This is a genomic window from Kitasatospora sp. cg17-2, assembly GCF_054031055.1.
In genome coordinates, this window is record NZ_CM132923.1 from 458,515 (window position 1) to 571,517 (window position 113,003).

At 74.2% G+C, this 113,003-nt stretch carries 98 protein-coding genes and 1 pseudogene (2 of these 99 only partly in view); 51 read left to right on the plus strand and 48 right to left on the minus strand.

Going from position 1 to position 113,003, the window contains the following annotated elements; all coding sequences use genetic code 11:
* The 4 genes in view from ACW14Y_RS01845 to ACW14Y_RS01860 are tightly spaced (each overlapping or abutting the next) and all read right to left on the minus strand, a layout consistent with a single transcriptional unit that may run on beyond the window.
* Positions 1–1,242: the 5' portion of an ABC transporter ATP-binding protein gene (locus ACW14Y_RS01845; protein ID WP_456985641.1), read on the minus strand. It extends 318 nt beyond the left edge of the window; the window shows 1,242 of its 1,560 coding nt (coding positions 1–1,242); its start codon is at positions 1,240–1,242; the stop codon falls past the left edge of the window.
* A complete protein-coding gene (locus ACW14Y_RS01850; RefSeq protein WP_456985642.1) occupies positions 1,239–2,138 on the minus strand; it encodes an ABC transporter permease in 900 nt (299 codons plus the stop codon). The genes ACW14Y_RS01845 and ACW14Y_RS01850 overlap by 4 nt, the downstream gene beginning before the upstream one ends.
* Positions 2,135–3,133, minus strand: coding sequence for an ABC transporter permease (locus ACW14Y_RS01855; RefSeq protein ID WP_456985643.1), 999 nt, complete (start codon positions 3,131–3,133; stop codon positions 2,135–2,137). Before ACW14Y_RS01855 ends, ACW14Y_RS01850 begins: the two co-directional genes overlap by 4 nt.
* Positions 3,130–4,689: an ABC transporter substrate-binding protein gene (locus tag ACW14Y_RS01860; RefSeq protein WP_380312162.1), complete on the minus strand. Its 1,560-nt coding sequence runs from the start codon at positions 4,687–4,689 to the stop codon at positions 3,130–3,132. The genes ACW14Y_RS01855 and ACW14Y_RS01860 overlap by 4 nt, the downstream gene beginning before the upstream one ends.
* 384 nt (positions 4,690–5,073) lie before the next feature.
* Between ACW14Y_RS01860 and ACW14Y_RS01865 the strand changes: the two genes are divergently transcribed.
* The 5 genes from ACW14Y_RS01865 to ACW14Y_RS01885 all read left to right on the plus strand — a co-directional run bounded on the left by ACW14Y_RS01865 (position 5,074) and on the right by ACW14Y_RS01885 (position 11,072).
* Positions 5,074–6,063, plus strand: coding sequence for a TauD/TfdA family dioxygenase (locus ACW14Y_RS01865; RefSeq protein ID WP_456985644.1), 990 nt, complete (start codon positions 5,074–5,076; stop codon positions 6,061–6,063).
* A gap of 42 nt (positions 6,064–6,105) precedes the next feature.
* Entirely contained in the window at positions 6,106–7,095 is a 990-nt protein-coding gene (locus tag ACW14Y_RS01870; RefSeq protein ID WP_380312157.1) for an ornithine cyclodeaminase family protein, read from the plus strand.
* 50 nt (positions 7,096–7,145) lie between these two features.
* On the plus strand, positions 7,146–8,525 hold the full coding sequence (locus ACW14Y_RS01875) for a Y4yA family PLP-dependent enzyme (RefSeq protein WP_456988412.1): 1,380 nt from the start codon (positions 7,146–7,148) through the stop codon (positions 8,523–8,525).
* 70 nt (positions 8,526–8,595) lie between these two features.
* On the plus strand, positions 8,596–9,627 hold the full coding sequence (locus ACW14Y_RS01880; protein WP_380312153.1) for a cysteine synthase family protein: 1,032 nt from the start codon (positions 8,596–8,598) through the stop codon (positions 9,625–9,627).
* Positions 9,628–9,635: 8 nt separating this feature from the next.
* Positions 9,636–11,072: an MATE family efflux transporter gene (locus tag ACW14Y_RS01885; RefSeq protein WP_456985645.1), complete on the plus strand. Its 1,437-nt coding sequence runs from the start codon at positions 9,636–9,638 to the stop codon at positions 11,070–11,072.
* Positions 11,073–11,149: 77 nt separating this feature from the next.
* Here the strand turns inward: ACW14Y_RS01885 and ACW14Y_RS01890 are convergent, their stop codons facing one another.
* From ACW14Y_RS01890 to ACW14Y_RS01910, 5 genes are all read right to left on the minus strand, one after another.
* Positions 11,150–11,917, minus strand: coding sequence for a 3-oxoacyl-ACP reductase (locus ACW14Y_RS01890; RefSeq protein WP_266309091.1), 768 nt, complete (start codon positions 11,915–11,917; stop codon positions 11,150–11,152).
* A 5-nt stretch (positions 11,918–11,922) separates the two neighbouring features.
* Positions 11,923–13,296 (minus strand): aldehyde dehydrogenase family protein, encoded by a 1,374-nt coding sequence (locus ACW14Y_RS01895; RefSeq protein ID WP_380394323.1) that lies wholly within the window; start codon positions 13,294–13,296, stop codon positions 11,923–11,925.
* 80 nt (positions 13,297–13,376) lie between these two features.
* Positions 13,377–14,081, minus strand: a complete 705-nt coding sequence (locus ACW14Y_RS01900; RefSeq protein WP_380394320.1) for a gamma-glutamyl-gamma-aminobutyrate hydrolase family protein — start codon at positions 14,079–14,081, stop codon at positions 13,377–13,379.
* Complete coding sequence (locus ACW14Y_RS01905; RefSeq protein ID WP_380310644.1) at positions 14,078–15,436, minus strand: glutamine synthetase family protein; 1,359 nt, start codon at positions 15,434–15,436, stop codon at positions 14,078–14,080. The genes ACW14Y_RS01900 and ACW14Y_RS01905 overlap by 4 nt, the downstream gene beginning before the upstream one ends.
* Positions 15,433–17,055, minus strand: coding sequence for an amino acid permease (locus ACW14Y_RS01910; protein WP_380394317.1), 1,623 nt, complete (start codon positions 17,053–17,055; stop codon positions 15,433–15,435). The genes ACW14Y_RS01905 and ACW14Y_RS01910 overlap by 4 nt, the downstream gene beginning before the upstream one ends.
* A 225-nt stretch (positions 17,056–17,280) precedes the next feature.
* Between ACW14Y_RS01910 and ACW14Y_RS01915 the strand changes: the two genes are divergently transcribed.
* The gene (locus ACW14Y_RS01915; protein WP_380310649.1) at positions 17,281–18,030 is read left to right on the plus strand and encodes a FadR/GntR family transcriptional regulator; all 750 of its coding nucleotides are present in this window, start codon (positions 17,281–17,283) and stop codon (positions 18,028–18,030) included.
* Between the two features lie 129 nt (positions 18,031–18,159).
* On the opposite strand, the gene ACW14Y_RS01920 is transcribed toward ACW14Y_RS01915, so the two are convergent.
* The 3 genes and pseudogenes from ACW14Y_RS01920 to ACW14Y_RS01930 all read right to left on the minus strand — a co-directional run bounded on the left by ACW14Y_RS01920 (position 18,160) and on the right by ACW14Y_RS01930 (position 21,953).
* Positions 18,160–18,459, minus strand: coding sequence for a DUF4193 domain-containing protein (locus ACW14Y_RS01920; protein WP_030395238.1), 300 nt, complete (start codon positions 18,457–18,459; stop codon positions 18,160–18,162).
* Positions 18,460–18,663: 204 nt separating this feature from the next.
* Positions 18,664–18,876, minus strand: a pseudogene (locus ACW14Y_RS01925) (bifunctional 5,10-methylene-tetrahydrofolate dehydrogenase/5,10-methylene-tetrahydrofolate cyclohydrolase); the annotation flags it as partial.
* A 140-nt stretch (positions 18,877–19,016) separates the two neighbouring features.
* Positions 19,017–21,953: an AfsR/SARP family transcriptional regulator gene (locus ACW14Y_RS01930; protein WP_456985646.1), complete on the minus strand. Its 2,937-nt coding sequence runs from the start codon at positions 21,951–21,953 to the stop codon at positions 19,017–19,019.
* 321 nt (positions 21,954–22,274) lie between these two features.
* On the opposite strand from ACW14Y_RS01930, the gene ACW14Y_RS01935 reads away from it, so the two are divergent.
* The 4 genes from ACW14Y_RS01935 to ACW14Y_RS01950 all read left to right on the plus strand — a co-directional run bounded on the left by ACW14Y_RS01935 (position 22,275) and on the right by ACW14Y_RS01950 (position 25,054).
* Complete coding sequence (locus ACW14Y_RS01935) at positions 22,275–22,934, plus strand: hypothetical protein (RefSeq protein WP_380310653.1); 660 nt, start codon at positions 22,275–22,277, stop codon at positions 22,932–22,934.
* Between the two features lie 80 nt (positions 22,935–23,014).
* Positions 23,015–23,575 carry an RICIN domain-containing protein gene (locus ACW14Y_RS01940; protein ID WP_380310655.1) on the plus strand — a complete coding sequence of 187 codons (561 nt, stop codon included), beginning with the start codon at positions 23,015–23,017 and terminating at the stop codon, positions 23,573–23,575.
* Positions 23,576–23,698: 123 nt separating this feature from the next.
* Complete coding sequence (locus ACW14Y_RS01945; RefSeq protein ID WP_456985647.1) at positions 23,699–24,463, plus strand: class I SAM-dependent methyltransferase; 765 nt, start codon at positions 23,699–23,701, stop codon at positions 24,461–24,463.
* Positions 24,464–24,517: 54 nt separating this feature from the next.
* Positions 24,518–25,054 carry a hypothetical protein gene (locus ACW14Y_RS01950; protein ID WP_456985648.1) on the plus strand — a complete coding sequence of 179 codons (537 nt, stop codon included), beginning with the start codon at positions 24,518–24,520 and terminating at the stop codon, positions 25,052–25,054.
* 157 nt (positions 25,055–25,211) lie between these two features.
* On the opposite strand, the gene ACW14Y_RS01955 is transcribed toward ACW14Y_RS01950, so the two are convergent.
* On the minus strand, positions 25,212–25,997 hold the full coding sequence (locus ACW14Y_RS01955; protein ID WP_456985649.1) for a VOC family protein: 786 nt from the start codon (positions 25,995–25,997) through the stop codon (positions 25,212–25,214).
* A 373-nt stretch (positions 25,998–26,370) separates the two neighbouring features.
* Between ACW14Y_RS01955 and ACW14Y_RS01960 the strand changes: the two genes are divergently transcribed.
* Together ACW14Y_RS01960 and ACW14Y_RS01965 are read left to right on the plus strand one after the other, a co-directional pair.
* Positions 26,371–28,563 (plus strand): protease pro-enzyme activation domain-containing protein, encoded by a 2,193-nt coding sequence (locus tag ACW14Y_RS01960; protein WP_456985650.1) that lies wholly within the window; start codon positions 26,371–26,373, stop codon positions 28,561–28,563.
* Between the two features lie 399 nt (positions 28,564–28,962).
* Positions 28,963–29,865: a phosphatidylinositol-specific phospholipase C gene (locus tag ACW14Y_RS01965; protein WP_456985651.1), complete on the plus strand. Its 903-nt coding sequence runs from the start codon at positions 28,963–28,965 to the stop codon at positions 29,863–29,865.
* A gap of 9 nt (positions 29,866–29,874) precedes the next feature.
* Here the strand turns inward: ACW14Y_RS01965 and ligA are convergent, their stop codons facing one another.
* On the minus strand, positions 29,875–31,941 hold the full coding sequence (gene ligA / locus ACW14Y_RS01970; protein WP_456985652.1) for an NAD-dependent DNA ligase LigA: 2,067 nt from the start codon (positions 31,939–31,941) through the stop codon (positions 29,875–29,877).
* Between the two features lie 102 nt (positions 31,942–32,043).
* Complete coding sequence (locus ACW14Y_RS01975) at positions 32,044–32,538, minus strand: DUF4232 domain-containing protein (RefSeq protein ID WP_456985653.1); 495 nt, start codon at positions 32,536–32,538, stop codon at positions 32,044–32,046.
* Positions 32,539–32,809: 271 nt separating this feature from the next.
* On the opposite strand from ACW14Y_RS01975, the gene ACW14Y_RS01980 reads away from it, so the two are divergent.
* From ACW14Y_RS01980 to cspE, 3 genes are all read left to right on the plus strand, one after another.
* Positions 32,810–32,974: a hypothetical protein gene (locus ACW14Y_RS01980; RefSeq protein ID WP_402724697.1), complete on the plus strand. Its 165-nt coding sequence runs from the start codon at positions 32,810–32,812 to the stop codon at positions 32,972–32,974.
* 114 nt (positions 32,975–33,088) lie between these two features.
* Positions 33,089–34,252, plus strand: a complete 1,164-nt coding sequence (locus ACW14Y_RS01985; RefSeq protein ID WP_456985654.1) for a S8 family peptidase — start codon at positions 33,089–33,091, stop codon at positions 34,250–34,252.
* 147 nt (positions 34,253–34,399) lie between these two features.
* On the plus strand, positions 34,400–34,612 hold the full coding sequence (gene cspE / locus ACW14Y_RS01990; protein WP_266315442.1) for a transcription antiterminator/RNA stability regulator CspE: 213 nt from the start codon (positions 34,400–34,402) through the stop codon (positions 34,610–34,612).
* 69 nt (positions 34,613–34,681) lie between these two features.
* Here cspE and ACW14Y_RS01995 read toward each other — a convergent pair whose 3' ends face one another.
* A complete protein-coding gene (locus ACW14Y_RS01995) occupies positions 34,682–35,116 on the minus strand; it encodes a VOC family protein (protein ID WP_380395013.1) in 435 nt (144 codons plus the stop codon).
* Positions 35,117–35,254: 138 nt separating this feature from the next.
* Positions 35,255–35,827: a TetR/AcrR family transcriptional regulator gene (locus ACW14Y_RS02000; RefSeq protein WP_380395014.1), complete on the minus strand. Its 573-nt coding sequence runs from the start codon at positions 35,825–35,827 to the stop codon at positions 35,255–35,257.
* Positions 35,828–36,036: 209 nt separating this feature from the next.
* Between ACW14Y_RS02000 and ACW14Y_RS02005 the strand changes: the two genes are divergently transcribed.
* From ACW14Y_RS02005 to ACW14Y_RS02015, 3 genes are all read left to right on the plus strand, one after another.
* Complete coding sequence (locus ACW14Y_RS02005; protein ID WP_456988415.1) at positions 36,037–37,476, plus strand: DHA2 family efflux MFS transporter permease subunit; 1,440 nt, start codon at positions 36,037–36,039, stop codon at positions 37,474–37,476.
* A gap of 66 nt (positions 37,477–37,542) precedes the next feature.
* Positions 37,543–38,205 carry an SGNH/GDSL hydrolase family protein gene (locus tag ACW14Y_RS02010; protein WP_402724699.1) on the plus strand — a complete coding sequence of 221 codons (663 nt, stop codon included), beginning with the start codon at positions 37,543–37,545 and terminating at the stop codon, positions 38,203–38,205.
* Between the two features lie 150 nt (positions 38,206–38,355).
* Positions 38,356–39,417 (plus strand): methyltransferase, encoded by a 1,062-nt coding sequence (locus ACW14Y_RS02015; protein WP_456985655.1) that lies wholly within the window; start codon positions 38,356–38,358, stop codon positions 39,415–39,417.
* Positions 39,418–39,503: 86 nt separating this feature from the next.
* Here the strand turns inward: ACW14Y_RS02015 and ACW14Y_RS02020 are convergent, their stop codons facing one another.
* Positions 39,504–39,860 carry a VOC family protein gene (locus tag ACW14Y_RS02020; RefSeq protein ID WP_380394695.1) on the minus strand — a complete coding sequence of 119 codons (357 nt, stop codon included), beginning with the start codon at positions 39,858–39,860 and terminating at the stop codon, positions 39,504–39,506.
* Positions 39,861–40,339: 479 nt separating this feature from the next.
* Here ACW14Y_RS02020 and ACW14Y_RS02025 point away from each other — a divergent pair, with 479 nt between their 5' ends.
* Both ACW14Y_RS02025 and ACW14Y_RS02030 read left to right on the plus strand, forming a co-directional pair.
* Positions 40,340–40,762, plus strand: coding sequence for a hypothetical protein (locus ACW14Y_RS02025; protein ID WP_380309087.1), 423 nt, complete (start codon positions 40,340–40,342; stop codon positions 40,760–40,762).
* A 186-nt stretch (positions 40,763–40,948) separates the two neighbouring features.
* The gene (locus ACW14Y_RS02030; RefSeq protein ID WP_380394699.1) at positions 40,949–41,938 is read left to right on the plus strand and encodes a hypothetical protein; all 990 of its coding nucleotides are present in this window, start codon (positions 40,949–40,951) and stop codon (positions 41,936–41,938) included.
* A 157-nt stretch (positions 41,939–42,095) separates the two neighbouring features.
* Here the strand turns inward: ACW14Y_RS02030 and ACW14Y_RS02035 are convergent, their stop codons facing one another.
* Complete coding sequence (locus tag ACW14Y_RS02035; protein ID WP_456985656.1) at positions 42,096–42,725, minus strand: RICIN domain-containing protein; 630 nt, start codon at positions 42,723–42,725, stop codon at positions 42,096–42,098.
* A 193-nt stretch (positions 42,726–42,918) separates the two neighbouring features.
* Positions 42,919–43,593 carry a Tat pathway signal sequence domain protein gene (locus ACW14Y_RS02040; protein ID WP_456985657.1) on the minus strand — a complete coding sequence of 225 codons (675 nt, stop codon included), beginning with the start codon at positions 43,591–43,593 and terminating at the stop codon, positions 42,919–42,921.
* Between the two features lie 239 nt (positions 43,594–43,832).
* Here ACW14Y_RS02040 and ACW14Y_RS02045 point away from each other — a divergent pair, with 239 nt between their 5' ends.
* The gene (locus tag ACW14Y_RS02045) at positions 43,833–45,134 is read left to right on the plus strand and encodes a YncE family protein (RefSeq protein ID WP_380309079.1); all 1,302 of its coding nucleotides are present in this window, start codon (positions 43,833–43,835) and stop codon (positions 45,132–45,134) included.
* A 66-nt stretch (positions 45,135–45,200) separates the two neighbouring features.
* Here ACW14Y_RS02045 and ACW14Y_RS02050 read toward each other — a convergent pair whose 3' ends face one another.
* The 3 genes from ACW14Y_RS02050 to ACW14Y_RS02060 form a co-directional block, all read right to left on the minus strand.
* Complete coding sequence (locus ACW14Y_RS02050) at positions 45,201–45,695, minus strand: hypothetical protein (protein WP_380309077.1); 495 nt, start codon at positions 45,693–45,695, stop codon at positions 45,201–45,203.
* A 78-nt stretch (positions 45,696–45,773) separates the two neighbouring features.
* Complete coding sequence (locus ACW14Y_RS02055) at positions 45,774–46,994, minus strand: tetratricopeptide repeat protein (RefSeq protein WP_456985658.1); 1,221 nt, start codon at positions 46,992–46,994, stop codon at positions 45,774–45,776.
* Between the two features lie 228 nt (positions 46,995–47,222).
* The gene (locus ACW14Y_RS02060) at positions 47,223–47,708 is read right to left on the minus strand and encodes an FBP domain-containing protein (protein WP_380309073.1); all 486 of its coding nucleotides are present in this window, start codon (positions 47,706–47,708) and stop codon (positions 47,223–47,225) included.
* 71 nt (positions 47,709–47,779) lie between these two features.
* Here ACW14Y_RS02060 and ACW14Y_RS02065 point away from each other — a divergent pair, with 71 nt between their 5' ends.
* Positions 47,780–48,361: a TetR/AcrR family transcriptional regulator gene (locus tag ACW14Y_RS02065; RefSeq protein WP_380309071.1), complete on the plus strand. Its 582-nt coding sequence runs from the start codon at positions 47,780–47,782 to the stop codon at positions 48,359–48,361.
* A 214-nt stretch (positions 48,362–48,575) separates the two neighbouring features.
* On the opposite strand, the gene ACW14Y_RS02070 is transcribed toward ACW14Y_RS02065, so the two are convergent.
* The 6 genes from ACW14Y_RS02070 to ACW14Y_RS02095 all read right to left on the minus strand — a co-directional run bounded on the left by ACW14Y_RS02070 (position 48,576) and on the right by ACW14Y_RS02095 (position 57,175).
* Entirely contained in the window at positions 48,576–50,996 is a 2,421-nt protein-coding gene (locus ACW14Y_RS02070) for an RICIN domain-containing protein (RefSeq protein WP_456985659.1), read from the minus strand.
* Positions 50,997–51,039: 43 nt separating this feature from the next.
* Positions 51,040–52,059 carry a LacI family DNA-binding transcriptional regulator gene (locus ACW14Y_RS02075; RefSeq protein ID WP_380444222.1) on the minus strand — a complete coding sequence of 340 codons (1,020 nt, stop codon included), beginning with the start codon at positions 52,057–52,059 and terminating at the stop codon, positions 51,040–51,042.
* A gap of 49 nt (positions 52,060–52,108) precedes the next feature.
* Entirely contained in the window at positions 52,109–53,923 is a 1,815-nt protein-coding gene (locus ACW14Y_RS02080) for a glycoside hydrolase family 36 protein (protein WP_456985660.1), read from the minus strand.
* 98 nt (positions 53,924–54,021) lie between these two features.
* Positions 54,022–54,870 (minus strand): carbohydrate ABC transporter permease, encoded by an 849-nt coding sequence (locus ACW14Y_RS02085; RefSeq protein WP_380312244.1) that lies wholly within the window; start codon positions 54,868–54,870, stop codon positions 54,022–54,024.
* On the minus strand, positions 54,870–55,811 hold the full coding sequence (locus ACW14Y_RS02090; RefSeq protein WP_456985661.1) for a carbohydrate ABC transporter permease: 942 nt from the start codon (positions 55,809–55,811) through the stop codon (positions 54,870–54,872). The genes ACW14Y_RS02085 and ACW14Y_RS02090 overlap by 1 nt, the downstream gene beginning before the upstream one ends.
* The gene (locus tag ACW14Y_RS02095; protein WP_456985662.1) at positions 55,808–57,175 is read right to left on the minus strand and encodes an ABC transporter substrate-binding protein; all 1,368 of its coding nucleotides are present in this window, start codon (positions 57,173–57,175) and stop codon (positions 55,808–55,810) included. The genes ACW14Y_RS02090 and ACW14Y_RS02095 overlap by 4 nt, the downstream gene beginning before the upstream one ends.
* A gap of 464 nt (positions 57,176–57,639) precedes the next feature.
* Between ACW14Y_RS02095 and ACW14Y_RS02100 the strand changes: the two genes are divergently transcribed.
* Entirely contained in the window at positions 57,640–58,038 is a 399-nt protein-coding gene (locus ACW14Y_RS02100; protein ID WP_380308661.1) for an SHOCT domain-containing protein, read from the plus strand.
* 34 nt (positions 58,039–58,072) lie between these two features.
* Here ACW14Y_RS02100 and ACW14Y_RS02105 read toward each other — a convergent pair whose 3' ends face one another.
* The gene (locus tag ACW14Y_RS02105) at positions 58,073–59,494 is read right to left on the minus strand and encodes a hypothetical protein (protein ID WP_380308663.1); all 1,422 of its coding nucleotides are present in this window, start codon (positions 59,492–59,494) and stop codon (positions 58,073–58,075) included.
* 352 nt (positions 59,495–59,846) lie between these two features.
* Here ACW14Y_RS02105 and ACW14Y_RS02110 point away from each other — a divergent pair, with 352 nt between their 5' ends.
* Genes ACW14Y_RS02110 through ACW14Y_RS02120 form a run of 3 tightly spaced genes read left to right on the plus strand, consistent with a single transcriptional unit; the run spans position 59,847 to position 62,288 of the window.
* The gene (locus ACW14Y_RS02110; protein ID WP_380308665.1) at positions 59,847–60,332 is read left to right on the plus strand and encodes a DUF6325 family protein; all 486 of its coding nucleotides are present in this window, start codon (positions 59,847–59,849) and stop codon (positions 60,330–60,332) included.
* A gap of 52 nt (positions 60,333–60,384) precedes the next feature.
* Positions 60,385–60,666: an SHOCT domain-containing protein gene (locus ACW14Y_RS02115; protein WP_380308667.1), complete on the plus strand. Its 282-nt coding sequence runs from the start codon at positions 60,385–60,387 to the stop codon at positions 60,664–60,666.
* 2 nt (positions 60,667–60,668) lie between these two features.
* A complete protein-coding gene (locus ACW14Y_RS02120) occupies positions 60,669–62,288 on the plus strand; it encodes an MFS transporter (protein ID WP_380308669.1) in 1,620 nt (539 codons plus the stop codon).
* A gap of 91 nt (positions 62,289–62,379) precedes the next feature.
* On the opposite strand, the gene ACW14Y_RS02125 is transcribed toward ACW14Y_RS02120, so the two are convergent.
* Entirely contained in the window at positions 62,380–62,943 is a 564-nt protein-coding gene (locus ACW14Y_RS02125) for a hypothetical protein (RefSeq protein WP_380308671.1), read from the minus strand.
* Positions 62,944–63,203: 260 nt separating this feature from the next.
* Here ACW14Y_RS02125 and ACW14Y_RS02130 point away from each other — a divergent pair, with 260 nt between their 5' ends.
* Positions 63,204–66,104, plus strand: a complete 2,901-nt coding sequence (locus ACW14Y_RS02130) for a LuxR C-terminal-related transcriptional regulator (protein WP_456985663.1) — start codon at positions 63,204–63,206, stop codon at positions 66,102–66,104.
* A 21-nt stretch (positions 66,105–66,125) separates the two neighbouring features.
* Here the strand turns inward: ACW14Y_RS02130 and ACW14Y_RS02135 are convergent, their stop codons facing one another.
* Positions 66,126–66,326: a hypothetical protein gene (locus ACW14Y_RS02135; protein WP_266309134.1), complete on the minus strand. Its 201-nt coding sequence runs from the start codon at positions 66,324–66,326 to the stop codon at positions 66,126–66,128.
* 226 nt (positions 66,327–66,552) lie between these two features.
* On the opposite strand from ACW14Y_RS02135, the gene ACW14Y_RS02140 reads away from it, so the two are divergent.
* The 10 genes from ACW14Y_RS02140 (at position 66,553) to ACW14Y_RS02185 (ending at position 78,613) form a co-directional block, all read left to right on the plus strand.
* Entirely contained in the window at positions 66,553–68,394 is a 1,842-nt protein-coding gene (locus ACW14Y_RS02140; RefSeq protein WP_380391593.1) for a glycoside hydrolase family 15 protein, read from the plus strand.
* A 115-nt stretch (positions 68,395–68,509) separates the two neighbouring features.
* Complete coding sequence (locus tag ACW14Y_RS02145) at positions 68,510–69,910, plus strand: MFS transporter (protein ID WP_380391590.1); 1,401 nt, start codon at positions 68,510–68,512, stop codon at positions 69,908–69,910.
* 213 nt (positions 69,911–70,123) lie between these two features.
* Positions 70,124–72,214 (plus strand): galactose-binding domain-containing protein, encoded by a 2,091-nt coding sequence (locus ACW14Y_RS02150; RefSeq protein WP_456985664.1) that lies wholly within the window; start codon positions 70,124–70,126, stop codon positions 72,212–72,214.
* A 165-nt stretch (positions 72,215–72,379) separates the two neighbouring features.
* Entirely contained in the window at positions 72,380–72,787 is a 408-nt protein-coding gene (locus tag ACW14Y_RS02155; protein ID WP_043465467.1) for a YciI family protein, read from the plus strand.
* Positions 72,788–72,795: 8 nt separating this feature from the next.
* Positions 72,796–73,953 (plus strand): RNA polymerase sigma factor, encoded by a 1,158-nt coding sequence (locus tag ACW14Y_RS02160; protein ID WP_456988417.1) that lies wholly within the window; start codon positions 72,796–72,798, stop codon positions 73,951–73,953.
* 91 nt (positions 73,954–74,044) lie between these two features.
* The gene (locus ACW14Y_RS02165) at positions 74,045–74,512 is read left to right on the plus strand and encodes a MarR family winged helix-turn-helix transcriptional regulator (protein WP_380391582.1); all 468 of its coding nucleotides are present in this window, start codon (positions 74,045–74,047) and stop codon (positions 74,510–74,512) included.
* Positions 74,513–74,749: 237 nt separating this feature from the next.
* A complete protein-coding gene (locus ACW14Y_RS02170; RefSeq protein WP_456985665.1) occupies positions 74,750–75,952 on the plus strand; it encodes an MFS transporter in 1,203 nt (400 codons plus the stop codon).
* A 44-nt stretch (positions 75,953–75,996) separates the two neighbouring features.
* Positions 75,997–76,845 (plus strand): aldo/keto reductase, encoded by an 849-nt coding sequence (locus ACW14Y_RS02175; protein ID WP_456985666.1) that lies wholly within the window; start codon positions 75,997–75,999, stop codon positions 76,843–76,845.
* Between the two features lie 294 nt (positions 76,846–77,139).
* Positions 77,140–78,150, plus strand: a complete 1,011-nt coding sequence (locus ACW14Y_RS02180) for an aldo/keto reductase (protein WP_456985667.1) — start codon at positions 77,140–77,142, stop codon at positions 78,148–78,150.
* Positions 78,151–78,193: 43 nt separating this feature from the next.
* Positions 78,194–78,613: an SRPBCC family protein gene (locus ACW14Y_RS02185; protein ID WP_456985668.1), complete on the plus strand. Its 420-nt coding sequence runs from the start codon at positions 78,194–78,196 to the stop codon at positions 78,611–78,613.
* Positions 78,614–78,700: 87 nt separating this feature from the next.
* Here ACW14Y_RS02185 and ACW14Y_RS02190 read toward each other — a convergent pair whose 3' ends face one another.
* Complete coding sequence (locus ACW14Y_RS02190) at positions 78,701–79,900, minus strand: FAD-dependent monooxygenase (protein ID WP_456985669.1); 1,200 nt, start codon at positions 79,898–79,900, stop codon at positions 78,701–78,703.
* Between the two features lie 153 nt (positions 79,901–80,053).
* Complete coding sequence (locus ACW14Y_RS02195) at positions 80,054–80,785, minus strand: dienelactone hydrolase family protein (RefSeq protein WP_456985670.1); 732 nt, start codon at positions 80,783–80,785, stop codon at positions 80,054–80,056.
* Positions 80,786–81,046: 261 nt separating this feature from the next.
* Between ACW14Y_RS02195 and ACW14Y_RS02200 the strand changes: the two genes are divergently transcribed.
* Both ACW14Y_RS02200 and ACW14Y_RS02205 read left to right on the plus strand, forming a co-directional pair.
* Positions 81,047–82,078: a medium chain dehydrogenase/reductase family protein gene (locus ACW14Y_RS02200; RefSeq protein WP_380391564.1), complete on the plus strand. Its 1,032-nt coding sequence runs from the start codon at positions 81,047–81,049 to the stop codon at positions 82,076–82,078.
* A 133-nt stretch (positions 82,079–82,211) separates the two neighbouring features.
* Entirely contained in the window at positions 82,212–82,808 is a 597-nt protein-coding gene (locus ACW14Y_RS02205; RefSeq protein ID WP_380311632.1) for a TIGR03086 family metal-binding protein, read from the plus strand.
* Positions 82,809–82,851: 43 nt separating this feature from the next.
* Here ACW14Y_RS02205 and ACW14Y_RS02210 read toward each other — a convergent pair whose 3' ends face one another.
* The 4 genes from ACW14Y_RS02210 to ACW14Y_RS02225 form a co-directional block, all read right to left on the minus strand.
* A complete protein-coding gene (locus tag ACW14Y_RS02210; protein WP_456985671.1) occupies positions 82,852–83,583 on the minus strand; it encodes a hypothetical protein in 732 nt (243 codons plus the stop codon).
* Positions 83,584–83,648: 65 nt separating this feature from the next.
* A complete protein-coding gene (locus ACW14Y_RS02215; protein WP_456985672.1) occupies positions 83,649–84,035 on the minus strand; it encodes a hypothetical protein in 387 nt (128 codons plus the stop codon).
* Between the two features lie 154 nt (positions 84,036–84,189).
* Entirely contained in the window at positions 84,190–84,588 is a 399-nt protein-coding gene (locus tag ACW14Y_RS02220; RefSeq protein WP_380391599.1) for a MerR family transcriptional regulator, read from the minus strand.
* Between the two features lie 65 nt (positions 84,589–84,653).
* The gene (locus ACW14Y_RS02225) at positions 84,654–85,682 is read right to left on the minus strand and encodes an MDR family NADP-dependent oxidoreductase (protein ID WP_380441241.1); all 1,029 of its coding nucleotides are present in this window, start codon (positions 85,680–85,682) and stop codon (positions 84,654–84,656) included.
* A 277-nt stretch (positions 85,683–85,959) separates the two neighbouring features.
* On the opposite strand from ACW14Y_RS02225, the gene ACW14Y_RS02230 reads away from it, so the two are divergent.
* Complete coding sequence (locus tag ACW14Y_RS02230; protein WP_456985673.1) at positions 85,960–87,063, plus strand: NADH:flavin oxidoreductase/NADH oxidase; 1,104 nt, start codon at positions 85,960–85,962, stop codon at positions 87,061–87,063.
* Positions 87,064–87,176: 113 nt separating this feature from the next.
* Here the strand turns inward: ACW14Y_RS02230 and pip are convergent, their stop codons facing one another.
* Positions 87,177–88,136 carry a prolyl aminopeptidase gene (gene pip / locus ACW14Y_RS02235; RefSeq protein WP_402724722.1) on the minus strand — a complete coding sequence of 320 codons (960 nt, stop codon included), beginning with the start codon at positions 88,134–88,136 and terminating at the stop codon, positions 87,177–87,179.
* A 303-nt stretch (positions 88,137–88,439) separates the two neighbouring features.
* Between pip and ACW14Y_RS02240 the strand changes: the two genes are divergently transcribed.
* The 3 genes from ACW14Y_RS02240 (at position 88,440) to ACW14Y_RS02250 (ending at position 91,708) form a co-directional block, all read left to right on the plus strand.
* Positions 88,440–89,351, plus strand: coding sequence for an arginase family protein (locus ACW14Y_RS02240; RefSeq protein WP_402724723.1), 912 nt, complete (start codon positions 88,440–88,442; stop codon positions 89,349–89,351).
* A gap of 143 nt (positions 89,352–89,494) precedes the next feature.
* Positions 89,495–90,856 carry an FAD/NAD(P)-binding protein gene (locus ACW14Y_RS02245; protein ID WP_456985674.1) on the plus strand — a complete coding sequence of 454 codons (1,362 nt, stop codon included), beginning with the start codon at positions 89,495–89,497 and terminating at the stop codon, positions 90,854–90,856.
* 138 nt (positions 90,857–90,994) lie between these two features.
* Positions 90,995–91,708, plus strand: a complete 714-nt coding sequence (locus tag ACW14Y_RS02250; protein ID WP_456985675.1) for a polysaccharide deacetylase family protein — start codon at positions 90,995–90,997, stop codon at positions 91,706–91,708.
* 127 nt (positions 91,709–91,835) lie between these two features.
* Here ACW14Y_RS02250 and ACW14Y_RS02255 read toward each other — a convergent pair whose 3' ends face one another.
* A complete protein-coding gene (locus tag ACW14Y_RS02255; RefSeq protein WP_456985676.1) occupies positions 91,836–93,158 on the minus strand; it encodes a UDP-glucose dehydrogenase family protein in 1,323 nt (440 codons plus the stop codon).
* 252 nt (positions 93,159–93,410) lie between these two features.
* Here ACW14Y_RS02255 and ACW14Y_RS02260 point away from each other — a divergent pair, with 252 nt between their 5' ends.
* The 3 genes from ACW14Y_RS02260 to ACW14Y_RS02270 all read left to right on the plus strand — a co-directional run bounded on the left by ACW14Y_RS02260 (position 93,411) and on the right by ACW14Y_RS02270 (position 97,178).
* Positions 93,411–94,955: an alpha/beta fold hydrolase gene (locus ACW14Y_RS02260; protein ID WP_456985677.1), complete on the plus strand. Its 1,545-nt coding sequence runs from the start codon at positions 93,411–93,413 to the stop codon at positions 94,953–94,955.
* A gap of 76 nt (positions 94,956–95,031) precedes the next feature.
* Positions 95,032–95,733 carry a response regulator transcription factor gene (locus ACW14Y_RS02265; RefSeq protein WP_380393984.1) on the plus strand — a complete coding sequence of 234 codons (702 nt, stop codon included), beginning with the start codon at positions 95,032–95,034 and terminating at the stop codon, positions 95,731–95,733.
* Positions 95,733–97,178, plus strand: coding sequence for a HAMP domain-containing sensor histidine kinase (locus tag ACW14Y_RS02270; protein ID WP_456985678.1), 1,446 nt, complete (start codon positions 95,733–95,735; stop codon positions 97,176–97,178). Before ACW14Y_RS02265 ends, ACW14Y_RS02270 begins: the two co-directional genes overlap by 1 nt.
* A 58-nt stretch (positions 97,179–97,236) precedes the next feature.
* On the opposite strand, the gene ACW14Y_RS02275 is transcribed toward ACW14Y_RS02270, so the two are convergent.
* The 5 genes from ACW14Y_RS02275 to ACW14Y_RS02295 all read right to left on the minus strand — a co-directional run bounded on the left by ACW14Y_RS02275 (position 97,237) and on the right by ACW14Y_RS02295 (position 106,686).
* A complete protein-coding gene (locus tag ACW14Y_RS02275) occupies positions 97,237–98,769 on the minus strand; it encodes a hypothetical protein (RefSeq protein ID WP_380310546.1) in 1,533 nt (510 codons plus the stop codon).
* A 93-nt stretch (positions 98,770–98,862) separates the two neighbouring features.
* Entirely contained in the window at positions 98,863–100,914 is a 2,052-nt protein-coding gene (locus ACW14Y_RS02280) for a hypothetical protein (protein WP_456985679.1), read from the minus strand.
* A gap of 152 nt (positions 100,915–101,066) precedes the next feature.
* Positions 101,067–102,746 carry a helix-turn-helix domain-containing protein gene (locus tag ACW14Y_RS02285; RefSeq protein ID WP_456985680.1) on the minus strand — a complete coding sequence of 560 codons (1,680 nt, stop codon included), beginning with the start codon at positions 102,744–102,746 and terminating at the stop codon, positions 101,067–101,069.
* 251 nt (positions 102,747–102,997) lie between these two features.
* On the minus strand, positions 102,998–105,751 hold the full coding sequence (locus ACW14Y_RS02290; RefSeq protein WP_456985681.1) for a molybdopterin-dependent oxidoreductase: 2,754 nt from the start codon (positions 105,749–105,751) through the stop codon (positions 102,998–103,000).
* Entirely contained in the window at positions 105,748–106,686 is a 939-nt protein-coding gene (locus tag ACW14Y_RS02295; protein ID WP_456988420.1) for an FAD binding domain-containing protein, read from the minus strand. The genes ACW14Y_RS02290 and ACW14Y_RS02295 overlap by 4 nt, the downstream gene beginning before the upstream one ends.
* 172 nt (positions 106,687–106,858) lie before the next feature.
* Here ACW14Y_RS02295 and ACW14Y_RS02300 point away from each other — a divergent pair, with 172 nt between their 5' ends.
* Positions 106,859–107,293, plus strand: a complete 435-nt coding sequence (locus ACW14Y_RS02300) for a MarR family winged helix-turn-helix transcriptional regulator (protein ID WP_380441221.1) — start codon at positions 106,859–106,861, stop codon at positions 107,291–107,293.
* Positions 107,290–107,730, plus strand: coding sequence for a hypothetical protein (locus ACW14Y_RS02305; RefSeq protein WP_456985682.1), 441 nt, complete (start codon positions 107,290–107,292; stop codon positions 107,728–107,730). Before ACW14Y_RS02300 ends, ACW14Y_RS02305 begins: the two co-directional genes overlap by 4 nt.
* A gap of 110 nt (positions 107,731–107,840) precedes the next feature.
* Here ACW14Y_RS02305 and ACW14Y_RS02310 read toward each other — a convergent pair whose 3' ends face one another.
* Positions 107,841–108,968: a nucleotide disphospho-sugar-binding domain-containing protein gene (locus ACW14Y_RS02310; protein WP_380311374.1), complete on the minus strand. Its 1,128-nt coding sequence runs from the start codon at positions 108,966–108,968 to the stop codon at positions 107,841–107,843.
* 608 nt (positions 108,969–109,576) lie between these two features.
* Positions 109,577–110,392, minus strand: coding sequence for a LysR family transcriptional regulator (locus ACW14Y_RS02315; protein WP_380395234.1), 816 nt, complete (start codon positions 110,390–110,392; stop codon positions 109,577–109,579).
* 184 nt (positions 110,393–110,576) lie between these two features.
* On the opposite strand from ACW14Y_RS02315, the gene ACW14Y_RS02320 reads away from it, so the two are divergent.
* From ACW14Y_RS02320 to ACW14Y_RS02330, 3 genes are all read left to right on the plus strand, one after another.
* Positions 110,577–111,287 carry an SDR family oxidoreductase gene (locus ACW14Y_RS02320; RefSeq protein WP_380311378.1) on the plus strand — a complete coding sequence of 237 codons (711 nt, stop codon included), beginning with the start codon at positions 110,577–110,579 and terminating at the stop codon, positions 111,285–111,287.
* 174 nt (positions 111,288–111,461) lie between these two features.
* Positions 111,462–112,118, plus strand: coding sequence for a hypothetical protein (locus ACW14Y_RS02325; RefSeq protein ID WP_402724736.1), 657 nt, complete (start codon positions 111,462–111,464; stop codon positions 112,116–112,118).
* A gap of 107 nt (positions 112,119–112,225) precedes the next feature.
* The gene (locus ACW14Y_RS02330; RefSeq protein ID WP_380441210.1) at positions 112,226–112,654 is read left to right on the plus strand and encodes a cold-shock protein; all 429 of its coding nucleotides are present in this window, start codon (positions 112,226–112,228) and stop codon (positions 112,652–112,654) included.
* A gap of 142 nt (positions 112,655–112,796) precedes the next feature.
* Here the strand turns inward: ACW14Y_RS02330 and ACW14Y_RS02335 are convergent, their stop codons facing one another.
* A protein-coding gene (locus ACW14Y_RS02335; protein WP_380312416.1) for a lytic polysaccharide monooxygenase crosses the window boundary here: on the minus strand, positions 112,797–113,003 show its final stretch. It continues 381 nt past the right edge of the window; the window shows 207 of its 588 coding nt (coding positions 382–588); its start codon lies off the right edge, out of view — the gene reads right to left on this strand; it ends in the stop codon at positions 112,797–112,799.

The following is a 113,003-nucleotide window of genomic DNA, read 5'->3' on the forward strand; positions in this document are numbered from 1 at the left end:
TTCGCGCGGATGACGGTGCGCGTGCTCGGGGGTCAGGCCGACCGAGGTCAGCAGCTCCGCGACGCGCTCCTCGCACCGGTCCGCGGGTGCGCCGAAGTGGAGCTTCAGCGGCCGGGCGAGGGTGGCACCGACGGTGCGGGCCGGATTGAGGGCGCCGAGGGGGTTCTGCGGGACCAGCTGGACACGTCGGCGCTGCTCCCGGCTGCGGCGCCGGTAGGTCGGGGCGAGCGGTTCTCCGCCGAGCAGCACGCTCCCGGCCTCGGGGCGGTGCAGGCCGGCGAGGCTGCGCAGCAGCGTGGTCTTGCCGCAGCCGGACGGGCCGGTGACCCCGGTCAGGGTGCCGGGGGCCAGCCCGAGGTCGAGGGCGGTGAAGACGTCCCGGGCGGTGCGGCCGCTCCCCACCCGGGCGGTGAGCGCCGCCACCTCCAGCACGGGCTTCGTGACGCTCCCCGGCACGGGCTTCGTCACACTCTTCGGCACGGGCCCGGCACCGCTCGCCGGAGCCCCGGCCTCAACGACCGCAACGGCCGCAACGGCCGCCGGGACCTGCCTCCGGGCGACGGGTGCCGGCAGGTGCCGCGGCTCCAGCGCGAGCACGTCGTCGGCGCAGCGCGCGACGAAGTCGGGGTCGTGGCTGGTGAGCGCGATCGCGAGCTGTTCGCGGTCGGCGAGGTCGCGCAGCAGGTCGGCGATGTCGTCGCGCAGGTCGGCGTCGAGGCCGGCGGTGGGTTCGTCGAGGAGCAGGATCGCGGGCCTTCGGGCGAGGGCCCGGGCCAGGGCGACGCGCCGCTGCTGGCCGCCGGAGAGGGAGCCGGGGCGGCGGTGTTCGAGCCCTTCGCCGACCGGCAGGCGGACCGCCCGCAGCAGCTCCGGCACGGAGGTGGAGCGGCGGTCGGCGGCGGTCTCGGTGACGATCCGGCCGACCCGCATCCGGGGGTTGAGGCCGGAGCCGGGGTCCTGTCCGACCAGGGCGAGCCGGTGGCGGCGCAGTCGGCGCAGTTCCGCCGGGGGGAGGGCGAGGATGTCGTGGCCGAGGACGGTGAGCTCCCCCGCGGTGACCCGCGCGTCCGGGGGCAGGGCGCCGACGAGGGCGTGCAGCAGGGTGGTCTTGCCCGCGCCGGAGGGGCCGGTGACGGCGGTGACCCGGCCCGGGGCGAGGGTGAGGGTGGCGTCGGTGAGCAGCGCGGTGCCGTGGAGCGTGATGGTCAGTCCGGTGGCGCGGGCGGCGGCGGTGGCGCTCACAGCGGGGTCTCCGGGGTGGGGCGGGCGGGGGCGAGGGCCTCGGCGGCGAGGTTGACGCTGACGGCGAGCAGGCCGATGGCGAGGCAGGGGGCGCCGACGGCCCAGACGTTGAGGGTGAGTCCGGCGGCGTTCTCGCGGATCATCAGCGCCCAGTCGGCTTCCGGGGGTTGGGGTCCGAGCTGGAGGAAGGCGGCGACGGAGACGATGTAGACGCCTTCGACGAAGCGCAGGCCGAACAGCGCCAGCACGGTGGAGCGCAGATTGGGCAGGACCTCGCGGACGGTCAGGTGCCAGAGGTTCTCGCCGCCCGCCGCCGCGGCTTCGACGTAGCCGGCGGTGGCGAGGGGGGCCGCCGCGGCGGCGACGATCCGTACCGCGTAGGGGATGCCGAGCACGGTCGCCGCGGTCGCGACGGCGAGGCGTCCGCCGCCGGGCCAGGCCAGCGCGACGAGCATGATGGCGAGCACGGTGGGCAGCAGGATCGTCAGGTCGGCGGCGCGTTCGATCCACCGGCCCAGGGCGGGGCGCAGGACGGCGACGATGCCGAGGGCGGTGGCGGCGGCGGTGACGACGAGCGCGATGGCCAGGGCGGTGGCGATCAGGGGTGCGCCGCCGGTGAGGAGGCGGCTGAGGACGTCCCGGCCCAGTTGGTCGCCGCCGAGCGGGGCGTCGCCGCCGGGCGGGGCGTAGGGGAAGGCGACCGGGGTGTCGATCGGGTGCGGGGCGAGCAGCGGCCCGGCGAGGGCGAGGACGACGAGCAGCAGCGCGGGCACGGCGCGCAGCAGGACCCGGCGACCGCGCCGTTCACGCGGACGGGCCGGGCCGTGGGCGCCGGTCGGGCCGTGGGCGCCGGTCGGAGCGGGGGCGCCAGTCGGAGCGGGGCGGGTGGAGGTCATCGGTGCTGCTCCCCGAGGGCGGTCGAGCGGACGAGGTCGGCGAGCAGCAGGAGCAGGCTGATGGTGGCACCGGCCGCGGCGACGACCCCGGCGACGAGCGGGGTGTCGCGGTCGGTGATCGCACCGGCCAGGACGGCCCCGATGCCCGGGTAGTTGAAGAGGGTCTCGACGACGACGGTGCCGCCCAGCAGCATGCCGGTGGAGGTGGCGATGCCGACGGTGACGGCGGGCAGCGCTCCCGGGAGCATGTGGTGGCCGAGGATCCGCCACCGGGGCAGGCCGTCCAGGACGGCGGCCCCGACGTGCGGCAGCGCGGCCTGGTCGGCGAGCGCGCCGCGCACGATCCGGGTGTTCCAGCCGATCTGGGGCAGGGTCAGGGAGAGCAGCGGCAGGACGATCATCGTCCAGGACTCGGGTCTGCCGTCGGCCCCGGTGAGGGTGACGGCCGGGAGCCAGCCGGTCCACTGGGACAGCAGGAGCAGCAGGGTGACGGAGACGACGAACTCCGGCAGGGCGAAGGCCGCGGTGGACAGGGTGTCGACGGCGCGGTCCGCGCGTCCGCCCGGGCGGAGCGCGGCCCAGCCGCCGAGGGCGAGGGCGCCCGCGGTGCTGAGGACGAGGGCGAGCACGCCGAGCAGGAGGGTGTTGGGGAAGGGTCCGGCGAGCACGTCGGTGACGTGCTCGCCGCGGGCGGTGGTGCCGAGGTCCCCGGTGGGCAGGCCGGTCATCCAGTCCCAGAACCGCTCCGCCACCGGCCGGTCCAGGCCCAGGGCGGCGCGGCGGGCGGCGAGGTCGGCGGCGGTGACGCCCCGGTCGGCGGTGGCGCCGGCGGCGTCGCCCGGCAGGATCTCGACGGCGGCGAAGACGGCGGCGAGCAGGACGACGAGCATCAGCAGGCGCCGGGCGGCCTGCCGGGCGACCCGGCCCGCGCCGGGGAGGACGCGGGCCGGGACGCTGCGCGGCGGGTGGACGCCGGCCGGGCGGAGCGCGGTCAACGCGCCAGCCAGGTCTTTTCGAGCTGGACGCGCCCGTATCCGGGGAGGCGGGGCAGGTCGCGCACGGCCGCGCCGGCGAGGTCGATGCCGTCGGCCATGCCCCACAGCAGGTAGCCGGAGCCGGCGAACTCGATCTCCTGGAGCCGGTGCAGCAGCTTGCCGCGCTCGGTGGCGTCGACGGTGCCCATCGCCTGGCGGTAGGTCTCGTCGAAGGAGGGCTCGTTCCAGCCGCTCTCGTTCTGGCCGGCGTCCGAGAGCATCGTCTTGGAGGCGAAGAACACCACGGAGTCGTTGGTGCCCCAGTACGTGGTGTAGAGCGGCGCCTTGAGCCAGGTGGCGTCCCAGAAGATCTTGGAGTCCTGCTTCACCACGTTGATCTTCACGCCGGCCTCGCGGGCCTGGGTGGCGAACAGGGTCGCGGACTCGGCGAGTCCGGCGATGTCCTCGGTGGTGACCAGGTCGTAGGTCTTCGCGGTGTCGAAGCCGGCGTCGGCGAGCAGCTGCTTGGCCTTGGCGAGGTCGCGGGCGCGCTGCGGGATGTCCTTGGCGAGGGCGGGGTCGCCGGTGCCGAGGATGTCGTTGCCGACGGTGCCGTAGCCGGAGAGCACCTGCTTGACCATGGCGTCGCGGTCGACGGCGAGCTTGAGGGCCTCGCGCACGCGGGGGTCGGCGAACGGGCCGTCGGCGGTGCGCATGACGATGGGCATCGCCATGTCGTTGGGGCGGCGGACGATCTGCACGTCCTTGCGGGCCTCGGCGGTGCGGGCGGCGACGGCGCCGACGTTGGAGGCGACGTCGATCTGTCCGGCGAGCAGGGCGTTGGCCATCGCCTGGGGGCTCTCGAACAGGCGCACCTCGACGGCGTCCAGGAGGGCCTTGCCGCCGTACCAGTTGTCGTTGCGCACCAGACGGGCGTTGCCGTCGCGGTACCAGTCGAGCTTGAACGGGCCGGTGCCGGGGGCGCCGGCGATCGCGTCGTCCTTGGTGTCCTTCTTCAGGACGAAGGTGGTCAGCCGGGTGAGCAGCGGCAGTTCGGCGTTGGGGTAGTCGGAGACCAGGACGACGGTCCTGGCGTCCTCGGCCGTGATGTTCTCGGGCTGGATGCCGGGCAGTCGGCTCTTCCCGGAGGGGGTGTTGCGCAGGCGCTTGAGCGACCAGACGACGTCCTCGGCGGTGACGGGGGTGCCGTCGTGGAAGGTGGCGCCGTCGGCGACGGTGAAGCGCCAGGTCCTGAGGTCGTCCGAGGGCTTCCAGGACGCGGCCAGCCGCGGGGCGGTGTTGGTCGAGGCCCCGGGTGCGGCGAGGGTGTCGAAGATCAGGCTGAGAATGAGGTAGTCGCTCTCGTTGGCCTGGGTGCCGTGGGGGTCGCGGGTGACGGCGGAGGCCTTGCCGAGGGCACCGATCTTCAGCGTGCCGCCCGGGCGGGGCTGCTGGGAGCCGGTGCCGGAGGGCGCGGCGTCCGTGGATCCGCTCTTTCCGCTGCTGCAGGCAGCGAGCGCACCGGCCGCCCCCGCACCGGCACCGGCCCACAGCAGCTGTCGTCTGGTGATGCCCACGTTCGTTCCTCGTTTCCGGTCGCGCTCAACTTGCTTAGGTTTACCTACCCTAAGTTCGAGACGGTGTGCAAGTCGTCCGACGGAGCGCACCGCGCGCCGTACCGTTCCCCCTGACTGCATCAACATGCCTTCTGAGCACGGGAGTTGGATGCGCGCGGCGGCCGTGCCGGGGCCGAAAACTGAGACTACGTGAATGTAGACAAGAGGCCGGGTAAGGCTTGCCTTACCTCGAAGTCGTTGTTACGTTTCCTGTCGTCCGGCCGTTCGAGCCGCCCCCCGGACCCACCCCCTCACGTCATGTGCAGCTCCCGCCGCCGCCCCACGCCGGCGCGGTGATGCCACATGCCCGCGCCACGTCTCTCCCCCGTCCCCGGAAGGTCCGCCGTGCCCACCTGCCCTGCCCCGGTACGCCGTCTCGACCCCGCCGCCGCCGCGGAACTCACCTCCGCCGCCGCGAAGCTGCTGGCCCGCCACGGCTCCGCCACCAGCCCCGACCTGCTGGCCGACCTGCCCGCCGCGTGCGCCCGGCTGAGCGCGCCGCTGCGCCACCTGCTGCGTCCGGTCGACACCGCCGACGGCCTGTTCGTCCTGCGCGGCCTGGACCTCGACGACACCGAACTCGGTCCGACCCCGGAGCACTGGTCCACCGTCGCCGAGGCCGGCGCCCGCTGGGACGTCGCCCTGCTGCTCGTCTCCACCCTGATGGGCACCCCCATCGCCTGGGACGGCCAGCAGGACGGCCGGTTCGTGCACAACATCGTCCCCTCGCCGGGACACGAGAGCGAGCAGACCGGCGCGTCCAGCTCCGTCCTGCTCACCCCGCACACCGAGGACGCCTTCCACCCCGGCCGCGCCCACCTGCTGCTGCTGTGCTGCATGCGCAACTACGACGGCATCGCCACCACCGCCGCCAGCGTGCGCCTGACCGGGCTCGATGCGGCCGACCTGGACCGGCTGAAGCGGCCCGTCGCACCGATCCTGCCCGACGACGCCTACGAGCAGGCCCAGAAGTTCGGCGGCCGCCCCGCACCGGTGCCCACCCTCTTCGACGGCCCCGAGGGCCTGACCATGCGCTACGACCCCGCCTACACCCCGCTGGAGGGGACCGACCCGCTGTGGCGGGAGGCGTACGAGCGCCTCGGCCGGGAGCTGGCCCGGGTCTCGGTCGCGGTCAGCCTGGAGCCCGGCGACATCCTGGTCGTCGACAACGACACCGTCGTCCACGGCCGGGTCCCCTTCCGGGCCCGCTACGACGGCACCGACCGCTGGCTGAAGCGCGCCTCGGTCCGCGTCGAGGACCGCCCCACCCGCCCGCTCGCCGAGCACGACGAACACGGCTACGGGCAGGCCGCCCTCACCGCCTGGGCCGCCTGAACCGCCGACCCACCTCCCTCACCCCGTCGAAAGGCCACACCCATGGACCGGGACGACACCACCCTGCGCGTACTGTCCACCAGCGACCTCGCCGGCCTGGACATCACCCTGACCGACGTCGTCGACACCGTCGAACAGGCCTACCGCACCCTCGCCGCCGGGCAGTCCGACAACCCCCGCAAACTGACCGTCAAACCCGCCGACGGCCACTCCGTCTCCTACGCCATGCTCGGGCGCGACGGCGTCCGCAACGTCGTCGCCGTCAAGACCTCGTACAAGCACGGCCTGCACGAGAGCCGCGAGAACCAGCACTACTACACGACCCTGACCATCTACGACGACGTCACCGGCCTGCCGGTCGCCATGATGGACTGCTCGCGGATCGGCTCGCTGCGCACCCCGGCCGTGTCTGCCCTCCTGGCCCGCGAGTGCGCCGCGCCCGGCGCCACGACCGCGCTGGTGATCGGCACCGGCACCCAGGGCCGGCTCGCCCTGCCGTTCCTGCTCACCACCCTGCCCGGACTGGAGCGCCTGCTGCTGTCCGGCACCCACCCCGACGGCATCGCCGCCGTCCGGGCCGAACTCGACCGGCACTTCCCCGGCCGCGGGATCGAGCTGGTCACCGACCTCGGGGCCGCCGCCCGCGAGGCCGACCTCGTCGTCGCCACCGCCGGCGGCCACACCACCGCCGCCGTCGAGGCCGACCAGCTCAAGCCCGGCGCCACGGCGATCCTCGTCGGCCACGGCCTCGCCCCCTCCACGCTGCACCGCGCGGACCGGGTGATCGCCACCAGCGAGGCCCAGATGCGCGTCACCGGCACCGACATGGCCGACCCGGACGGGAAGTTCCCCGCCGTCGACCTGGAGCTCCCCGCCGCGATCTCCGGGGCCGCGAGCGCCCGCACCGCCCCCGAGCAGCGGATCTTCGCCTACAACAGCGGACTCGTCGTCACCGACATCGCGCTGGGCCACCGCTTCGCCCAGCTCGCCACCGCCCAGGGGCTCGGAACCGAGGTGGCCCTGTGGCGCTGACCCTGCCCGCCCAGCCCGACCCGCTGAGCCTGCCCGACCAGCCTGACCCGCTGAAGGTGCCCGACCCGCTGAAGGTGCCCGACCCGCTGAGCCTGCCCGCCCACCACGACCCGCTCACCGAACGCCTCCACGCCAGCGGCCTGCTCCACGAACTCGCCCACGGCCTCGACGGCCCGTTCCACTACCTGCTGCCCGAACGCTTCGACGCCAACCTCGCCGCGTTCCGCGCCGCCCTGGCCGAGACCGGCGTGGACGGCCGCGTGTACTACGCGAAGAAGGCCAACAAGGCCTCCGTGTTCGTCGAGCGCTGCGCCGAGGCCTGCGCCGGGGTGGACGTCGCCTCCCTCGGCGAACTGCGCGACGCCCTCGGCCACGGCGTGCGCGGCGAGGACCTCGTCGTCACCGGACCCGCCAAGTCCGAGCAACTGCTGCGCGTCGCGGTCCGACAGGGCTCGCTGATCGCCGTCGACGCGCCGGACGAACTCGACCGGCTGCTCGGCCCCGGCACCGGCCGTCCGGCCCGGATCCTGCTGCGCCGCCTCCCGCCGAACCAGCCGCGCAGCCGCTTCGGCCTCGACGACGCCCAGCTCGACCGGGCGCTGCGGGACTGCGCCGACGCGGGCGGGCGCGTCCGGATGGAGGGCTTCAGCTTCCACCTGTCCGGCTACGACACCCGGCCGCGCGCCGACCTTGCCGGAGAGCTGATCGAGCTGTGCCTCAAGGCCCGGGCTCTCGGCCTGCCGGCGGACCGGATCAGCATCGGCGGCGGCTTCGCCGTGGACTACGTCGACGGCGCGGCCTGGGACACCTTCCTCACTGAGCAGCGCCCCGGGCACTACCACGGCGACAAGGCCTTCGCCGCCGCCGACTTCTATCCGTACCACTCCCCCGTCGCCGGAGCCGACGCGCTGCGCGCCGTCCTCGCCGCCCGCCCCGGCGGCACCGGGCCCGCCCTCGCCGAACGGCTGCGGCAGGCCGGGGTGACGCTGCTGCTGGAACCCGGCCGCGCCCTGCTCGACCGGGCCGGCTCCTCGGTCTTCCGCGTCCAGGGCGTCAAGGACCGCGCCGGGTACGGCATCGTCACCGTCGACGGGACCAGCCTCAGCCTGTCCGAGCAGTGGTTCGACAGCGAGTACCTGCCCGAGCCGCAGCTGCTCCCCGGTCCCGGTCCTGGTCCCGGGGCGGAGGCGTCCGGGCCCTACCCCGCCTGCGTCGGCGGGGCCAGCTGCCTCGACTCCGACCTGCTGACCTGGCGCAAGATCCCCTTCCCGGCCCGGCCCCGGGTCGGCGACCTGCTCGTCTACCCCAACACCGCGGGCTACCAGATGGACTCCAACGAGTCCCCGTTCCACGAACTGCCGCTGCCGCCGAAGGTCGTCGTCGACCGCCCCGGCGACGGCGACCGGCACCGCTGGCGGCTCGACCGCTGAGCCCGCCCCAGGCCGCCCCAGGCCGCCCGCACCACCCGTACTTGTCCGCACCGCCCCACGGAGCCACGCCATGACCGACGCCCTGCACCGCCCCCCGGTGGTCAGCCGGATCTCCGACCTCATCGGCCGCACCCCGCTGTTCGAGCTCGCCCGGGCCGACAACGGCGCCCGACTGCTGCTCAAACTGGAGATGTTCAACCCCACCGGAAGCGCCAAGATCCGGATGGCCCGCCAGATGGTCCTCGACGCCGAGGAACGCGGCGAGCTGCGCGAGGGCGGCCACATCATCGAGTCCACCTCCGGCAACACCGGCCTCGGACTCGCCGTGGTCGCCGCCGAACGCGGCTACCGCTTCACCGCCGTCGTCGACAACCACGCCGCCGTCGACAAGCTGCGCGGCATGAAGGCCATGGGCACCGAGCTGGTGTACGTCGACGCCGACACCGACGGCGAGGAGCTCCACACCGCCGCGCGCGAGGAGCTCGCCGAGGACATGGCCCGGGGCAAGGACAACACCTTCTTCACCGAACAGCACAACAACCCCAGCAACGCGGTCGGCTACTACGCCGTCGGCCGGGAGATCGCCCAGGCCCTCGACCACCGCGTCGATGTGCTGATCGGCGCGGTCGGCACCGGCGGCGGCCTCTGCGGCACCGCCCGGGAGCTGCGGAGGAGCGTCCCGGACGTCACCGTCGTCGGCGTCGAGCCCAAGGGCTCCATCGCCTTCGGCCCGCCCGCCCACGACTACTACCAGTCCGGCACCGGCACCCCCGAGGGCGCCAGCATCGGACTGCTGGTCGACTACGACCTCATCGACGAAGGCGTCAAGGTCGGCGACATCGAGGCCTTCGCCACCGCCCGGGTCGTCGCCCGCCGCACCGGACTGCTCATCGGCGGCTCCGCCGGCGGCGTCGTCCACGAGGCCCTGGACCGGCTGGGCCGGCAGGCCCCCGACACCGTTATGGTCGCCTTCGTCAACGACGGCGGTGAGAAGTACATGGACACCGTCTTCAACGACGACTGGATGACCGCCCGTGACCTCCTCGACCCGGCCGCCGAAGCCGTGATCGACGAGACGCTGACCAAACTCCGCAGGAACTGACACCCATCGTGAAGCAGACAGCCGTCCTCGCCCGCGACAGCCGCGCGCTCGCCGCGCTCGCCGTCCCGCTCGCCCTCACCCAGCTCGCCCAGGTCGCCCTCACCACCACCGACACCGTCATGATGGGCGTGCTGGGCACCGAGGCCCTGGCCGCCGGCGGCCTCGCCCTGGTCGTCTTCAACCAACTGCGGACCATGGGCGTCGGCCTGGTCACCTCCGTCGGCAACCAGGTCGCGGCCGCCGCCGCGCGCGCCGAACGCGGTGAACCCACCTCAGGGGCCGACGACGGCCACGAGGTCCGCGCCCTGGTCCGGGCGGCCATGGCGGTGGCCACCCTCGCCGGGATCGCCGGCGCCGTGCTGATGGTCCTCGTCGGCCAGGCCGCCACCTGGCTCGGCCAGGACGCGGCCGTCGCCGAGCGCGCCCAGAGCATGCTCGCCGCGCTGGCCCCGGGCCTGCTGCCCTGCCTCTGGTTCCAGGCCGTCCGCCAGTTCACCGTCGGCATGCGCCGCCCGCAGGCCCTGCTGCGCATCACCGTCGCCTCGGTCGCCGTCAACGCCGGACTCAACTGGGTCTTCATCCACGGGACGTGGGGCCTGCCCGAACTCGGCCTCACCGGCATCGGCGTCGCCACCAGCAGCGTCCACCTGCTCTCCTTCCTCGCCCTCCGGGCCTCCGCACGACGCGACCCCGAACTGGCCGCGCTGCTCACCCTGGACTTCTGGCGCGCCGACGCCGCCACCGTGCGCCGCCTGCTCGGCCTCGGCACCCCGATCGCCGCCACCTACGGCTCCGAAGCCGGCTTCTTCTCCGTCACGGCCCTGCTCGCCGGCAGCTTCGGCGCCGCCGCGCTCGCCGCCCACACCGCCGTCAACCAGCTGATCTACATCGTCTTCCAGGTCGCCGTCGGTCTCTCCCACGCCGCGTCCATCAACGTCAGCCGGGAACTCGCGCTCGGCGACCACGCCGCCGCCCGCCGGATCAAGAACACCGCGCTGGCCTGCGGAGCCGCCGTCAGCACCCTCGTCGGCATCGTCTACCTCACCGCCCCCCGGCTCGTGCTGCGGCCCTTCTTCGACCCCGGCACGGCCGCCGACCAGCAGGGCCTGCGGATCGCGACCGGACTCCTGGCCGTCGTCGCCGTCCTGCAGTTCTTCGACTGCGCGCAGAACATCGGCGTCGGACTGCTGCGCGGACTCGACGACACCCGCAGCGGCTTCCGCATCACCCTCGTCGGCTACTGGGCCGTCGGCCTGCCCGCCGCCTGGCTGCTCGCCTACCCGCTCGGCGGCGAGACCCGGGGACTGTGGCTCGGCCTGCTGATCGGCCTCGCCACCACCGCCGTCCTGCTGTTGCGCCGCTACACCCGCGCCCTGGACGCCAGGGCCGCCCCCGCACCGGCACCGGCGCCCGTGGAGCCGGGGCGGACCAGCCCGGTCACGTAGCCGTCGACGGCCCGGCCGCCCCTCCCCGGTGCGGGGCGGGGCGGCCGGGCCGTCCGGAGGCCGGATCCGTGCCGGGTCTACTGCGGGGTGACGTAGGCGCCGGAGATGCCGCCGTCCACCAGGAAGGTGTTGGCGGTCATGAAGGAGGAGTCGTCGGAGGCCAGGAAGGCCACCGCGGCGGCGATCTCCTCCGGCTCGGCGAAGCGGCCGAGCGGGATGTGCACCAGACGGCGGGCGGCCCGCTCCGGGTCCTTGGCGAAGAGCTCCTGCAGCAGCGGGGTGTTCACCGGGCCCGGGCACAGCGCGTTGACCCGGATCCCCTCGCGGGCGAACTGCACCCCCAGCTCGCGGGACATCGCCAGCACCCCGCCCTTGGAGGCGCTGTAGGAGATCTGCGAGGTGGCCGCGCCCATCACCGCGACGAAGGAGGCGGTGTTGATGATCGAGCCCTTGCCCTGGCGCTGCATGTGCGGGATCGCGTACTTGCAGCACAGGTAGACGCTGGTGAGGTTGACGTCCTGGACCCGCTTCCAGGCGTCCAGGCCGGTGGTGAGGATGGAGTCGTCGTCCGGCGGGGAGATGCCCGCGTTGTTGAAGGCGATGTCGAGCCGGCCGTACTCGTCCACGGCCCGCTGGAAGAGGTCCCGGACCGCGGCCTCGTCCGTCACGTCCGCCTGGACGAACAGTCCGCCGACCTCGTTGGCCGCCTTGGCGCCGGTCTCCGCGTCGAGGTCGACGCAGACCACCTTGGCTCCCTCGGCGGCGAGCCGGCGGGCGGTCGCGAGGCCGATGCCGCTGCCGGCACCGGTGATGACGGCCACCCGGCCGTCGAGTCGCTGGGTCATGCTGATCACTCCTCCGTGGAGATGAAGACGTTCTTGGTCTGGGTGAAGGCGGCGAGGGCGTCCGGGCCGAGCTCGCGGCCGAGCCCGGACTGCTTGAAGCCGCCGAACGGCGTGGTGTAGCGCACCGAGGAGTGCGAGTTGACGGAGAGGTTGCCGGCCTCGACGCCGCGCGCGACCCGCAGGGCGCGTCCGACGTCCCTGGTCCAGACGGAGCCGGACAGCCCGTACTCGGTGGCGTTGGCGATCCGCAGGGCGTCCTGCTCGTCGCGGAACGGCACCACCGTGACCACCGGTCCGAAGATCTCCTCGGTGAAGGCGCGGTCGTCGTGCCGGACGGGGGCGAGCACGGTCGGCGGGTACCAGAAACCGGGCCCGTCGGGGGCGCCGCCGCGGAAGGCCACCGCCGCGTCGTCCGGCACGTAGGAGGCGACCCGGGCCCGGTGGGCGGCGGAGATCAGCGGTCCCATCTCGGTCTTCTCGTCGGCCGGGTCACCGACCCGCACCCCGCGGACGGCCGGCTCCAGCAGCGCCATGAAGTCCTCGAACACGGAGGCCTCGACCAGGATCCGGGACCGGGCGCAGCAGTCCTGGCCGGCGTTGTCGAAGACGGCGTAGGGCGCGGTCGCGGCGGCCTTGGCTAGGTCGGCGTCGGCGAAGACGATGTTGGCGCTCTTGCCGCCGAGTTCGAGGGTGACGGGCTTCACCTGGGCGGCGCAGCCGGCCATGATCTCCTTGCCGACCCGGGTCGAGCCGGTGAACACGATCTTGCGCACGTCCGGGTGGGTGACGAAGCGCTGGCCGACCACCGGGCCCCGGCCGGGCAGGATCTGCAGCACGCCCTCCGGGATCCCGGCGCGCAGGGCGAGTTCGCCGAGGCGCAGGGCGGTGAGCGGGGTGAGCTCGGCGGGTTTGACGATCACGGTGTTGCCGGCGGCGAGGGCCGGGGCCAGCGCCCAGGCGGCGATCGGCATCGGGAAGTTCCACGGCACGATGACACCGACCACGCCGATCGGTTCCTGGAAGGTGACGTCGACGCCGCCGGCGACGGGGATCTGCCGGCCGAACAGCCGTTCCGGGGCGGCGGCGTAGTAGTCGATGACGTCGCGCGCGTTGCCGGCCTCCCAGCGGGCGTTGCCGATGGTGTGGCCGGCGTTGGCGACCTCCAGGGCGGCGAGGTGCTCGCGGTCGGCGTCGACGGCGGCGGCGAAGGCGCGCAGCAGGCGGGCCCGGTCGGCGGGGGCCACCCGGCGCCAGGTGTCGAAGGCGGCGCGGGCGCGGGCCACGGCGGCGTCGGTCTCGGCGAGGCCGGCGAGTTCGACGGTGGTGATCACCTCCTCGGTGGCGGGGTTGACGACCTCGAAGAGGTCCGGTTCGGTCATGGGTTCGTCTCCCGGTGGCTGGCGGTGGCGGTGGTGCGGGCGGTCGGGGCCCGGTCGGTCACGGATCGGGCGGTCACGGATCAGGCGGTGAGGGCTCGGGCGATCAGCGCTCGGAACAGGCGCAGGTCGTCGGGGTCGGTCTCGGGGTGCCACTGGACGCCGAGGGCGAAGCGGTGCCCGTCGAGCTCCAGTGCCTCGACGGTGCCGTCGGCGCCCCGGGCGGTGGGCCTGAGCCCTCGGCCGAGGCGGTCGACGGCCTGATGGTGGTAGCAGGAGACCTCGGCGTCCGGCCCCAGGACGCCGGCGAGCCGGCTGCCGTCGGCCACCTCGACCCGGTGCCGGACGAACTGTGCAGGGACCTTCTGGTGGCTCCCGTCGGGCAGGTGCTGGAGGAGGGTGCCGCCGAGTTCGACGTTGAGCAGCTGCATGCCGCGGCACACGCCGAGCAGCGGCAGGTCCCGGGCCAGAGCGGCGCGCAGCAGGGTGCTCTCCCAGTCGTCCCGGGCGTGGTGGGGCGGGCCGGTGCGCGGGTCGGCGGCCGCCCCGTACCCGGCCGGGTCGAGGTCCGGTCCGCCGGCGAGGACGAGCCCGTCCAGGGCGTCCAGGAGGTGTTCGGCGCCGCCGGGCTGCGGCGGCAGCAGGACCGGGGTGCCGCCCGCGCGGACGACCGCGTCCACATAGGTCTGGGGCAGCAGGGCGGCGCGTTGGTGCCAGACGGACCAGGCCGCGTCGTCCTGGTAGGTGCTGATGCCGATCAGCGGTCGGCGCGGGTCCGCGCGGGTCACAGCCGCTCGAATCCGCGGCGCCGCTCCCAGTCGGTCACCGCGCTCTCGTAGGCCGCGAGTTCGGTGCGTCCGGCGTGGGTGTAGTGCCGGACGACGTCCTTGCCGAAGGCCTCGGTGGCGACGGCGCTGCGCTCGAAGGCGTCGACCGCGTCGCGCAGGTTGGCGGGCACCCTGGGGGCGTCGGAGGCGTAGGCGTTGCCGGTGAACTCCGGTTCGAGCTCCAGCTGTCGGTCGACGCCGTGCAGTCCGGCCGCGATCAGCGCGGCGACCGCGAGGTAGGGGTTGACGTCGCCGCCGGGGACGCGGTTCTCGAACCGCAGCGACGGCCCGTGGCCGACCACCCGCAGGGCGCAGGTGCGGTTGTCGCGGCCCCAGGCGACGGCGGTGGGCGCGAAGCTGCCGGGCACGTAGCGCTTGTAGGAGTTGACGGTGGGGGCGAGCAGCAGGGCGAAGTCGGCGAGGCAGGCGAGCTGTCCGGCGAGGAAGTGCTCCATGGTGCGGGAGAAGCCGTGCGGCCGGTCACCGGCGAACACGGGTGCGCCCTCGTCGTCGCGCAGGCTGAGGTGGATGTGGCAGGAGTTGCCCTCGCGTTCGTCGTACTTCGCCATGAAGGTCAGGCTGCAGCCCTCCTGGGCGGCGATCTCCTTGGCGCCGGTCTTGTAGACGGTGTGGTTGTCGCAGGTGGTGAGGGCGTCGGCGTACTTGAAGGCGATCTCGTGCTGGCCGAGGTTGCACTCGCCCTTGGCGGACTCGACGGACAGGCCCGCGCCGGCCATCCCGTTGCGGATCCGGCGCAGCAGGGGCTCGATCCGGCCGGTGCCGAGGACGGAGTAGTCCACGTTGTACTGGTTGGCCGGGGTGAGCCGGGCGTAGTCCTTGTCCCAGGCCTGTTCGTAGCTGTCCCGGAAGACGATGAACTCCAGCTCGGTGGCGGCCTGCGCGTGCCAGCCGTGGCCGGCCAGGCGGTCCAGCTGGCGTTGCAGGATCTGCCGCGGGGACACGGCGACGGGGGTGCCGTCGTGGTGGAGGACGTCGCACTGGACCATGGCGGTGGCGGGGTGCCAGGGCACGGTCCGCAGGGTGGTGAGGTCGGGGCGCAGCGTGAGGTCGCCGTAGCCGTTCTCCCAGGAGGAGATCTCGTAGCCGTCGACGGTGTTCATGTCGACGTCGACGGCGAGCAGGTAGCCGCAGCCCTCGGCGGCGCCGGGCACCACGTCGTCGAGGAAGTGCTCGGCGGCCAGGCGCTTGCCCTGGAGGCGGCCCTGCATGTCGGTCATGGCGAGCACCACGGTGTCGACCGTGCCGTCGGCGACGCGGGCGCGCAGTTCGTCGAGGGTGAGCCGGGGGCTGGTCATCGGACCTCCAGTTCGGTGTCGTGGGCGTCGGGGCCGGGCGGCGTGTCGCGGGTGTCGGAGTCGGTCGGCAGGGGGTGGACCTGGGGTCCGGTGAACCAGTGGCGGGCCGAGACCAGCCACCACACCCCGGCGAAGCCGACCACGACGGCCACGGCGACGGGGGTGTAGTTGAAGCTCTCGGCGGTGATCGGGGAGGCGGTGGGGAGCATGAACAGCACGGTGATCACCGCTGTCCAGCCGACCGCGAGGATGCCGATCGGCCGGCTCCACCGTCCCAGGTGCCAGGGGCCGGGGGTGAAGTCCTCGCCCTGGCGCAGCCTCAGGTACACCGGAATGACGTAGGAGATGTACAGGCCGATGACGGAGATGGAGGTCACGGCGGTGTAGGCGGTGGTGTTCCAGAGGGCGGGCAGGCCGAGCAGCAGCGCGCCGCCGGTCGCCAGCCAGACCGCGTTGGTCGGGGTCTGGGTGCGCGGGTCGATGCGGTGCCACAGCCGGGAGCCGGGCAGCGCGCCGTCGCGGGAGAAGGCGTAGATCATGCGGGAGTTGGCGGTGACGGAGGCCATTCCGCAGAAGAACTGGGCGCCGATCACGATCAGCAGCAGGAACTGGGCGCCGCCGGACCCGATCGCGTCGATGAAGATCTGGGCGGGCGGGACGCCGGTGTCGCTGTTGAGCGCGCCGTCGTAGTCGCGGATCGCGAAGGTGAGGCCGAGCAGCAGGACCCAGCCGGCGGCCAGGGAGACGGTGATGGCGTTGACGATGCCGCGGGGGCCGGAGCGGGCGGCGTCGCGGGTCTCCTCGGTCATGTGCGCGGAGGCGTCGTACCCGGTGAGGGTGTACTGGGCCATCAGCAGGCCGATCATCGCGACGTAGAACTGGTTCCGGAAGCCGGTGCCGTTGACGAACTCGGTGAGCACGAAGGAGGCCGGGGCGTGCTGGTCCGGGAGCACGGCGAGGGCGCCGACGATGACCGCGACACCCACCAGGTGCCACCACACGGACACGCTGTTGAGGAGGGCGACGAGGCGCACGCCGCGGGTGTTGAGCAGGCCGTGCAGCAGCAGGACGACCGCGAAGATCTCGATGGTGTGCACGGGGCTGGCCTCGAAACCGAAGCGCAGCGTCAGGAAGGCGTTGGTGAAGAACGCGGCACCGAAGTCGACGCCGGCGGTGACCGCGACCTGGCCGAGGAAGTTGAACCAGCCGGTGAACCAGCTCCACGCGGCGCCCCGGCTGCGGCTGAGCTTGGCGGCCCAGTAGTAGAGCCCGCCGGCCGTCGGGTAGCTGGAGCAGATCTCGGCCATGGCCAGCCCGACGCAGAGGGTGAACAGGCCGACCACCGGCCAGCCCCAGACGATCAGGGCCGGGCCTCCGGTCTTCATGCCCGTGCCGTAGAGGGTCAGGCAGCCGGAGAGGATCGAGACGATGGAGAAGGAGACGGCGAAGTTGGAGAAGCCGGACATCGAGCGGGCCAGTTCCTGGGTGTAGCCCAGCTCGCGGAGGCGTTGTTCGTCGTCGGAAACGGGGGTGGTGCCTTCCGGAAACACGGTGGGGGAAGGCTGTTCACCCGCGGGTGGCTCGTCCGCGCGGGTTTCGGGTGAGCGTGCGTCGGTCATGGGCACCCCAGGGGGTTGAGGGTGTGCCGGGACGGGCAGGGCCACGACGGCGTGGCGCGCTCGGCCGGGCGGGTTCGACGATCGGGCGGCTCGTCAATGGTCTGGAACCAGACCATTGGGTGGGTGAGCAGCATCGTTCCGGCTGAGCCGGGGCCACGTCAAGGGCCGACACCGAGAATGGGACGGAACGAGTTCCGACGCCCGCCCGTAGGTACGATTCCGGGCGTGGACCTGGACCAAGCACGTGAGCAGGCACGGCTCGACTGGCAGGCCGGCGCGATCTTCCGCCCGGTCCGCACCGGCAACGCCTTCGAGGAGACCGTCGAACGGCTGCTCCAGGCGATCAAGCTCGGTGTCTTCGGCCACGGCGACCGGCTGCCCGCCGAACGGGACCTCGCCGCACGGCTCGGTGTCAGCAGGGAGACCCTGCGCGAGGCGCTCCGCACCCTGCAGCAGGCCGACTGCGTCGAACCCCGCCGCGGCCGCTACGGCGGCACCTTCGTCACCTACCGGATGCCCGCACCCGACGTCGCCGACCTCCGCCGGGCCGCCCGGGACCTCGGCGGCGCACTGGAGGACGCGCTGACCTACCGCCAGGTCCTGGAGGCCGGCGCGGCCGAGGCCGCCGCCCGCCGCACCCTCACCGCCGAGCAGCGGGCCCACCTGGAGAGCCGCCTCGACGACCTGGAGGACTCCCCGCCGGACCGGTACCGCCAGCTCGACTCGCGCTTCCACCTCGCCATCGGCGAACTCACCGGCTCCCCCACGCTGGCCGCGGCCATCGCCGAGGCCAGAATGCGCCTCAACGACCTCCTCAACGCGATCCCCATGCTGGAGCGGAACATCGAGCACGCCGCCGAACAGCACCGCGCCATGGTCCGGGCGATCCTCACCGGAGACGGCGACGCGGCCCGGCGCGCCACCGAGGAACACCTCGCCGCCACGGCCGCGCTGCTGCGGGGCTTCCTGGCCTGAGGCTCGCACCCCGGAGGCCGGCACCCCGGAACGGACCCGGGCCGGCCGCGCACCCCGGGGCGGCTTCCGACCGGGAGTCCCCGGCGGAGCGCCCGGGAGTCCCCGGCCGGCCCGGACATCACGCCCCGGTCAGGACGCGCACTCCCGGCAGATCGGCCGGCCGTTCTTGTCCTCGCCCGCGAGCTGCGCGCGGTGGTGGACCAGGAAGCACGTCATACAGGTGAACTCGTCCGCCTGGAGCGGCACGACCCGCACGGTGAGTTCCTCACCGGACAGGTCGGCGCCCGGAAGTTCGAGGCCCTCGACGGCCTCGGGCTCCACGTCCACCGAGGAGCTCTGCTTGTCGTCCCGCTTGTTCTTCAGAGCCTCGATACTGTCGTCGCGTCCCTCGTCGCCGGTGTCGCGCGGGGCGTCGTAGTCGGTTGCCATGGTGCTGTCTTCTCCTTGAGCGTCGCTTCCGGCATCGCATCGTGCCACCTGCCGGCCCACGGAGCATCCGCCGCACACAAAAGCGCGGCCGATCCCACCCGTGGCGCCCCACCATCTCATCCGCCGAACCACCGGGAGCGCGAAGCCCCACCCATGATCCACCCATCGGCCGACCCGACACCGTTTCCGGGGCCGGAACCGGGCGACCTGACGCTCCGCCGCCTCGACCGTCTGTGCGAGCAGGACGGCCGTGGTCGTCGGACCGACACCACCGGGGACGGGAGTGATCGGGCTCGCCCCGCGCCGGGCGCTCCCGAAGTCGACATCCCCGGCACTGCCCGCATTCTAGCCCGCGTCGATCACCGCGCCACCGCGCCCGATCCCCGCCCCGCCGACGGACCCCGGCCGCCCGGCCGCGCCCCGCCCGTCGCTCCGGTCCTGGAAGACCTTCCGACAATCACCCGAACGAGGCTCTGGCGACGCCGCGGCCCGGCGGTGCGGGCACTGCGCGCGGAGAGGTCCTCGCCAGGGGGCCTGCTGCCCGGCAGCCGTCGGCGTCACCGGGTCGGGAGGGGTGCGGGCGGGAGGGGTGCGGTCGAGGGGGCGGTGGCGGGCGGGAGGTCGGTGTCGGGCGGGGTGAAGCCGAGGGAGGTCAGCAGGGTGACCGGGGCCCGGTAGTGGGAGGGGAGTTGCCGGTAGAGGTCGAGGGCGGCGGTCCAGGAGCGGCGGGCGGCGGTGGGGCGGCCGAGGCTCTGCTGGGCGGCGGCGAGGCCGGCGAGGGAGTTGGCCTGCTGGTCCGGGAAGCCGGTGGTGCGCCGGCTGACGGCCAGCGAGCGGGCGAAGTGGCGCAGGGCCTCGTCGGGGCGGTCGGCGGCGTAGTGGGCGACGCCGAGGACGTTCCGCAGGGAGCAGCCCAGGATGCCGTCGTGGAGGCCGAGTTCGGGGGCGAGCAGCCGCTCGGCCCGGGCCCGGGCGGCCTCGAAGCGGCCGAGGAAGGCGTGCACCGCGGCGAGGCTGACCTCGCACAGGCGGACGGTCCAGTCGTCGGCGTCCGGCCCCTCGGCGGGGAGGAGCCGCAGGGCGTCCTCGAAGTGCTCGGCGGCCTCGGCGTAGTCGCCGGAGAAGAAGCGGAACCCGCCGAGGTTGGCCAGCACCTGGCCCTCGACGGCCGGGGCTCCGGCCCTGCGGACCTGGTCGAGGGCCTGCTCGTAGTGCCGGCGGGCCCGGGGCAGGTCGCCGGCGGTGCTCCAGGCGTGGCCCTGGTCGTTGAGGGTGCGGCCGGTGGCGAGGGGGTCGTCGAGGCGGCGGGCGGCGGCGAGCGCGGTCCGGCCGAGGGCGAGGCGTTCGGCGTGCCGGCCCGAGCGGTGCAGATAGGGCCACACCAGTGCGGGGAGCTGCCAGGCGACGTCGTCGTTCCGGTGCTCGAAGGCGTGGCCGACGGTGGCGAGCAGGTTGGCGCGCTGCCCGTCGTACCAGCGCAGCGCCTCCTCCGCCCCGTCGAAGGCGGTGGTGCGCAGGCCCTCGGGAGGCGGCGGCAGGGGCACCCGGGAGCGTCGCGGGGCCAGCAGCGGAGCGGTGGCGGCCGCGCTCTGGTGCAGGCACCAGGCGTACCAGCGGTCCCGGGCCCGGTCGCGGGAGCGCTCGCTCTCCTGCTCCCTGCCCCGCTCGGCGGCGAACAGCCGGACCAGGTCGTGGAAGCGGTAGCGGCCGGCGGCGTGTTCGGTGAGGAGGTGGGAGTTCGCCAGGCGGCGCAGGAGGCGTGCGGACCCGGCGGCGTCCTGACCGCCGACCGCCTCGGCGACGGGCGCCGAGAGGTCGACCGCGGGGCTCAGCGCGAGCAGCCGGAACAGTCGCGCGGCGCGTTCGTCGAGGGCCCGGTAGGAGAGCGCGAAGACCGTGCGCAACCGGACGGACGGGCCGTCGCCGTCCGCGTCGAGGACGTCCAGGCGGGTGCCCTCGGCCGCCAACTCGGCGGCCAGGCCGGTGAGGTCGTGCTGCGGACGGTCGCGCAGCCGGGCGACGGCGAGGCCGACGGCCAGCGGGAGGTGTCCGCAGGCGTCGAGCAGCCGGGCGACGGCCTGCTCGTGGGCCGCCACCCGTTCGGCGCCGAGGACCCGGTGCAGCAGTGCCCGCCCCTCGGCCGGGCTGAAGTCGACGAGTTCGATCCGTTCGGCCCCTTCGCGGACGACGAGGCCGGTGAGCCGGTCGCGGCTGGTCACGACCACCGCGCAGCGGCCCGTGCCGGGCAGCAGCGGACGGACCTGTTCGGCGTCGAGCGCGTTGTCGAGCACGATCAGTACCCGTCGGTCGGCCAGGGTGGTGCGGTAGAGCGCGGCCGCCTCGTCGAGCCGGCCGGGTACGTCCTCGGCCGGTACGCCCAGTGCCCGCAGGAAGGCACCGAGGACGGCGTGCGGGTCCTGCCGGCCGGCCGACGACCAGCCGTGCAGGTCGGCGAAGAGCTGGCCGTCGGGGAAGTGCGCCCGGGCGCGGTGCGCCCAGCGCACCGCCAGGGTCGACTTGCCGCCGCCGGGGATGCCGGTGATCACGAGGACGGACGTCGGGTGCGGGCCGCCGGTGCCGGGGGTGCCGGTCCCGGCCAGACAGCGGTCCATGGCCGCGAGTTGGGCGGTACGGCCGATGAAGGAGGGGAGGTCCCAGGGCAGTTGGGCCGGACGCGGATACGGCTGCGGCGGTGCCGACACCAGCACCCGGGCGGGCGCCACCCCGCCCGGCGGCTCCGCGGGGCCGGCTTCGGCCCGGACCCCGTCGGCCGCTCCCAGCAACTCCCCCTGGAGGGCGCGCAGTCGGGGCGAGGGGTCGAGGCCGAGCTCCTCCGCGAGGCGGTCGGCGTACCGGCGGTAGGCGGCCAGCCCCTCCACCTGGCGGCCGCACCGCGCGAGAGCGGTCAGCAGGTGCCGCAGCAGGCCGTCGCGCAGCGGGAAGGCGACCACCAGCTCGGTGAGTTCGGTGATGGCGAGCTCGTCCCGGCCGGCCGCCGACTCGGCCTCGTAGAGCCGCTCCAGGGCGGTCATCCGGCGCTCCTCCAGCCCGGCCGCGACAGCCGAGAGGGCCCGGCCCGGCAGCCCGTCCAGGGCGGGTCCGCGCCACAGGGCCAGGGCCTCGCGCAGGCGCGCGACCCGGTCCGCGCCCGGTTGCGCCGCCGCGTCCACCAGGGCGGTGAACTGCTGGACGTCGGTGCGGACTTCGGGCCCACCGAAGAGGTACCCCGGCCCGGCGGTGCGGATCGGCGCCACCCGTCCGGGGCCGCCCCCGAGGAGGCGGCGCAACAGACCGACCATGTTCCGGACCTGGCGGTCGGCGGTGGCCGGCGGGGACTCGTCCCAGATCGCGTCGACCAGCCGGGGCACCGAGACGATCCGGCCGGGATGGGCCACCAGGAAGGCCAGCAGTGCCTGTTGCCGTCGGCCGCCGACGGCGAGCACGGTGGAGTCCGGGGCCCGGACCTCCAGTGCCCCCAGGATCCTGAACTCCACTCCCGCCCCTCCGCCGACTGTCCGTCCGCCCTCGTTCGGCCCCACCCGGGCTTTGCCCGGTCCGCGCATGCGGGCACGGTCGGTAGCACACAGATCGTCAGGTTCGTACACCCGACGGCCCAGCAGGGCCATCCTGGCCCGAACGCCGGGCGGTGTCCATGGCGCCCCGGGTCCCGTGATGTGTCCGCCGTGATCGTTTGATGACGAATTCGTGACGGGCTGAAGCAGGGTTCTTCCCGAGCCGGACGAAATCCGCCCAGCACCCCGACGGGCGCCGCACCCGGCCGCCCCAGTTCCGGAGAGCCCAGAAAGGGAGCCCCCATGAACCCGAACCCGACCCCCCGCCGGCACACGCTCCGCCGGACCGTCGCGTCGACCGCCGCCGTCCTGGCCGCTGTCGGTTCGCTCGGCCTGGTCAGCGCCACCGGAGCGGCGGCGGCGACGCCGTCGGGAGCGCCGAGCGGAGTCTGCAACCCGGCCGTGGACCAGCCCGTGAACGAGATCCTCAACAGCAAGGTCGAAGCCGTCATCACCGACTTCTCGGCGCTCAACGTCGCTCCCGGCACCACCGGTCAGCGCTACCAGAGCCTGACCCGGGTCGACACCGTCACCACCACGGTCAACCGGAACACCGAAATCTCGGCCTCCGCCGGCTTCCTGTTCTTCAAGGTGTCCGCCACGGTCGGTTTCTCCGTGCAGACGACCACCTCGTCCACCACGACCACCACCGCCTCCAACACCTGGAACTTCAACCAGCCCGGCTACTACGGCATCTACCGCGGCACGCAGAAGGTCTCCGGCGAGTACGTGGAGTACACCTGCGCCCGGGCCGGCAACATCGGCTTCTGGGTGAACACGACCCCGAACGGCAAGGGCACCTTCACCACCTACGGGTACCTCGAGGAGGGCACCGTGTCGTGCGCCTCCCCGGAGGCGGCCGGGACGCTGCGCAACGCCGCCCGGCAGCGGCTCGGCTGCTGACCGCACGCTCCGGCACCGGACCGAACGCGTCCGGACGCCGCACACATTTCCCCGCACCCAGCTGTGAAAGCGAGTTCACGATGTCCCGATCCGTCCGCCGACTGACCGCGCTCGGCACCACCGCGATCCTCGGCGCCCTGACGCTCACCGCAGCCCCGCCCGCCTCGGCCTGGGACACGGGCAGCAACTACACCTGCGACCCGATCCTCTACCGCATCAAGGCCGCCAATCGCCCCGCCTTCAACGAGCTGGCCCTGACCGTCGCCCTGTCCCCCGGGAACCACGGTTCGGTGATCCAGTACCAGTGGAGCGGCGAGTCCAACCAGAAGTGGCAGGTCTGTCGCAAGCCCCTGTCCGACGGCACCCAGCAGGTGGTCTTCCGCGACGCCTGGCGCCACTGGTGTGCCGACGTCGACCGCGACGGGAGGGACCCCGGCGTCTGGCTGATCACGGTCGGCTGCGACGACAACTACGTGCCCGACAAGCAGAAGTTCACGCTTCTCAACATTCCCAACACCAACTACACCGCGATCCGGGCGGTCAGCTCGGGCAAGTGGCTCGCCGCCCAGACCTTCGACACCAACGGCAGCCAGGTCGTCCTCAGCAACACGCCCGACCTGTGGGTGCTGGAAATGGCCTGACCGAACCACCGCCGCCGCGGCCGGTGCCCGTCCCGGGTCCCCGCACCCCCGGACGGGGCACCGGGCGCGGCCGCGAACGAATCCCGGCACCGCCACGGCCCCGGTCGTGCCAGGATGCTCGCCATGACTGCTCGCGCACTGGGTTTCGGCGTCGCCGCGGAGGCCTACGAAAGGTTCCGACCGGGGTATCCCGAGGAGTTGGCCGACCTGGTGACGGCGTACGCGGGCCGGCCGGTCCGGACGGCGCTGGAGATCGGCGCGGGGACGGGCAAGGCGACCAGGCTGTTCGCCGGGCACGGCATCACCGTCACGGCCACCGAGCCCGACGCCGCCATGCTGGCCGAGCTGAACCGGACGGCGCCCGCGAACGTGACGACCGTCCGGGCCGCGTTCGAGGACCTGCCGCCGAGCGGGCCGTACGGCCTGGTCTACGCGGCGGCGGCGCTGCACTGGACCCGCCCCGACGGCCGGTGGCCCCGGGTGGCCGCGCTGCTGGAGCCGGACGGGGTGTTCGCCTCGTTCGGCGGCCCGGTCCACCTGGCCGACCCGGCCGTGGAGGAGGCCGTCCGGGCGGCCCGCGCGCCGTTCCTGGAGAGCGACGACGTGCCGTCCCCCGACGGCACCGCGCCGGACGCGGCGATGCAGTGGCCGGGTACGGAACTGGAACGGTCCCCGCTGTTCGAGGACGTCCGGCAGACCGTCGTCGAGCGGCGCTGGACCGCGAGCGCCGCCGACTACCTCGGCTACCTGTCGACGGTCTCGGCGTACCTCCAACTGCCCCCGGCGGACCGGCGGCGGACCTTCGAGGCGATCGAGCGGGCCCTGCCCGACACGGTCGGGATCGACGCCGACATCGTCGTCCACCTCGCGCGCCGACGGTCCGTCTGAATCAGCCGGAAACAAAGGTTGTCGACATGAGTGTGCGACAACTAGAGTTGTCGCATGACGTCGATCGAGATCACTCCCGAAGAGCGGGCCGAGCTGGTCAAGGCCCTCACCGACGCCCTCGACCCGCTCGCGGCGGCCATCCGCTCCCGCCGGTCGGGGCTGCCCACGGCCCGGATGTGGGACGCGGACCCGGTCGAGGTGACGCTGTCCGTCCTCGCCGCCTGGAAGGTGGTCGACATGGAGGCCAAGCGGCTGACGGCGCTCGCGGCGGCGACGGCCGGCTCCTACGGCGCCAACTACGAGCAGCTGGGCGCGGTCTGGGGCATGACCCGCCAGGGCGCGCGCAAGAAGTGGCCGGACGCGGTTCCCCGCCCCGCGGCCGCGGGAGCACGGACCGGCGCGACCCTCGAACTCTTCGGCGGCACGGCCGAACTGACCCAGGACCCGCCGTCCGGCGGCTGGGCCTGGACGGCCGAGGGCGCGGACGGGACGCACGGCACCGCCGGGGACGGCACCTGGTACGCGACGAAGGAGGAGGCCGCCGCCCACGCCGGAGCCTTCCTCCGGGAGCATCTCGCCGCACTCCCGTAGTGCACCGGCGTGGGCAGGCCACCACGCGGCGGCCTGCCCACGCGGTGGCCCGACCTCGCGGCGGCCTGCCCGCACCGGTGGCCCGACCTCGCGGTGACCTGCCGGACCCGTGGCCTGCCGGACCGGGGCCGGCAGGCCGGTGACGATCCGTCCGGGGTCAGCCCGCGGCGCTCCGGAGGACGGCGAACGGGGCCCCGAACGGGTCGAGGAACATCGCCAGGCGGCCCACTCCCCCGGCGTCCATGGCCGGGATGAGGACGGTGGCGCCGAGTTCCCGGGCCCGGGTCAGGGCGGCGTCGCAGTCCTCGACCTCGAAGTAGGGGTGCCATTCGGAGGTCGATCCGGCGTCCAGGTGGACCTGCTGCAGCTGCAGGATGCCGCCGTGCGCCGTCCCCCCACCGCCGGCCGGCCCGACGACGCTGTAGACGAGGCCCCCGCCCATCGGCCGGTCGGTGCTCTCCCAGCCCAGGACGCTGCCGTAGAACGCCCGCGCCGCCGCGCCGTCGGTGGTGTAGAGCTCGATCCAGCTCACGCTGCCGGGCTCGTTGACGAGCTCCAGGCCGTCCGTGTCGCGCGGTTCCCACACGGCGAACTCCGCGCCGGTCGGGTCGGTGAAGCCGGCCGTCCGTCCCGCCGTGAAGACCTCCGCCGGCGGGAACCGGACCACGCCACCGGCCGCCTCGACGGCCCTGGTGGTGGCGTCGGCGTCGGTGGTGCGGAAGTACACCGTCCACGCGGAACCCGCGCCCTCCTCGGTCAGCGGGCCGACGGCGGCCACCGTCCGGCCGCCCTTCCGCAGGAAGCCGTACCCGCCGGCCTCCGGCCCGGCGGAGACGAACTCCCAGCCGAACAGGCCGCCGTAGAAGGCGCCCGCCGCCGCGACGTCGGGCGTCCCCAGGTCGAGCCAGTTCAGCCCGCCCGGGAGTTGGGTGGAGGTCAGCATCCGGTACTCCTGTCGTCCGTGGTCTCCTCCGGGGCCCGCCGGGCCCCGGAACCTGCCACGAGCCTGGCAGCGGCGGCGCCCCGCACCGCGCACCGGCCCCGCGGGGTCAGCCGTTCGGCTCCGCCGGGCCCGGGCGGCGGGAACGCCACGTCGACCTCCGGTGGCGGGAGCCGGAGAGCGGGCTGCCGGATCCGGTCATTCACCGTATAAGTTCCGGCCAGTTGCGATGTACACAGTTGACTGTTCTTTAGCAATGAATTGCTTGACCATGAGCCAATTCGATCGACTCCTCTGTCATGTTCTAGCCAGCGTTCTAGATCCCGGAACGCCATGACCCCTAGCCGGCCCCCACAGCCGGCCGGAGGAGGATCCCTTGCGCCCCCGTACCCTCGCCCTCGCCGCGGCGATAGCCGTCCTGCCGCTCACCGCCGTCTCGCTCGGTGTCTCCACCGCGCAGGCCGCCGCCCCCCACGCCGCCCCGCGCGTCACCCTCCCGAACACCCTCAACCCGGCGGTGGCCCACTCGGAGAAGAAGGGCGACGTCCCGGCGCAGCAGCAGATATCCGTGGCCGTCAGCCTCAAGCTGCGCGACGCCGACGCGCTGGAGCACTTCCTGACGGCGGTCGGCACGCCCGGCGCGCCGGAGTTCGGCAAGTACCTGACGCCGGAGCAGTTCACCGACCGGTTCGGACCGACCCCGGCCGCCGTCGACCAGGTCAGGGCCTATCTGACGGCACAGGGCCTGACGGTCACCGACGTCAGCGCCAACCGCCAGGTGGTCAACGCCCGCGGCACCACCGCGCAGGTCTCGCAGGCCTTCGGCACCCACGAGAGCGCGTACGTCGACCCGCAGACCCAGCGGTCCTTCTTCGCCAACGACGCGGCCGCCTCCGTCCCGTCCGACCTGGCCGCCACCGTGCAGGGCGTCAGCGGTCTGGACAACCACCCGGTCCGCCGGACCCACCTGGTCCAGCCGGGCACCCCCGCCTCCGACGCCGCTCCCGGTTCGGCCCCCGGCGCCACCCCCGACGCCGCCGCGGCGAGCCCGAGCGGACTGTCCCCCGCCCAGTACACCGGGGCCTACAACCTCAACCGGACCGGCGCCGACGGCACCGGCGTGACGGTGGCGCTGTGGGAGTTCGACGGCTACAGCAAGTCCAACCTGACCACCTACGACTCGCAGTACGGCCTGTCCGGTCCGGCCGTGTCCACGGTGTCCGTCGACGGCGCGAACTACGACGCAAGGCCGGGCGAGGGCCAGGGCGAGGTCGAGCTGGACAGCGAGATCGTCCGCGGCGCGGCGCCCAAGGCCACCCAGCTGGTCTACGAGGCGCCCAACAGCGACCAGGGCGAGATCGACATGGCGAACAAGATCGTGTCCGACAACCGGGCCTCGGTCATCTCCATCTCGTGGGGCTCCTGCGAGCCGGACACCACCCCGGCCTCGATGACCGCCGTCGACAACGCCTTCAAGCAGGCCGCCGCCCAGGGCATCTCGGTCTTCTCCGCGTCCGGCGACGACGGTTCGCGCGACTGCACCCGCTCCACCAGCGGGTCGACCGTGAAGGCGGTCGACTTCCCGGCCTCCAGCCCGCACCAGACCGGTGTCGGCGGCACCAACCTCAAGGTCTCCAGCGGCAACGCCTACTCCTCCGAGAGCGCCTGGAGCACCGCCGGCGGCGGCGTCTCCACCGTGTTCGCCAAGCCGAGCTGGCAGACCGGCACCGGGATCAACGGCACCATGCGCACCGTCCCGGACGTCTCCTCGAACGCCGACCCGCAGAGCGGTTTCGCGATCTACACGGCCGGCGGCTGGCAGGTCTACGGCGGCACCAGCGCCGCCGCCCCGCTGTGGTCCGGCTACGCCGCCCAGTTCAACCAGAAGGCCAAGGCCGCCGGGCAGCCGGTCCTGGGCGAGGCGAGCCCGCGGCTGTACGCGCTCGCCAACGGCAGCGGCTACGCCACCGCGTTCCACGACGTGACCACCGGCGCCAACCAGGACTTCCCCACCCGGACCGGCTACGACCAGGTCACCGGCTGGGGCAGCCCGGTCGCCGACGCCCTGACCACCGCCCTGCTCGGCGGCGGCACCACCCCGCCGACCGGGGGCTGCACCGCCGCCCAGCTGATCGGCAACGGCGGCTTCGAGACCGGCTCGGCCGCCCCGTGGACCGCCTCCAGCGGCGTGGTCGACAACAGCGCCTCCGAGGCGGCCCACTCGGGCAGCTGGAAGTCCTGGATGAACGGCTACGGCTCGGCGCACACCGACTCGATGTCGCAGACCGTCTCCGTCCCGGCCGGGTGCAAGTCGGCCTCGCTCACCTTCTGGCTGCACATCGACACCGCCGAGACCGGTTCCACCGCGTACGACAAGCTGACCGTGCAGGCCAACAGCACCACGCTGAAGACGTACTCCAACGCGGACGCGGCGGCCGGCTACACCCAGCGGACGCTGGACCTCAGCTCCTTCGCCGGGCAGACGGTGACGATCAAGTTCACCGGCACCGAGGACTCCTCGCTCCAGACCGGCTTCGTGGTCGACGACGTGGCACTGAACGTCGGCTGATCCCGGGCCGGTAGTACCGGTGGCCGCTGCCGGTCGGCCGCGTCGACCGGCAGCGGCCACCACCCCAGCCCCGCCGGGGCGGCGCCGTCAGGGCCCGCCCCGGCGGTGACGTCGGCGGGCGCCCCGGGGGCGGTGTCGTCGGAGCGCGCCGGAGCTCCGCGGCCCCGAGCCCGGGGGGCCGGTCGGCCCCGCAGGCCGCAGCGCCCCGTGCCCCGTCCCCGGTCCTCGGGGGCGGGGCACGGGGCTTGCGGCAGTCGGTCCGCTCCACCCCTGGGCAAACCGGGGCGGGGTGCCGACAATGGGCAGGCCAGTCGTTCCTCCCGTTCTGCCCCTGTTCCTCCCCTGTCCCCTCACACCCAACGGGGGTACCGCACCGTGTCCTTGACCATGCGTACGACCATGCGTACGACCATGAGCCGACGGGCCTTCGCCCGCGGGGCCGTGCTCGGAGCGCTCGCCGCGGGCGGCCTCGCCGTCGGGTCGCCGGGCGCCCGGGCGGCCGCCGTGCCGGGCGGCGCCGACTGGCTGGCCGCCGTCGACCCGCGACTGTCGCTCGCCCGGCTCACCCTGCCCGGCACCCACGACACCTGCTCCCTGTACGGCGGGCCGCTGACCCAGACCCAGACCCTGGCGCTGCCCGACCAGCTGGCGGCCGGGGTGCGGTTCCTCGACATCCGCTGCCGGGCGATCGACGGGGTGCTCGCGATCCACCACGGGCCGGTCTTCCAGCAGACCTTCTTCGGCGACGTGCTCAACCAGTGCCGGGCCTTTCTCGCCGCCCACCCCGGCGAGGCCCTGGTGATGCGGGTCAAGCAGGAGTACTCCACCGTCCCCGACACCGAGTTCGGCGCCCTCTTCGCCGACTACCAGCGGCGCTGGCCGGACCTGTTCCGGACGGAGGACCGGATCCCCGCGATCGGCGAGGTCCGGGGCCGGGTCGTCCTCCTCGCGGACAACCCCGGCCTGCCGGGCATCCGCTGGGGCGGCGGGCGCACCGACATCGAGGACGACTACGACATCGGCACGATCTTCGACCTCGACTCGCGCAAGTGGCCCGAGGTCTCCGCCCACCTGACCGCCGCCCGGGCCGCCACCGACCCGCAGCGGCTCTTCCTCACCTTCACCTCCAGCTCCGGCTGGGGCCTCTGGCCCCGCCAGGCGGCCGACGCGATCACCCCCAGGCTGCGCGGCTACCTGGGCGGCCTGGACCGCTCCGCCCAACCGGTGCTCGGCACCGTCCCGACGGACTTCGCCACCGCCGAGCTGGTGCGCTCGCTCTACGCGCTGAACTTCGGCGCCTGAACGAACCTTTCAGCCCTGCGGCGGCAGGTGCTCGGCCACCAGGACGGCGAACTCCTCGGGAGTGACGACCCTGATGCCGAGCTCCTCCGCCTTCGCCCGCTTGGACCCGGCCTTCTCTCCGGCGACCAGGAGGGTGGTGCGCTTGGACACGGACGAGGAGGCCTTGCCGCCGGCGCGTTCGACGAGTTCGTTCACCTCGTTGCGGGAGAGCGCCGCGAGCGCCCCGGTCATGCTGCCGGTGACGACCACCGCCTCGCCGGTGAGCGGGCCGCCCTCGGGAGCCGGGGCCGGGTCGTCCCCCGGTCCGTCGCCGGCGGCCGCGGCGGGCGCCTGGGGCTCGGTGACGGCCGTGCCGACCTGCTGGACCGCGAGCCGGTCCAGCAGCGGGGCGAGTTCGGCGAGTTCGGAGACGATGAGCCGGGCCTTCTCCGGGCCGATGCCGTCGACCCGGGCCAGGGTGTCGGCGTCGGCGGCGCGGATCGCCGCCATCGAGCCGAAGTGGGCGGCGATCCGCCGGGACATGGTGCGCCCGGTGCCGCGCACGCCGAGCGCGCAGAACACCCGGCCGAGCGGGCGCGCACGGGCCTCCTCCAGGGCGGCGAGCAGGTTGTCTGTACTGGTCTCCCCCATCCGGTCCAGGCCGAGGAGCTGCTCGCGGGTGAGGGTGAAGAGGTCCGCGATATCGGCGACCAGCCCGGATTCGACCAGTTGGACGGCGCGGGTGCCGCCCAGGCCCTCGATGTCGAGCTGGTCGCGTCCGGCCGCGTAGATCACGGAGGCGACGGCCTGGCAGTTGCGGCCGCGCGCGCAGCGCCAGCGCTGCTCGCTGGTGTCGATGGCGTCGCCGCAGCGGGGACACACCTCGGGGAAGACGATCGGGCGCTCGTCACCGGTGCGCTGCTCGGTCAGCGGGGCCTCGACGCGCGGGATGACGTCCCCCGCGCGGTGGACGAAGACCTGATCGTTGATCATGAGGCCGCGCCGGGTGATGTCGGCCGGATTGTGGAGGGTGGCGTAGGTGATGGTGACACCGTCGATGACCACCGGTTCGAGGACGGCCCGGGGGGCGATGATGCCGGTGCGGCCGACGTTCCACTCGACGTCGAGCAGCCGGGTGACCTTGTGCTCGGCGGCCAGCTTGCGGGCGACGGCCCAGCGCGGCGCGCGCGAGCCGGAGCCTGCGTCGCGCTGGTCCGCGGCGGCGTCCGCCTTGACCACGACGCCGTCGATGCCGAAGGGCAACCCGGCGCGCAGGGCGACGATCTCCTCGATCCGCCGCTGCACCTCCTCGGTGGTCGCGCAGCGCAGCGGGTGGGCGTCGGTACTCGCGGCGGTGTTGGCACCGAGCGCGGCGAGCCGCTCCAGCAGGGCGCTGTGGGTGAGGTCCTCGTCGAGGCCGACGGCGCCGTAGGCGAAGAAGGTCAGCTCGACCCGGTAGGGGCGGTCCTTGGCCCGCAGGGTGCCGGCCGCGCCGCTGCGCGGGTGGGCGAACGGCTCCGCGCCGTGCTCGGTACGGAGCCGGTTGGCGGCGTCGAACTGCTCCTGGGTGAGCAGCACTTCGCCGCGCAGCTCGACGTCCACGGGCTCGGCCAGCGCGGCGGGCAGGCCGAGCACGGCGTCGGCGGCGTGGCTGATGTCCTCACCGGCGAGCCCGTCCCCCCGGGTGAGGACCTGCTGCAGCCGCCCGGCCCGGTAGCGGGCGGCCACCGCCAGCCCGTCGAGCTTGGGCTCGACGCACCACGCGGCCACGGCGCGCCCGAGCCGCCGCTCCAGCCCGGCCGCCCAGGCGTCCAGTTCCTCGCCGGAGAACACGTTGTCCAGCGACAGCATCGGCACACTGTGCGGCACGTCCCCGACGACCGCCCCACCGGCGACCTTCCCGGTGGGCGAGTCGGGCAGCACCTCGTCCGGGTGCGCCTCCTCGTAGGCCGCGATGGCGCGCACGAGGGCGTCGTACTCGTCGTCCCCGAGCGGGGTGGCCCCGTCGGTGTAGTACGCGGCGGCCGCGCGCACGGCGGCGGTGACGGCGTCGGCATAGGCGGACGAGGACAACAGCGGAGCGGATGCGTCGATCATGGCAGCATCATCGCCCCCACCACCGACAACGCCCGCTGCGCCCGCCCGGGAGGTGCCGGGCGCGCCGCAGCGGGGCCGGTGCTCAGGCGCCGGGGCGGGTGCTCAGGCGCCGGCCTGGACGGGGCCGACGAGGGTGCCCTCGGAGACGACGAAGGCGCCCTCGGCGACGGAGGTGCCGGGGATCGGCCCCTCGGGCCCCTGAAGCGTGAACGAGGCCTCGTCGGCGGGGCTGGTGCGGCCGTTGTTGCGGACCTGGATGTCGAAGTGCACCGGCCGGCCCGGCCCGAAGGTCACCACCCCGGTCTGGTCGCCGTACGACCCCGCGGTCAGCGGCAGCGGGTTGCCGTCCTCGGAGAAGCCGACGTCGGTCGGCGAACCGGCCAGCCGGCACGGGGCGTAGCCGGCGGGAGCGGTCAAGGTCACCCGGAAGTGGAGGTGGCCCGCGCTGGACCGGTCCTGGGCGATCCTCGCGAGGTGGTTGGCGGGGCGGCAGGCCGACGGCGCGGCGTCGTCGGCCGTCGCGGCCCGGGCGGTCCCCAGGGCGGTGACCGTCAGGGTGGCGGTGACGGCGGCAACGAGCGTCCGGTTCATGCGCATACGGGAACTCTCCTCGTGCTACAGGGAACTGGCGGCGGATCCCGGGCGCAATGCGAGGCCCCGCACGGATTCCCGATGGTTCGTCGACGCAATGCTACCGATCGACCACGGAACGTCGCACCCGTTTCTTCCGGATGTCCCCCGGAGCGGCCCGGCCTCCGGCTTTCACTCTTTCGAAGGGCCCCCGTGGCGGCTTCCCCGCAACGTGCCCGACCGACGGGCAGGATCGTGCACCGACCACGTAGGCACCGTCCGGAAAAGGGAGTGCGCCATGACCTATCTCGCCATCAACAATGCCGGAGAGGACGAGAACAGCGACGACGAGGGCTCCGCCGCCACGGCGGCGGAGCTGGAGGGCTTTCTCCACGAGCTCGTCCAGCGGGACGACGTTCCGCAGGATCTGAGGCAGCGCGCCCAGGTACTCGCGGCCAAGTAGCCGGATCACCGCGCCCCGTGCGGCGCCTTCTTTGGCACTCGCGGTCCTGGAACCCCTGGAGCGGGCCCAGGGCCGCGACTGCTGCCGTTTCCCCTCTTCTGCGTTGGAGTGCGAGTGCGCGTGAATGCCCGCCGGGTGGCGACCGTCCTTCTGCTGGTCGCGCCGTTGATCGGCGGTGCCGGTGACGCCGGTGCCGCGACGCGATCGGCGGCGGTGATGCCGAACGAGTACATCGTCAGGGTGAAGCCCGCCTTCTCGCCGGAGTCGGTACTGCGCGAACTCGGCGTCCGGCCCCGGTTCACCTACGGCACCGCGCTGCGCGGGTTCGCCGCCCCGCTCACCCCGCTCCAGCTCCGGGCGGCGAGGAGCCTGCCGGCCGTCGAGGCGATCGAGGAGAACGCGCGGATCGGCCTCGACACCCCGGCCGCAGCACCCGGGCCCGGGGCTACGACCGAGGCGGCGAGTTGGGGCCTGGACCGGATCGATCAGCGTCACCTTCCGCTCGACGGGCAGTTCACGGTCGACGGCACCGGCGCGGGGGTCACGGCGTACATCGTGGACACCGGGATCGAGACCGGGCACGAGGAGTTCGAAGGGCGCGCCACCGCGGGGTTCGACGCCGTCGGCGACGGCCGCGACGGTCAGGACTGCCACTCCCACGGGACGCACGTGGCCGGCACCGTCGGCGGCCGGACCTTCGGGGTGGCCCGCTCGGTGTCGCTGGTCGCCGTCCGGGTGCTCGACTGCCAGGGGCAGGGCGACACGGCAGCCTCCCTCGCGGGCCTGGACTGGGTCGCCGCCCACGCCCAGCGGCCCGCGGTGCTGAACGCCTCCCTCGGCGGACCCGTCTCCGAGGCCCTCGACGCGGCCGTGGACGCGGTGGCGGAGCGGGGTGTGCTGCCCGTGGTCTCGGCCGGGAACGACGCCGAGGACGCCTGCGGGGCCTCCCCCGCCCGCGCGCCGAAGGCCCTCGCCGTCGGCGCGGTCAACAAGCAGGACCGGCAGGCGAGTTTCAGCAACTACGGCCGCTGCCTGGGGCTGTACGCGCCCGGCGTGGCCATCGTCTCCGCCCGGCTCGGCGGCGGATCCAGCACACTCAACGGCACGTCCATGGCCGCACCCCACGTCGCGGGGGTCGCCGCCCTCGTCGAACAGCGGGATCCGCGGGCCACCTCCGAGGAGGTCCGCGCCAGGCTCGTCGCCGACTCCACCCCGGGCGTTCTCACCCGCCTCGGCCCCGACTCGCCCGACCGCCTCCTCCACGCAGGGGGCAGGTGAGCCGCCGTCAGGCGCGGTTCGAGGGATCCGCGCTGTGGCGGCGACAGATTGACGTGATTCCAGGGTTGCGTGATCCATGGCGTGGGCACGACGAAGAAGTCCGACCGCTTCGGGGCCGGGCTTCGGGACTCGATCGAGGGGCTGCGGATGTCGTCGAAGGTGAACGGCCAGGTCAAGTGGTTCAACGAGGCCAAGGGCTTCGGCTTCATCACGCCGGAGGACGGCAGCAAGGACGTGTTCGTCCACTTCTCGGCGATCCAGGGCACCGGCTTCAAGACCCTCGTCGAGGGCCAGAACGTCCAGTTCGAGATAGAGGCCGGGCAGAAGGGTCCGTCCGCCGCGAACGTCGTCGTCGTCTGACCGGCGACAGTCGGCTCGAAGCGGTGCCCGGGCCGGAAGGGCCCGGGCACCGCTCGGTTCCCGGGCCGGTCAGTCGAGGCAGAACTCGTTGCCCTCGACGTCCTGCATCACGAGGCAGGACTCGTTGAAGCCGTCGGCGCGCAGCAGGTAGAGGCGGGTGCCGCCGAGGGCCTCCAGGCGGGCGCACTCGGCTTCGAGGACGGCGAGGCGCTCCTCGCCGACCAGGCCGGTGCCGACGCGGACGTCGAGGTGCAGGCGGTTCTTGACGACCTTGCCCTCGGGGACGCGCTGGAAGTAGAAGCGCGGGCCCACGCCTTCGGGGTCCTGTGCGACGAATCCGGCGCCCTGGCGCTCGGCCGGCAGGCTGCGGTCGTAGTCGGCCCAGGAGGCGAAGCCCCTCGGCGCCGGCGGGACCACGTAGCCCAGCACCTCGCACCAGAACCGCGCGACCCGCTCGGGTTCCGCGCAGTCGAAGGTGATCTGGACCTGCTTGACCGATGCCATCCGTCCTCCGTCGCACACAATGCCGCTGTCCGCCGGGGCGTTCCCCCGGTGATCGTTCACGGCGGGTGAGCCTGCCACAGGGGCGGTCCGGGCTCAAACGGTTTTCCGGGGACGCGGCGGACCGGGGCCGACGGGGCGTCAGCGGACCAGGGGGAGGAACACCGTGTCGACGATCTCTTCGAGGGTGTCGTCGGGGACGGGGGCGAAGGTCGTCAGAATGTCGTGGCGCAGCAGGTCGAAGGGGAGCGACTTGAGGCGCGGGGTGAGGCGTTCGGGCCGCACCTCCCCGCGGGCGGCGGCGCGGGCGAAGAGTTCGTCGAGGGCCTCGGCGCGGCCGGTCACCAGGGGGTCGCGCAGGTCGGCCGGGTTGGTGCCGGTCTCGCGGTGGAAATCGGCCAGGCGCAGGTTCATCACCGTGACCAGGCGGACCCGGGTCGGGGAGTTGAGCTCGCGCAGGAGGGCGAGGACGTCGCCCCGCAGGGTCCCGGTGTCGGGCTGGAGGAGCGGCGACACCTTGAGGGTGTGGGCGACGGCGGCGCGGACGAGTTCCTCGCGGTTGGCCCAGCGGCGGTAGAGGACGGGTGGGCTGGTGCCTGCGCGCTTGACGACGGCGTCCATGGTGAAGCGGGCGTAGCCGTGGTCCGCGAGCTCCTCCCAGGCGGCGTCGAGCAGTGCCTTCTCCAGTGCCGGTCCGCGGCGTCGTTCGGCCATGCGCTCCTCCTTTGGAAAGACTTGCCTTTCTTATCCTACCGACCTAGCCTGTCCACCGTAAGATAGAGCTCTGTATCTTAAGGTGGCTGTCGCTCATGCGCACTCCCGACCGGTCCGACCCCGACCTCGCAGACCCCGACCGCACCTGCCCCGACCGCACCCGTCCGGACCGCGCAGACCCCGACCGGGTGGACCCCGCCGTGTGGCGGATGGCGATCACCCTCATGGTCGGCGCCCTCGCCGTCGTCCTGGACACCACCATCGTCAGCGTCGCCCTCGACGACCTGACGAAGGACCTGGGCGCCCCGCTGTCCACCGTCCAGTGGGTGGGCACCGGCTACCTGCTCGCCGTGTTCGTCACCGTCCCGGTGGCCGGCTGGGCGCAGGCCCGGTTCGGCGGGCGGCGGCTGTGGGTCGCGGCTCTCGGCGGGTTCCTGCTCGGCTCGCTGCTGAGCGCGCTGGCCCAGGACGCGCCCGGCCTGATCGCCTTCCGCGTCCTCCAGGGCGCCGCCGCCGGCGTCATGATGCCGCTGATGGCCACGCTGCTCGTGCAGGCGGCCGGGGGCCGCAACATCGGCAAGGTCATGGCGATCATCACCGTGCCCACCGCCCTCGGTCCGATCCTCGGCCCCGTACTCGGCGGTCTGATCCTGCATCTGGCCGACTGGCGCTGGCTGTTCCTCGTCAACCTCCCCTTCTGTGCCGTCGGTGCCCGGCTCGCCCTGCGCAACCTGCCGGACGACCGGCCCGACCCCGGCCGCCCCGCCGTGCCGCTGGACGCGGTCGGCCTGCTCCTGCTCTCCCCCGGCTGCGCCGTCCTCGTGTACGGCCTCTCCCGGATCGAGGGCAGCGCGGGCCTCGCCGACGTCGGCGTCCTCGCCCCGCTGGTCTGCGGACTCGCCCTGGTCGGCGGCTTCGTCGCCCGGGCGCTGACCCGCACCGGCGGCGGCTCCGTCGTCGACGTGCGACTGTTCCGCCACCGTGCGGTCGCCTCCTCCGCGACCCTGCTGTTCCTCGGCGGCATCGCGCTGTACGGCTCGATGATGCTGCTGCCGCTCTGGTTCCAGCAGGTCCGGGGCGAGGACGCGCTCGGGGCCGGACTGCTGCTGGTCCCGCAGGGCCTCGGCGCCCTGCTGGCGCGCGGCCTGGCCGGGCGGTACACCGACCGCCTCGGCGCGCGCCGGGTCGCCGTCGCGGCGTTCGCGCTGGTCGCCGCGACGACCGTGCCGTTCGCCTTCGTCACCGCCGGGACCGGCGAGTGGCTGCTCCTGACGGCGCTGTTCGTCCGCGGCCTCGCCCTGGGTGCCGCCATGATCGCGCCGATGGGCGCCGCCTACGTCGGGCTGGACCACGGTCGGATCCCCGACGCCAGCATGATCACCCGTCTCGCGCAGCAGCTCGGCGGTTCGGTGGGCATCGCCCTGGTCGCCGTCGTCCTCCAGCACGCCACGGCCGGCGCCCACTCCCCCGACGCGCTCGCCGCCGGCTTCGGCACCGCGTTCCGGTGGGCGACCGCCCTCACCGCCGTCGCCGTGCCGCTCTGCCTGCTACTGCCGGGCCGACCCGGACCGGTGGACGCCCCCGCGGACGCCCCCACGGACGGAACAGCGGACGGAACGGTCGGGGCGGACGCGGCCACCGAGGTCTGAAACGCGCGTTTCCGGCAACCCTCCCGGCAGGCAGCCTTCTTCCGCCCTCCCACCCAAGGAGAAACCATGACGATCGCACTCCGCCCGGGCAGCACCGTGATGTTCACCGGGGACTCGATCACCGACGGCGCGCGCCTCGCGAGCGAGGACGGCCTCGGGTTCGGCTACCCGCCGCGGATCGCGGACGCATGGGGCCTCCGACACCCGGACCGGCCCGTGACCTGGCTCAACACCGGGATCGCGGGCCACAAGGTGAGCGATCTGGAGGCCCGCTGGCGGGCGGACGTGCTCGATCCGCGGCCGGACGTGGTGTCGGTCCTCGTCGGCGCCAACGACACGACCTGGCAGACGACCGCGCCGGGCGGCCGCCCGATCCCCGCGGCCGAGTTCGCGGCGGGCTACGACCGACTGCTCGCCCCGCTGGCCGAGGCGGGCACGGCGCTGATCCTCGTCGAACCGTTCCTCCTCCCGGTCGGCGGCACCCTCCGGGCCGGTCACGCGCTCGTCGACGACGAGGTGCGGAAGCTGTGGCGGGCCGATCTGGACCCGAAGATCGAGGCCGTCCGCGAACTCGCCCGCGCGTACGGCGCGCGACTGCTGGCCGCGGACGGCATGTTCGCCGGGCTCGCGGCGCGGACCGGCCCCGAGCACTGGTCGGCCGACGGCGTGCACCCGACACCGGCCGGCCATGCCGCCCTCGCCTCGGCCTGGCTGCGCCTGGTCGCGTGAGCGCTCCGGCGGACGGCGAGCGCGGCGCTGCGGACGCCGGAACGGGATCGGTCGCGGTGGGTGTCGGGCCGGTTACTCATGGGCAGTCTCCGGGGCGGGCGGGCGGCCGGACACCGGCCTCCGCGACACCACCGGCGACAGGAGGACGGCATGAGTGACGACGACGGTCGGGCGATCCACGAGCAGGCCGGAGCGGGCGAACAGGAGGAGGCACTGCGGACCTCCGCCGCCTTCCTCGTCGACGAGGCGCTCGGATTCCTGTTCCCCGCCGCGCTGCGGGCCGCCGCCGAGGTCGGGGTCGCCGACCACCTCGCGGCCGGGCCCGCCCTCCCCGCCGATCTCGCCGCCGCGACCGGCACGGACGCCCGCAATCTGCACCGGGTGCTGCGGCTGCTCGCCACCCGGGGCATCGTGGCCGAGGACGCACAGGGCCGCTTCGCCCTGACCGGGGCCGGGCAGGCGCTGCGGAGCGATGTCCCGCACTCCGCGCGGACGGCGATCCGGATGCTGACCGACCGCACCATGTGGGGGCCCGCCGGAGAGCTGACGCACTGTCTGACCGAGGGCGCCACAGCGTTCGAGAAGCTCTTCGGCCTGCCGTTCTTCGACCACTTCGCCAAGGACGAGCGCACCGCCGCCGTCTTCCACGTGGGCATGGCGGCGATGTCCGATCCGGAGAACGCCCCGATCGCGGCCGCCTACGACTTCCCCGCGAGCGGGACCGTCGTGGACATCGGCGGCGGCCACGGCGGCCTGCTGCTGGAGGTGCTGCGCCGCAACCCCGGCCTGGAGGGCGTGCTCTACGACCGCTCGCACGTGCTCGCCGGGAACCGGCTGGAAGCGCACGGCGAGATCGCGGGCCGCTGGACGCCGCAGGAGGGCGACTTCTTCTCCTCCGTGCCGTCCGGCGACGTCCATCTGCTCAAGCGGATCACCCACGACTGGGACGACGACACCTGTGTGACCCTGCTCGGCCACTGCCGGCGGGCCCTGCGGCCGGGCGGCCGGATCCTGGTCCTGGACGCCGTGGTGCCGGCGGGCAACGGCCCCCACCAGTCGAAGACGCTGGACCTGATGATGATGGCCTCCCTCACCGGGCGCGAGCGGACCGAGGCCGATTTCGCGGAGCTCTTCGGGCGGGCCGGTCTGCGGCTGTCCCGGGTGATCCCGACCTCGACGGTGCTGTCGGTGGTCGAGGGGGTCGTGGCCTGAGCCGACCTGACGGACGGACGACCTGAGAGGCGGACGGGAGCGGGCCGAGGTCGACCCGCTCCCGTCCGGCGCGACGCCGGGGCGGCTCAGCCGGCGGGCTGCCAGAGCTCGATCCGGTTGCCCTCCGGGTCGGTGACCCAGGCGAACCGCCCGACGCCTTCCATCTCCTGCACGTCCTCCGCGACGTCGGCGCCCGCGGCCCGGAGCTGGGCGAGCATCGCGTCGAGGTCGCGGACGCGGAAGTTCAGCATGCTCTGCTGGCCGCGGGCGCCGAAGTAGTCGGTGGCGGCCTCGAAGGTCGCGAAGACGGTCGGCCCCTGCTCCTGCTGCCACAGGCCGTGCTCGTCCGTGTCCAGGCCCAGGCTCTCGCGGTACCAGGCGGCCAGCGCGGCCGGGTCGGTGGCACGCAGGAAGTAGCCGCCGATGCCGAGGACGCGTTCCATGTTCCGGTTCCTGTTCTGTCGGAGTGGGGGCGGTGGCCCATCCTCGCACCGGTGGAGCCGCCGCCGGCCGACGGCCGGTGACGACGGCGCGTTCCCCGGGGCCCGGAATATTGGATTCCATTTCCGGGAGCGAAAGGAATTCCCCCGCCCGGGCGACCTGAAATTCCGTCAGAAGTTCCCCCACGACGGAACACCCGAGGCGAATACGGAAAGCGGGGAGCAATCGAACGAATCGCCCTCGATCCAGAATGGCGGCGTCTCACGATTGGTCCAGACCATTTCTCAAACCGCAGGTCAGCGGGCCCGTGGTCGAGTGAGACGTCTCAAAGCCCGCCTTCCCCCTCGAACAGGCCCGGCCGATCCGGCACAGTCGTTCCTCGTCGGACGGTGCACAGCCCGACGCCGATCCGGGAAATCGACCGGCGCCTCGACGGCGAAAGCGCGCGGAATTCCCGATCCACCGATAGAGAGGCATGGACATGAAGAAGAAGATCGCGGCCGGCGTACTCGCCGCGGCCACCCTGGGCTCGGTGCTGCTGGGCGCCTCCGCTCCCGCCTTCGCCAGCAGCGGCGGCTGCATCAGCGGTGACGCCTGCCTCTACTACAGCCCGAACCTCCAGGGCGCGAAGTTCGGCAAGGGCGAGTTCGGCAACTACGACGGCAACTTCGGTGGCGGCGGCTCCGGCAACGGCCAGCCCGTCCTGAACAACGCCGCCTCGGTGTGGAACCTGGACCACTACCACAACCTCCGCGTCCACTACCGCGAGTTCAGCATCCGCGACTCCGGCCCGAGCCAGTTCATCCCGCACGACTCGTGGGCGAACCTGGGCAACGTGTCGTGGAACGGCGGCTCGATCAACATGCGCAACAACAACCACTCGCAGAGCTGGGAAACCCTCTAGCCTGCGCCGACCCGGGTGCCGGGCCCCGCTCCACCGGGGCCCGGCACCCGGGTCGCACCCGCCCCACCGGGGCGAACCGCCCGCCACGTCCCCCGCCACACCGAACCGCCCGCCACACCGAACCCCCCGACCGTCCGCCGAGCCGTGCCCGCGGCGCCGCGCGGGCGGGTGCCCGAGGAGCCCCGCATGACACCCCCGCGCCGCGGCCGCCCGCTGCCGGTCCTGCTGCTGACCGCCGCTCTGACCGCCGCCCTGGCCCTGACCGCCGGCTGCGCCTCCGGTCCCGCCGGAACCACCGCCGCGCCGTCGCCGTCCGCCACCCTCGCCCCGATGGAGCCGCCGCCGATCGGGGACGTCCCCCGGTTGAGCCGGGCCGACGACCGGGCCCTGCCGATCGAGACCTACCTGCTGAGCGGGGAGCAGTTCCGGCAGCTCGACGCGGCCCAGGGCGTCCTGGTCACCCGGTGCGTCCGGGGGTTCGGCCTGGACTACTCCGCGCCGACCCCGACCGCGCCGACCCCGAGCGCGCCCTCCGCGACCCAGACCACCCACCGCTACGACCCGGTCGACATCTCCGACGTCTCAGCGAACGGCTACCACTCGCCGGACCCGGACCGCGGGAAGAAGCCGGGCGCGGCGCCGTCCCTGGGCCCCGACGTCACCACCGTCCTCGGTGCCGGCCTCGGCCCGGACGGCAGGCCCGCCCCCGGCACCGCCACCGAGTACCGGGGCAGGCAGCTGCCGTCCGGCGGGTGCATCGCCGACGCCCAGCGCCGGCTGGCCGCGCGCGGCGGCACCGGGCGGGACGCCGACGTCGCGGTGGGGGTCAACTACGAGGGCTTCGAGCGCTCCCGCCAGGACCCGCGGGTCCTGGCCGTCTTCGGGGACTGGTCGCGCTGCATGGCCGAGCGCGGGTACTCCTACGGCACGCCCGGCGACGCCCTGAAGGACCCGCGCTGGGGGGCCGCGGCGACCCCGTCCGCCGAGGAGATCGCCACGGCCACCGCCGACGTCGAGTGCAAGGCGCGGGTCAATGTGGTGGGCGTCTGGTTCACGGTCGAGTCCGCCTACGAGCAGGAGCTGATCCGGCAGCGGCTGCCGGAGCTGACCGCCGCGAAGGCCGCCAACGACGCGATGCTGGCGGTCGCGGCCTCGGTGACGACGACCGGCGCCTGAGCCGGGCGCTCGCTCCCCGCACCCCGCCCGGGCACCCCGCCCCCTGCGGCAACGTCACTCCGGCCGCGACCACCTCGTCGACCCGGCGGGCGGACCGCGCGGCCCCTTCGGAACCGGCACAGCCCGCCGCCCGTCGACGGCTCTCCCGGACAGTCGGTCAGACGGCCTGGAGGTAGAAGAGATCCGCCCAGCGGTCCTGGACCATCTGGCGGATCTCGTTGCTGTGGTCCGAGGAGGCGACCCACTTGCCGGAGTGCAGGCCCTGGAGCGCGAACAGGGTGCTGCTGTTCGTCGGGTTCGCCATCCAGAACTGCTGGTTCAGGGGCACGTTCTCGTCGATGCAGCCGTACGTGGTGATCAGGTCGCCGTTCTCCAGGCCCCAGTGGTCGACCGCCATGCACCAGCGCCGCCAGGCGTCCTGGAGGTAGACGATCTGGCGACCGTCGGCGGCCCGCTTGCGACAGACGCGCCACTTCTGGTTGGACTCGTCGCCCCAGAAGTACTGGAGGACCGTGCCGTAGTTCCCCCGGGAGAGTGCGACGGTCAGCGGCCGACCGTTGCTGGACGTGTTGATGCGGTAGAGCCCCGGGTCGCAGGTGTAGTTGCTCGACGGGTCGGCGGCGAGGGCCCCGGCGGACACGGGGGCGGCCGGGGCGGGCGCGGCACCGAGGCCAAGGCCGGCCACCGCGACGAGCGCGGCGACCCCCGAGGTGAGGACGGCGCGCCCGGTGCGCGCGGTGCCGGTGCGGTGAGCCGTACGTGTGGTGCGCGTGGTGCGCGAACCCATGAGGGTGCTCCTCCGGTGGAAGGGACGCACTATGAGACGTCATGCGCATGACGTGAACCCCCGTGAGGGAATCCTCGCGTTCACAGCGCGTCCCGCGCCATCCCAACCTGCTGGGAGCGCGAATCGGGGCGCATCCGGCAGAAGCACGGGCGCCCCGGCCCCCACCTGGGACCGGGGCGCGACGCGGGCGCGGTCAGTTGACGTGGACCACCGGGGAGCCCGCCCGACTGGAATCGGCCAGCGGGCCGTAGGTCGCCGAGAAGTAGCCCTCGCCCGGACAGAGGCCCGAGCCGCCGCTCTTGACGAAGTGCTCGTTGCGGAAGCTCAGGGTGTGGGTGGCGTTGTCGGAGGTGCCCGTGAAGGCGCCGCTGAGCTGGTAGGTGCAGGTGAGGGTGCCGAACCAGCTGTTCAGCACGGCCGAGGCCTGGATCGGGCCGGCCGCGCCGGCGGCGAGGACGACGGGCTGGCCGCCGCCGAGCGAGAGGCTGTAGGCGAGGTTGCCGACCGTGAGGCTCTTCACCGAGGTGACGCCGGTGACGTTGGCCGTGCAGGAGCCGAAGCTCATGCCGGTCAGGGACGCGGTCGCCGTCCCCGGCGCGTCGGGGTTGGTCAGGGCCCGGGCGGTGAACGGCGAGACGCCGCAGTTCACCCCGGTGGCACCGGTGGTGGCCGAGTAGAAGGTGGCCTTGGTCCCGGCGGCGAGCGACGCCACCAGGGTGTCGCCCGCGGCCACGGCCGCGCCGGCGGCGTCGCCGGTGGTGAGAACCGGGACGGCGGCGGGGGCAGTGGGGGCGGCGGACGCCGGGACGGCGCCGACGGCGAGGGTGGCGGCGGCCGCGGCCAGGGCAAGGCAGGTGCGGATACGCATGGGGGCCTCGTTCTCGGTGGGGGACGGCGAGCGGGCATGCTTCCGGAGCCCGGGCAGGGGGCGGAGGTGGGGGTTTCCGGGAGCTGACTACGTTGTAGAGCGGTGTCCATGCACCGTCAAGGATCCGAGCGCGACTTGTTGACGAATCGTCAGCAAGACGCCGCACGCCTCTTGCCAGCGGCGCCGGGCGCTCCCTACCGTCGAGTACCCCCGGCGCACCGCTCTCCAAGGAGCCCCCGATGTCCTCGACCTCCCTCCCCCGCACCCCGCGCCCCCGGCGCACCCGACGCCTGCGCACCCTCCTCGGCATCGCGGCCGTGCTCGGCCTGACCCTGCCGGGCACCACCGCGACCGCCGGCGCGGCGGAACGCCCCGGATCGGCCGGTGCCGCCGCACTGCGGGAGGTGATGTTCGTCGGCAACAACTGGGACGGCACCGCCGACGTCATCACCTCGCGCGGCGACCTGGCCCGGATCGGCCGGATCGACGTCGTCCCCGACAAGGAGCGCCGCCTCACCGAGATCTACCTCGACCCGATCAAACTCGGCTACTTCCTCGGGATCAGGCTGGGCCCCGGCGAGGGCCACGACCAGTTCGTCGACGACATGTACTCCACCCCGGACGGCACGGCCGTCGTCGTCTCCCGGCCGAGCTTCGCCGACGTGGTGTCCATCGACCTCGCCAGCGGCCGGATCAACTGGCGCTTCCCGGTGGCGGGCTACCGGTCCGACCACATGGCGCTCTCGCCCGACGGCACCCGGGTCGTGGTCTCCGCCTCCACCGCCAACACCGTGCACGTGCTCGACATCGCCACCGGCCGCCAGCTCGGCTCGTTCCGGACCGGCGACAAGCCGCACGAGAACCTCTTCACCGACGGCGGCCGGTACATCTGGAACATGTCGATCGGCGACGTCAACACCGCCCTGGACGCCCCCTGGCTGGACTGGACCAAGGGCGATCGCCGGATCACCGTGGCCGACGCGACGACCTTCCGCACCGTGCGGGTGATCGACATGCGGGAGCGGCTGGACGCCTTCGGCCGCCCCGACCTGTCCGACGCCGTCCGGCCCGCCGCGTTCAGTCCGGACGGCTCGACGCTGTACTTCCAGGTCTCCTTCTTCAACGGTCTGGTCGAGTACGACGTCGCCACCGACCGGATCACCCGGATCAGGACCCTCCCCACCAACCCCGCGACCAGTGAGGACCGCACCACCTGGGTCAACGACTCCCGCCACCACGGCCTGACCGTGAGCCCCGCCGGGGACCGGCTCTGCGTCGCGGGCACCATGGACGACTACGCCACCGTCGTCGACCGGGCGACCCTCCGGGAGGGGCCGCTGGTACCCGCCGTCAAGCCCTACTGGGCGACCGTCAACGGCGACGGGACCTCCTGCATCGTGTCCGAGGCCGGGGCCGACCGGGTCAGCGCCATCGACTTCGCCAGCGGGCTGCGCACCTCCTCGGTCGACGTCGGCGACCACCCGCAACGCGTCCGGCTCGGCCGTGTGCCCGCCGAGTGGAGCGGACCGGCGGCGCACTGACCGCCGAGCCCGCCCACCGACCGACCGACCGACCGACCGTCCCCGTTCCACCCCGGGCGGGGTCGGTCAGTCGCCGTACCGCCGGTACCCGACCGTGCCGTGCAGCACCGCGCCGGCGGCCCGGGCCGACTCCAGGCTGCGGGTCAGCAGCACGGCGCCGGCCGCCGGGTCGAGGTCCATCAGGCCGGGCGGCCAGGTGCCGGGCGGGACGACGAGCACCACGACGGCGCGCCGTCCGGCGGCGGCCGTCAGCCAGCCGGGCGAGGCCAGCACGTCGGAGGCCGGTTCCCAGGCCTGCCGCCCGCCCACCATGACCAGCCGGACCAGGGCGTTCCCCGCCAGCTCGACCACGGCGGTGGTGACGGGCGGCTCCCCCGCGGCCAGGACGAATCCGCTGTCCACCGCGTTGTCGACGAAGGCCTCGAACAGGTTGGGGCCGATCTCCACGATCAGTTCCGCGAAGGGTGGTCCCAGCTCCACCGCCCGCACCGCCAGGGCCCACACCATCGGCACCGAGCCACCGTCACCCGGGCCGTCCGTCTCGTCCGCGTCGTCCGCCATGCCCCGTCCAACGAGCCGGCCGCCGATCCGACGCGGCCCCGCCCGGGTGGTCGGGCGGGGCATCGGCCGGGAGGACGGTCAGGGCGCGTCCCCGCGCGGTACGGCCGCGCGCAGCCGGCTCTCCAGGGCGACGACCTCCGCGAGCGAGGAGGCGTAGAGGGCCGGGATCTCGGCCGCGAGGACGCGCATCAGCGCTACCGCCTCGGTCGCCGCCGCCAGGCCGCCCGCCAGGTCGAAGCCGGCCTCGGCCCGCACCCGGGCATGGAAGGCCAGCGCCACGCCCAGGTCGCCCCGCCGCGCCACCGGGTTGAGCGCGGCCTCCTCCCGCATCATCGCGACCGCCCTGGTGGTGACCTCGGCGGCCTCCCGGAACCGCCCCAGGTCGGCGAGCGCCGCCGCGTGCAGGGACAGCGAGTCGGCGAACAGACCGCCGTGGACGCCCGGTTCGGCCCGGTCCAGTTCCTCCAGGATGGCGACCGCCTCCGCCACGGCGGCCAGCGACTCGGCCCGGCCGTTGTGCATCCGGGCCGCGTTGCCCAGCGCCATCGCGAGGTCCCGGCGGTGGACCGCCGGATTGGCCTCGGCGAGCCCGCGGTAGAGCGCCACGGCCTCCTGGATGCTCCTGAGCGCCCGGCGGTGCTGGTTGCGCACCGACTGACGGCGGGCCAGGTTGTTGACCGCCTGGGCGAGTCCGTGGATGTGGCCGGCCCGGTCCGCCGCGACCAGCCGGCGGTACAGGGTCACCGATTCCTTGGTGACGTCCAGCGCCTCGGCGTGCCGCCCCAGCCGGGACAGCACCACGCCGAGCTGGCTGAGCGCGTTGGCGAGCTGCGGGCGGAAGGCGTGGTCCGCGCGCGCGAGCTGGCGGTGGAGGTCGACGGACTCCCGGGTCACGGCGAGCGCCTCCTGCGGGCGCCCGAGGCCCCACAGCGCGGTGCCCAGACCGAGCAGGGTGGCCCCGAGCGGGGCGGTGAACGGCGCGGTCACGGCCTGCCCGCGTCCCAGGTCGACCGCCTCGGCGGCGGTGTGCAGGCACTCGTCCCAGCGGCCGAGTTTGGACAGCGCCTCGCAGCGGAGCACCAGGACGTAGGCGAGTGCGGCGGCCGCCGCCCGGTTCGCGGGGCGGCTGCCGCTGATGTGCCCCCGGAGGAGCTCGGCCGTCTCCTCGGTCGCCGTCAGGGCTTCCTCGTAGCGGCCGGCGAGCACCAGTCGGGCGCACGCCTCGAACGCCGCCTGCGCGTCCCCGGACGGTCCGTCCTGCGGTGGCGGCTGCTCGGCGCCCGGTATCTCCTCGGACATGGCCCTCCCTGGGTTCGGGAGCGGCCGCCGAGTGGTCGAACCGCCGCTCACTGAAGGGAACTGACGGTTCGTCGGATCTCCGCCGGGTGGGCCCGGCGGTCTCCTCAGTATGCCCGGCCGGGCCGCTCCCGTACCGTCGAACGGCCGACTCCGGCCGTCGGCGCCCACCGGTACGGAACGGCGGCGGGCAGCGTCACGCCGTCACCTCGGCGACGGCGGCGGGCAGCGTCACGCCGTCACCTTGGCCACGAAGGCGGCCAGGTTGGCGAGCGTGCGCTCGATCTTCTCCTCCAGCGTGAGCGACTCGTGCAGCTTGGTGCCGACCTCCTTCTTGCCGCGCACGTAGAGCGAGCAGGCGAGGTCGGCGCACATGTACGCGCCGACGGAGTTGCCCTGCTTGCCGGCCTTTCCGGCGCGGGGCGCCACCAGCAGCGAGACGCCGCCGGTGTGCGTGGTGACGCACAGCGAGCAGAGGCTGCGGCGGGCCTGCCAGGAGGCGGCGCCGGAGGAGCGCAGCGCGACCGCGACCGTGCGGCCGTCGATCACGGCGGCGAGGTAGGCCCGGTCGGGGGCCTGCGGGTCGCGCCAGCCGAGGAAGTCCAGGTCGTCCCAGGGCTGCTCGGCCAGGTCGCGGGGGACGTTCAGCCGCGAGGCCTCACCCTTGGTGCAGTTGACGAAGGCGGCGCGGATCTCGGGTTCGGTCAATGGCTTCATAGGAAGCAACGTAAATTACCTAGACGTCCTAGGCAAATGTATTATTGCCCCAGGCGAGCGAGAGGACGGGCATGGCACGCGTGGGACTGAACACCGAGCGCCTGACGGCGGCGGGGGCGGAACTCGCCGACGAGGTCGGTTTCGACAAGGTGACCGTCTCCGCGCTCGCGCGGCGCTTCGGCGTCAAGGACGCGAGCCTCTACTCCCACGTCAAGAACTCCCAGGACCTCAAGACCAGGATCGCCCTGCTGGCCCTGGAGGAACTCGCCGACCGCGCCGCGGCCGCCCTGGCGGGCCGGGCCGGCAAGGACGCCCTGACCGCCTTCGCCGACGCCTACCGGGACTACGCGCACGAGCACCCCGGCCGGTACGCCGCCGCGCAGCTGGAGCTCGACCCGGAGACGGCCCGCGCCAGCGCGGCCGTCCGGCACTCACAGATGACCCGGGCCATCCTGCGCGGCTACCACCTCGCCGAGCCCGACGAGACGGACGCCGTCCGCCTGCTCGGCAGCACCTTCCACGGCTATGTCGCCCTCGAACGCTCCGGCGGGTTCCAGCACACCCCCCGGACGGCCCAGGACAGCTGGACCCGGATCCTGGACGCGCTCGACGCCCTGCTGCGGGCCTGGCCCGCCGCCCGACCCGCCGGCTGACCCCGCCGGACAGCACCGCCGGCGGACAGCACCACCGCCGGACAGCACCGCCGAGAGCGCGGCAGGGCGAACGACGACGGGCTCCACCCGGCGCAGGCCGGTGGAGCCCTGTCGTCCACGGGTCCGCCCCCGCTCCGGTGGGGGCGGGGGCGGACCACGGAGGCCCGGCCGGGGCGCGGGCGTGGGGGAATCCCGCGCCCCGGCCGGGGGTCTGTCAGCCGGTGACCTCGACGACCGAGGTGCGACCGGCCGGGACGGTGACGGTGGCGTAGGTGTACACGGTCCCGTCGACGGTGACGGTGCGGGCGGTCTGCGCGGCGCCGTCGACGGTGATGCCGCCGTGGGCGCCGGTGAACCGGGCCGTCCAGGTCAGGCTGCCGGCGGCGGAGGTGTTGGTCAGCGTCGACCGGGTGCCGCCGTCGTGGCGCAGGGTCACCGTGCCGGTGCCGACGGGGACGGAGCTGAGCTGCAGCCAGCCCATCTCGGCGGGCAGGCCGGAGGCGGTGGTGAGCGCCTGCCCGGCGGCGTCGGGCCGGACACCCAGCAGGCCCTGGACGGTCTGGCCGAGCAGGGTGAAGGCGATCTCGGGGTAGTCGCCGTTGAGGAAGCGCCCGGTGCTGTGGAGGGCGCCGGCCCGGTCGTAGACGTAGCGCATCCACTTCCAGCCGTTCGCGGGCTGGTTGTGGGCGAAGAAGACGTCGGGCAGGTAGGTGGCGGCCTCCAGGTTCTCGGGCGCGCCGCTGCCGGAGGCCTGGGTGTCGATCCAGGCCAGGTAGTCGTTCTGCCGGGCGCCCGGGTCCATGATCCCCTTGAGCGGGACGAACCAGGAGTTCTCCTTGCCCCAGTCGCTGTACGCGGTGCCGTTGACGTCGTAGGCGCGCACCACCCGGCCGGGGTTCCTCGGGTCCACGCTCCAGGTGGAGTTGAAGTAGGACTTCAGGGTGGCGGCCCGGTCGTTCAGCCCGGCGGCCGCGGCGGTGTCGCCCTTGGCGGTGGCCAGCGCGGCGGCGGACAGATAGGCGCGGTACTGGGAGGCGATGGCGTCGCCGGACTCGGCGAGCGTGGCACCGTTCTCGTTGTAGCTGGCGACGCCCTTGAAGATGTCGCCGCTGGTGGCCTGGGCGACGGGGACGCCGCCGTTGTCGATCGGGCCGGTGTGGCCGGTGATGTACGGGCCGACGGTGCTCGCGACGAACGCGGACATCGCCGGGTCGTTCAGGTAGTCGGTGTCCCCGGTCCAGCTGTACGCCTCGTCGATCTTCTGGGCGAGCTCGAAGGCGGCGGGGAGCTCGCGGACGAACGAGGTCGGGCTGCGGTAGTCGATCGACAGCGGGGTCTTCGCGTCGAAGTTGACCGCCCAGTACGGCATGTGGTCCGGGGCGCCGGCCGCCGAGGAGGCGAAGGAGCGGAGCATCGTCTTGGTGGCCCCGTCGAGGCCGAGCAGGTGGGCGCCGACCACCTGGTGCGCGAAGTCCCGCGAGTAGAACCCGGAGCGGTACGGGTAGCCGGCCCAGTAGGAGGCGGCGTAGGCGCCCTGGCCGCTGCCGCCGCTGTTGCCCTCGTCCGCGTTGAGCGCGCCGGTGGCGCCGGGCTGGGAGGCGAAGGAGTTGGCCTTGGCCCGGGCCCACTCGAACATCGCGGTGACGGTGGCGTCGGAGGAGGTGATCCGCGGCGCGTTGGGGGCGGCGGGGGCCACGGTGACGTCGTCGACGTTGACCCAGCCTCCGGGTGCCGAGTCGACGGCCACGGTAACGGTGTCGCCCGCCGCCACCCGCACGCCGGACACGGTGTACTGGGCGTAGACGCGCTGCGAGGGTATCGTCACGGTGCCCGCGGTGGCGCCGTTGACCTGCACGGTCAGGGTGCCGCCGGCCGCGCCGGAGGCGATCCAGGCGCCGATGTCGTAACCGCCGGCCTGCGGCGCGGTGGTGCTCCGGCTGATCCGGTAGCCGGTGCCGGCGTCCAGGTAGGCGGCCCGCGAGCCCCGGTGCGCGTTGTTCCCGGCGGTACCGGTGTGGGGCCCGAAGGTCCAGCCGCTGCCGTTCTGTTCGAAGCCCGGGTCACCGAACACCAGCGGGTCGGCCCGGGTCAGCAGCCACCGCTGGTTGACGCCGCCGTGGCAGGTGTACTGCTGGACCCGCGCGTTCGGCGTGGGGGCGCCGTTCGGCAGGTCGAGGCAGAGCGCGCTGTTGGCGGGGTGGACCAGGAAGGCGCCGTTCGCCGCGCTCTCCAGGGTGAACTGCTCGTTGGCCGAGTCGTCGCAGGCGTACTCGATCAGCCCGGCGCCGGGGGCGGTGGAGGCGCCCTCGACGTTGAGACAGGACTGCGGGGCGGAGCGGTCGGACATCCGGTAGCCGCCCCGGCCGTTGGGGGTGAACTGCCAGCGCTGGCCCAGGACGCCCTGGCAGGGCTGCTGGACGACCGGGGTGCGGTCGGTGCCGGCGGCCCACAGGCCGCCCAGGCACTGGCCACTGGCGGCGGAGGCGACGGTGTAGGCGGCTCCGGCGGCCACCGGCTCGGCGGCGGCACGGGCCGCGCCGGCGGGGAGCAGGGTCAGGGCGCTCGCGGCGAGGGAGACCAGGCCCAGGTGGGCGTGGACGCGCGGCGCGCTGCGACGGGGAACGGGGTGGGGCAACGTATCCTCCGACATCGTTGTGGAAGGGGCGCCCCCGGCGGCCTCAGGCTGGCGGCCGTCGGGGGTGGTGGGGGGCGGTCGTGCCGCGCACGACCACCTCCGGCTGGAACATCAGTTCGCCGACCGGGACCTGGTGGCCCGAGAGCAGGCCGACCAGGGCCCGGGCGACCTCGGCGGCCAGCCGGTCGACGGGCTGGCGCACCGTGGTCAGTGGGGGATCGGTGAACTCCATCAGCGGGCCGTCGTCGTAGCCGATCACAGAGATGTCCTCGGGGACGGACAGTCCCTGCCGGCGGATGGCCCGGATCGCGCCGAGCGCCATCTGGTCGCTGGCGGCGATGACTCCGGTGACGCCCCGGGCGAGCAGTTGCTCGGCGGCGAACTGGCCGCCCTCGACCGAGTACGTCTGGTGCACCACGAGCTGCTCGTCCTCGCCGAGGCCGAGCGCGGTCATCGCGGACCGGTAGCCGGCCACCCTCCGGTCGGTCGGGCGGTTGCCGACCGGGCCGGCCGCCATCGCGATCCGGCGGTGGCCGAGTCCGTACAGGTGGCGCACCGACAGCTCGGCCGCGTAGGCGTCGTCGGTGGAGAAGGCGACGGAGGAGCTGTCCTCGAACCGGCCGTTGATGCAGACGTAGGGGACGGGGCGGTGTTCCAGCAGCTGGAGGACCTCGGGGTCGAAGTTCTCCAGGGTGTTGCTGGCGGAGCAGAACACTATTCCGCTGGCACCGAGGTCCAGCAGGGACTTCAGGAAGTCGCGCTCCTGGACGCCGCCCGGCAGCGCCGGGCAGACCACGGCCCGCAGGCCGTGCGGGGCCAGCGCGAGGCCGATCCGCTCCGCCATCGCGCCGAAGATCGGGATCGACAGTCCGGGGGTGATCACCCCGACGATGCCGCCGGAGGCGGCGCCGCGCTCGTAGCCGACCTCCTCCATGGCGCGCTCGACCAGCTGACGGGTCTTCTGCGACACGCCGGCCTTGCGGTTGAGCACCCGACTGACGGTGGCCACGCTGACACCGGCGTGCTGCGCGACTTCGGTGATCCCGATTTTCTCCTGCTCCATTTCCCTGCCCCCAATGCGTTGATCGTTTGGCCGGTCGGCCGTAACTATGTCATCCCGTGGCCTCGGTGACGTCGCACAGACCGCCGGCCGGGACGGCGACCGAGTGCAGGCCCGCCGCGAGGTCCAGCAGCAGCTCGGGACCGGGCCGGCCCGCCGCGTCGTGGGTCGCGATCCGGACCCGGCGGGCGGGCCCCTCGACCTCCAGCAGCAGGCGGCCGGCGGTCGAGGCGTTCACCAGGGTGAGGTCCTGCCAGGGGCCGGCGGGCAGGGCGACCGGGCGCTCGTCGTAGGCGGTGACCACCCACTGGTCGCCGTGCCGTGCGGTGACCTGCGGGTACAGCTCGTCGGGACGGCCAGGCTCGTAGTGGCCGCCGGTCAGGGCGGGTGCCAGCCGGCGCCAGGCGGCCAGCCAGAACGCCAGCGCCTCGCGGTGCGGCGCGGGGAGTTCGGTGAGCCGGGCGGAGATCTGCGGCACCGAGTGGAGCGCGCCGTGGACCTGCCGGGCGAGCACCTCGGGCGAGCCCTCCGGGTCCCACATCAGCATGTCGGAGTGGACGGCGCCGCCGGGGGCCAGCATGGCGATGTCCAGGGTGCGGACCCGGTTGGCGACCGCGTCGGCCGGGCAGTCGATCGCGCGCAGCAGGTTGCCGTAGGCGGTCATGGCCGGGCCGGTGTAGCGCTGGCGCAGCTCGATCACGAACTCGTCGCCGCGCAGTTCCCTGAGCTCCTCGCGCAGCAGGCCGAGCAGCAGGGCCATCGCCTCGCCGACGTCGGCGACGAAGCCCGGACCGGCGTCCTCGGGCACGGGGGCCGCGCCGTAGGCCACGGCCTCGTCCAGGAAGTCGATCTTCAGCCCGTCCAGGCCGTAGTCGGCGACGGCGTCGCGGCAGACCCGGACCACGTGCTCGCGGACCTCGGCGTGGCGCGGGTCGAGGATCCGGCAGTCCAGCCGGTGCACGTGGTGCGGGGCGAACCGGGCCCAGGTGCGGTGGGCCTCGGCGCGCTCGCCCAGCAGCAGCGGGGCGATCCAGGCGGTGTAGCGCAGGCCGGCCGCCCGCACGGTCCCGACGTGGGCGCGCAGGTCGGGGAACTTGACCGGGTCGGCGGTCCAGTCGCCGCAGCCGGCGTAGCCCCGGCCGTCGCCGTGCAGCTGCCAGCCGTCGTCCAGGAAGAGCTGCCCGCAGCCGAGTTCGGCCGCGAGCACGGCCTCCCGCTCGACGCCGGCGGCGGTGACGTCCTGGGCGAAGGCGTACCAGGTGGAGTAGACCGGGGTGCGGCCGAAGTCGGGGGTGGGCAGCGGGGTGCCGCCGGGCAGGGCGGCGAACCACTCCCGCAGGTCGCGCAGGGCGGCGGCCAGGGTCGTGCCGGGCGCGCTGAGCCGCAGCCGGAAGGTCTCCCCCGCGGCGAGCGGGAAGCGCAGCCAGACGCCGAAGCGCTTGTGCTCCTCGCTGACGCCGAACCGCACGGCGGTCTGCCGGACGGTGCGGTCGGCCGCGAAGGCGAGCACGGTGCGCCCGGCGGTGTCGTACAGGCAGCCCACCGGGGCGGAGTCCACCAGGGAGACCGGGCGCCAGGGCGACCAGTCGGCGGGCAGGGTGCGCTCCCAGCCGGCGTTGGGGTGCCAGAAGCCGGCCGCGTCGCCGAGCGGGACGTCCAGGCGGACGGTCACCTCGGTGTCGGCGGTGGCGGTGATCCCGGCGGTGTTCCAGGCGGTGTCGTCGGCCGCGGGGGCCGTGTCGACGGTGCCGGGCGCGGCCTGGACGGTGATCCGGGCGCCGTGCCGCAGCAGTTCGTGCGTGCCGCCCTCCCACTGGTCCGGGGTGAAGGTGGGCAGCGCGGCGAGGTCGATGGAGCCGGTCTGCACGGCGGGCCTCTCTCGGGTCGGGGTCGGGTGGGGGGTCGTACCGGTGGGGCCGGGGCCGGCGGTGCCGGGGGTACTGCCGGGGTGCGGTGCTGCCGTGGTCACTGCTTGACGGCCCCGGCGAGCATCCCGGAGACGAAGTGCTTCTGCAGGAAGAGGAAGAGCACGGCCATCGGGACCGCCGCGACGGCGGTGCCGGTGAGCAGCTGGCCGTAGTCGACGTCGGAGCTGCCGGTGAGCGCCGCCAGGGCGACCGGGACGGTGTACGAGGCCGGGTCGCGCAGCGCGATCAGCGGCCACAGGAAGTCGTTCCACTGGAACAGGAACAGGAACATGGCGAGCGCCGCGAGGGCCGGACGCATGGTCGGCAGCGCGATCCGCAGGAAGAGCCGCAGCTCGCCGCAGCCGTCGATCCGGCCGGCCTGGAGCAGTTCGTCCGGCAGCGCGCTCATGGACTGGCGCATCAGGAAGATGCCGAACGGCAGGGCCAGGTTGGGCAGCAGCACGGCCTGGTAGGTGTTGAGCCAGTCCAGGTTCACCATCATCTTGAACAGCGGGACGATGGTGAGCTGGGTCGGCACCACCAGGGCGAGCAGCAGTACGGAGAACATCAGGCCCTGGCCGCGGAAGCGGAACTTGGCGAAGCCGTAGCCGGCCAGGGTGCAGACGATCCCGCCGAGCACGGTGTAGGTGACCGACAGCATCAGGGAGTTGAGCACCACCCGGCCGAAGCCGACGGACTCCTCCAGGTGGCCGAGGTTGGTGCCGAGCTCACCGCCCGGCAGCAGCTGCGGCGGACGGCCGAAGATGTCGTGCGCGGTGTGGGTGGAGGCGATCGCGAGCCAGTAGAGCGGTGCGACCGTGAAGGCGAGCAGGGCGAGCATGCCGGCGGTGAGCAGTACCTGGCCGCGTCGGGACGCGCGGAACGCGGGGCTGGTGGTGGTGGCCATCAGTCCTCCTCCTTGGCGAGCTTGACCTGGACGAGGCCGAACAGCGAGATGATCAGGACCAGCGCGTAGCCGATGGCGGACGCGTAGCCGAAGTCGAAGTACCGGAAGCCGGTCTGGTACAGGTACACGCCGATGGTGGTGGTGGCGTTGTCGGGGCCGCCGCCGGTCATGATGAACGGCTCGTCGAACAGCTGCAGGGTGCCGATGGTGGAGAGCACCACGGTCAGCAGCAGGGCCGGGCGCAGCCCGGGCAGGGTCACGTGCCAGAACCGGCGCAGGGGGCCGGCGCCGTCGACGGCGGCGGCCTCGTGGTGCTCGGCCGGGATCGACTGGAGCCGGGCCAGGTAGATGACCGCGTTGTAGCCGGTGTAGTGCCAGGTCAGCGCGAGCATGATGGACACCCGGGCCCAGAACGGGTCGTTGAGCCAGTGCACCTCGGGCAGGCCGACCAGCTGGAGCAGCCAGTTGACGGCACCGGAGTCCTGGTTGAGCAGGGCGCCCATCATCAGGCCGTAGGTGACCAGGCCGGTCACCACCGGCAGGAAGAAGCCCAGTCGGAACAGCGGCTTCCAGCGCAGCAGCGCCGAGTTGAGCGCCACCGCCAGGCCCAGCGAGAGGGCGAGCATGACCGGCACCTGGACCACCAGGATCAGCGCGGTGTTGCCGAGCGCCTTCCAGAACAGCGGGTCGTGCAGCAGCCGTTCGTAGTTGCCGAGGCCGGTCCAGGTCTGGGTGGTGCCCTCGGTCCGGTAGAGGCTGAGGACGAAGGACCAGACCACGGGGTACAGCCGGAAGGCGGCGAACAGCGCGAGGGCCGGGAGGACGAACAGGTACGGCGCCAGGCGGGCGCCGCCGGCCCGGCCCGCCCGCCGGCGGGCCGGGGCGGCGGCGGGTCCGGGGCGGGATCCGGCTCCCGCCCTCGCCGGGGTCGCGGTGGTCATGCCTGGGCCCTCAGGGTCTGCTGGACGAGCTGGTCGGCGGCGGCGCGCAGCACGGTGGCCGGGTCGGCGCCCTGGAGCAGGACCTTGGTCTGGGCGTCGTCGATGACCTTGAGCGCCCGGGCGTAGTCGGCGGTGTAGTTGGTCGGCACCGACGGCTTGGACAGCTCCTCCAGGAGCACCTCGGCGTACTTCTGGCCGCCGAAGAAGGCGCTCTCGGCATGGAAGGCCGGGTCGTCGTAGGCCTTGAGCAGGGCCGGGAAGATGCCCTTGTTCTTGTAGATCGGGACCTGGGACTCGGGCCGGGTGAGGGCGAACTCGGCGAAGGCGAACGCCGCCCGCTGGTTCTTGCTGGAGCCGGCGACGGCCAGGTGGGTGGAGTTGACGATCGCCGAGCGCGAGCCGCCGGGGGTGACGGCCGGCGGGAGCATCAGGCGCCAGTTGCCGCTCTGGTCGGCGGCGAGGGACTCCATGTAGCCGCCGTACCACGCGGGGTTGGGGCAGACGGCGACCTTGCCGGCCTTGACGGCGGCGTCGTAGCCGGGCGCGCCGGGCGAGCCCTGGACGTCGAGCAGCAGCCCGGCGTCGTTCATCTCCTTGATCAGGGTGAGCGCCCGGACGGCCTCCGGCGAGTTGATGGTGATCTTGCCGTCGATGTTGAAGTAGAAGGTGCCCTGGAGCTGGAGCAGCAGCTGGAAGAGGTTGGCCGAGTCGGCCTGCGAGGCCGAGCGGTCCACGGCCAGCAGCGCGGTGCCGGTGGCGTCCTTGACCTTCTTGCCCGCGGCGACGACGTCGTCCCAGGTGGCGAGCGAGGCGGCGTCGACGCCGGCCTTCCGGAAGAGGTCGTCGCGGTAGAAGAAGCCGCTCGCGTTGGCCTCCCACGGCAGGGCGTAGACCTTGGACTGGCGGGAGACGGTCTGCCACAGGCCCGGTGCGAAGGCGTCGGCGTACTTGTCGGCGCCCAGCGCGCCGAGGTCCGCGAGGCCGCCCGGGAACTTCTCGATGTAGCCGGGCAGGTAGTCGACGCCGATGTGCAGCACGTCGGCCAGGCCCTGGCCGCCGGCGGCCATCGCGATGGTGATCTTGTCCCAGATCGCCGGGTTGCCGATGTCCTGGACGGTCACCTTGACCTTGGGGTGGACGGCGTTGAAGGCCGGTATCAGGGCCTTGAGCTCGGCCGCCGGGTTCTTCCAGCTCCACACGGTGACCGAGCCGGAGAGCTCGCCGGAGCCGCCCGCATCTCCCCCGCCGGAGTCCGAACCGCCGCACGCGGCCAGGACCGAACCCCCGCCGGCGGCCACCGCGGCCGCGCCGATCCCCTTGAGGAAACCGCGCCGACTCGGCCCGCCCACGATTCTGCCACCCATGCCCGGAGCTCCTTCGCTCTGCTCGGGACCGCCGCCGCACGCGGCGGTCCCGACCGACTGCGACGCACCACCGATCGGTGCCGCCGCCGTCCCGCCGATCGCGGGAACGGGAGTGAATCTAGCCAGGCCACAGAGGGTTAACAACAGTTTTCGAGAATTTTTCGTCGCACAGAGCGAAAACGTTACAACGTGACGGCAGAGCCCGGTCCGGGCACGCGAAAGCCCGTGCCGCCGGGCTTCGGCGGCACGGGCTTCGCAGGTCGGCGCGGTGGCGGCCGGGCGGCGCCGAAGCGTCGGCGGCGGTCCGGGACCGGTGTCCCGGCGCGCTCCGTCCGGGCTCCGCGGCGGTCCCGCCTCACCCGCCCGGGGTGGTGCGCTCGCGGGCGGTGGGCGTCACCGTGGGCCACGGGGGGTCGGACCCCGTACCCCGGTGGTCCGGTCGGCTCGTTCTCCGGAGGCAGGCGATGGACGACTACCCACTGCTGAACATCTTCCTCACGACCATGTGGTTCTTCCTGTGGATCCTCTGGTTCATGCTCCTGTTCCGGGTCTTCGGGGACCTCTTCCGGGACGACTCGGTCGGCGGCTGGGGCAAGGCCGGCTGGTGCGTGCTGCTGATCGTGCTGCCGTTCCTGGGCGTGTTCATCTACCTGATCGCGCGGGGCAAGGGCATGGGGATGCGGGAGATGGCCCGGGTGAAGCAGGCGGACGCCGAGTTCCGGGACTACGTGCGGGACGCGGCCGGGTCCGAGGCCAAGCGGACCAGCCCCACCGAGGAACTGGCCCGGCTGGCGGACCTGCGGCGGGACGGCTCCATCACGGAGGAGGAGTACCAGCGCGCCAAGGCGCTCGTGCTGGAGTGACCGGCCCGCGGGAGAGGCAAGGGGAACGGTGCCGTCAGGGGCCCTGGACCGTCACGGTCGGGGGTCCCGGCGGCGCGGGCGGCGTCGGCGGCCCGGGCGGCGGCCCGGGCGCCGGCGGCGGCTCCACCGGGGCGGCGGTCCGGTAGGCGGGGGCGAGGAACTCGCGGATCGCGAACGCGGCCAGCACCACCACGGCGAACCAGAACACCACCATCGCCGTCGGGTGGTCCCAGAAGGCGAACAGCACGGCGGCGACGACCAGGATCGCCACGCCCGTCCAGCGCTTGTAGCGGCGGACGAAACGCTCCGCCGGCCCGGCCCGGAAGCCCGCCGAGTCGGCCGCCGAGCGCAGCGCCGCCACCCCGTGCCCGGCCACCGAGCGGACGGTGACGGCGGCCCGCGAGGGGCCGATGAGGAACGCGCCGAGCGCCACCACCAGGGCCAGGAAGCCGACCACCCGCACCGAGGTGCGCAGATAGGTCACCAGCGCGTCGTAGACGGCGCCGGCCGCGGCGGGCGAGGCGTCGGTGGGCAGGTGGTCCAGGAAGTAGGAGCGGAACACCGTCAGCGCGAGGCCGAGCAGCAGCATCGCCGCCGCGATGCCGAGGGCGGCGCCGGCCAGCGCGCGGCGGCGGTTGACGGCCGTGAACACCGCGCCGGCCGCGACCAGGACCGTGACCACCGGCATCCACCAGCCGAGGATCTCCAGCAGCCGGAAGCCGCCGCGGATCTTGGCGAGGTCGGGCGAGGAGAACACCACGAACTGGGTGTGCACCTCCGGGATCTTGGCGGCGGGCGCGAACCCGGCCTGGACCAGGGCGGTCTTCACCCGGTCCACCATCGGCCCGATGTCGATCACGACCTCGTCGTTCTTCAGCACCACCGCGCCGCCGCCCTCGCCGGTGAGGGCCTTGACCATGGTGGCGTGCCCGGCCCGGACCGCCTGTTCCCAGACGGTGGCGAAGGCGTCGCTGGTGACCACCCGGTCGGCGGCGGAGTGCACCAGATTGGTCAGCGCCCCCTCCAGCGGGCCGGTCAGACCGCCCAGCAGCTGGGCCAGCCGGGGCGGCACGCCCTGTTCGGCGGCGGCCTGCGACAGGTCGTTCACCAGGGCCTTGACGTCGATCTGCTCCGTCGCGGCGTCGGTGATCCGGTTGGCCAGGGCGCTCTGGACGTCGGGGTTGTGGGCCAGCGGCGCCATGGTGGCGACGAACCGGTCGGTGTCGGTGATCTCGTCGTGGGCCCAGACCGCGATCACCGCGAGCAGCGACAGCACCGACGCGACCACCACCAGGACGACCGCGCCGGTGGTGCGCAGCCGGTGGTGCTCCTTCTTGCTCCGGGCGTCCGCCTCCAGCTCGGCGACCCGGCGGTGCAGCGCGTCCAGTTCGACGCTGTCCGGGCGGCCGGGCTGCGCGGGGCCGGGCTGCCCGGGGCCGGGCTCGGTCGGTGGCATGGGCGCGGCTCCTCGTCCTGGGCGGCCCGGGGTCGGGGGCGCCCCGGGCGGACCGGTGGCGCCGCGAGGCGCGAACACCGGTGCGTCCAGCCAAGGGCCCCGCGCGGCGCTCGGCGAGCAGGGCTGACCCAGCGGGGTGACCCGGACCGGGACCGGTCCCGCCGGATCACCCCCGATCACCCCCGATCACCCCCGGGGGCGCTCCCGCCCTGTCACCCCGAACAGGTGAGCCGGTGGCCGGGGCCGGCGGGTTAGCGTCGCTCCGGGTCGGTGTCCGGGCGGCGCCCGGACCGGCCCCCGACCGGCGCACCCGACCGGCCGGACCGCACCCCCTACGCCCGGAGGAGCCGACGTGAGCAACGCACCCGATGCGCCCGGTGGGGCGGGCGAATCCGAACCGGTCGACCTCGGCCCCATCGACTACCTGGTGATCGCGTTCCCCGGCAGTCACCTCAGCGGCGAGGGCCTGCCGCTGCTGGTCGACCTGGTCGAACGCGACATCGTCCGGATCCTCGACCTGATCTTCGTCAACAAGGACGAGGCCGGCGCGGTCACCGCCGTCGAACTGGCCGACGTGGACGGCGACGGGGTCCTCGACCTGACCGTCTTCGAGGGCGCCTCCTCCGGTCTGCTGGGGGACGCCGACGTCACCGAGGCCGGTCTGCTCCTGGAGCCCGGCGACTCCGCCGTGGTGCTCCTCTACGAGAACCGGTGGGCCGCGCCGCTGGCCGCCGCCCTGCGGCGGGCCGACGCGCGCATGGTCGCCAGTGGCCGCGTCCCGGTCCAGGACCTCCTGGAGGTGCTGGACGCGCTGGAGGAGCTCGACGCCGCGGGCTGACCCGCGCGGCCCCCACCCCACCCCCGATCTCCCTCACCCCAGGCAGGAAGCCATGCCCGGACTGCTACGTGGCGTCGCCCGCACCGCGGTCGTCGCCGGAACGGCCACCGCCGTCTCCAACCGAGTCTCCCGCCGCCAGGCCGGCCGCTGGGCGCAACAGGAGTCCTACGCCGAACCCGCCCCGGCCGCGCCCCCGCCGGCCGCCGCGGCGCCCGCCGCGCCGACCATGGAGGAGAAGCTGGACCAGCTCAAGGACCTCGCGACACTCAAGGACCAGGGGGTCCTCACCGAGGAGGAGTTCGCCGCGCAGAAGGCCCGGATCCTCGGCAGCTGATCATGGCGAACCGCTGGAAGCCCCTGGTCGTCCTCGGGACGGCCCAGTTCCTGATGGTGCTGGACGCCTCGGTGATGAACGTCTCGATCAGCCAGCTGGTCGAGGACTTCGACACCGAGGTGACCGCCATCCAGGCCGTCATCACCCTGTACACCCTGGTGATGGCGGCCTTCATGCTGACCGGCGGCAAGATCGGCGACATGTACGGCCGCCGCCGGGTCTTCGTGGTCGGGCTGGTCGTCTACGCGGTCGGCTCGGGGCTGACCGCGGTGGCGCCCACGGTCGGGGTGCTCGCGCTCGGCTGGTCGATCATCGAGGGCCTGGGGGCGGCCCTGGTCCTGCCCGCGCTGGCCGCCCTGGTGGCCGGTTCCTACTCCGGGCGCGACCGGGCCGTCGCCTACGGCGTGATCGGCGGCCTCGCGGGCGCCGGCATCGCGGTGGGCCCGCTGCTCGGCGGCTGGGTGACCACCTATCTGACCTGGCGGCTGGTGTTCGCCGGCGAAGTGGTGCTGGTGGTGACGATCCTGCTGCTGATGCGCTGGGTGCCGGCCCAGCCCCGGCCGACCGACCCGCCCCGGCTCGACCTGCTCGGCGTCGTGCTGTCCGCCTCCGGCCTGGCCCTGATGGTGCTGGCCGTGCTGCAGAGCGGCACCTGGGGCTGGGTCCAGCCGCGCAACCCGCCGTTCACCGTGCTCGGCTTCGCGCCGACCCTGTTCGTCGTCGCCCTCGGCGCCGCCCTGACCTACGCGTTCTGCGTGCACGAGCGACGGCGCGAGGGCCGGGGCCGCACGCCCCTGGTCTCGCTCGACCTGTTCGGCAACCGGACGCTGCGCTCGGGGCTGACCACCCTGTTCAACCAGAACACCGTCCTGCTGGGCCTGTTCTTCGTCATCCCGCTCTACCTCCAGGTCGTGCAGGGCCTGAACGCCTTCGAGACCGGCCTGCGGCTGCTGCCGGTGTCGGTGACGATGCTCGGCGCCTCGATGTCGGGCACCCTGCTGCTGCGCTACGCCTCGCCGCGCACCATCGCCAGGGCGGGACTGCTGGTCCTGCTCGCCGCGACGCTGTGGCTGATCACGGCGATCGGCCCCGACCTGCACGGCGCCTCCTTCGCCGGGGCGATGGCCCTGCTCGGCATCGGGATGGGGATGCTCGCCTCGCAGCTGGGCAACACGGTGCAGTCCAGCGTGCAGCCGGAGGAGCGCAGCGAGGCCGGCGGGCTGCAGTACACCGCGCAGAACCTCGGCTCCTCGCTCGGGACGGCGCTGATCGGGGCGATCCTGATCGGTGCCCTCGCGACCTCGGTGACCAGCCAGATCGAGAGCGATCCCCGGGTCTCCGGGGCCGTCGCGCAGCAGACCGCCGTCCAGGTGGAGGCCGGTCTGTCCTTCGTACCGGCCGACCAGGTGGCCTCGGCGCTGGCGGCGCGGCCGGACGTGCCGCCGGAGGAGGCGGCCGCCGTGGTGGAGAACTACCAGGACGCGCAGATCGACGGTCTCAAGGCGGCCGTGCTCGCCTGCTCCTGCATCACGGCCGGCGCGGTGCTGTTCACCGGCCACCTGCCGGCCACCCGGCCGGGTCCGCGGACGGCCGCCCGGCCGTCCCGCCGAACGGGTGACTGAACCGCGCCCTCCCCGGCGCGTCCCCCGTCCGCCCGGCCGGCGTGCGCAGCGACCGACCGCTCGGTGGCCGACGGGCTCAGTGACCGAGGGCTCAGTGACCGACCGCGACCTTGGCCGCGACGATCACCAGTCCCAGCACCAGGTTGACGGCGCCCTCGGCGACGACCTGGCGGGGCCGGGCGCCGGCCCGGTGGGCCCCCAGGGTGGCCCAGGCCACCTGCTGGCAGATGGCGACCGCCAGCGCGAGCCAGGCGTTCTCCCCGGTGCCCAGCCACGGGCTGACCAGGACCGCCAGCGCGGGCAGCGCCGCGGCCTCGACGATCGGCCATTCGTGTCGGCCGACCCGGCGCACCTGGCGGAAGGTCACGTCCTTGCCCGCCTCGCGCTGCCCGGCGATGTGCGCGTAGACGTGGGCGGCCCAGAAGGTCAGCCCGGTGACCACCAGCAGCAGGATGAGCGCCAGTCGGGGATGAGGCTCCTGGAGACTGGACGCGGCGATCACGGAGGCCGCCAGCATCGAGCCGTAGACCGCGCCCGAGTAGTCCGTCCGCCGTTCAGGGAAGTCCGAGCCCGGGAGGTCGGCGCCCGGCACGGCCGCGCCCGGTCCGGACGGGCCGGGGACGCGGCGGCGGGGTGCCGGTCCGGGGACGCTCACGGCGGCCTCCTGGGGGCTGTGCTCGGCCGGCTCGCCGAGTCCTTGCCGCGATCCTCGCCGCTCGGGCCCCGCCCGGCCACCTCCGGCGGGCGGGCCCCGTACCGGCCGGGCCCGGCTCGGATGGCACCCGGCCGCGGGGCCGTACTACGGTCGAAGGGACGTTCCCCGGGCTGTCCGGCGGCGCCCGCCGCCGGGGACCGCGTCCCGGGAGGCGTCGCACCCGCACGCACTCCCGGGCCGAACCACCAGGCGGTGGCCCCATGCCGTACACCCGCGCAGCACCCGCACCCCTCGTCCCGGCCGGGCACGCCGCCCCACCGGTGCTCCCTCCCGCCCCCGCGCCCGCCTCCCCGGTGCCGACGGCGGGCGCGGACGCCCCCGCGGACCCGCCCGCCCCGGCGCGGCTGCCCAACGGCGACCCGATGCTCGCCACCCGGGTCCGGCCGCCCCACCCGCCGGCCGCCGCCTTCCTGCACCGCGACCGCCTGCTCGGCCGCCTCGACGCGGCGGCGCTCCGCCCGGTGACCCTGGTCAACGGCCCGGCCGGAGCCGGCAAGACCCTGCTGGTGGCCGACTGGCTGGCCCGCGGCCGCCTCCCCGGCCCGGCCGGCTGGCTCACCCTGGAGCCGAGCGACAACCAGCCCGGCACCTTCTGGGCCTATGTCCGCGAAGCCCTGCAGACCGGCGTCGCCGGACTGCCCGCGGAGGTGGGCGCACCCGCCCGGGCCGAGCACGTCGAACCGTCCCTGCTGCTGCGGCTGGCCGCCTGGATCAACGCCCGCCCCCGGCCGACGGTCCTGGTCCTGGACGAGTGCGAGCACCTCGACAACCTCCGGCTCGCCGAACAGCTGCACGACCTGGTCCGGCACACCGACGGCCGGCTGCGGCTCGTCCTGGTCGGCCGCAGCGAGCCGCTGCTGCCCCTGCACCGCTACCGGGCGGCGGGCGAGCTGGCCGAGATCCGGGCGGGCGAGCTCGCGCTGAACCGCGCCGAGACCGCCGCCGTGCTGGAGCGGCACGGGCTGCGGGTCGGCCCGGCCGCCGTCGGGGCCGTGCACCACGCGCTGTCCGGCTGGACGGCCGGGGTCCGGCTGCTCGCCCTCGCCGCGCAGGAGGCCGACGACCCCGAGGCGTACCTCGGACGGATCGACGCCGGTCCCACCGCGCTCTCGGACTTCCTGCTCGCCGAGGTGCTGCGGACCCAGCCCGCGCCGACCCAGGACCTGCTGCTGCGCTGCAGCCTCCTGGGCCGGGTCCACCCCGACCTCGCCGACGCGCTCACCGGCCGCCGCGACGGGCGGCGGATCCTGGACCGGCTGCACCAGGACAACGCCTTCACCGACGCGCTGCCCGACGGCTGGTACCGGCTGCACCCGATGTTCGCCGGGATCCTGCGCCTGCACCTGCGGGCCGCCGCCCCGGAGCGGGTCGACGAGCTGCGGGTGCGGGCCGCGCACTGGCTCGCCGGGCACGGCCAGTACCGGGCCGCGCTGGACCACGCGGCCGAGGCCGGGGCCTGGGCGCTGGCCGCGCGGCTGCTGGTCGACGAGTTCGCCCTCGGCGAGCTGCTGGCCGGGCGCGACGCGACCCGGCTGTGCGCGCTGTTCGCCCGGATGCCGCCGACCGAGCACAGCCCGGCCGCCGAACTGGTCCGCGCGGCCGTCCACCTCACCCGCGACGAGGCCGCGAGCGCCCTGACGATCCTGGAGCACGTCGAACCGCTGCTGCCCGCCGATCGGACCGCGCTCCAGCTGGCGGCCGTCCTGGTGCGCACCGGCGCCGCCCGGCTGCTCGGCTCGGCCCCGCTCGCCGACCGCGCCGCCCGCCGGGCCGGGGAACTGGAGCACCGGGTGCCCGCCGACCTGCCGGAGCGGCACCCCGAACTGCTCACCCTGATGGCCGCCGACCTCGGCTCGACGCTGCTCTGGCACGGGCGCCTGGACGAGGCCTGCCGAGCGCTGGAACGCGCGGCGCGGGCCCCGGTCTCGCCCACCACCGCCCGGCTGCGCCACGACGCGCTGTGCCGGCTGGCGCTCGTCGACCACCTGCGCGGCTGGCCGGGACGGGCCGAGCGCCGGGTGCGCCAGGCGGACGAGGAGGCCGACCGGTCCAGCCTGCCGCCGGAGAGCCGCACCGAGGTCCGGGACCTCGTGCTGGCCGCCACCGCCCTGGAGCGCGACGAGCCGGCCGAGGCCGGGGCGGCGCTGCACCGGACGACCGGCGGCCGCGCGCCGGACCACGACCCGGTGGTCACCCTGGGGACCGGCGTCGTCCGGGCCGGGCTGCTCCTGGCCCAGGGCCGACCGGACAGCGCGCTGCGGCTGCTGGACGAGACCCGGCGGCACGGGCTCGCGGACCGGACCTCCGACTGGAGCCGTGAGCGCCTCGCCGTCACGGCCTGCGCCGCGCACCTGGCCGCCGGACGGCCGGCGGCGGCGATGGCGGCCCTGGACGACGTGCCGCTCCGGGCGCCGGACTCCCTGGTGGTGGCGGCCCGGGCCCGGCTCGCGGCCGGCCGGGACGAACAGGACACCCTGGCCGGACTGCGGGCCCTGCGCGACGACCCGGCCGTGGGCAGCGCGACCCGCACCCGGGCGCTGCTGCTGCTGGCGCAGGCCGCGGCCGAGCACGACGGGCCCGACAGCGCCCGGCTGCTGGCCGAGGCCCTCGCCGCCGCCGAGCCGGAGCGGCTGCGCCGGCCGTTCCGCGAGTCGGCGCCCTGGGTGCGCCGGCGGCTGCGCGCGCTGCCGCACCTGGCGCGCGCCCACGGCTGGCTGCCGGCCGATCTGCGCCCGCCCGCCCGCGACCCGGCCCCGGAGCGGCGTCCGGACACCGGAACGGCCGCCGGGCCGACTGCCAGGACGACTGCCGGGGCGGCCACCGGGCCGAGTGCCAGGACGACTGCCGGGGCGGCCACCGGGCCGACCGCCGAACCGCTGCCGGCGGCGGGTGCGCCGGTCGAGCCGCTGACCGGGCGGGAGCGGGAGATCCTGCTCTGCGCCGCCCGGCTGCTGTCCACCCAGGAGATCGCCGACGAGCTGTACGTGTCGCCGAACACCGTCAAGACGCACCTCAAGAGCGTCAACCGCAAGCTCCGGACGGCCAACCGCCGGGACGCGGTGCGCACCGCCACCCGGCTGCGCCTGCTGGACGCGCCCTGAGCCGACCCGGGGCCCGGACGGCTACTCCGGCAGCCGGCGCAGCTCGGTGACCGTCAGCCCGAGCGCCTGGAACCGGTTCAGCAGCCCGTACAGGTGGGCCTGGTCGACCACCTCGCCGACCAGCACCGTCTGGTCCGGGACGACCGTGCTCGCCAGCTCCGGGAAGCCCTCCCGGCGGGTCGTCTCCTGCAGTACGCCGGACACCCGGATCTCGTAGCGCATGGGGCCGGCTCCCTTCGCCTCGGCGGTGGCGTCCAGTCTGGCCGCCGCGCGGAGGCCGCCGCATCACCCCCGTGAGGTGACCGCGCGGGCAGCGGCCCGAGGTGGACGGACCGATCGCGCGGCGGCGCGGCGGGCGGTCACCCACGGCGGGTGATCCGCCGACCCGGCGGCGGTCCGTACGGTGGCCGCGCCGGTAGTCCCTCCGTCCGCCAGGGGAGTCCCCGTCATGAGTCACTACCCCCCGATCGCCGAGCACGGCGTGATCGGCGACCTCCAGACCGCCGCCCTCGTCTCCACGGCCGGCGACATCGACTGGTGGTGCGCCCCGCGGTTCGACTCCCCCAGCCTGTTCGCCGCCCTGCTGGACGACGCCGGGGGCGGCCGGTGCCGGCTCGCCGTCGACCGGGAAGCGGTGCCGGACGTCACGGTCAAGCAGCTCTACCTCGCCGGGACGGCGATCGTGGTCACCCGCTTCCTCTCCCCCGACGGGGTGGCGGAGGTGGTCGACTTCATGCCGCCCGACACCTCGCCGACCCCGAGCGACCGGCACCGGATCGTCCGGGCCGCCCGGGTGGTCCGCGGCCGGGTGCCGTTCGTCCTGGAGTGCCGGCCCCGGTTCGACTACGGCCGCGCCGACCACAGCCTGACCGTGCTCGACGAGCGCGGTGTGCGGCTGCGGGGGCCCGGCCAGGACCTCTGCGTGCAGGCCACCGGGCCGGTGGAGCTGCGGCCGGACGGGGCCGACGTGACGGCCCGGTTCGTCCTGGAGGCGGGGCGGACGGCGACCGTGTGCCTGACCGCCCTGCCCTCCGGCGCCGAGCCGCCCGCCGCCCCGGACGACAGCGCGAACTGGGCGGCCTTCGAGGCCTGCCGCTCGTTCTGGTACGAGTGGCTCAGGTCCTCGACCTACCGGGGCCGCTGGCGGCAGATGGTGGACCGCTCGGCGATCACGCTCAAGCTGCTCAGCTACCACCCGACCGGCGCGCCGATCGCCGCCGCGACGATGGGCCTGCCGGAGCAGATCGGCGGCGAGCGGAACTGGGACTACCGCTACACCTGGATCCGGGACGCCTCGCTGTCCGTGCACACCCTGATCGGCCTCGGCTTCCGGGAGGAGGCCCAGACCTTCCGCAGCTGGGTCCGGGAGCGGATCGAGAGCGCCGGCACCGAGCACGACGGGCTGCGGATCATGTACCGGGTGGACGGCGAACACCTGCTGGGCGAGGAGACGCTGCCGCACTGGGAGGGCTACCGGGGTTCCGCCCCGGTGCGGGTCGGCAACGGCGCCGCCGACCAGCTCCAGCTGGACATCTACGGCGAGGCGGCGTTCGCCTTCGCGGCCGGCGACGGCGACGGCCGCGGCGACATGGGCGCGCTGCGCGGCTGGGACGCGTTCCGCCGGATGGTCGACTGGCTGACCGAGCAGTGGGACCGCCCGGACGAGGGGATCTGGGAGACCCGGGGCGGCCGGCAGGACTTCACCTACAGCCGGCTGATGTGCTGGGTGGCCTTCGACCGCGCGATCCGGCTCGCCCGCGCCCACGCCCGCCCCGCGGACCTGGACCGCTGGACCTCGGAGCGGGACGACATCCTGCGCCAGATCGTGCAGCGCGGCTGGAACCCCGAGCGCCGGGCGTTCACCCAGCACTACCGCACCGAGGTGCTGGACGCCTCGCTGCTGCTGATGCCCAAGGTCGGCTTCCTCTCCCCCACCGACCCGGACTGGCTGTCCACCCTCGACGCGATGGACCGCGAACTGGTCTGCGACAGCCTGGTCTACCGCTACGACCCGGCCGCCTCCCCCGACGGACTGCGCGGCTCCGAGGGCACCTTCAACCTCTGCACCTTCCTCTACGTCGAGGCCATGGCCAGGGCCGGCCGGATCGAGCGGGCCCGGTACGCCTTCGACAAGATGCTCACCTACGCCAACCACGTCGGCCTGTTCGCCGAGGAGATCGGGCCCTCCGGCGAGCAACTGGGCAACTTCCCGCAGGCGTTCACCCATCTCGCGCTGATCGACGCGGCCCTCGCCCTGGACGAGGAGCTCGACCGGCGGGGCATCGCCTGACCGACCGGCCATCGACCGGCCACCGACCGGCCACCGACCGGCCACCGACCGACTGCCGGCCGACCGCCGACCCGCACCAGGCCTGCGGAACGCGGACGTTCGAGAGGAGCCCGGAATGACCACCGCCGCACCGGGGGCCCGCACGAGCACGGCGGGCGGGCGGCACGTCCTCGTCCCGCTGGCCCTGGCCCAGTTCATCTGCAGCTTCGCCGGCTCCAGCATGAATGTGATGATCAATGACATCAGCGCCGACCTCGACACCACGGTCCAGGGCGTCCAGGTCGCCATCACCGTCTTCCTGCTGGTGATGGCCGCGCTGATGATCCCCGGCGGCAAGCTCACCGACCGCTGGGGCCGCAAGCGCTGCCTGATGCTGGGCCTCGCCGTCTACGGGGTCGGCGCGCTGCTCAGCGCGGCGGCGCCCGGGCTCGGCGTGCTGATCCTCGGCAACTCGGTGCTGGAGGGCGTCGGCACCGCCCTGCTGATCCCCCCGGTCTACATCCTGACCACGCTGCTGTTCACCGGAACCGCCGCCCGGGCCAAGGCGTTCGGCGCCATCATGGCCCTCGGCGGCATCGGCGCGGCGGCCGGCCCGCTGATCGGCGGCCTGCTGACCACCGCGATCGGCTGGCGGGCCAACTTCGGCTTCCAGGTCGTGGTGGTGGCGCTGATCCTCCTCCTCACCCGCACCCTGGAGGACCCGCTGCCGCCCGACCCCGACCGGCCCTTCGACGCCGTCGGCGCCGTCCTGTCGGCCGCGGGCCTGGTCCTGCTGGTCACCGGCATCCTCGCCGCGGACGACAATGTGTGGCTGATGGCCGGTCTGCTGGCGGCCGGCGCGGCCGTGCTGGCGGGCTTCTTCGGCTGGATCCGCCGGCTGGAGCGGTCCGGCCGGGAACCGCTGCTGGCCACCTCGCTGTTCCGCGACCGGGTCTCCAACCTCGGCCTGGTCACCCAGAACGCGCAGTGGCTGGTGCTGATGGGCGTCTCGTTCACGGTCGGCGCGTACCTCCAGGTGGTCCGCGGCTACAGCGCCATCGCCACCGGCGGCGTCTTCACCGCCGCCACCCTGGGCCTGCTCGCCTCCTCGCTCGGCGCCGAACGGCTGGCGAAGCGGTGGTCCCAGCGCGCCCTGATCGTCACCGGCTTCGCGACGACCACCGCCGGCATCGTCGTCCTGCTGCTGCTGGTGCGCGCCGTCGACGACATCTGGGCCTTCACCCCCGGGCTGCTGCTGATCGGGCTGGGTCTCGGACTGATGCTCACCCCCTCGGTCAACGTGGTGCAGTCCGCCTTCCCCGACAGCCGGCAGGGCGAGATCTCCGGCCTGTCGCGCAGCATCTCCAACCTCGGCTCCTCGCTGGGCACCGCCATCGCCGGCACGATCCTGGTCGCCGAACTCACCAACGGCGGGTACGCGGCGGCGATGATCGTCCTCGCCGCGTTCGGGGTCGTCGGCCTCGGCGCGGCGCTGTTCCTTCCGCACGACCGGCCGACCGGCGCGGACGGCCGCTGAGCGACGGGCCGCCGAGCCCCGCGGGTGCCCTCGGCGAGGTCCCCGCCGGTATTGGCACGGGCGGGTTGTGCCACGGCTATTGACGAAAAATCCAACAGTGGCGATTCTCGACCCACCGAGTACGCAGGACATGACAGCCCGCCCGGGCGGCGCTCCGTGCCGCGGGCGGGCGTCGTCCGCGTCGTCCGCCCGCCACCCGGAACTGGGGTGCACATGACGCGACTCCCCCACCCACGTCGTCCCCACGCACAGCGCTTCCCCGTCCGCCGCCGGATCGCCACCCTGATCGCCACGCTGCTCGCCCTGGTCGCCGCGGCCCTCGCCGCGCCGGCGCACGGCGCCGCCGGGCCGAACTGGTGGGACCCGGTCGCCCGGCCCGCCCCCGATGCCGCGATCGGCGTCACCGGCGCGCCGTTCACCGGCACCGACGCCCAGGGCAAGGTCCGCGGCTTCGTCGACGCCCACGACCACATCATGGCCGCCGAGGGCTTCGGCGGCCGCCTCATCTGCGGCAAGGCCTTCTCGGAGGCCGGGGTCGAGGACGCCCTCAAGGACTGTCCCGAGCACTACCCCGACGGCTCCCTCGCCATCTTCGACCTCATCACCAAGGGCGGTGACGGCAAGCACGACCCGGTCGGCTGGCCGACCTTCGCCGACTGGCCGGCCCACGACTCGCTGACCCACCAGCAGAACTACTACGCCTGGATCGAGCGCGCCTGGCGCGGCGGCGAGCGGGTGCTGGTCAACGACCTGGTCACCAACGGCGTGATCTGCTCGGTCTACTTCTTCAAGGACCGCAGCTGCGACGAGATGACCGCGATCCGGCTGGAGGCCCAGAAGTCCTGGGACCTCCAGGCGTACATCGACAAGATGTACGGCGGGCCCGGCAAGGGCTGGTTCCGGATCGTCACCGACAGCGCGCAGGCCCGCGAGGTGGTCCGCCAGGGCAAACTGGCCGTGGTGCTCGGGGTGGAGACCTCCGAGCCCTTCGGCTGCAAGCAGGTCCTGGACATCGCCCAGTGCAGCCGCGCGGACATCGACCGGGGCCTCGACGAGCTGTACGGGCTCGGCGTGCGCAGCATGTTCCTGTGCCACAAGTTCGACAACGCGCTGTGCGGCGTCCGGTTCGACGAGGGCGCCCTCGGCACGGCGATCAACGCCGGGCAGTTCCTGTCCACCGGCACCTTCTGGCAGACCGAGAAGTGCCCCGGCCCGCAGCACGACAATCCGATCGGGCTGGCGCCCACCCCCGCCTCGATCCAGCAGCAGTTGCCCGCCGGGGTCACCGTCCCCTCGTACGCCGGGGACGCCCAGTGCAACACCAGGGGGCTGACCGAGCTGGGCGAGTACGCCCTGCGCGGCATGATGCGGCGCGGCATGGTCCTGGAGCTCGACCACATGAGCGTCAAGGCGGCCGGCCGGGCCCTGGACATCCTGGAATCGCAGTCCTACCCGGGCGTCGTCTCCTCCCACAGCTGGATGGACCTCGGCTGGATGGAGCGCGTCTACAAGCTCGGCGGCTTCGTCGCCCAGTACATGAACGGCGCGGAGGCGTTCAGCGCTGAGGCGAAGCGCACCGACGCGCTGCGCGACAAGTACGGCGTCGGGTACGGCTACGGCACCGACATGAACGGCGTCGGCGGCTGGCCCGGACCGCGCGGGGCCGACACCCCCAACCCGGTGCGCTACCCGTTCCGCACCGCCGACGGCGGCTCCCTGGTCGACCGCGCCACCGCCGGCAGCCGCACCTGGGACCTCAACACCGACGGGGCCGCGCACTACGGCCTGGTGCCGGACTGGATCGAGGACATCCGTCAGGTCGGCGGTCAGGGCGTGGTCGACGACCTGTTCCGGGGCGCGGAGTCCTACCTCACCACGCTGGGCGCCGCGGAGCACCACCAGGCGGCCGTGAACCTCGGCGTGGGCGCCTCGGCCACCGCCAGCTCGACCGAGTGGAACCCGTTCGTCAGCTACGCGGCGGACCGGGCGATCGACGGCAGCACGTCCAGCCGCTGGGCCAGCGACTGGAGCGACGACCAGTGGCTGCAGCTCGACCTGTCCACCACCACCCTGGTCTCCCGGGTCACCCTGGACTGGGAGCGCGCCTACGCCAGGGCGTACCGGATCGAGGTGTCCACCGACGGCAGCAACTGGCGGACCGTCTGGTCCACCACCTCCGGTGACGGCGGACTGGACACCGCCCGGTTCGCCGGCGTCCCGGCGCGGTACGTCCGGGTGCACGGCGAGCAGCGGGCCACCTCGTGGGGGTACTCGCTGTACGACGTGGGCGTGTACCGGGCCTGACCCGCACAGGGCCCGCCGGCGAGCGGTCGGTACGACCGCCCGTCGGCGGGCCCTCAGGAATTCTCGAAAAATCTTCGGCGGCGGTGTCGAGAACCCGTGGCCTGCTCCGTCCCAGGGGTGAGCGCGGCCAGAATGGGCCGCACCACCCCCGAGGAGAGGGACACCATGGCGAAGTACCTGCTGCTGAAGCACTACCGCGGCGCGCCGGAGGCGGTCAACAACGTGCCGATGGACCGGTGGACGCCGGAGGAGGTCTCGGCCCACATCCAGTACATGAACGACTTCGCCGCCGCGCTGGAGAAGACCGGCGAGTTCGTCGACGGCCAGGCACTCGCCCCCGAGGGCACCTGGGTCCGGTACGACGGCGAGGGCCGCCCGCCGGTCACCGACGGCCCGTTCGCCGAGACCAAGGACCTCATCGCCGGCTGGATGGTGATCGACGTCGACAGCTACGAGCGCGCCGTCGAGCTGGCCGGCGAGCTGTCCGCCGCCCCGGGCGCGGGCGGCCGGCCGATCCACGAGTGGCTGGAGCTGCGCCCGTTCTACGGCGTCGCGCCCACCGTCACCGAGTGACCGCACCCATGGACGAGGCACTGCTCCGCGGTCTCACCCCGGGCGTGCTCGGCGTCCTCGTCCGCCGCGGAGCCGACTTCGCGGCGGCCGAGGACGCCGTCCAGGACGCGCTGGTCGAGGCGCTGCGGGTCTGGCCCGACGACCCGCCCCGCGATCCCAGGGGCTGGCTGGTCACGGTCGCCTGGCGGAAGTTCCTGGACGCCTCCCGGGCGGACACGGCCCGGCGGCGGCGCGAGGACCGGGTCGAGGAGGAGCCCGCGCCGGGGCCGGTGGCCGAGGTCGACGACACGCTCCGGCTGTACTTCCTGTGCGCCCACCCCTCGCTGTCGCCCGCCTCGGCGGTCGCGCTCACCCTGCGCGCCGTCGGCGGGCTCACCACCCGGCAGATCGCCCGCGCCTACCTGGTGCCCGAGGCGACGATGGCGCAGCGGATCAGCCGGGCCAAGCGCACCGTGTCCGGGGTGCGGCTGGACCGCCCCGGCGAGGTCGCGACCGTGCTGCGGGTGCTCTACCTGGTGTTCAACGAGGGCTACTCGGGGGACGTCGACCTCGCCGCCGAGGCGATCCGGCTCACCCGGCAGCTGGCGGCCGGGGTGGACCATCCGGAGGTGGCGGGGCTGCTGGCGCTGATGCTGCTGCACCACGCCCGGCGGGCGGCCCGGACCACGGCGGACGGCGCGCTGGTGCCACTGGCCGAGCAGGACCGCTCGCGGTGGGACACCTCGGCGATCGCCGAGGGCGTGGCGGTGCTCCAGCGCGCCCTGGCCCGGGACCGGCTGGGCGAGTTCCAGGCGCAGGCGGCGGTCGCGGCGCTGCACGCGGACGCGCCGACGGCCGGGGAGACGGACTGGGTGCAGATCGTCGAGTGGTACGACGAGCTGCTGCGGCTGACCGACAGCCCGGTGGTGGGGCTGAACCGGGCGGTCGCCGTCGGCGAGGCGGACGGTCCGCGCGCGGGGCTGGCGGCGCTCGCGGAGGTCGACGCGGCGGTGCCGCGCCGCACGGCGGCGGCGGCCTATCTGCACGAGCGCGCGGGCGACCGGGCGACGGCGGCCCTGCTGTACGCGGAGGCGGCCCGGGCGGCCTCCAACCTGGCCGAGCGGGACCATCTGACCCGGCAGGCCGCCCGGCTGAACACGGCGTCGGGCGGGGGCAGCCGTTCCTGAAATACTTGCACCCGCCTGCTAGCAGCTCTGGCCGGTATTCTCTCCGATGGCTTATCCTGGAACGGCCACCACCGGAAGGAGACCCGGACCCATGACCGCCACGGACCCCGCGCTCACCGCCCTGGCCAGCGGCTGGGGCGCGCTCTCCCTCCTGCACAGCCGGATCGAGGGACACATCGAGCGTGCCCTGCAGAGCGGGCACGACCTCAGCGTGCGGGAGTACTCGCTGCTCGACGTGCTCAGCCGCCAGCACGACGGGGAGGGCGGCCACCTGCAGATGAAGCAGGTCGCCGACGCGGTCGTGCTGAGCCAGAGCGCCACCACCCGGCTGGTCACCCGACTGGAGGACCGGGGCCTGCTGTCGCGCTACCTGTGCCCCACCGACCGGCGCGGCATCTACACCAATGTGAGCGAGGCCGGGCTGAAGCTGCTGGCGGAGGCGCGGCCGACCAATGACGCCGCCCTGCGCGAGGCGCTCACCGAGGCGGCGCGCAATCCCGAACTGGCCCCGCTGGTCGAGGCCGTCGAAGCCGTGGACGCGCCGGTGGCCGCGCGGTAGCCCGCACGCCCGCCAGGGCCACCTTTCCTGTCGGCACCCCGAGGACCGGTTCCAGCACCGCGCTGGGACCGGTCCTCCGCGTTGTGGGCCCGCTTCACGGCTTGCGCCAGCCGACATCCAGAGCACGGCGACATCCAGAGCACAGCGACATCCAGCGTTTGCACTTATCACGCGTCTGCAACTATTGTGAAGACACGCAAGGAGCTCACTCAAGCAATCACAGGAGGGTCGAGCCCAATGCCACTCGCACTGCTCGCTCTGGCCGTCGGCGCCTTCGGCATCGGCACCACCGAATTCGTGATCATGGGCCTGCTGCCCGAGATCGCCGCCGACTACGGCGTCTCCATCCCGACCGCGGGCCTGCTGGTCACCGGCTACGCCCTCGGTGTGGTCCTCGGCGCGCCGCTGCTCACCGTGCTCGGCACCAGGGTCAGCCGCAAGCGGATGCTGATGCTGCTGATGGGCCTGTTCGTGGTCGGCAACGTGCTGTCCGCCGCCGCCCCCTCCTTCGGGACGATGCTCGCCGGCCGGGTGGTCGCCTCGCTCGCCCACGGCGCGTTCTTCGGCATCGGCTCCGTCGTCGCCGCCGAACTGGTGGCCCCGGACAAGAAGGCCGGCGCCATCGCCACCATGTTCACCGGTCTCACCGTCGCCAACATCGTCGGCGTCCCGCTCGGCACGTACATCGGGCAGGCCGTCGGCTGGCGGACCACCTTCGTGATCGTCGCCGCGCTCGGTCTGCTCGGCATGGCCGGGATCGCCAGGCTCGTCCCGGAGCAGCCCCGCCCCGAGGGCGCCCACCTGCGCCGCGAGCTGACCGCCTTCCGCAACCCCCAGGTGCTGCTGGCGATGGCGATGACCGTGCTCGGCTTCGGCGGCGTCTTCGCCGCGATCACCTACATCGCCCCGATGATGACCCACGTGGCCGGCTACTCGGACGGCGCGGTGACCTGGCTGCTGGTGCTGTTCGGCGTCGGGATGTTCCTCGGCAACCTGCTCGGCGGCCGGTTCGCGGACCGGCGCCTGATGCCGCTGCTCTGCACCACCCTCGGCGGCCTCGCCCTGGTGCTCGCGCTGTTCACCCTCACCGCCCACAACAAGGTGCTCGCCGCGATCACCGTCGTGCTCGTCGGGGCGCTCGGCTTCGCCACCGTCCCGCCGCTGCAGAAGCGGGTGCTGGACCAGGCGCACGGCGCCCCCACCCTCGCCTCCGCCGTGAACATCGGCGCCTTCAACCTCGGCAACGCCCTCGCGGCCTGGCTCGGCGGCACGGTCATCTCGGCCGGCCTCGGCTACACCGCCCCGAACTGGGTGGGTGCGCTGCTCGCGACCGCGGCCCTGCTCCTCGCGTTCTGGTCCGCCGCCCTGGAGCGCCGCACCGCCAAGGCCCCGACGGCCGTGACCACCCCCTCCCCGACCCCCGTTCCCGTCCACCACTGACATCCGCAAGATCATCCCCCCTTCCCCCGAGGAGCAGCGCCACCATGAGCACCACCAGCAGCGCGAACACCCCCGCGATCCCCACCGTCACCCTCAACAACGGCGTCGAGATCCCCCGGCTCGGCTTCGGCGTCTTCCAGGTACCCGACGAGGAGACCACCGCCGCCGTCAGCACGGCACTGGAGGCCGGCTACCGCAGCATCGACACCGCCGCGATCTACGGCAACGAGGCCGGCGTCGGCCGGGCCCTGGCCGCCTCCGGCCTGCCGCGCGAGGAACTGTTCGTCACCACCAAGCTGTGGAACGCCGACCAGGGCTACGACGCCACGCTGCGCGCCTTCGACGCCAGTCTCGACAAGCTCGGCCTGGAGCAGCTGGACCTCTACCTGATCCACTGGCCCGCCCCGGCCCAGGACCTCTACCTGGACTCCTGGCGCGCCGTCGAGCGCCTCACCGCCGAGGGCCGGATCCGCGCCGCCGGCGTCTCCAACTTCCAGCCCGCCCACCTCCGGCGCCTGCTGGACCACAGCGGGCTCGTCCCGGCGGTCAACCAGGTCGAGCTGCACCCCGGCCTGCAGCAGGCCGAGCTGCGGGCCTTCCACGCCGAGCACGGCATCGCCACCGAGGCCTGGAGCCCGCTGGCGCAGGGCGCCGTCCTCGACGACCCGGCCGTCACCGCCATCGCCGCCCGCACCGGCAGGGCCCCCGCCCAGGTCGTGCTGCGCTGGCACCTCCAGCTGGGCAACATCGTCATCCCCAAGTCGGTCACCCCGGACCGGATCCGCCAGAACCTCGACGTCCTCGACTTCGAGCTGACCGACGAGGAGATGGCCGCCGTCGCCGCCACCGACCGCGACCTCCGCACCGGCCCGCACCCCGACCTGTTCAACTGACCCCGTCCACGGCCCCCGACCCGCGCGCACCCCGCCGGGCCGGGGGCCGTCGTGTTCCCCGGAGGAATCCGCCCCGGCCCGGGCCCGGTCGCCGAGCACGCCGGGCACGAACAGCCGCCCAGCCCACTTGCCAGCGCTTGCAATATCCAGCGCATGCAAGTATTGTTCAAGCATGTAAGGCGCTCCTGCATCTGATCGGAGCGCCCGGCGGGTCCGGCCCACCGCGCCACCGCCACCCCCTCCCCCACGACCTCCCGCCCCCGGCGCCGAGGCACCGATCGACAAGGAACCCCCATGTCCCTCCACGAGATCCTCCCCGGCAAGCTCGGCTTCGGCACCGCCCCGCTCGGCAACATGTACCGCGCGATCCCCGCCGCGGAGGCCGCCGCCACCGTCGAGGCCGCCTGGCAGCAGGGCGTCCGCTACTTCGACACCGCCCCCTTCTACGGCGCCGGCCTCGCCGAGGAGCGCCTCGGCGAGGTCCTCGCCGCCAAGCCCCGTGACGAGTACGTGCTCTCCACCAAGGTCGGCCGCGTCGTCCTCGACGAGGCGGAGCAGGGCGACCGCGAACTCGGCGAGAAGGGCGGCCTGTTCGAGCACGGCAACCCCAACCGGATGCTGCACGTCTGGACCGCCGACGCCACCGAGCGCTCCATCGAGGGCAGCCTGAAGCGTCTGCGCACCGACCGCCTGGACATCGTCTGGGTCCACGACATCGCCCAGGACTTCCACGGCGACGCCTGGCTCCAGAAGTTCGAGGAGGCCCGCACCGGCGCCTTCCGTGTCCTCTCCCGGCTGCGCGACGAGGGCGTCATCGGCGCCTGGGGCCTGGGCGTCAACAGGACCGAGCCCGTCGAACTCACCCTCGCCCTCGACGAGCCGCAGCCCGACGGCTTCCTCCTCGCCGGCCGCTACACCCTCCTCGACCACGAGCACGCCCTCACCCGCCTGCTGCCCGTGGCGCAGGAACAGGGCGTCGGCATGGTCGTCGGCGGCCCCTACAGCTCCGGCGTCCTCGCCGGCGGCACCCACTTCGAGTACCAGGAAGCCCCCGCGCACATCGTCGAGCGCGTCGCCCGGCTCAAGGGCCTGGCGGCGAAGCACGGCGTGAGCATCAAGGCCGCGGCCCTCCAGTTCTCCCTCGCCCACCCGGTCACCGCCTCGGTCGTCGCCGGCGCCACCAAGCCCGGCCGCATCGCCGAGGACACCGCCGCCCTGAACGAGACCGTGCCCGCCGCGTTCTGGCAGGAGCTGCGCGCCGAGGGTCTCGTCAGCCCGGCCGCCCCGCTCCCGAACAACGCCTGATCCGGCGCCCCTCCCCCACCCCTCCGATCCAGGAGAAACGACCATGGCCTCCACCTCCGTCAGCCGCATCGTCCCCGCCACCCCCGAGAAGGTCTGGGCCCTCGTCGGCGGCTTCGACGCCCTCCCCGACTGGCTCCCCTACATCCCGGAGAGCACCGCCCTCGAAGGCGGCCGCGTCCGCCGCCTGCGCACCCAGGAGGGCGGGGTCGTCGTCGAACGCCTCGTCGCCTTCGACGAGGTCGAGCGGCACTACAGCTACGCCATTCTGGAAGCCCCGTTCCCCGTCAACGGCTACCTCTCCACGATCCGCGTCCACGCCGTCCCCGGCCACGAGAACGCCGCCGAGGTCCAGTGGTCCGGCCGCTTCAACCCCGACGGTGCCACCGAGGACGAGGTCGTGGAGCTCTTCACCGGTATCTACCGCGACGGGCTGGAGGCCCTCCACCGGACGCTGGCCGGCTGAGCACTCCTCGTTCTCCGGTCCGCGCGGCACCCCTTCGTGGCCCCGACCCGCTCCTTCGGCGGGCCGGGGCCACGGGCGCGCGGTCCGTCAGTAGTCCGGCAGGTCGAAGACCGTGGCGGCGCGGAAGACCACGTCCAGCTCCGGACCGATCTCCTCGAAGCCGCCCTCCGCGCCGTCGGCCTTCAGCCGGTCGCCGGTGAGTTCGAGGATCGCCTGGTTGGCGGCCACGTGCTCGCGCAGCCGCCGCTCGTAGGCGGGGTAGGCGGCCCGGTGGTCGCCGTCGGCGCGGTGCAGTTCGCCCGCCAGGACGTACGCCGCCGTCAGGGCGACGCTGGTGCCCTGCCCGGTCAGCGGCGAGCAGCAGTACCCGGCGTCACCGAGCAGCGCGACCCGGTCGTTCGACCAGCGGTCCATCTTGATCTGGGCGACGACGTCGTAGTGGAACACCTCGGTGTCGTCCAGGGCCGCCAGGAAGCGCGGCACCTCCCAGCGCAGGTCCGCGGCGACCTCGGCGACCAGGCGGCGCTGCTGGGCGGGGTCGCGCGGGAGCATCCGCCCGACCGGCTCGTCCGAGCCGAAGCCGACGAAGACGCGCAGCTCGGCGTTGTCCCGGACGGTCATCACCATGCACATCCGCTCGGAGGAGTCGCCCGGCCGGTGGACGACCTCCCAGCGGTCCAGCCCGAGGTGGTTGGGCACGCTCCAGCCCGCCACATACATGCCGATCGGGTGCAGGTACTCCTCCTCCGGCCCGAACACGAGCCGGCGGGTGTTGGAGTGCAGGCCGTCGGCGCCCACCACGAGGTCGAAGGAGCGCTCCTCACCGTCGCGGAACCGGACCTGGACACCGTCCCCGTACTGCACCAGGGTGTCGATCGAGTCGTCGAAGCGGTATTCGACGCCGCTGCCCGCCACCCTGGCGATCAGCTCGGCGAGTTCGTCGCGCAGGATCTCCACGTCCGGGCCGTCGACCGGGCCGCCGCTGGCCGTCCGCTCGGTGGTGCGGCTCAGCTCCCGGCCGTCGCCGTCGACCACGGACATCCCCCGCAGGCCGGTCCGCCGCGCCGCGACCTCCGCCAACAGGCCCATCCGGTCGACGACTTCGAGGGCATTGCCGCGGATGTCCACCGGCTGGCCGCCCCCGCGCAGGGACGGCGCGCGCTCGACCACGGTGACGCGGAAGCCGTAGCGGTCCAGCCAGTGGGCGAGGGCGGCGCCGGCGATCCCGGCACCGGAGATCAGGACCGTGGTCGGGCGCGAGTGCTGCGGTCGCGTGCTGTTCGGCATGGCGGGCCTCCCCTGGTTCGTGTGCTGCCACGAACCACGTTCCCCCCGGCCGCCGTCGGCGCACCGTCAGGACACCGGCAGCTCACCGGTGCCGCTGTCGGTCCGCCGACAGCACGCCGACAGCACGCCGACCGCGGTCGGCGCAGGCGTCGGTCAGCCGAGGTGGCGGGCGAGGAAGCGCAGGCTGCCGTCGAGCTCGAAGGCCGGGAGGTCGCCGTGCCCGCCGGGGTTGGCGTGCAGCGTCTTCTCGGCGGAACCGAACGCCTCGTAGAGGGCGAGGCCCGCCTCGCGCGGCACCCGCTCGTCGTCCCACTGCAGCAGGAACTCCACCGGGACGGTGATCCGCGCGGCCTCCGCCGCCGAGGCCAGCGCCCCGCCCAGGCCCAGGACCGCCGCGCGGACCCGGGGTTCGGCGGCGACGAACGGCACGCCGAGCCCGCAGCCCAGCGAGACGCCCCAGTAGCCCACCGGTCCGGCGCCGACGTGGTCGAGCCGCTGGACGGCGTCCAGGACGGCCCGCCATTCCGGCACCGTCCGCCGCGCCACCAGGGCGTGGAACTCCGCGAGCAGCGGCCCCGGGTCCGCGCCGGCCGCGATCCGCTCCTGGTTGGCGATCGCGAGCCGGTGGTACTCCTCCACGACCGGGCGGTCGCCGTGTCCGGGGACGTCCGGCGCGACCACCGCGAAGCCGCACTCGGTCACGAGCCGGCGGGCCCGGGCGAGGATGCCGGGCTCCTTCTTGTGCTCGCCGCCGCCGTGGCCCAGCAGGACCAGCGGGCGGGCGGCGGCGGGGCCGTCCGGCGTCCACAGCGCGGCGGGGGTGTCGTCGACGACGAGGAGCTGCTCGCGGATGCCGTCGGAGGAGGTCTCGGCAGTGAGGTGCATAGCGTTCGGGCCTTTCGGGGTGCCTGGTACGGGCAGCCCTCAAGCCATGCGAGGGAGGGGTGCCCGACGGGTTGCAGCGTTGATCGGTCCCACCTCCTCGGGTCGCAGCGGTGCACGGCGGGAGCGAAAGTACCACGGCGATCTTGAACGGCGCACGCGGTTAGAGGGTCTCACGATCGCTCTTGACGCTCACGATCCGATGGAGTTATAACTTATAACGAACGCGAAAGCATCTGCCGAACGAAGAAGGAGAACACGATCATGGGTAACGAGCGCCTGCTTGAGGTCGTCCTGCCGGGTGTCGTGGCCCCGGAAGGCCTGGAGCTCCGGTACGGGGTCGTGCCCGAGGCCGGACGCGGCCGGATCGTGATCGGCGTCGAGGCCACCGGCGTCTCCTTCGCCGAGCAGCAGATGCGCCGCGGCCGGTACTACGACCAGCCGCCCTTCCCCTTCGTGCCCGGCTACGACCTGGTCGGCCGGGTGCTGGCCACCGGCGAGGACGTCGATCCGGGGCTGCTCGGACAGCGGGTCGCCGCACTGGTCAAGGTCGGCGGCTGGGCCAGCCATGTGGTGGTCGACGCCGCCGACGCCGTGCCCGTGCCGGACGGCCTCACGCCGGCCGAGGCGGAGACCGTGGTGGTCAACGGCATCACCGCCTGGCAGATGCTGCACCGCCGGGCCCGGGTGCGCGCCGGACAGACCGTCCTGGTGCACGGCGCGAGCGGCGGCGTCGGCTCCGTACTGGTCCAGCTCGCCCGCGCGGCGGGCGTCCGGGTGATCGGCACCGCCTCCGCCCGCCACCACGAGGCCCTGCGCGAGCTCGGCGTCGAGCCGGTCGACTACCGCGCGGGCGACGTCGCGGCCCGGGTCCGGGAGCTGGCACCGGACGGGGTGGACGCGGTGTTCGACCACGTCGGCGGGCGCAGCGTGATCGACTCCTGGGGCCTGCTCGCCCCCGGCGGCACACTGATCGCCTACGGCAGCGCCTCGACCCGGGACGACAGCGGCTCCAAGCAGTGGCCCGTGCTCAAGATCCTGGCCCGCACCTGGCTCTGGAACACCCTGCCGAACGGCCGCCGGGCCCACTTCTACAACATCTGGGCCGGCCGGGGGCTGGGCAAGGACCGCTTCCGCGCCCGGCTGCGGACCGACCTCGGCGAGGTCTTCGGCGCCGTGCGCCGCGGCGAGGTGACGGCCCGGGTCGCCGCCGAACTCCCGCTCGCCCGGGCCGCGGAGGCGCTGCGCCTCGCGGAGTCCGGCACGGTCGGCGGCAAGATCGTCCTGACGCCCTGAGCGCGCGGCGCGGGCTCCGGCCGACCGGAACCGCCGATTGTCAGTGGTGGGGCCTAAGGTGAGGGTGAACGACTTCGGGGCGGGCGGTGCTGCCGCCCGGGTCGAGGTCCAACGAATCTGGAGGGGATGCCGGATGTCCGTCGACGGTTTCGCGCTGCTGGCCGGGGCGCACGAGTACCTGCTGACCGTGGTGCGCGGGGTGCCGGAGGGCGCCTGGGGTGCGCCGACGCCGTGCAGCGAGTGGACGGTGCGTCAGGTGCTGAACCACGCACGGCTGGACCAGCAGGCGCTGGTCATGCAGATCACCGAGCAGGCCCCCGCCGGGGACCCGTTCGACCCGGCGGACGCTCCGGCGGGCGGCGACGACGACGCGGCGGCCGAGCTGGCGGCGGTGCTGGAAGGGGCGGCGAAGGCCTGGGAGTCGGTCCGGGAGGCCGAGAGCGTGCCGACGCCGATGGGGCCGATGCCGGCGGCGGCCGGGGCCGCGGTCGCGGCGCTCGACGCCGCCGTGCACGCCTGGGACATCGCCCGCGCGACCGGTCAGGACGTCCCGCTCACCGATGCCCTGGCGGCGGGGCTGGAAAGCCCGGCGGCCCGGATCGTCGACTTCGTCCGGGACACCTTCGGCAAGTTCGGCCCCGTGGTCGAGGTCCCCGCCGACGCGGGCCCGGCGGCGAAGCTGCTCGGCTTCACCGGCCGCGACCCGCAGTGGGCGCCGCCGGCCGGGTAGCACCGCCGCGGCGGTGCGGGGTCGGTGCCGGCAGGCTCGGGTGTCAGCAGGTGGCAGCGTCGGCCGGGAGGGCCAGGCCGGCGGCCACCTGGCGCTCCCCGATCACCTTCACGATCTGGTGGTACGGCCCGGTGGGCGCCGGGTTCGGGGTCACCAGATTCAGCTGCTGCGGCAGGTCGGTGTCCTTGATCGGCGCGCCCAGCTGGACCACGGAGAGCACTCCGGAGCAGTGCGAGGTCGCCGGGGGCGCGCTGCCCGGGGCGAGGCCGTTGGCCGGACCGACCGTCACCTCGGTGGTGTCCAGCGGGCTGTAGGAGTACGACGGGCGCGTGACGGTGCCCGAACCGGTGTGGGACAGCCGCACGGTGAACCGGGTGATCCGCACGGTCACCGGTCCGCAGGGCCGCTGGTCGCCCGTGGTGTCCAGGTGGAGACCGTCCAGGCCCATGAAGATCCCCGGATCGATGATCCGCGCGGCGCCGGGGAGCCGGGAGAGGTAGCCGGCCGCCGTGGTGTCGCCGACCATCGTGGTGTCGAAGCAGGTCGGGCTCGGCGCCGGTGCGGCGGGCGGCGTGGAGGTGACCGTCGCCCCCGTCGAGCCGGCCGTCGGGGTCGCCGTCGGGGCGGGTGCCGAGGTGCTCACCGGGCCCGAGGGCGAGGACGGTCCCGCCGCCCCGGTGGAGCCGCCGGAGGTACAGCCCGCGATCCCCAGCGCGGCGGCCACCGCCCCGACGAGGACCGCCGCTCGTGACCGGCTCGTACGAGTCCCATGCATCGCCCCGGGCCCCTCTCCTACCGCACCACCCGGAACGGGATCGGTCCGGAACGAGGTCGATGCTTTCAGAACTCGACGGCAGGGAGGGCCGGTTCGCGGGAATCCGGGCCCGATCGGGCCCGGATCAACACCACCGTCGGGCGAGGTTCCTCGCCGGCGCGGCGAGGTAGTTGCGCATGAAGTGGTCCCGCGTTCTGCTGCGATTCGGTGCCCCGGAAGGCGGTCACGACCATGTGCTCACCGGCCATGGTGACGGCCTGGGTGTCCTGGAGCGGGAAGGGCGGCGCGAAGACGGTCTCGTGGTGGCGCACCTCGGTGAAGCCCCGGTCGCGGGCCTGCCGCTCGACGGTGTCCTTGTCCTGGTGGGCCGGCTCGGCGGCCCGGGCCAGCCAGTACGCGTGGGGCAGGCTGTCGCTCGTCACCCGATGGTCGAACGTGGTGGGGACGGCCACGCCGGAGTCCTCTCGTGGGGTCGGCGGGCCACCGGCGGGGGGCGGTCCCGCACTTCCTGGCGCCCGATCGCCCACGCGCGATCGGCGCCGCACCGCAGGGTCACCCGAACGACCCGGTGGACCCGCCGCCCCTCCCAGGACTACTGGCCCGGCGCTACTGGCCCGTGAGGTCCGGACCGGGCGGCATTCCGGTGTGGCGGGCCAGGGCCTCGCGCAACCGGGTCAGCCGGGCGATCTCCGCGTCCAGGGCGGCGAGCCGACGCTCGACCACCGGGGCGAAGGTGTCCGGTCCGACGTCCCCGTCGGAGGCGCAGCTGCGCGGAGGGTCCTCGGCGAGCAGGTCCAGCCGGTGCGAGCGGCTGACGATGTCGTCCACGGTGAGGCCCAGCGCCAGCAGCGCGCGGATGACCCGCACCCTGACCACGGCCTCCGACCCGTACTCGCGCTGGCCGGAGGCGCTGCGGGCGGGCGGCGGGAGCAGGCCGCGCTGTTCGTAGAAGCGCAGCGCCCTGGGGGTGGTGCCGGCGGCGGCCGCCGCGTCGCCGATCCTCATCCGAGTCGCCATCCGTCCTCCTGCTCCCGTCGGCCGGTCGGCCCGACCGCCAGCCCGTCAGTCCGTCAGTCCGTCAGTTCCACGATCAGCGCGCCGAAGAGGTCGCCCCCGATCAGCCTGGACAACGCTCCGGGCGCCTGTTCGATGCCCGTGAGCACGGTCCGGGGCACGGTCAGTTCACCGGACCGCAGCCAGCCGGCGAGCCGCTCGCGCCATTCCGGGTCCAGGTCCTGGTAGCGCTGGCCGCCGATGCCGTGGACGGTGGCGTCGCGGACGAGCAGCCGGAAGCTGTCCACCACGGCGGGCGCGCTGGCACCGCGGCGGGCCGGGTCGAACTGTCCGGCGAGCGCGCCGATCAGCGCGAACCGCGCGCCCTGGCGGGCGGCGTCGACGGCCGCCGTCAGCTGCTCGCCGCCGACCATGTCCACCAGGACGTCGATACCTTCCGGGGCCGCCTCGGCGAGCTGGTCCGCGATGGGGCGCCCGCCCCGCAGCAGCACGGCGTCGTAACCGAGTTCCTCGGTGAGCCGCTTCGCCTTCTCGGCCGAACCGGTGGTGCCGATCACCCGCGCGGCCCCGAGCAGCCGGGCCACCTGTCCGGCCACCGTGCCGACCGCTCCCGCCGCGCCGGTGACGAGGACGACGTCCCCCTCCCGCACCCCGGTCGCGCGGGTCAGCGCGCCGTAGGCGGCGAGGGCGGGCGACAGCAGGGCGAGCGGGTCGGGGAAGCCGTCGGCGACCCGGGTGAACGCGGCGGCGTCGGCCACGGCGTGTTCGCGCCAGCCCAGCAGATGGGTCACCAGGTCGCCGGGGCGCAGCGGGCCTTCGGCGGGCGCGGCCAGGACCTCGCCGATCGCGGGTCCGAAGACCTGGTCCCCGGGTCGGACCGTCGGCAGGGCGGCGGACCGGAGTTCGCCCCCGATCAGGCTGCGCAGCCCGGGGAAGACCACGAAGGCGCGGTTGCGGACGAGGACCTGCTCCGGCCCGGGCGCGGCCAGTGGGGCCTCGACGACAGCGAAGTCGCCGGGGACGGGAAGTCCGTCCGGAGCGGCGACGAGGCGGACCTCACGGGTACTGGTGGGGAGTGCGGACATGGGTGAACTCCTGGGTCCGGTGGCGGTGTTGGCGGTGCCGCACGGCCGCGTTCGGGCTGTGCGACACCGGGACGCTAACCCCTGCCCCGCGCGTCAGGGGCAAGCCCTCGCCCGACGCCTGCCCCGCCCGCGTCCGGCCGGTGCCCGACGTTCGGCGCTCGGCGCTCGGCGCTCGCCCGGCCCCCGCAGAGGCTTGCGATTGTGGCGCGCATGCAACTATTGTTTCCACAGAGATTGCACCTGCAATCACTCTTGGGTCGTCTCCTGGAGTCCGAACATGAGCACCAGCCTCTTCACCCCCTTCACCCTGCGGTCGCTGACCGTCCCCAACCGGGTGTGGATGCCGCCGATGTGCCAGTACAGCGCCGCGCCGGACGGCGAAGCGGCGGGCGTTCCGACGGACTGGCACTTCACCCACCTCGCGGCGCGAGCCGCCGGCGGGACCGGGCTGATCATCACCGAGGCCACCGCGGTGAGCCCCGAGGGCCGGATCTCGCCCTACGACCTCGGGCTGTGGAACGACGCCCAGGTCGAGGGGTTCCGGCGGATCACCTCCTTCCTGAAGGCGCACGGCACCGTCGCGGCCGTTCAGCTCGCCCACGCCGGGCGGAAGGCCTCGACCGAGCGGACCTGGGTCGACCGGGGCCGGGCCATCGCACCGGACGAGGAGTACGGCTGGCAGCCGGTCGCCCCCAGCGCGCTGCCGTTCGAGCCGGACCGGGTCACGCCCGAGGAGCTCACGGCGGAGCAGATCGGCGCGATCGTGCGGCAGTTCGCCGACGCCGCGCGCCGGGCCCTCGACGCCGGCTTCCAGGTCGCCGAGATCCACGGGGCGCACGGCTACCTCGTGCACGAGTTCCTGTCCCCGCACAGCAACCGGCGCACCGACGGGTACGGCGGCTCCTTCGAGGGCCGGATCCGGTTCGCGCTGGAGGTCGTCGACGCCGTCCGCGCGGTGTGGCCCGAGGAGCTGCCGGTCTTCTTCCGGATCTCGGCCACCGACTGGCTCACCGAGAACCCCGAGGACGGGCGCGAGGGCTGGACCTCGGCCGACACCGTCCGGTTCGCCAAGGAACTGCACGCCCACGGCGTCGACCTGCTGGACGTCTCCACCGGCGGCCTCGTCCCGGACGCCCGGATCGAGGCCGGCCCCGACTTCCAGGTGCCGTTCGCCGAGGCGGTCCGCACCGGGACCGACCTGCCGGTGGCGGCGGTCGGCCTGATCACCGACCCCGAGCAGGCCGAGCGGATCCTCGCCGAGGGCCGGGCCGACGCCGTCCTGATCGGCCGCGAGCTGCTGCGCAACCCGTTCTGGGCCCGCCAGGCCGCCACCGCGCTCGGCGTCGAGGTCACCGGCCCGATGCCGTACCACCGCGCGTAGCCCTCGCTCGGCGAGACACGACCACCGCGCGTAGCGGCCCTGGTCCGCCGCGCGCGGCGGACCGGGCCACCGCGCCGGACGGGCCCTGGGCGGCCCGTCCGGCGCCGCCGTACTCAGCGGTCCTTGAACTCCTCGATGGCCCGGCGGGCGAGCAGGTTCAGCTCCTCGCTCCCGGCGTGACCGGAGTCCTCGACGATGTGCAGCCGGGCACCCGGCCAGGCCGCCGCCAGTTCCCAGGCGGTCCGCGGCGGGCAGCTCAGGTCGTGCCGGCCGTGCACCAGCACCCCCGGGATGCCGGCCAGCTTCCCGGCGTCGCGGATCAGCTGCCCCTCCTCCAACCAGGCGCCGTGGCCGAAGACGTGCGCGCAGATCCGGACGAACGCCACCTGGGCGTCGGCCTCCCGGCGGCTGTACATGCCGGGCACGCCGTTGGGCTCGCCGGACACCACCGCGTCCTCCCAGGCCAGCCACTCGGCGGCGGCCCGCTCGCGCACCGCCCGGTCGGGGTGCGCCGTCAGCCGGGCGTAGGCGGCGAGCAGGTCCCCGTCGCGCTCGGCCTCCGGCACGGCGTCCCGGAAGCGCTCCCAGGCCTCGGGCCGGAACTGCGCCACGCCCCGGTAGAGCCAGTCGATCTCGGAGCGGCGGGCGGTGGTCACGGCGGCGATCACCACCTCGCTCACCCGCTCCGGGTGCTGCTGGGCGTAGGCCACCGCGAGCGCCGAACCCCAGGAGGCGCCGTTCACCAGCCAGCGCTCGATGCCGAGGTGTTCCCGCAGGCGCTCGATGTCCTCGATCAGGTGCCGGGTGGTGTTCAGGGCCATGTCCACGGCCGGGTCGGAGGCGTGCGGGGTACTGCGCCCGCAGTTGCGCTGGTCGAAGCGGACCAGCCGGTAGCGGGACGGGTCCCAGGCCCGCATGGGGCGGTCGGGCGTGCCCGCGCCCGGTCCGCCGTGCAGATGGACGGCGGGCTTGCCCGCCGGATTGCCCAGTTGTTCGTAGTAGAGGCGATTGCCGTCCCCGGTGTCGAGGAAGCCTCGGTCGTAGGGCTCGGTCGGAGCGTAGAGGTCCACCATGGCGGTCGATCGTACGCGGACCCGGCGGCGGTGGTCCTACCATCCGCACAGTGGGCCGATTCCCCTGCCCGGAACGGGAACTGACGGACCGCGCGGACCGACACCCCCGGGAGGAACGCGCCGCGCGCCCCGTCCGCCGATACGCTCGGCCCACTGCCGCGCTCCGCCCGGTTCCCGGCGTGGACACGGTCCCGGTTCCCGGCCCGAACGCGACCCCGAGCGGGCCCGGGCGGGCACGGGTCGACACGGTCGGGCACGGGCGGGCGCGGGGACAGGACCGGGACGAACGGACAGGGAGCGACCGTGGCCGAGGAGTTCGCACTGCTGGGGGTCCCGTCCTGCGCGGGCACGCACGGCCCCGGCCAGGAGAAGGCCCCGGCGGCCCTCCGCTCCGCCGGCCTGGTGGAGCGGCTGCGGGCGGCCGGGGTGACGGTGACCGACCGCGGGGACCTGCCGGTGGTGCCGTTCCGGACCGACCCCGACCGCCGCGACCGGCAGAACCTGCCGCTGGTGGTCGAGGTGGTGCGGGCGGTGGCCAAGGCCGTCGGCGCCGTCCTCGACGAGGGCGCGGTGCCCCTGGTCGTGGGCGGGGACTGCACGATCACGCTGGGCGTGCTCGCCGCGTACGTCGCCCGCCGGCCCGGCACCGGACTGCTGTACTTCGACGGCGACCTCGACCTGTCGGTGCCGGACACCAGCCGCTCCGGGATCCTGGACACCATGGTGCTGTCGCACCTGCTCGGCGAGGGCGCGCCCGAACTGCGGGAGGCGGGCCCCCGGACCCCGCTGCTGGGACCCGAGGGGATCGTCGCGTTCGGCTACGACCCGGTGGAGCTGGGCGCGGCCGGGCGGGAGCGGCTGGGCCGCTACCGGCTGCGCGCCCTGCCGTGCACGGAACTCACCGCGCCCGGGGTGGACCCGGTCGTCGAGGCGAGGGCCGCCTGGCGGGCGCTCGCGGCCGACCACGAACGGTTCGTGCTGCACTTCGACGTGGACGTGATCGACTCGGTGGACCTCCCGCTGGCGAACTTCCCGCACTTCAACGAGGGCCTGCCGGTCGGCGTGGCCTTCGACTGCCTGGCCGAGTTCTGCGCCGCACCGCCGATGGCGGGGCTGGTGGTGACCGAGGTCAACCCGGACCGCGACCCGGACGGGGCGATGGTGGACGCGCTGGTCGGCGCCCTGGTCGGGGCGCTCGGCCGCCGCGTCGACTGACGGCCCCAGGAGCCCTGAGCTCCGTTTGACCACCCACCCGTTTGACCACCCCCATTGATGGACATGGGTCAACCCGCTGGGCAGTTCGATCCGGACACGTGAAGCGCCCCCGCACCCGACCCGGGAGAGGCCGGAGCCACCCCATGACCGAGAACCCCCACCGCGTCGCCGTCGTGGGCGCGGGCGCGTCCGGTGTGCTCACCGCCGCGCAACTGCTGCGCCGCGCCGCCCTGGCCGGCGTCCCGCTCGACGTCCGGCTGATCGACCGCGCCCCCGCCCCCGGCCGGGGCGCGGCCTACGCCACCACCGCCGACCACCACCTGCTCAACGTCCCGGCCGGCCGGATGAGCGCCTTCGCCGACGCGCCGGACGACTTCGTGCACTGGCTGGCCCGCCGCGCGCCCGGCGTCCACACCGCCGCCGACCACGTCCCCCGCCGCCTCTACGGGGCCTACCTCGGCGAGGTGCTGGCGACCGCCGAGGCCCGGGCCGGCGCCGCCCGGCTGCACCGGGTGGACGACCGGGTCGTCTCCGCCCGGCGGGCCGGACCCGGGATGACGCTCCGGCTCGGCACCGGACGCCGCCTGGACGCCGACGCCGTGGTGCTCGCCCTCGGCACCTTCCCGCCCGACAACGCCTGGGCGCCCGCCCGGCTCCGCCGCTCGCCGCGGTTCGTCGCCGACCCGTGGGCCCCGGGGGCGCTGCGCGGCCTGCCCGAGAACCAGGACCTGCTGCTCCTCGGCACCGGCCTCACCATGATCGACGTCGCGCTCGTCCTGGCCCGCCCCGGCCGGCGCGTGCACGCCGTCTCCCGGCACGGCCTGGTCCCGCGCCCGCACGCCGCGACGGCGCTGCCCCCGGCGCGCCCGCCGCAGGTCGACCCGGCGGCGGGCCTGCCCCGGGTGCGCCGCGCCCTGCTCGCCCACGTCTCGGCCTGCCGGCGCACCCACGGGGACTGGCGGGTCGGCATCGACAGCCTGCGCCCCGTCACCGCCGCGCTCTGGCAGGGCCTCTCCCCCGCCGACCGGATGCGGTTCCAGCGCGAGGACCGGCGGCTCTGGGACGTCCACCGCCACCGGGCCGCCCCCGCGACCGCCCGGGCCTTCGCGGCGGCCGTCGCCGAGGGGTGGATCACGGTGGGCCCCGGCGAACTCGCCGACGCGGCCCCCACCGGCGACGGCGTCCGGGTCCGGCTGCGCGACGGCCGCGCCCTGACCGTCGGCGCGGTACTCAACTGCACCGGCCCGCAGGCCGACGTCCGCCGGGTGCCCGACCCGCTGGTGGCCGTGCTGCTCGGCGCCGGACTGGCCGAACCCGACGACCTCGGCCAGGGCTTCCGCACCGACGCCCTCGGCCGGGTACGACCCGCCGACGGCTCCCCGACCGCGCCGCTGTGGACGCTCGGCGCGCTGCGCCGGGGCAGCCTGCTGGAGAGCACCGCCATCCCCGAGATCCGCGCCCAGGCCGACGAGGTCGCCGGGGACATCCTCGCCGACGCGGGCTGACGCCGGGTCTGGCCGAAGACCGCCCTCCGCACCGTCCGGGCCGGGGACGGTGCGGGGACGGAACGCTACATTGGACGGAGGGCCGGGGAGGGGGCGGGCACCGGGTTCGTTCCGGTTCCGCGGCCGTTGGGAGCACCCGTGACCTCTCCCCGAACGACCTCGGCGACTTCGCCCCGAGCGACCCACCCGACCCGGGGGCGCCGCGCCGCCCGCCTGGCGATCGGCACCCTGCTCGCGGCCGCCACCGCCGTGGTCGCCCTGCCCGCCGCCCCCGCTCAGGCGGCCCCGGCCAAGGTCGTCTACCTCACCTTCGACGACGGACCGAGCCCCCGGTACACCCCTCAGGTCCTGGCGCTGCTGGCCCAGTACGGGGCGCGGGCCACCTTCTTCGAGATCGGCCAGAACGTCGCCGCGTACCCCGACGTCACCCGCCGGGTGCACGACCAGGGCCACAGCGTGCAGAACCACAGCTGGTCCCACCCCGACCTGCGCACCCTCTCCAAGTCCTCCTTCGACTCCCAGGTGACCACCACCGACGCCCGCATCCGCGCCCGCACCGGGACCACCCCGAGCTGTCTCCGACCCCCCTACGGCGCGGTGAACGCGGCCGTCCGCTCCAGTGCGGCACGCCTCGGCAAGACGATCCAGCTGTGGAGCGTCGACCCGCAGGACTGGGCCCGCCCCGGCCGGGCCGCGATCGAACGCCGCGTCCTGGACCGCGTCACCCCCGGCGCCGTCGTCCTGATGCACGACGGCGGCGGCGACCGCAGCCAGACCGTGGCCGCCCTGCCCGCCATCCTCCGCACCCTCAAGTCCCGCGGCTACACCTTCGCCCTCCTCCCCTGCCGCTGACCGCCTCCGGGCCCGGGACGTCCTTCCTGCCGCGGACCGTCCACCCGCTCGTACAGCGCGAACGCGGCAAGGGCCCGGAAGCCCTGGTGGGGCTTCCGGGCCCCGCTGCTGGGCCGCGGCCGGCCGACTACTTGCCGGGACGGCCGATCTGGTGGACGGTCCAGCCCGCGGCGCGCCAGGGGTCGGGGTCGAGGGTGGTGCGGCAGTCGACGAGCACCGGGGTGGTGGGGAGGTCGACGAGGTCCTGCGGGTTCGCCTGCCGGTACTCGGGCCACTCGGTGGCCAGAACGGCGAGGTCGGCGCCGTCCAGGGCGGCGGACAGGTCGTCGGTGTAGTCGAGTTCGGGGTTCCGCAGCACGGCGGTGGGGACCGCCTGCGGGTCGTGCACCGTGACGACCGCCCCGGCCTGTTCCAGTGCCTGCGCGAGGGCGAGGGCCGGGGACTCGCGGACGTCGTTGGTGCCGGGCTTGAAAGCCGCGCCCAGCACGGTGACCCGGGAGCCCTTGAGCGGCCGCCGGCCCAGGGCGCCGGTGATGAGGGCCATCGCGATCTCGGTGCGGCTGTCGTTGATGTGCTCGGCGGCGAGCAGCAGGGCGGCCGCCCGGTCGGCGCCGAGCTGGCGGGCGCTGGCGGTGAAGGCGCGGATGTCCTTGGGAAGGCAGCCGCCGCCGTATCCGATCCCGGGTCGCATGCCGGCGGCACCGATGCGCGGATCGATGCCCAGGATGTCCACGATCTTGGAGATGTCGGCGCCGGCGGCGTCGCACATGTCGGCAACGCCGTTGATGAAGGAGATCTTGAGGCCGAGGTAGGTGTTCGCGGCGCCCTTGGCGAGTTCGGCGGTCTGCGGGTCGCAGACGAACAGGGGGACCCCGGCGTCGAGGATTCCGGCGTAGACCGCGCGGATCGCCTTCTCGCCCTCCGCACTGGTGACACCGGCGATCAGGCGGTCCGGGCGCAGGGTGTCCTCGACAGCGTGGCCCTCACGCAGGAACTCGGGGTTCCAGACGACCTCGACCAGCTCTGCGGCCGGGGCCAGGCGGTGGGCGAGTTCGGTGACCTTGAGGGTGGTGCCCACGGTGACCGTGGACTTCCCGACGATCGTGCAGGCCCGCTTCAGGTGCGGGGCGAGCTGACGGACGGCGCCGAAGACCTGCCCGGTGTCGTAGGAACGGCCGTCGGCGTCGATCGGCGTGCCGACGCCCACGAAGTGCAGGTCCGCGAACTCCGCGGCTTCGGCGATGTCCGTGGTGAAACGCAGGCGCCCGGTGGCAGTGTGGCCGGCCAACAGCTCGGGCAGGCCGGCCTCGTAGATCGGGCATTCGCCGGCGTTGAGGCGGTCGACCTTGGCCCGGTCGACGTCCACGCCGATGACCTCGTGACCGAGTTCGGCCATCGCCGCCGCGTGCGGAATGCCGAGGTGGCCGCAGCCGATCACGGAAACACGCATGGATGGGGTCCTTGTCCGGTTGGGTGGCGCACCGCATCCGGAGCGCCACCCGACGTTATCGCGGTTTGGACTCGCCATCGGCAGGACGGGTTCGGTCACCTTCTCGTGCCACCGGTCCCTTCCCCGGCAGCGCCGGACCACGGGCCCCGCGAGTTCTTACATTCCTTTGCCGTCGCTCTGCCGAGCCCCTGACCGGGGCCCGGCAGTGTCGTTCCCACCACCGGAGAACGACAGGACGGAAGGAACACCACCATGACGAGGAACGGAACCACCACCACGGGTGCCCTGCGGCGGGTCGGGGCGGTTGCGGGGGCGGCGGCGGTGCTGATGTCGGTGCTGCCCGCCGGGGCGGCGGTGGCGGCGGGGCACGGGGGGCGGCCGGGCAAGGTCGCCTGGTGTCCCTCGGTGGAGGGGGTGCGGGTGGACTGCGGCACCGTCGACCGGCCGGTGGTGAGCGGCAAGCCGTGGCTGGGCAGTGTCGCCGTCGCGTACGCGGTGCTGCGGCACCGGGACGCGGGGGCGGCGCGGGGGACGGTCGCGGTCAACCCCGGCGGGCCCGGGGAGACCGCGATCGACCGGGCCGGGGTCTTCGCCGCCGGGCTCGACGGGGTGCTCGGCAGCCACGACGTGCTGCTGGTCGACCCGCGCGGTACCGGGCGCTCCGGGCGGATCCCGTGCGGGGTCACGGACGCCGAGTACCGGTTCGCCGACCGTGCCGGGCAGCGCGATGCCGTCGCCCGCTGCGCGGCCGCGCTGGGGCCCCGGGCCGAGGGGTACACGAGTGCCGCGACCGCCGACGACCTCGACGCCGTGCGGGCCCGGATCGGCGCCGCCTCGCTGATCCCCTACGGCCTCTCCTACGGCACCTATCTGATGCCGGTGTACGCGAGCCGCCACCCCGGGCGGGTCGACTCGATGGTGCTGTCCGGGGCCTACCCGCTCGGCGTCGACCCGCTGGCCCGACCGAGCGCCGAGGCGGTGTCGCTGGCGCTGAAGCGGGTCTGCGAGCGCAGCGCCGCCTGCGACGGGGACACCGCCGTCGAGGACCTCCGCACCGTCGCCGGGAGGCTGCGCGAGCGGCCGTTCACACTGCGGGTCGAGGCCGCGGGGACGACCCGCACGCTGCGCTTCACCGAGGACAAGCTCGCCAACCTGCTCTACGAAGCGGCGAGTCGCGGCGTCGGGGAGAACCCGGCCGAGCCCTCGCTGCTCGGCGAGCTGCCGGCCGCCCTGCACGGTGCGGCCCACGGCGACGACCGCGCGCTGCGGGCCCTGGTCGACGCCGACTACCGGGCGGCCGGCCGCGAGGACCAGGCCTCGTTCCTGGCCGTGGTGTGCAACGACTACCCGCGGGCCTGGTCGGTCGACTCGTCGCTGCCGGAGCGCTGGCGCGAGTACCGGGCCGCGCTGTCGGCGGCCGACCCGGGCCGGTTCGGGGCGTTCAGCGTCAAGGGCTTCACCGAGGGGCAGACCGACGGCGCCGACGCCTGCATCCGCTGGCCGCGCAACGGCACCGCCCGCCCGCAGCCGGTGGACGCCGCGCAGCCGGACGTGCCGGTGCTGCTGTTCGCCGGCGACCTCGACTCCAACACCCCGGAGAGCGCCACCCGTCGGGCCGCGGAGCAGTTCCGGCGCTCGACCGTCGTCACGGTGCCCAACGCCGGACACGTGGCGGAACTGGAGTCCACGCACTGCACGCTCACGATCGTCGACTCCTTCGTCCGCACCGGGCAGCCGGGCGACACCTCGTGCACGGCCGCGGTGCCGCCGATCGCCGTCTCGCCCGTGCGGCGCTGACGCACCGGTGATCCAGGACCGGCTGCGGGAACCCTCCGTATCCCGACCGTCCCCCGCGACCGGCGAGAATGACGCCATGACAGATGCCACCACCACCCACGGCCGCACCGTGCTCGTCGTCGAGGACGACCCCGGGGTCCGCGCCACCCTCGACCAGCTGCTGCGCTTCGAGGGCTACCGGGTCCTCACCGCCACCGACGGGCAGGACGCCCTGGAGCTGCTGGAGCGGCACCGGCCCGACCTCGCCGTGGTGGACGTGGTGATGCCCCGGCTGGACGGACTGGCCCTGTGCCGGATGCTGCGCCGCCGCGGCGACCGGCTGCCGGTCCTGGTGCTCACCGCCCGGCACCAGCTCGGCGACCGGGTCGCCGGGCTGGACGCCGGGGCGGACGACTACCTGGCCAAGCCCTTCGCCACCGAGGAGCTGCTGGCCCGGATACGCGCCCTGCTCCGGCGCTCCGCCCCGCCCGCCGATCCGGGTGTGCTGGCCTGCCAGGACCTCGCGCTGGACATCGCCGCGCGCCGGGCCCACCGCGGCGACCGGCTCCTCGACCTCACCAAGACCGAGTTCGACCTGCTGGAACTGCTGCTGCGCAACCAGGGCGCGGTACTCACCCGCCCGCAGATCTACGAGCGGATCTGGGGCTACGACTTCGACACCGACTCGCGCTCGCTCGACGTCTACATCGGCTACCTGCGCCGCAAGAGCGAGGAGGGCGGCGAACCCCGGCTGATCCACACCGTCCGCAACGTCGGCTACCTCGTGCGGGCCGCGTAGTGCTGCGCACCAGGATCACCCTCGTGGTGGTGGCCGCCACCCTGCTGGCCGTCGTCGTCTCCGTCGTCAGCTCCTACCGCGGCGTCACCGGCATGGTCGCCGACCAGTTCGACCGGGCGCTGGTCGACCGGGCGGACGCCGTCGCCGCCGTGCTCGACGCCGGGCGGATACCCGCCGAGCGGCCCGACACCGCCGAGCAGCTGCTGCTCCCCGACGGCACGGTCCGCCCGCTCTCCCCCGGCCGCGCCGCACTGCCCGTCCCCCCGGGCGCCCTCGACGTGGCACGCTCCGGGGAGGGCCGGCTGACGGCCGAGACCACGGTCGGCGACCGCACCTTCGGGGTGCTGGTCCTGGGACGCGGCGAGGGCCACGGGGCGCTGGTGGTCAGTCAGGACTACGCGGAGGCCGAGCGGATGGACCAGGAGTTCCTGGGGCGGATCAGCTGGACGACGGCGGGTTCGGCCGCCGCCTGCGCCGCGCTCAGCTGGCTGCTGATCGGCCGGATCCTCCGCCCGATGCGCCGGCTGGCCCGCGCCGCCGAGCGGATCAGCTCGACCCAGGACCTCGGCACCGCGCTCCCGGCCGCCGGGCGCGACGAGGTGGGCCGGCTGACCCTCGCCTTCGAGGTGATGCTCGACGCGCTGCGCCGCTCCCGGGAGGCGCAGCAGCGGCTGGTGCAGAACGCCAGCCACGAGCTGCGCACCCCGCTCACCTCGGTGCGCGGGAGCGCGGAGCTGTTGCAGCGGGCCCGGGGCCGGCTGGCGCCGGAGGACGAGGAGAAGATCCTCGGCACCCTGGTCGCGGAGAGCGTCGCGCTCGACGGGCTGGTGCGGGAGCTGGTCGAGCTGGCCACCGACCGGCAGGCCGACGAGGACCCGGTGCCGCTGGACCTGGCGGCGGCGGCCGAGGACTGCGCGGACCGTTTCCGACGGCGCACCGGACGCGTCATCAGCATCATGACCGTCGGGGCGGCGGGCACGGGGCCGGAGCTGGACGGGGCCGCGGTCGTGCTCGCCCGGCCGCGTGCGCTGCACCGCTGCATCGACAACCTGCTGGCCAACGCGGTCAAGTTCAGCCCCGGAGAGACCCCCGTCACCGTGCTGGTCGAAACGGCGGTGGTAGGGACGGCGGTGGCCGGCCGGGCGTCCCCCGGTCCGGAGCGGGGCGGTCCGGGTGGCCGGGCCCGGCCGGGGGTGCCGTCCGTACGGCTGGTGGTGCGCGACCACGGGCCGGGGATCGGGCCCGAGGAGCGGGACGCCGTCTTCGACCGCTTCTACCGGGGCGCGGGCACCCAGTCGACGCCGGGTTCCGGGCTGGGGCTCGCCATCGTGCACGACCTGGTCACCGCCGACGGGGGCACCGTGTTCGCGGGCACCGGCCCGGGCGGTGGCGCGGAGGTCGGATTCACCCTCCCCCGCGCCCTTCCCGCCCCGCGCCGCGGGTAGGGCGGTCGTCGGCCCCCGTCAGCCCCCGTCGGCTCCCGTCAGCCCCCGTCGGCTCCCGTCAGCCCTCGGCGCCGATGGAGCAGTTGCCGTCGGGGGCGCGGCCGAGCGGCCAGGCGACGGTGTCCAGGACGGCGCCGCGGACGGTCGCGTCGAGGTGGACGATCGGGACGGCCTTGTTGTACGGGTTGCCGAACTGGTCGAGGCAGATCCAGCCGCTGGCCCCGTCCACCCGGTTGCCGCCGTGGAGCCGGCGCCAGCTCTGGGTGACATCGTCCAGGGAGGGCATGGCGACGGACCCACCGACGTCCTTGCGGATCCCGGCGACGGCGGTGGTCACCGCGTCGTAGGTGATGATGATCCGGCCGTCGCGGCGGTCGGCGGGCCCGATCCGGTCGGGCTGCTTGGTGTCGTCCGCCCGGAGCAGGCCGGCGAGTTCGGCGGTCGGGGCCTTGGAGCCGCCGGGGCCCTCGGTGCTCGCCTCGCCCCAGCTGTCGGGGTGGGCGAGCGCCGTGTAGCGCACGGTGATGCCCGCACTCTTGGTGAGCGCGTCCCACTTGCTCTCGAACTTCTGGTCGACCATCAGGGTGGAGGCGTGCGAGCCGGTGATGACCGTGTAGGGCTTGTTGCACTTCCGGTCGCCCAGCGCGACCAGGAACAGCCGCAGTTGGACCGGGCGGCCGGCGAAGAACAGGGTGGTCGCGGCGGAGCTGCAGATGTCGGGCACCATCTGGTCGAAGGTGTTGCCGAGGTTGCCCTCCTCGGTGAAGTCCTTCGGGGACTCGAAGGTCTCCGGGGCGTTGGGCGCGCCCTTGGTGAGCTTGGCGAAGGTGGCCCGCAGGGTGGCGAGGTAGTTGTCGTTCTCCCGGGTGTCCTCGACCACCAGGGTGTCGGCCGGCTTGATGCCCGCCCCGTAGGCGGCGAGGGCGGCCGCCTGGTCGCTGTTGCTGGGGGCGATCCGGGCCAGGCCCGGGTAGTGGCGCGGGTCGGCCTTGCTGTTGGCGATGTCGTCGGCGGTCATGGGGCCGGCGACGACCGGGATGTGCTTCTCCGCCGTGAGGTAGTGCACGGCGGCCTCGCTGTTGGCGATGCTGATGTTGATGCCGGTGACGGCCCGCAGGTTCTGCTTGCCGTCGGCCGCGGCCTTGGCCAGCTGGTCCGAGACGCGCTGCCACTGCCCGTACTCCCGGCCGGGGTTGGCGAGGACGAGGCGGATCGGCGGCTGCTTGCCGCTCTCGCGGTTGGCCCGGTACTGGGCGAGGTAGGCGCCCTGGACCTGCTCGACCATCTCGCGCCGCTCGGCCTGCTGGTCGGAGACCAGCGGGATCATCAGGGCCAGCGTGACCGGGTTCTTCCCGGCCACGCTGTCGTTCTCCTCCTTGATGCGCGCGGTCACCGGCCCCAGGTCGTCGTTGAAGACGTACGAGCCGTCGGTGACGCCGACGCACTCCTTCCCGACCTTCGACACACCGGTGGCGCAGCTGTCGTCCGTCCAGACGCCGTAGCCGAAGTAGCCGGCGGTGCCGAGGACGGCGACCGCCAGCAGGATCACCAGCGCGCGGTTCAGGGGCCCTTCGGGCAGGGGCAGTTTCACGGTCGGGCGTCTCCTGAGGTCGGGAGCAGGACTGGTCGGATCTGAGTGGTCGGATCGGAGCGGTCGGATCGGAGCGGAGCGGTCGGGACCGGGTCAGAGCCGCGTCGGCAGGTCGGGGGCCTGGTACCAGCGGCGCAGCCGCCCGGGCCAGGTCTCGTGCGCCTGGAAGAACACCGCCTGGTCGGCCGCCCCGGTGTGCTGGGCCAGGGTGAGCAGTTGCAGCCGGATGCTGTCGATCCGCTCCCCGGCGGGTACCGAGAGCGGGTGCGACTGCACCCACAGGTTGCGCACCAGGAGGTCGATCGCCTGGTGCACGGCGAGGTCGCCGTGCTGGCAGGCCTGGCACTGCTCGTTCGTCGCGGCGGCGGTCGGCACCGGCTCCGGCGGGTGCGGCGCGGAGCAGATCAGGTTGACCGAGGCGAGCCAGTCGGCGGCGCTCCGTTCGGCCAGGCGCTGGTGCAGGGAGCGGACGACGACTCCGGTGTCGTGCACGGCGAGCGCGTGGTACAGGGCCTGGTCGGGCAGCCCGGTGCCGTTCGGCGCGTACCGGGTGCGCACGGTGCCGTGCAGGTGGCGCCAGGTCTGCATGCCGGGTTCCCCGGCCACCTGGGCGGCCAGCCGGTGGCTGAGCAGGGCGCGCAGGGTGCGGTCCTGGACGAACGGGGCGTCGACGGCCTGGTGCGCGGTGGCGGCCCAGTGGTTGCGTTCGAGCAGCCGCCTGGCCTCCTGGACGTCCAGCAGGCTGCGGCCGGTCCGCGGGTAGTAGGCGCCGAGCAGGTCGGCGGCCCCGTCGTCGAGGGCCGGGGAGTAGAACGTGAGCCGCTCCCGGTCGCGTTCCCCGGGGACCAGGACCCGGAGCAGCTGCTCGTGGACGGTCCGCGCGGGCGCGTCGTGGGCCGGGAGGTCGAGCAGCCAGCGCGGCTCCGCGCTGTCCCCCTGGCGGATCGCCCTCCGGGCGGCCTCCACCAGGGCGTGGGCGATCCCGGCCCGGCCCGCGCTGAGCCGGTGGACGATACGGGCGGTGCCGGACGGGGGGTGCTCGGTGCCGAACATCAGGGTGACCTCCTCCAGCCCGAGTCCGGCCAGTGGCAGCCGCACCGTCCAGCCGGCCGCCGTCCCGGGGCGGTCCTGGCGCCAGAACGGGCTCCCGGCGCGGCGCGTCGACGGCGCGGTGTCGTCGGCGTCGGGGCCGGAGGGCTCCCCGGCCAGGACGGTGGTGATCACGCCCGGCCGCGTCCCGGGCGGTTCCTCGTGCCAGACCTGCAGCAGCGTGCGCACCACCGGCCGGCCGAGCGGGGTGTGGGCGTTGTCGAGGAGCAGCAGCGGGCGCGGCAGCCGGTTCATCCGGCGCGACCAGGTGTAGTGGCTGTCGATGTCCGCCAGGAACGCGGCCATCAGGTGGCGCTCAGCGACCTCCCGGTCGTCCGGGTCGCCGCGGAAGCGCCGGGCCAGTTCGGACAGCTGGACGTGGTCGGTGCCGGGGCCGGCCACCTGCCGGAGGGCCCACCAGCGCAGCCCGTGCCGGTGGGCGGAGGGGCCGAGCAGTTCGGGGGTGACGAGGTCGACCAGTGCGGCGACGAGCGGGTTCCCCTCGCCCCCGGGTCCCGCCGCCGCGGCCGGGACGGCACCCGCCTGCTGCATCCACTGGGCCACCCGGGCGCGCCGGGCCGGGCCGGCGGGAACGGTCTCCTCCAGCAGGCTCTCCAGGCGTCCGACGGCCGCCTCCGCCTCGCCGGCGCCGACGGCCTGCCAGGAGGTCACCGCCAGCAGGCCCTGGGTGAGCCGCGGGAAGGCGAGGGTCCCGCCGAAGTCCCCGGGTCGGCGGCTCAGTTCCTGGCGCAGGTGGAACAGCAGGTCGGAGGCGTGCGAGGCGTTGCGGCGGGTCGGGTCCTCGTCGTCGGCGGCCCGTGCGGGGCCGGCCCGGCCGAGGTCGGCCCGGCCCAGGTCCGCCGAGGCGCGGCGCAGGTGCGCCGCGTACCGGGCGTCCAGGCCCGCGAGGAGGGCGGTGCGCCCGCTGAGCCGCCCGCCCGAGCACTCGACCACCGGCGGGGTGCCTTTCGGGACGGGCAGCCGCCGCGTCCTGACGCCCGGCGCCCGGCCGGTCAGTTCCAGGCCGACGAGTGAAGGTACGACCGTCTCGAACACCGCTGCACGCCCGTGCAGAACCACCGCGACCCCCCAGCCGTCCGGCGAGGCCGTACCTCGCCGTGCGCCTGGAGAATAGGCGACCGCGCCCGTCCTGTGCAGGGTTACCACCAACAACCCGGGTTCCGTTTGCGTGACGGTCCGCGTGTGCGTCAGCCCGCCCTGCGTGCGCGCCCCTTGGCGATGGACGGCGCCTCCGGCGCACTGGGGGGCGCCTCCGCCGGGGTGGGGACGCGGAGCCGGGCGGCGGGGGCGCAGAGCAGGGCGGTGCGCAGGTCGAGCCGGTCGTCGAGCCGCAGCAGGCTGCGGCCGGTCAGTTCCTCGATCCGCTTGACCCGGTAGTGCACGGTGTTGACGTGGACGTGCAGGGCCTCGGCGGTGCGGGACCAGGAGGCGTTGTGGCGCAGGAAGGCGTCGAGGGTGTCGACCAGGGAGATCGTGTTGTGCCGGTCGTGGTCGACCAGCGGGGCGAGGAGCCGTTCGTGGAAGGCGGCGGTGACCTCGGGCGGGATGCCGCGCAGCAGGTCGGCGAGGGAGGCCGTGCCCGCCCAGCGGCCGACGGCGCCGGGCGGGCGGGCGGCCAGGGCGTAGCGGGCCTGCACCAGCGCCGGGCGCAGGCCCGCGGCGGTGGGCGGGACGGTGGGGCCGACGCCGGCGGCGGGCCGTCCCGGTCCGGCCTGGGCGCCCGTCCGCCCCGCGCCGAGCCGGGGCAGGGCGAGGTCCAGGGCGGCCGCGACGGCGTCCTCGGGGAGGGCGACCAGGGCCACGGCGCCGCCCCGGCCGTCCGGGGCGGCGATGAACGGGGCGGCCGTCGGGTGCAGGGCCTCGGCGAGCGCGGCGGCCGCCCAGGCTCCGGAGGGGTCGGCGGGGGCAGTGGCCGGGACGGTTCCGGGGGCGGTGCCGAAGCGGGCGGCGACGGGGGTCAGCGGCAGCCCCGGCGGCAGTCCGGCGAGGGACAGGGCGTGGTCGGCCTCGGGGTCGGCGCCGGCGGCGAGGAGCTCCAGCAGCCGGGTGCCGGCCTGCCGTTGGGCGGCGGCGGTGGCCCGGGCGCGTTCGGCGAGCGGTGCGAGCAGTTCGGCCAGGCCGTGCAGCATCGTGGCGGCCGCGGGCCCCGGTTCGGTGTGCGGCCGAAGCAGCCAGCCGTCGAAGGGCGTCGTGCCGGGCGGGCCGACCGGGATCGGGGCGGGGGTCGGAACCGGGGCCGGGGCCGGGGTGAGGAGCGGGGCCAGGGCGGGGACCGGGGCCGGGCGGGCGTCCGCCGAGGAGGCCAGCACCCGGCCGGCGCCGGTGACCAGGGAGCAGTCGGGCACGCCCAGGTCGGCCACGGCCCGGCGCAGCAGTCCGCCCAGGGGCGCGTCCGCGCCCAGCATCGAGGTCAGGGTGCGCCGGACCTCGGCCGGCAGTCCGGCCCGGCCCTCGGCGCCGGCCTGGAGGTCGCCCCACAGCCGCAGGTAGATCCGGTCGGTGACGGCCCGGAAGCTGGTGCCGCTGGGCACGGACAGCAGCGGCACGCCGTGGCGGCGGCAGGCCTCGGCCAGCTCCGGCGGGACGGTGCCGTGGGTGCCCTCGCCGGCCAGCAGCGCCGCCGCCTCGGCGCTGCGCAGGGCGTTGGCGAAGCGCAGGGCGGTGGCGAGCCTCGGGGCGGGGCGGGTGTCCTCGGGCCGCCACCACACCAGGCCGGTGAGCACGAGCTCGCCCGCCCTGAGGTAGCGGGCGGGGTCCTGGAGGTCGGTGGAGGTCACCCCGGTGACCTCGCGGCCGAGCAGGTCGGGGGTCGCCCAGGCCACCTCGATGTGCAGTTCGTCCAGCGCCAGGAGGTCCCCGACGATCATGTTGTGCTCCCTGTGCCGTACGCGCGGGCCGCCCTCGCCCATGCGATGTTTCTGTGCGTTCGGGCATGGTAAATGCAAGGGCCACGAGGCTTCTTCCCTCTTGTTCGATCACCCGAGGGCGGGGCCCCCGGGTGGTACCGATGTCCAGTGGTCCGGACAGTGGCGCCGCGATTGGATCGGTGGGCGGGGAACGCGCGGCCGTCCCGACCTCAAGCGGGTCGGCCGCGCGCTTCCGCCCGGACACCCCTCGCTCAGGCGACGGCTCCCCCGCCGCGGCGGTGCTCGTCGATCGCCTGCCACACCCGGTCGCGCAGGAACGGCGTCCCGGTGAACCGGATGCCGGTCGCGTCGCGCAGCGCGTTGGCGAAGGCCGGGGCCACCGGGTTGAACGGGCTCTCGCTCATCGACTTGGCGCCCAGCGGGCCGATCGCGTCCGAGGTCTCGGAGAAGTGCACCTCGGTCCGCGGCACGTCCGCGAAGGCCGGCAGCCGGTAGCGGCGGAACGCGGCCGTGGTCACCTCGCCCCGCTCGTCGACCAGGACCCGTTCGAACAGTGTGGCGCCGAGGGCCTGCGCCACGCCGCCCTCGACCTGGCCGCGGCACTGCAGCGGGTTCATCACCCGCCCGGCGTCGGCCCCGTGGACGCTGCGCAGGATCCGGATCTCGCCGCTGTCGGGGTCGACGGCGAGCCGGAACCACTGCGAGTTGAACGCCACCGAGCGCGGCGAGCCGCCCCAGTGCCCCTCCCCGGTCAGGGCCAGGCCCTGTGCCGCGGCCGCCGCGAACACCTCCTTGAGCGGCACCGGGCGCCCCTCGCAGTCGACCGCCTCGGCGCCGAGCGCGACCCGGCTGCGCGGGGTGCGGGCGTACTCGGCGGTGAAGCTCAGGATGCGTTCGGCGAGCGCGTTGGCCGCCTTCATCACCGCCTTGCCCGCGACCACCGTTCCGGCCGAGCCGAAGGCCCCCGTGTCGTGACGGACCACGTCGGTGTCGGACTGCCGGACCGTGATCCGGTCGACCGTCGTCCCGAGCGCCCCGGCGGTGATCTGCTTGTGCACGGTGGTGGTGCCGTTGCCGAACTCCGCCGTGCCGACGGCGATGTCGTAGGTGCCGTCCTCCAGCAGCGTGACGGCGGCGTCCGCGAAGTGGCCGCCGGGCGGGCCGGTCGCGATCGCCGACATCGCGAAGCCCTGGCCCACCAGCCAGCCCTCGGGGGCGAGTTCGGCGCTGCGGTCGTCGGCGAGGGCGTCCCGCACCACCCGCAGGCACTGGTCGAGGCCGTAGGAGGCGATGTGGAGGTCCTCCTCCTCGCCCGCCGGGCCGACCATGTGCTCGCCCGGGCCGATGATGTTCCGCTCCCGGAACTCCAGCGGGTCCAGGCCCAGCCGGCGGGCCAGCTCGTCCATCGCCGACTCCACCGCGAAGGTCACCTGGCCCAGGCCGTAGCCCCGGAACGCCCCGGCGGGCACGCCGTTGGTGTAGACCGAGTAGGCCTCGACCTTCTTGTGCGGCGCCCGGTAGACGCCCATCGACTCGCCCACGCTGTGGAACATCACCGCCGGGCCGTGGTTGCCGTACGCGCCGGTGTTGGAGACCACCCGGAAGCTCAGGGCGGTCAGGGTGCCGTCCGCCTTCGCGCCCGCCTTCACCGTGACGGTGAACGGGTGCCGGGTGGTGGCGCCGAGGAACTGCTCGGCCCGGGTGAACTCCAGCTTCACCGGCCGGCGCAGCCGCAGCGCGGCCAGGACGGCGATGTCCTCGGTGAGCATCTCCTGCTTGCCGCCGAAGCCGCCGCCGACCCGGCCCGCCACCACCCGGACCCGCTCCGGCGGCAGGTCGTACAGCGCGCACAGGGCGCGCCGGGTGAGGAAGGGCACCTGGGTGGAGGAGCGCACCACGATCCGCTCCTCGCCGGTCTCCTCGTGCTCCTCGAAGTACACCAGGCAGCCGTGCGTCTCCAGGCTGGCGTGCTGCACCCGCTGGGTGCGGAAGGTCTCCTCGTACACGACCGCCGCCTCGGCGAAGCCCTGTTCGACGCTGCCGATCTCGCCGTGCACCTCGCCGCAGACGTTGTTCTCCGGGCGGGCGATCCGCGACTCCGGGCCCTTGGGGTGCAGCACCGGGGCGCCGGGCAGCATGGCGAGTTCGGGGTCCAGGACGTACGGCAGCACCTCGTACTCCACCGCGACCCGGCGGCAGCCCTCCTCGGCGGCGGCCTCGCTGTCGGCGACCACCGCCGCCACCCGCTGGCCGGCGAAGCGGACCACGTCGTCCAGCAGCCGGGTGTCGTCCGGGTCCTCGGTCGGGTGCTCGTGCCGGGCGGAGGAGTAGAGGCGCTCCGGCGCGTCGTGATGGGTGAACACCGCCCGCACGCCCGGGACGCGCAGGGCCGCCGAGGTGTCCACGGACACGATCCGGGCGTGCGGGTGCGGGGAGCGGAGCAGCTTCATGTGCAGCAGGCCCTCGACCTCCAGGTCGAAGGTGTAGCGCGCCGTCCCGGTGACCACCTGCGGCCCGGCGGGGGCGCCGGGGCTGCGGCCGACCGCCTCGCCGGGGGCCGGGTCCTCGGTGTGCTTCACCCCGCGGAGCGCGTCCTCGATCGCCCGGTAGCCGGTGCAGCGGCACAGGTTCCCCTTCAGCGCCCTCGGCAGGTCGGCGAGCTGGTCCTCGTCGAGCTCGGCGGCGGTCATCAGGAAGCCGGCCGTGCAGAAGCCGCACTGGAAGCCCTGGGCGTCGAGGAAGCGCTGCTGCACCGGGTGGAGACCGTCCTCGGTGGCGAGCCCCTCGACGGTGGTCACCGCGCGGCCGTCGGCGCGCCGGGCCGGGTAGAGGCAGCTGTGCACCGGCTCCCCGTCGACGTGCACCGTGCAGGCGCCGCAGTCGCCGGCGTCGCAGCCCTTCTTGACGCCGTACCAGCCCCGGTCGCGCAGATAGGTGCGCAGGCACTGGCCCGGGCGCGGCTCCGCGTCGGAGTCCTCGCCGTTGACGCGGACGGTGAAGCTCATCGGCCGGCCTCCTCGATGGTGTGGGGTGCCGTGGCCGCGACCGGCCCACCCGGCCCGGCCGGATCAACGAGCCCGCCCGGCCCGCCCGGATCAACGACCTCGACCGGACCGACCGGACCGACCGGATCGACCAGCTCGCGCCGGACCTCCTCGGCGAACCGCAGGGTCATGTGCCGCCGCCAGGCCGGCAGTCCGTGGATGTCGTCGAAGTACTCCTCCGGCGCGACGGCGTGCTCCACCGCCTCGCGCACCGCCTCGGCGTTCGGCGGGACGGCGAAGCCCAGCCGGACCGGCCGGACCGTGGCCGCGGTGATGTGCAGCGCGAACTCCCCGTCCACCGGGTCCAGGGTGCCGATCACCAGGGCGCCGGAGCGGCCGAGCCCGTAGAGGGAGGCCTGCCGGAACGCCGTCCGCCGGGCCAGCGCCCGGCCGGGCAGGGTGACCGAGCGCAGCAGCTCGCCCGGCCGCAGGTCCGTGACCCCGGCGCCGAGCACGAAGTCCCCGACCGGCAGGGTGCGGGTCGCCCCGCTGCGGTCGAGCAGGCGGCAGACGCCGTCGAGGGCGGCGGTGAGGGAGATCATCGGCCCGGCCGGCAGGCCGTTGCAGAGGTTGCCGCCGACGGTGGCCGCGTTCCAGATCTTCCAGGAGGCGAGGAACGCCCGGCAGCACTGCTCGAACAGTGGCGCCGCCGTCCAGCCGGCCGGCTTCGGGTGGCGGGAGAGCTGCGCGATCGTACAGGTCGCGGCGATCTCCAGCCCGCCGTCCGGGGTGGGCCGCAGCGGCTCCCAGCCCATCCGGCCGAGGTCGAACAGCCGCCGGAGGTGCGGCTGGGGCTCCGAGAACAGGTACGTTCCGCCCCCCAGCCAGGCGTCCCCCGGCCGCCAGGTCCCGCGTTCGCGCGCATCGCGCAGTTCCACCACGGTGTTCAGGTCCATGTGCATCCACCGTCCTCGACAGATCGACATGGGTATTGCAGCAACGCGCCGCGCCCGGAACGAGTGGATCCGCACACCAGCGCACCGCCCCGGAGCTGGAGGATCACCCAGGGACGGCCTCGGCCCGGGTCCCGTTTGCCGTCGGTAGTACGAAATCGTATAGTCCGAATTCATGAAGTCCGAATCCGTGCCGTCCGAGTGGTCGGCCCTGCTCGCGCTGCAGCGGGCCACCCACGCGACCCTGCAAGTCCTCGCCGCGGAGCTCGTCGACCTGGACCTGACGCCCTCCGAGATCAACGCGCTGGCCAACCTCGCCGACGGCCGGGGCCGGACCGTCTCCGAACTCGGCGCGGCCGTCGGCACCCGCCCCACCACGCTCACCAGCGTGCTCGACCGCCTGGAACGACGCGGCCACATCACCCGCGGCACCCGCCCGGGAGACCGCCGCGCGGTGCTCGTCGAACTCACGGCCTCCGGCCGCGTGGCCGCCGGGACGATCCGCCTGGCCGTGACCGAGCTGGAGCAGCGGGCACTCCACGACCTGCCGGCCGAGGCGATCGCCGGCCTGCGCACCGCCCTGCAAGCCCTGACCGAGGTGTCCGCATGACCGACCGAACCGCCGACTTCGACGCACTGATGGCCGAAGCGACCGCGACCGCGGGGAAGTTCGGCCACCGGGAGCACGTCCACCTGACCTGGCTGGCCGTGCGACGGTTCGGCACGCCCGCGGCCGTCGACCTGGTCAGCGACGGCATCCGGCGCACCGCCCGCTACGCCGGCGCGCCCCAGAAGTACCACGCCACCGTCAGCCGGGCCTGGGTGGAACTGGTCGGCCACCACGCGACCGAACACGGCGAGGACGACTTCACCGCCTTCGCCGACCACCACCCCGCCCTGCTCGACAAGCGCCTGCTGACCCGGTTCTACCGTCCGGCGACGCTGGCCGGTCCGCAGGCGAAGGCCGGCTGGGTCGAGCCCGACCTCGCCCCGTTCCCGTGGGCGGACACCGACCGGCGGGAGACCCCGGAGGCCCGGGCCCACTGACGGCGGGCCGGGCGGCGGACGTCCCGTCCCCGGTGGGGGTGCGGGGCGGCACCTCCACCGGGGACGGGGAGCGGGTCCCCCTCAGCGCCTCCGACGGGCGTTCGGACCGGTCACCGGTGGGCGGTGACGAGGGCCTCGATGTCGGGGACGAGGGCCGCCGGGGTCGGCAGGGCCTCGTTCTCGGCCCGCAGGCGCGCGGCGCCCTCGCGCAGGGCCGGGTCCACGACGAGCCGGGTGAGCAGGGCGGTGTCGACGGCGTCGGAGGTGGAGCTCAGGGCCGCCCCGGTGGCGGTCAGGGCGTCGGCCACCACGAAGTTGTCGGCACCCTGGGGCAGCATCAGTTGGGGCACACCCGCCTGGAGTCCGGTGAGGGTGCTGCCGGACCCGCCGTGGTGCACCACCGCGTCGCAGACCCGCAGCAGCTCCGCGAGCGGCACCCAGGGCAGCGGGCGGACGTTGTCCGGCAGGGTGCCCAGGTTGCCGAGGTCGGCGTCGCCGACGGCGAGCAGGAACTCGGCGTCCACCGCACCCGCGGACTCGACCAGCCGGTCGATCGCCGACAGGCCGTCGATGCCGACGATGACGGTGCCCAGGGTCACCGCGACCCTCGGCCGGTGGCCCCGCCCCAGCAGCTCGACCGGGACCACACCCCCTCCGTTGTACGGGAGGTAGCGCATCCGCAGGCCGCCCGGGTCGCCGCCGAGCGAGGCCGGGACGATGTTCAGCGGCGTGGTCGGCGCGGGAGCGGCCACACCGTGCTTCTCGTAGACGTCGGTGAAGTGGGCGGCCAGCCGGGCGGCCAGGTCGAGGCCGGAGCTGAGGCCGAAGTTCTGCAACGCCGCCGGGATGCCGAGCCGGGCCGCGACCAGCTGGGCGGAGGCCAGGCAGGAGTCGTGGACGATCAGATCGGCGCCCCAGCCCTCGGCGACCGCGAGCAGGTCCTCCACCGTGGAGCGCGAGGCGTGGGCGAAGGCCGCGGAGGCCATCTCCAGGATCTCGTCCTGGGTCAGGCCCGGCTGGGCGTAGCTCATCGGACCGCCGGAGGTCGCCTCGAAGGACTCCTTCAGCGGCCGGCCGTCGCCGATCGTGACGATCGGGAAGCCGGCCTGCCGGAGCTGGTCGTACGGGCTCGGACTGGCGAACAGCACCTCGTGCCCGGCGGCCCGCAGGGCCTGGGCGGTCGGCACCATCGGGAAGAGGTGGCTCGGCGCGGCCGGGCCGGTGAAGAGTATGCGCACAGTGATCTCCTGATCGTTCTCGATTGGGTCGTGCCACGGATCGCACGCGGGCCGATCCGTCTCCCGCAACCGTCAACTGACGAACGGTCAGATCTCTTTCCACGGAGGATCGACAATCGGACGTTCGGGTGTCCGGGCGGGGCGGAGGACGGGGCCGACCGCGCGGCACGAAGCCGCCGGGGGCCGCCGGGAACCGTCGGGGCGTGCCTGGAAAGGGCGGGCTATCTGCCCGTACGCGTCCGGGCCGGGGCCCGTCTCTCCTGGGAACGGACCGCGGTGGGACGGTAGTCGGCGGGACGGCTTTCGGCCGGACGGCGTTCGACGGCAGCGCGCTCGGCGTCGGCGCCGCACGGCCGGCCCGCGATCACGGGCTCCGGCGGTCGGGCGGCGAACGTCCTCGGCATGCTGCTTCCCCCCATGGTGGCGCCGCGTCCCGCGCGCGAGCGCGCGCCGGGAGGAACGCACCGGACACCCTGGGAGGGAATGACTGGCCGTCGGCCGGGGGCCGACGGCGCCCGGACTACCGACCGGGCTGTGCTTTCGCGCGTTCCGGCGTCGATGCTACGACGAACCGGCCGTCCGCGCACGGAATTCGGGCGATGGCCGGATCACGTCCCCGGCCGGCGGAGCACGGCGGCAGCGGTTTCCAGGAAGTCCGCGACCGGCCCCGGTCCATGGCCCTCCGGTGCCGCCAGGCAGGTCACGACCGGCGGAAAGTCGGTGACCGGCAGCTGGACCAGGCCCGGGCGGGCGTACGAGCGCATGACGCTCAGCGGCACCAGGGCGACGCCCTGGCCGGAGGCGATCAGCTCGAACTTCTCCTCCAGCGAGGCCGTCCGCCGGCCGCGGTGGTCGAGGACCGGCTCGCCGTCGAGGTCCGCCAGCACCAGCGTCCGGCGCCCGGCCAGCGGGTGCCCCGCCGGCAGGCAGGCGACCTTGGTCTCGTGGCCGACCGCGACGGTGCGCAGCCCCGAGTCGTCGAACGGGTGCCGGAGGAAACCGACGTGCGCCCGGCCGTCCCGCAGCGGCGCGTCCCGCTCGGACCAGGGCAGCGGGAGGACGTCGACCACGACCTCCGGACGGATCGCGGTGAAGGCCCGGATCGCCTCCGCGACGTGCAGGCCGGCCGAGAAGGCCACCACCAGCCGCCGCACCGGGCGGCCCGCCTCCCGCACCCGGCGCACGGCGCCCTCCACCGCGGCGGTGATCCCGTGCGCCTCCTCGTACAGCTGCTGCCCGGCGGAGGTCAGCTCGACGCTGCGGGTGGTCCGGGTGAACAGCGCGCAGCCCAGCTCCTCCTCGAAGGCGCGGATCTGACGGCTGAGCACCGGCTGGGCGATGAACAGTGCCGCGGCCGCCCGGCCGAAGTGCCGGTGCTCGGCCACCGCGACGAAGTAGCGGAGCTTGCGCAGGTCCAGATCCATGCCCGCACGGTATCAATGCGCCCGAAAGGGTATTGGACGCCCGGTTCGCGGTGCTCGGAGACTCGTTCCGTGACCGCCCGGCGCCCGGCGGCCCTCGCCCCGGGCACCCCGGGCACCTCGGGCAGCGTCCCGCCCTCCGGGCCATGCCGTCAGAACCTCCGCACCTCCGCGAACAGGAACCCTCGTGAACGACACAACCCCGAACGACACCCGCAGGACCGCCCTGGTCGTCGGCGCCTCCCGGACCCTCGGCCTCGGGATCGCCGCCGAGTACCTCCACCGGGGCTGGGACGTCATCGGCACCGTGCGCGGCGACCGACCCACCGCCCTGCACGACCTGCTGGACTCCTCCGACGGCCGACTCACCGTCGAGTCGCTGGAGATGACCGATCCGGCCGCCATCGCGGCGCTCCGCGACCGACTGGCCGGACGCACCCTCGACCTCCTCTTCGTCAACGCCGCGATCACCCGCGGCGACCTGCCGATCGGCGAGGTCCCGACCGACATGTTCACCGAGGTCATGGTCACCAACGCGCTGAGCCCGCTGCGCGTCGTCGAGAGCCTCCGCCCGCTGGTCGCGCCGACCGGCACCATCGGCGTGATGTCCTCCGACCAGGGCAGCGTCGCCCTCAACACCGAGGGCGGGCAGGACCTCTACCGGGCCAGCAAGTCCGCGCTCAACCAGCTGATGCGCTGCCAGGCCGCCCGGCACGCCGGCGACGGCCGGACCCTGATGCTGCTGGACCCGGGCTGGGTGCGCACCGGACTCGGCGGGCCGGAGGCCGAGTTGAGCGTGGCGGAGAGCGTTCCGGGCGTGGTGGACACCGTCGAGCGCCACCGCGGCGCGGGCGGCCTCCACTTCGTCGACCACCTGGGTCGGGTCGTGCCCTGGTAGCCCGGTCCGCCGTGACGATGTCGCGGCCGTGTCACCGTTCCGACCCGGGGCGGGCCCGGGACCGGTGGCGGGGTGGGCACGCGGGGCGGCGACGCGTGACACTCGTCCCGGCGGACGTCCGGGGGGGCGTCCGCCACCACGGGGCCCGGGGAACTCGGGGGAAAGGGGACCGGGTTGACGGTCGCGGACGGGGAACGGTGGACGGCGGCGCAGCGGCGGTGCGCCCTGCTGGTACCGGTGGCGGCGGCGGGGCTGGTGGCCTCGGCCGCGCCGGTCGTGTGGTGGGAGTCGCAGGACGTTCCGGGCGACCGGACCGGCTGGCTGCTGGCCGCCGGCGCCGCCCTGGTGGCGCTGCTCGCCACCGCCCGGACGGTGATCGACGAGCTGTCCGACCGCGACTACGCGGCGGCCTGGGTCGGCCTGCTGGCGGTCCCCGTGTTCGCGCTGGGCACGGTGTTCGCGGCCGCGCAGACCGCCCACGCCGTCGACGCGGCACGGCACGAACCGCGCCGGGTCGCCGCCACGACGGTCGACTGCCGGGTCACCGGGCGCAGCGTCGACGACCAGAACATCGGGCACGACCTCTACGGCTGCACCTACCGCTGGTTCGTCGACGACCACGAGTTCCGCGAGGAACGGCCGACCCGGAAGCTGTACCCGGACGGCCGCGAGACCTCGGTGTGGCTCGACGGGAACCGGATGATCACCGAGCGGCCGAGCGGGATCGCGATCCCGTTCTGGGGCGCGACCGCGGTGGCCGCGTTCGTGTGCACGGTGATGCTCGCGATGATCGTCCGCTGGCGGGCCCGGGGGGCGGGCCTGTTCCGGTGACGGCCGCTCCGGCGACGGCCCGGTCCGCTCCCGTCCCTGGCGCCCGGTCGTCTATCCTCTACGTCAGGTGTCGGGCAGGGGGCCCGGGTTGTCCTTGGGGGTATCAAGTGGTCACCGGTCGTGTGGTGCGTTACGACAGCGTGCGGGGTTACGGGTTCATCGCTCCGGACCACGGCGGGGAGGATGTCTTCCTGCACGTCAATGACATGTTGATGCCGGAGTCCGTGGTGCACTCCGGCCTGGTGGTCGAGTTCGAGATGGAGGAGGGCGACCGGGGGCTCAAGGCCTCGTCGGTGCGGCTGCCCAAGGGCGCGACCGCGCGTCCGGCCGGGGCGGCCGGTCCGGTCTCCCTCGTCACGCGGTCCGCGGCCGACCACGACGACGCGGAGTGCGACGTGCTCACCTCCGCCGAATTCGTGGTGGAGGTGACGGAGCTGCTGCTGGCGAACGCGCCGTCGCTGACCGGCGAGCAGGTGCTCAAGGTGCGCGAGGCGATGCTCCGGTGCGCCAAGGGCCACGGCTGGACCGAGGGCTGAGCGGCGCACCCGTACCCCGGGGCCGGTCGACCGGCCCCGGGGTACGGGTGCTGCTTCCGACGAGTGCGTCGGCCCGGACGACGGGTCGGCCCGCAGACCGGGGTCGACCCGGAGAGCGGGCCGGCCCGGAGGTCGGGTCGGCTCAGAAGAGCACGTCGGTGCAGGAGTAGAACGCGTTCGACGTGTCAGCGACGTCCCAGACCGCGACGACCACGTGGTGCCCGGTGCGACCCGTGGGGAGGGTCCCGGTGTGGGTGGTGGTGGCGGCGGGCTGACGGCCGTTGTAGGGGACCGTCAGGAACGGCGTGAGGTCCAGGTTCGCCCGGGTGATCTTCTGGGTCGGGTCGTA

Excerpts from the sequence above, each read along its gene's own strand:
- ACW14Y_RS02115 (WP_380308667.1), top strand. The coding sequence starts at position 60,385 with ATGCCCGGACTGCTACGTGGCGTCGCCCGCACCGCGGTCGTCGCCGGA.
- ACW14Y_RS02005 (WP_456988415.1), top strand. The coding sequence starts at position 36,037 with ATGGCGATCACCCTCATGGTCGGCGCCCTCGCCGTCGTCCTGGACACC.
- ACW14Y_RS01910 (WP_380394317.1), bottom strand. The coding sequence starts at position 17,055 with ATGACCGACGCACGCTCACCCGAAACCCGCGCGGACGAGCCACCCGCG.
- ACW14Y_RS01905 (WP_380310644.1), bottom strand. The coding sequence starts at position 15,436 with ATGACCAGCCCCCGGCTCACCCTCGACGAACTGCGCGCCCGCGTCGCC.
- ACW14Y_RS02030 (WP_380394699.1), top strand. The coding sequence starts at position 40,949 with ATGACACCCCCGCGCCGCGGCCGCCCGCTGCCGGTCCTGCTGCTGACC.
- ACW14Y_RS02190 (WP_456985669.1), bottom strand. The coding sequence starts at position 79,900 with ATGCCGAACAGCACGCGACCGCAGCACTCGCGCCCGACCACGGTCCTG.
- ACW14Y_RS02135 (WP_266309134.1), bottom strand. The coding sequence starts at position 66,326 with ATGCGCTACGAGATCCGGGTGTCCGGCGTACTGCAGGAGACGACCCGC.
- ACW14Y_RS02015 (WP_456985655.1), top strand. The coding sequence starts at position 38,356 with ATGAGTGACGACGACGGTCGGGCGATCCACGAGCAGGCCGGAGCGGGC.
- ACW14Y_RS02055 (WP_456985658.1), bottom strand. The coding sequence starts at position 46,994 with ATGTCCGAGGAGATACCGGGCGCCGAGCAGCCGCCACCGCAGGACGGA.
- ACW14Y_RS02060 (WP_380309073.1), bottom strand. The coding sequence starts at position 47,708 with ATGAAGCCATTGACCGAACCCGAGATCCGCGCCGCCTTCGTCAACTGC.
- ACW14Y_RS02165 (WP_380391582.1), top strand. The coding sequence starts at position 74,045 with ATGACCGCCACGGACCCCGCGCTCACCGCCCTGGCCAGCGGCTGGGGC.
- ACW14Y_RS01945 (WP_456985647.1), top strand. The coding sequence starts at position 23,699 with ATGACTGCTCGCGCACTGGGTTTCGGCGTCGCCGCGGAGGCCTACGAA.
- ACW14Y_RS02225 (WP_380441241.1), bottom strand. The coding sequence starts at position 85,682 with ATGTCCGCACTCCCCACCAGTACCCGTGAGGTCCGCCTCGTCGCCGCT.
- pip (WP_402724722.1), bottom strand. The coding sequence starts at position 88,136 with ATGGTGGACCTCTACGCTCCGACCGAGCCCTACGACCGAGGCTTCCTC.
- ACW14Y_RS01920 (WP_030395238.1), bottom strand. The coding sequence starts at position 18,459 with ATGGCAACCGACTACGACGCCCCGCGCGACACCGGCGACGAGGGACGC.
- ACW14Y_RS01940 (WP_380310655.1), top strand. The coding sequence starts at position 23,015 with ATGTCCCGATCCGTCCGCCGACTGACCGCGCTCGGCACCACCGCGATC.
- ACW14Y_RS02130 (WP_456985663.1), top strand. The coding sequence starts at position 63,204 with ATGCCGTACACCCGCGCAGCACCCGCACCCCTCGTCCCGGCCGGGCAC.
- ACW14Y_RS01955 (WP_456985649.1), bottom strand. The coding sequence starts at position 25,997 with ATGCTGACCTCCACCCAACTCCCGGGCGGGCTGAACTGGCTCGACCTG.
- ACW14Y_RS02090 (WP_456985661.1), bottom strand. The coding sequence starts at position 55,811 with ATGACCACCGCGACCCCGGCGAGGGCGGGAGCCGGATCCCGCCCCGGA.
- ACW14Y_RS02220 (WP_380391599.1), bottom strand. The coding sequence starts at position 84,588 with ATGAGGATCGGCGACGCGGCGGCCGCCGCCGGCACCACCCCCAGGGCG.
- ACW14Y_RS02205 (WP_380311632.1), top strand. The coding sequence starts at position 82,212 with ATGTCCGTCGACGGTTTCGCGCTGCTGGCCGGGGCGCACGAGTACCTG.
- ACW14Y_RS01935 (WP_380310653.1), top strand. The coding sequence starts at position 22,275 with ATGAACCCGAACCCGACCCCCCGCCGGCACACGCTCCGCCGGACCGTC.
- ACW14Y_RS02095 (WP_456985662.1), bottom strand. The coding sequence starts at position 57,175 with ATGGGTGGCAGAATCGTGGGCGGGCCGAGTCGGCGCGGTTTCCTCAAG.
- ACW14Y_RS02075 (WP_380444222.1), bottom strand. The coding sequence starts at position 52,059 with ATGGAGCAGGAGAAAATCGGGATCACCGAAGTCGCGCAGCACGCCGGT.
- ACW14Y_RS02265 (WP_380393984.1), top strand. The coding sequence starts at position 95,032 with ATGACAGATGCCACCACCACCCACGGCCGCACCGTGCTCGTCGTCGAG.
- ACW14Y_RS01965 (WP_456985651.1), top strand. The coding sequence starts at position 28,963 with ATGCGTACGACCATGAGCCGACGGGCCTTCGCCCGCGGGGCCGTGCTC.
- ACW14Y_RS02285 (WP_456985680.1), bottom strand. The coding sequence starts at position 102,746 with ATGATCGTCGGGGACCTCCTGGCGCTGGACGAACTGCACATCGAGGTG.
- ACW14Y_RS01890 (WP_266309091.1), bottom strand. The coding sequence starts at position 11,917 with ATGACCCAGCGACTCGACGGCCGGGTGGCCGTCATCACCGGTGCCGGC.
- ACW14Y_RS01995 (WP_380395013.1), bottom strand. The coding sequence starts at position 35,116 with ATGGCATCGGTCAAGCAGGTCCAGATCACCTTCGACTGCGCGGAACCC.
- ACW14Y_RS02185 (WP_456985668.1), top strand. The coding sequence starts at position 78,194 with ATGGCCTCCACCTCCGTCAGCCGCATCGTCCCCGCCACCCCCGAGAAG.
- ACW14Y_RS02210 (WP_456985671.1), bottom strand. The coding sequence starts at position 83,583 with ATGCATGGGACTCGTACGAGCCGGTCACGAGCGGCGGTCCTCGTCGGG.
- ACW14Y_RS02255 (WP_456985676.1), bottom strand. The coding sequence starts at position 93,158 with ATGCGTGTTTCCGTGATCGGCTGCGGCCACCTCGGCATTCCGCACGCG.
- ACW14Y_RS01880 (WP_380312153.1), top strand. The coding sequence starts at position 8,596 with ATGACCGACGCCCTGCACCGCCCCCCGGTGGTCAGCCGGATCTCCGAC.
- ligA (WP_456985652.1), bottom strand. The coding sequence starts at position 31,941 with ATGATCGACGCATCCGCTCCGCTGTTGTCCTCGTCCGCCTATGCCGAC.
- ACW14Y_RS01895 (WP_380394323.1), bottom strand. The coding sequence starts at position 13,296 with ATGACCGAACCGGACCTCTTCGAGGTCGTCAACCCCGCCACCGAGGAG.
- ACW14Y_RS02000 (WP_380395014.1), bottom strand. The coding sequence starts at position 35,827 with ATGGCCGAACGACGCCGCGGACCGGCACTGGAGAAGGCACTGCTCGAC.
- ACW14Y_RS02200 (WP_380391564.1), top strand. The coding sequence starts at position 81,047 with ATGGGTAACGAGCGCCTGCTTGAGGTCGTCCTGCCGGGTGTCGTGGCC.
- ACW14Y_RS02105 (WP_380308663.1), bottom strand. The coding sequence starts at position 59,494 with ATGCCACCGACCGAGCCCGGCCCCGGGCAGCCCGGCCCCGCGCAGCCC.
- ACW14Y_RS01975 (WP_456985653.1), bottom strand. The coding sequence starts at position 32,538 with ATGCGCATGAACCGGACGCTCGTTGCCGCCGTCACCGCCACCCTGACG.
- ACW14Y_RS02160 (WP_456988417.1), top strand. The coding sequence starts at position 72,796 with ATGGACGAGGCACTGCTCCGCGGTCTCACCCCGGGCGTGCTCGGCGTC.
- ACW14Y_RS02180 (WP_456985667.1), top strand. The coding sequence starts at position 77,140 with ATGTCCCTCCACGAGATCCTCCCCGGCAAGCTCGGCTTCGGCACCGCC.
- ACW14Y_RS02260 (WP_456985677.1), top strand. The coding sequence starts at position 93,411 with ATGACGAGGAACGGAACCACCACCACGGGTGCCCTGCGGCGGGTCGGG.
- ACW14Y_RS02045 (WP_380309079.1), top strand. The coding sequence starts at position 43,833 with ATGTCCTCGACCTCCCTCCCCCGCACCCCGCGCCCCCGGCGCACCCGA.
- ACW14Y_RS02305 (WP_456985682.1), top strand. The coding sequence starts at position 107,290 with ATGACCGACCGAACCGCCGACTTCGACGCACTGATGGCCGAAGCGACC.
- ACW14Y_RS02035 (WP_456985656.1), bottom strand. The coding sequence starts at position 42,725 with ATGGGTTCGCGCACCACGCGCACCACACGTACGGCTCACCGCACCGGC.
- ACW14Y_RS02290 (WP_456985681.1), bottom strand. The coding sequence starts at position 105,751 with ATGAGCTTCACCGTCCGCGTCAACGGCGAGGACTCCGACGCGGAGCCG.
- ACW14Y_RS02065 (WP_380309071.1), top strand. The coding sequence starts at position 47,780 with ATGGCACGCGTGGGACTGAACACCGAGCGCCTGACGGCGGCGGGGGCG.
- ACW14Y_RS01980 (WP_402724697.1), top strand. The coding sequence starts at position 32,810 with ATGACCTATCTCGCCATCAACAATGCCGGAGAGGACGAGAACAGCGAC.
- ACW14Y_RS02155 (WP_043465467.1), top strand. The coding sequence starts at position 72,380 with ATGGCGAAGTACCTGCTGCTGAAGCACTACCGCGGCGCGCCGGAGGCG.
- ACW14Y_RS02195 (WP_456985670.1), bottom strand. The coding sequence starts at position 80,785 with ATGCACCTCACTGCCGAGACCTCCTCCGACGGCATCCGCGAGCAGCTC.
- ACW14Y_RS02140 (WP_380391593.1), top strand. The coding sequence starts at position 66,553 with ATGAGTCACTACCCCCCGATCGCCGAGCACGGCGTGATCGGCGACCTC.
- ACW14Y_RS02150 (WP_456985664.1), top strand. The coding sequence starts at position 70,124 with ATGACGCGACTCCCCCACCCACGTCGTCCCCACGCACAGCGCTTCCCC.
- ACW14Y_RS02100 (WP_380308661.1), top strand. The coding sequence starts at position 57,640 with ATGGACGACTACCCACTGCTGAACATCTTCCTCACGACCATGTGGTTC.
- ACW14Y_RS02300 (WP_380441221.1), top strand. The coding sequence starts at position 106,859 with ATGAAGTCCGAATCCGTGCCGTCCGAGTGGTCGGCCCTGCTCGCGCTG.
- ACW14Y_RS01850 (WP_456985642.1), bottom strand. The coding sequence starts at position 2,138 with ATGACCTCCACCCGCCCCGCTCCGACTGGCGCCCCCGCTCCGACCGGC.
- ACW14Y_RS02025 (WP_380309087.1), top strand. The coding sequence starts at position 40,340 with ATGAAGAAGAAGATCGCGGCCGGCGTACTCGCCGCGGCCACCCTGGGC.
- cspE (WP_266315442.1), top strand. The coding sequence starts at position 34,400 with ATGTCGTCGAAGGTGAACGGCCAGGTCAAGTGGTTCAACGAGGCCAAG.
- ACW14Y_RS02085 (WP_380312244.1), bottom strand. The coding sequence starts at position 54,870 with ATGGCCACCACCACCAGCCCCGCGTTCCGCGCGTCCCGACGCGGCCAG.
- ACW14Y_RS02145 (WP_380391590.1), top strand. The coding sequence starts at position 68,510 with ATGACCACCGCCGCACCGGGGGCCCGCACGAGCACGGCGGGCGGGCGG.
- ACW14Y_RS02120 (WP_380308669.1), top strand. The coding sequence starts at position 60,669 with ATGGCGAACCGCTGGAAGCCCCTGGTCGTCCTCGGGACGGCCCAGTTC.
- ACW14Y_RS02295 (WP_456988420.1), bottom strand. The coding sequence starts at position 106,686 with ATGGACCTGAACACCGTGGTGGAACTGCGCGATGCGCGCGAACGCGGG.
- ACW14Y_RS01870 (WP_380312157.1), top strand. The coding sequence starts at position 6,106 with ATGGACCGGGACGACACCACCCTGCGCGTACTGTCCACCAGCGACCTC.
- ACW14Y_RS02230 (WP_456985673.1), top strand. The coding sequence starts at position 85,960 with ATGAGCACCAGCCTCTTCACCCCCTTCACCCTGCGGTCGCTGACCGTC.
- ACW14Y_RS01950 (WP_456985648.1), top strand. The coding sequence starts at position 24,518 with ATGACGTCGATCGAGATCACTCCCGAAGAGCGGGCCGAGCTGGTCAAG.
- ACW14Y_RS02040 (WP_456985657.1), bottom strand. The coding sequence starts at position 43,593 with ATGCGTATCCGCACCTGCCTTGCCCTGGCCGCGGCCGCCGCCACCCTC.
- ACW14Y_RS02170 (WP_456985665.1), top strand. The coding sequence starts at position 74,750 with ATGCCACTCGCACTGCTCGCTCTGGCCGTCGGCGCCTTCGGCATCGGC.
- ACW14Y_RS02010 (WP_402724699.1), top strand. The coding sequence starts at position 37,543 with ATGACGATCGCACTCCGCCCGGGCAGCACCGTGATGTTCACCGGGGAC.
- ACW14Y_RS02315 (WP_380395234.1), bottom strand. The coding sequence starts at position 110,392 with ATGGATCTGGACCTGCGCAAGCTCCGCTACTTCGTCGCGGTGGCCGAG.
- ACW14Y_RS02050 (WP_380309077.1), bottom strand. The coding sequence starts at position 45,695 with ATGGCGGACGACGCGGACGAGACGGACGGCCCGGGTGACGGTGGCTCG.
- ACW14Y_RS02245 (WP_456985674.1), top strand. The coding sequence starts at position 89,495 with ATGACCGAGAACCCCCACCGCGTCGCCGTCGTGGGCGCGGGCGCGTCC.
- ACW14Y_RS02020 (WP_380394695.1), bottom strand. The coding sequence starts at position 39,860 with ATGGAACGCGTCCTCGGCATCGGCGGCTACTTCCTGCGTGCCACCGAC.
- ACW14Y_RS02175 (WP_456985666.1), top strand. The coding sequence starts at position 75,997 with ATGAGCACCACCAGCAGCGCGAACACCCCCGCGATCCCCACCGTCACC.